General features: G+C 70.1%; 108 protein-coding genes, 7 pseudogenes and 1 riboswitch (1 of these 116 running past the window's edge). Of the genes and pseudogenes, 58 read left to right on the forward strand and 57 right to left on the reverse strand.

Annotated features, from left to right (window positions below; genetic code table 11):
• Positions 1–158: 158 nt before the first annotated feature.
• The 10 genes and pseudogenes from clsA to H1D24_RS13425 form a co-directional block, all read left to right on the forward strand.
• Positions 159–767, forward strand: a complete 609-nt coding sequence (gene clsA, locus H1D24_RS13380) for a cardiolipin synthase ClsA (protein ID WP_181657713.1) — start codon at positions 159–161, stop codon at positions 765–767.
• Positions 768–881: 114 nt separating this feature from the next.
• Complete coding sequence (locus tag H1D24_RS13385; RefSeq protein ID WP_181657714.1) at positions 882–3,377, forward strand: mannose-1-phosphate guanyltransferase; 2,496 nt, start codon at positions 882–884, stop codon at positions 3,375–3,377.
• A gap of 87 nt (positions 3,378–3,464) precedes the next feature.
• On the forward strand, positions 3,465–4,367 hold the full coding sequence (locus tag H1D24_RS13390; RefSeq protein ID WP_181657715.1) for a DUF881 domain-containing protein: 903 nt from the start codon (positions 3,465–3,467) through the stop codon (positions 4,365–4,367).
• Positions 4,364–4,696 (forward strand): small basic family protein, encoded by a 333-nt coding sequence (locus H1D24_RS13395; RefSeq protein WP_067272827.1) that lies wholly within the window; start codon positions 4,364–4,366, stop codon positions 4,694–4,696. Before H1D24_RS13390 ends, H1D24_RS13395 begins: the two co-directional genes overlap by 4 nt.
• Before the next feature lie 5 nt (positions 4,697–4,701).
• Positions 4,702–5,712, forward strand: coding sequence for a DUF881 domain-containing protein (locus H1D24_RS13400; protein WP_374064230.1), 1,011 nt, complete (start codon positions 4,702–4,704; stop codon positions 5,710–5,712).
• Between the two features lie 61 nt (positions 5,713–5,773).
• Complete coding sequence (locus tag H1D24_RS13405; protein WP_181657716.1) at positions 5,774–6,745, forward strand: FHA domain-containing protein; 972 nt, start codon at positions 5,774–5,776, stop codon at positions 6,743–6,745.
• 16 nt (positions 6,746–6,761) lie between these two features.
• Positions 6,762–7,505, forward strand: a complete 744-nt coding sequence (ftsR, locus tag H1D24_RS13410) for a transcriptional regulator FtsR (RefSeq protein ID WP_181657717.1) — start codon at positions 6,762–6,764, stop codon at positions 7,503–7,505.
• A 75-nt stretch (positions 7,506–7,580) separates the two neighbouring features.
• A complete protein-coding gene (locus tag H1D24_RS13415) occupies positions 7,581–8,054 on the forward strand; it encodes a bifunctional nuclease family protein (RefSeq protein ID WP_067272821.1) in 474 nt (157 codons plus the stop codon).
• A gap of 249 nt (positions 8,055–8,303) precedes the next feature.
• Complete coding sequence (locus tag H1D24_RS13420; protein WP_181657718.1) at positions 8,304–8,933, forward strand: MerR family transcriptional regulator; 630 nt, start codon at positions 8,304–8,306, stop codon at positions 8,931–8,933.
• Between the two features lie 170 nt (positions 8,934–9,103).
• Positions 9,104–10,531, forward strand: a pseudogene (locus tag H1D24_RS13425) (DNA polymerase IV); the annotation flags it as partial.
• A gap of 338 nt (positions 10,532–10,869) precedes the next feature.
• Here the strand turns inward: H1D24_RS13425 and H1D24_RS13430 are convergent.
• Complete coding sequence (locus tag H1D24_RS13430) at positions 10,870–11,250, reverse strand: PRC-barrel domain-containing protein (RefSeq protein WP_181657719.1); 381 nt, start codon at positions 11,248–11,250, stop codon at positions 10,870–10,872.
• A 125-nt stretch (positions 11,251–11,375) separates the two neighbouring features.
• Positions 11,376–11,472, forward strand: a riboswitch (glycine riboswitch).
• 176 nt (positions 11,473–11,648) lie between these two features.
• Between H1D24_RS13430 and gcvP the strand changes: the two genes are divergently transcribed.
• Positions 11,649–14,534 (forward strand): aminomethyl-transferring glycine dehydrogenase, encoded by a 2,886-nt coding sequence (gcvP, locus tag H1D24_RS13435; protein WP_181657720.1) that lies wholly within the window; start codon positions 11,649–11,651, stop codon positions 14,532–14,534.
• Positions 14,535–14,676: 142 nt separating this feature from the next.
• Here gcvP and H1D24_RS13440 read toward each other — a convergent pair whose 3' ends face one another.
• Positions 14,677–14,883, reverse strand: coding sequence for a DUF5999 family protein (locus H1D24_RS13440; RefSeq protein WP_281399313.1), 207 nt, complete (start codon positions 14,881–14,883; stop codon positions 14,677–14,679).
• Positions 14,884–15,187: 304 nt separating this feature from the next.
• Positions 15,188–15,805 carry a hypothetical protein gene (locus H1D24_RS13445; RefSeq protein ID WP_181657722.1) on the reverse strand — a complete coding sequence of 206 codons (618 nt, stop codon included), beginning with the start codon at positions 15,803–15,805 and terminating at the stop codon, positions 15,188–15,190.
• 478 nt (positions 15,806–16,283) lie between these two features.
• Between H1D24_RS13445 and H1D24_RS13450 the strand changes: the two genes are divergently transcribed.
• Positions 16,284–17,804 carry a glutamate-cysteine ligase family protein gene (locus tag H1D24_RS13450; protein ID WP_181657723.1) on the forward strand — a complete coding sequence of 507 codons (1,521 nt, stop codon included), beginning with the start codon at positions 16,284–16,286 and terminating at the stop codon, positions 17,802–17,804.
• 141 nt (positions 17,805–17,945) lie between these two features.
• Here the strand turns inward: H1D24_RS13450 and H1D24_RS42340 are convergent.
• A pseudogene (locus H1D24_RS42340) lies at positions 17,946–18,194 on the reverse strand (vWA domain-containing protein); the annotation flags it as partial.
• 262 nt (positions 18,195–18,456) lie between these two features.
• Here H1D24_RS42340 and H1D24_RS13455 point away from each other — a divergent pair.
• Positions 18,457–19,257 (forward strand): CPBP family intramembrane glutamic endopeptidase, encoded by an 801-nt coding sequence (locus H1D24_RS13455; protein WP_181657724.1) that lies wholly within the window; start codon positions 18,457–18,459, stop codon positions 19,255–19,257.
• A 73-nt stretch (positions 19,258–19,330) separates the two neighbouring features.
• Here H1D24_RS13455 and H1D24_RS13460 read toward each other — a convergent pair whose 3' ends face one another.
• Positions 19,331–20,155, reverse strand: coding sequence for a PhzF family phenazine biosynthesis protein (locus H1D24_RS13460; RefSeq protein WP_181657725.1), 825 nt, complete (start codon positions 20,153–20,155; stop codon positions 19,331–19,333).
• 196 nt (positions 20,156–20,351) lie between these two features.
• On the opposite strand from H1D24_RS13460, the gene H1D24_RS13465 reads away from it, so the two are divergent.
• Complete coding sequence (locus tag H1D24_RS13465) at positions 20,352–20,975, forward strand: PadR family transcriptional regulator (RefSeq protein WP_181657726.1); 624 nt, start codon at positions 20,352–20,354, stop codon at positions 20,973–20,975.
• A gap of 101 nt (positions 20,976–21,076) precedes the next feature.
• Here the strand turns inward: H1D24_RS13465 and H1D24_RS13470 are convergent, their stop codons facing one another.
• Positions 21,077–21,505, reverse strand: a complete 429-nt coding sequence (locus H1D24_RS13470; protein WP_181657727.1) for a type II toxin-antitoxin system Rv0910 family toxin — start codon at positions 21,503–21,505, stop codon at positions 21,077–21,079.
• 252 nt (positions 21,506–21,757) lie between these two features.
• Between H1D24_RS13470 and H1D24_RS13475 the strand changes: the two are divergent.
• Both H1D24_RS13475 and H1D24_RS13480 read left to right on the forward strand, forming a co-directional pair.
• A pseudogene (locus tag H1D24_RS13475) lies at positions 21,758–22,337 on the forward strand (peptidase).
• 112 nt (positions 22,338–22,449) lie between these two features.
• Positions 22,450–23,529: an EamA family transporter gene (locus tag H1D24_RS13480; protein ID WP_181657728.1), complete on the forward strand. Its 1,080-nt coding sequence runs from the start codon at positions 22,450–22,452 to the stop codon at positions 23,527–23,529.
• Positions 23,530–23,583: 54 nt separating this feature from the next.
• Here the strand turns inward: H1D24_RS13480 and H1D24_RS13485 are convergent, their stop codons facing one another.
• Positions 23,584–24,246: a pyridoxamine 5'-phosphate oxidase family protein gene (locus H1D24_RS13485; protein ID WP_181657729.1), complete on the reverse strand. Its 663-nt coding sequence runs from the start codon at positions 24,244–24,246 to the stop codon at positions 23,584–23,586.
• Positions 24,247–24,420: 174 nt separating this feature from the next.
• On the opposite strand from H1D24_RS13485, the gene H1D24_RS13490 reads away from it, so the two are divergent.
• On the forward strand, positions 24,421–25,752 hold the full coding sequence (locus H1D24_RS13490; protein ID WP_181657730.1) for an aminotransferase class I/II-fold pyridoxal phosphate-dependent enzyme: 1,332 nt from the start codon (positions 24,421–24,423) through the stop codon (positions 25,750–25,752).
• A gap of 110 nt (positions 25,753–25,862) precedes the next feature.
• On the opposite strand, the gene H1D24_RS13495 is transcribed toward H1D24_RS13490, so the two are convergent.
• Positions 25,863–26,888, reverse strand: coding sequence for a DMT family transporter (locus H1D24_RS13495; protein WP_181657731.1), 1,026 nt, complete (start codon positions 26,886–26,888; stop codon positions 25,863–25,865).
• Positions 26,889–26,963: 75 nt separating this feature from the next.
• Here H1D24_RS13495 and H1D24_RS13500 point away from each other — a divergent pair, with 75 nt between their 5' ends.
• The gene (locus tag H1D24_RS13500) at positions 26,964–27,866 is read left to right on the forward strand and encodes a LysR family transcriptional regulator (protein WP_181657732.1); all 903 of its coding nucleotides are present in this window, start codon (positions 26,964–26,966) and stop codon (positions 27,864–27,866) included.
• Positions 27,867–28,188: 322 nt separating this feature from the next.
• On the opposite strand, the gene H1D24_RS13505 is transcribed toward H1D24_RS13500, so the two are convergent.
• Positions 28,189–28,659, reverse strand: coding sequence for a pyridoxamine 5'-phosphate oxidase family protein (locus H1D24_RS13505; protein ID WP_181657733.1), 471 nt, complete (start codon positions 28,657–28,659; stop codon positions 28,189–28,191).
• A gap of 158 nt (positions 28,660–28,817) precedes the next feature.
• Between H1D24_RS13505 and H1D24_RS13510 the strand changes: the two genes are divergently transcribed.
• Complete coding sequence (locus H1D24_RS13510; protein ID WP_181657734.1) at positions 28,818–29,462, forward strand: isochorismatase family protein; 645 nt, start codon at positions 28,818–28,820, stop codon at positions 29,460–29,462.
• Positions 29,463–29,475: 13 nt separating this feature from the next.
• Here H1D24_RS13510 and H1D24_RS13515 read toward each other — a convergent pair whose 3' ends face one another.
• Positions 29,476–29,955 (reverse strand): Rieske (2Fe-2S) protein, encoded by a 480-nt coding sequence (locus tag H1D24_RS13515; RefSeq protein WP_181657735.1) that lies wholly within the window; start codon positions 29,953–29,955, stop codon positions 29,476–29,478.
• A 168-nt stretch (positions 29,956–30,123) separates the two neighbouring features.
• Here H1D24_RS13515 and H1D24_RS13520 point away from each other — a divergent pair, with 168 nt between their 5' ends.
• From H1D24_RS13520 to H1D24_RS13550, 7 genes are all read left to right on the forward strand, one after another.
• Positions 30,124–30,978: a HipA family kinase gene (locus tag H1D24_RS13520; RefSeq protein ID WP_181657736.1), complete on the forward strand. Its 855-nt coding sequence runs from the start codon at positions 30,124–30,126 to the stop codon at positions 30,976–30,978.
• A gap of 5 nt (positions 30,979–30,983) precedes the next feature.
• A complete protein-coding gene (locus tag H1D24_RS13525; protein WP_181658018.1) occupies positions 30,984–31,367 on the forward strand; it encodes a DUF3037 domain-containing protein in 384 nt (127 codons plus the stop codon).
• Positions 31,368–31,586: 219 nt separating this feature from the next.
• A complete protein-coding gene (fabG, locus tag H1D24_RS13530) occupies positions 31,587–32,348 on the forward strand; it encodes a 3-oxoacyl-ACP reductase FabG (RefSeq protein ID WP_181657737.1) in 762 nt (253 codons plus the stop codon).
• 19 nt (positions 32,349–32,367) lie between these two features.
• Positions 32,368–33,123 carry an SDR family oxidoreductase gene (locus H1D24_RS13535; protein ID WP_181657738.1) on the forward strand — a complete coding sequence of 252 codons (756 nt, stop codon included), beginning with the start codon at positions 32,368–32,370 and terminating at the stop codon, positions 33,121–33,123.
• Between the two features lie 162 nt (positions 33,124–33,285).
• Positions 33,286–34,866, forward strand: a complete 1,581-nt coding sequence (locus H1D24_RS13540) for an ABC transporter substrate-binding protein (protein WP_181657739.1) — start codon at positions 33,286–33,288, stop codon at positions 34,864–34,866.
• A 203-nt stretch (positions 34,867–35,069) separates the two neighbouring features.
• Positions 35,070–35,753, forward strand: a complete 684-nt coding sequence (locus H1D24_RS13545) for a uracil-DNA glycosylase (protein ID WP_181657740.1) — start codon at positions 35,070–35,072, stop codon at positions 35,751–35,753.
• Between the two features lie 96 nt (positions 35,754–35,849).
• The gene (locus tag H1D24_RS13550) at positions 35,850–36,446 is read left to right on the forward strand and encodes a tetratricopeptide repeat protein (RefSeq protein WP_181657741.1); all 597 of its coding nucleotides are present in this window, start codon (positions 35,850–35,852) and stop codon (positions 36,444–36,446) included.
• 9 nt (positions 36,447–36,455) lie between these two features.
• On the opposite strand, the gene H1D24_RS13555 is transcribed toward H1D24_RS13550, so the two are convergent.
• The 3 genes from H1D24_RS13555 to H1D24_RS13565 all read right to left on the reverse strand — a co-directional run bounded on the left by H1D24_RS13555 (position 36,456) and on the right by H1D24_RS13565 (position 38,209).
• The gene (locus H1D24_RS13555; protein ID WP_258564083.1) at positions 36,456–36,926 is read right to left on the reverse strand and encodes a hypothetical protein; all 471 of its coding nucleotides are present in this window, start codon (positions 36,924–36,926) and stop codon (positions 36,456–36,458) included.
• Positions 36,927–37,056: 130 nt separating this feature from the next.
• The gene (locus H1D24_RS13560; RefSeq protein ID WP_181657742.1) at positions 37,057–37,575 is read right to left on the reverse strand and encodes a DinB family protein; all 519 of its coding nucleotides are present in this window, start codon (positions 37,573–37,575) and stop codon (positions 37,057–37,059) included.
• A gap of 40 nt (positions 37,576–37,615) precedes the next feature.
• Positions 37,616–38,209 carry a TetR/AcrR family transcriptional regulator gene (locus H1D24_RS13565; RefSeq protein WP_181657743.1) on the reverse strand — a complete coding sequence of 198 codons (594 nt, stop codon included), beginning with the start codon at positions 38,207–38,209 and terminating at the stop codon, positions 37,616–37,618.
• 101 nt (positions 38,210–38,310) lie between these two features.
• On the opposite strand from H1D24_RS13565, the gene H1D24_RS13570 reads away from it, so the two are divergent.
• Positions 38,311–39,561 (forward strand): FAD-dependent monooxygenase, encoded by a 1,251-nt coding sequence (locus H1D24_RS13570; protein ID WP_181657744.1) that lies wholly within the window; start codon positions 38,311–38,313, stop codon positions 39,559–39,561.
• A gap of 67 nt (positions 39,562–39,628) precedes the next feature.
• Positions 39,629–40,534 carry a Gfo/Idh/MocA family protein gene (locus tag H1D24_RS13575; protein WP_181657745.1) on the forward strand — a complete coding sequence of 302 codons (906 nt, stop codon included), beginning with the start codon at positions 39,629–39,631 and terminating at the stop codon, positions 40,532–40,534.
• Here the strand turns inward: H1D24_RS13575 and lnt are convergent.
• Together lnt and H1D24_RS13585 are read right to left on the reverse strand one after the other, a co-directional pair.
• Positions 40,458–42,155, reverse strand: coding sequence for an apolipoprotein N-acyltransferase (gene lnt, locus H1D24_RS13580; protein ID WP_181657746.1), 1,698 nt, complete (start codon positions 42,153–42,155; stop codon positions 40,458–40,460). The two genes, H1D24_RS13575 and lnt, sit on opposite strands and share 77 nt — an antisense overlap.
• A gap of 107 nt (positions 42,156–42,262) precedes the next feature.
• Positions 42,263–42,787 carry a nuclear transport factor 2 family protein gene (locus H1D24_RS13585; protein WP_181657747.1) on the reverse strand — a complete coding sequence of 175 codons (525 nt, stop codon included), beginning with the start codon at positions 42,785–42,787 and terminating at the stop codon, positions 42,263–42,265.
• A gap of 73 nt (positions 42,788–42,860) precedes the next feature.
• Between H1D24_RS13585 and H1D24_RS13590 the strand changes: the two genes are divergently transcribed.
• Positions 42,861–43,067, forward strand: a complete 207-nt coding sequence (locus H1D24_RS13590) for a hypothetical protein (RefSeq protein WP_181657749.1) — start codon at positions 42,861–42,863, stop codon at positions 43,065–43,067.
• 5 nt (positions 43,068–43,072) lie between these two features.
• On the opposite strand, the gene H1D24_RS13595 is transcribed toward H1D24_RS13590, so the two are convergent.
• Both H1D24_RS13595 and H1D24_RS13600 read right to left on the reverse strand, forming a co-directional pair.
• Positions 43,073–43,948, reverse strand: coding sequence for an undecaprenyl-diphosphate phosphatase (locus tag H1D24_RS13595; protein ID WP_181657751.1), 876 nt, complete (start codon positions 43,946–43,948; stop codon positions 43,073–43,075).
• A 278-nt stretch (positions 43,949–44,226) separates the two neighbouring features.
• Positions 44,227–45,465 carry an MFS transporter gene (locus H1D24_RS13600; RefSeq protein ID WP_374064231.1) on the reverse strand — a complete coding sequence of 413 codons (1,239 nt, stop codon included), beginning with the start codon at positions 45,463–45,465 and terminating at the stop codon, positions 44,227–44,229.
• A gap of 173 nt (positions 45,466–45,638) precedes the next feature.
• Between H1D24_RS13600 and H1D24_RS13605 the strand changes: the two genes are divergently transcribed.
• Positions 45,639–46,490, forward strand: a complete 852-nt coding sequence (locus H1D24_RS13605; RefSeq protein ID WP_181657752.1) for a DMT family protein — start codon at positions 45,639–45,641, stop codon at positions 46,488–46,490.
• Positions 46,491–46,813: 323 nt separating this feature from the next.
• Here the strand turns inward: H1D24_RS13605 and H1D24_RS13610 are convergent, their stop codons facing one another.
• The gene (locus tag H1D24_RS13610; RefSeq protein ID WP_220136707.1) at positions 46,814–47,314 is read right to left on the reverse strand and encodes a potassium channel family protein; all 501 of its coding nucleotides are present in this window, start codon (positions 47,312–47,314) and stop codon (positions 46,814–46,816) included.
• 175 nt (positions 47,315–47,489) lie between these two features.
• On the opposite strand from H1D24_RS13610, the gene H1D24_RS13615 reads away from it, so the two are divergent.
• Positions 47,490–48,251 carry a hypothetical protein gene (locus H1D24_RS13615; RefSeq protein ID WP_181657754.1) on the forward strand — a complete coding sequence of 254 codons (762 nt, stop codon included), beginning with the start codon at positions 47,490–47,492 and terminating at the stop codon, positions 48,249–48,251.
• Positions 48,252–48,522: 271 nt separating this feature from the next.
• On the opposite strand, the gene H1D24_RS13620 is transcribed toward H1D24_RS13615, so the two are convergent.
• Positions 48,523–51,474 carry a SpoIIE family protein phosphatase gene (locus H1D24_RS13620; protein WP_258564053.1) on the reverse strand — a complete coding sequence of 984 codons (2,952 nt, stop codon included), beginning with the start codon at positions 51,472–51,474 and terminating at the stop codon, positions 48,523–48,525.
• 500 nt (positions 51,475–51,974) lie between these two features.
• Positions 51,975–52,670: a TVP38/TMEM64 family protein gene (locus H1D24_RS13625; protein ID WP_181658023.1), complete on the reverse strand. Its 696-nt coding sequence runs from the start codon at positions 52,668–52,670 to the stop codon at positions 51,975–51,977.
• Positions 52,671–53,312: 642 nt separating this feature from the next.
• Here H1D24_RS13625 and H1D24_RS13630 point away from each other — a divergent pair.
• The 4 genes from H1D24_RS13630 (at position 53,313) to H1D24_RS13645 (ending at position 56,555) form a co-directional block, all read left to right on the forward strand.
• Positions 53,313–53,552, forward strand: coding sequence for a hypothetical protein (locus H1D24_RS13630; RefSeq protein WP_181657755.1), 240 nt, complete (start codon positions 53,313–53,315; stop codon positions 53,550–53,552).
• A gap of 132 nt (positions 53,553–53,684) precedes the next feature.
• On the forward strand, positions 53,685–54,890 hold the full coding sequence (gene tuf / locus H1D24_RS13635; RefSeq protein ID WP_181657757.1) for an elongation factor Tu: 1,206 nt from the start codon (positions 53,685–53,687) through the stop codon (positions 54,888–54,890).
• Between the two features lie 548 nt (positions 54,891–55,438).
• Positions 55,439–55,597, forward strand: coding sequence for a hypothetical protein (locus H1D24_RS13640; RefSeq protein ID WP_181657758.1), 159 nt, complete (start codon positions 55,439–55,441; stop codon positions 55,595–55,597).
• A gap of 112 nt (positions 55,598–55,709) precedes the next feature.
• Entirely contained in the window at positions 55,710–56,555 is an 846-nt protein-coding gene (locus H1D24_RS13645) for a spermidine synthase (RefSeq protein WP_181657760.1), read from the forward strand.
• Here the strand turns inward: H1D24_RS13645 and H1D24_RS13650 are convergent.
• Positions 56,542–57,969, reverse strand: coding sequence for an MFS transporter (locus H1D24_RS13650; RefSeq protein ID WP_309484300.1), 1,428 nt, complete (start codon positions 57,967–57,969; stop codon positions 56,542–56,544). The genes H1D24_RS13645 and H1D24_RS13650 overlap by 14 nt on opposite strands.
• A gap of 433 nt (positions 57,970–58,402) precedes the next feature.
• Here H1D24_RS13650 and H1D24_RS13655 point away from each other — a divergent pair, with 433 nt between their 5' ends.
• Both H1D24_RS13655 and H1D24_RS13660 read left to right on the forward strand, forming a co-directional pair.
• Positions 58,403–58,570 carry a DUF4442 domain-containing protein gene (locus tag H1D24_RS13655; protein WP_374064232.1) on the forward strand — a complete coding sequence of 56 codons (168 nt, stop codon included), beginning with the start codon at positions 58,403–58,405 and terminating at the stop codon, positions 58,568–58,570.
• A gap of 146 nt (positions 58,571–58,716) precedes the next feature.
• Positions 58,717–59,169 carry a DUF4442 domain-containing protein gene (locus H1D24_RS13660; protein WP_181657764.1) on the forward strand — a complete coding sequence of 151 codons (453 nt, stop codon included), beginning with the start codon at positions 58,717–58,719 and terminating at the stop codon, positions 59,167–59,169.
• 389 nt (positions 59,170–59,558) lie between these two features.
• Here H1D24_RS13660 and H1D24_RS13665 read toward each other — a convergent pair.
• The 3 genes and pseudogenes from H1D24_RS13665 to H1D24_RS13675 form a co-directional block, all read right to left on the reverse strand.
• Positions 59,559–60,583, reverse strand: a pseudogene (locus H1D24_RS13665) (zinc-dependent alcohol dehydrogenase family protein).
• Between the two features lie 210 nt (positions 60,584–60,793).
• Positions 60,794–60,958, reverse strand: a complete 165-nt coding sequence (locus H1D24_RS13670) for a hypothetical protein (RefSeq protein WP_181657765.1) — start codon at positions 60,956–60,958, stop codon at positions 60,794–60,796.
• A gap of 60 nt (positions 60,959–61,018) precedes the next feature.
• On the reverse strand, positions 61,019–62,134 hold the full coding sequence (locus H1D24_RS13675) for an alpha/beta hydrolase (RefSeq protein WP_181657766.1): 1,116 nt from the start codon (positions 62,132–62,134) through the stop codon (positions 61,019–61,021).
• An 84-nt stretch (positions 62,135–62,218) separates the two neighbouring features.
• On the opposite strand from H1D24_RS13675, the gene H1D24_RS13680 reads away from it, so the two are divergent.
• The gene (locus tag H1D24_RS13680; RefSeq protein ID WP_181658024.1) at positions 62,219–63,223 is read left to right on the forward strand and encodes a helix-turn-helix transcriptional regulator; all 1,005 of its coding nucleotides are present in this window, start codon (positions 62,219–62,221) and stop codon (positions 63,221–63,223) included.
• Positions 63,224–63,297: 74 nt separating this feature from the next.
• On the opposite strand, the gene H1D24_RS13685 is transcribed toward H1D24_RS13680, so the two are convergent.
• Together H1D24_RS13685 and H1D24_RS13690 are read right to left on the reverse strand one after the other, a co-directional pair.
• Positions 63,298–64,467, reverse strand: coding sequence for an IS630 family transposase (locus H1D24_RS13685; protein WP_258564054.1), 1,170 nt, complete (start codon positions 64,465–64,467; stop codon positions 63,298–63,300).
• Between the two features lie 284 nt (positions 64,468–64,751).
• Positions 64,752–65,588 carry an NmrA family NAD(P)-binding protein gene (locus tag H1D24_RS13690; protein ID WP_181657768.1) on the reverse strand — a complete coding sequence of 279 codons (837 nt, stop codon included), beginning with the start codon at positions 65,586–65,588 and terminating at the stop codon, positions 64,752–64,754.
• 82 nt (positions 65,589–65,670) lie between these two features.
• On the opposite strand from H1D24_RS13690, the gene H1D24_RS13695 reads away from it, so the two are divergent.
• Complete coding sequence (locus tag H1D24_RS13695; protein WP_181657770.1) at positions 65,671–66,612, forward strand: AraC family transcriptional regulator; 942 nt, start codon at positions 65,671–65,673, stop codon at positions 66,610–66,612.
• Between the two features lie 250 nt (positions 66,613–66,862).
• On the opposite strand, the gene H1D24_RS13700 is transcribed toward H1D24_RS13695, so the two are convergent.
• Positions 66,863–67,432, reverse strand: coding sequence for a TetR/AcrR family transcriptional regulator (locus tag H1D24_RS13700; RefSeq protein ID WP_258564055.1), 570 nt, complete (start codon positions 67,430–67,432; stop codon positions 66,863–66,865).
• A gap of 84 nt (positions 67,433–67,516) precedes the next feature.
• On the opposite strand from H1D24_RS13700, the gene H1D24_RS13705 reads away from it, so the two are divergent.
• Positions 67,517–68,440 carry an SDR family NAD(P)-dependent oxidoreductase gene (locus tag H1D24_RS13705; protein ID WP_181657772.1) on the forward strand — a complete coding sequence of 308 codons (924 nt, stop codon included), beginning with the start codon at positions 67,517–67,519 and terminating at the stop codon, positions 68,438–68,440.
• Between the two features lie 230 nt (positions 68,441–68,670).
• Here the strand turns inward: H1D24_RS13705 and H1D24_RS13710 are convergent, their stop codons facing one another.
• The gene (locus H1D24_RS13710; protein ID WP_181657774.1) at positions 68,671–68,907 is read right to left on the reverse strand and encodes a hypothetical protein; all 237 of its coding nucleotides are present in this window, start codon (positions 68,905–68,907) and stop codon (positions 68,671–68,673) included.
• Between the two features lie 549 nt (positions 68,908–69,456).
• On the opposite strand from H1D24_RS13710, the pseudogene lgt reads away from it, so the two are divergent.
• Positions 69,457–70,227 (forward strand): annotated as a pseudogene (lgt, locus tag H1D24_RS13715) (prolipoprotein diacylglyceryl transferase); the annotation flags it as partial.
• A gap of 84 nt (positions 70,228–70,311) precedes the next feature.
• On the opposite strand, the gene H1D24_RS13720 reads toward lgt, so the two are convergent.
• Complete coding sequence (locus H1D24_RS13720) at positions 70,312–71,235, reverse strand: LysR family transcriptional regulator (RefSeq protein ID WP_181657776.1); 924 nt, start codon at positions 71,233–71,235, stop codon at positions 70,312–70,314.
• Positions 71,236–71,414: 179 nt separating this feature from the next.
• Here H1D24_RS13720 and H1D24_RS13725 point away from each other — a divergent pair, with 179 nt between their 5' ends.
• The 3 genes from H1D24_RS13725 to H1D24_RS13735 are packed head-to-tail and all read left to right on the forward strand — an operon-like array spanning position 71,415 to position 73,658.
• On the forward strand, positions 71,415–72,287 hold the full coding sequence (locus H1D24_RS13725) for a DODA-type extradiol aromatic ring-opening family dioxygenase (RefSeq protein ID WP_181657777.1): 873 nt from the start codon (positions 71,415–71,417) through the stop codon (positions 72,285–72,287).
• Entirely contained in the window at positions 72,284–72,571 is a 288-nt protein-coding gene (locus H1D24_RS13730; RefSeq protein WP_181657779.1) for a hypothetical protein, read from the forward strand. The genes H1D24_RS13725 and H1D24_RS13730 overlap by 4 nt, the downstream gene beginning before the upstream one ends.
• Positions 72,572–72,620: 49 nt before the next feature.
• The gene (locus H1D24_RS13735) at positions 72,621–73,658 is read left to right on the forward strand and encodes a fumarylacetoacetate hydrolase family protein (protein ID WP_181657781.1); all 1,038 of its coding nucleotides are present in this window, start codon (positions 72,621–72,623) and stop codon (positions 73,656–73,658) included.
• Positions 73,659–73,717: 59 nt separating this feature from the next.
• On the opposite strand, the gene H1D24_RS13740 is transcribed toward H1D24_RS13735, so the two are convergent.
• From H1D24_RS13740 to H1D24_RS13760, 5 genes are all read right to left on the reverse strand, one after another.
• The gene (locus tag H1D24_RS13740; protein WP_181657783.1) at positions 73,718–74,851 is read right to left on the reverse strand and encodes an FAD-dependent monooxygenase; all 1,134 of its coding nucleotides are present in this window, start codon (positions 74,849–74,851) and stop codon (positions 73,718–73,720) included.
• 37 nt (positions 74,852–74,888) lie between these two features.
• Positions 74,889–75,374 (reverse strand): DoxX family protein, encoded by a 486-nt coding sequence (locus H1D24_RS13745; RefSeq protein WP_181657785.1) that lies wholly within the window; start codon positions 75,372–75,374, stop codon positions 74,889–74,891.
• Between the two features lie 76 nt (positions 75,375–75,450).
• A complete protein-coding gene (locus H1D24_RS13750; RefSeq protein ID WP_181657786.1) occupies positions 75,451–76,497 on the reverse strand; it encodes a fumarylacetoacetate hydrolase family protein in 1,047 nt (348 codons plus the stop codon).
• Positions 76,494–76,781, reverse strand: coding sequence for a hypothetical protein (locus H1D24_RS13755; RefSeq protein WP_181657788.1), 288 nt, complete (start codon positions 76,779–76,781; stop codon positions 76,494–76,496). Before H1D24_RS13755 ends, H1D24_RS13750 begins: the two co-directional genes overlap by 4 nt.
• On the reverse strand, positions 76,781–77,656 hold the full coding sequence (locus H1D24_RS13760) for a DODA-type extradiol aromatic ring-opening family dioxygenase (protein ID WP_181657790.1): 876 nt from the start codon (positions 77,654–77,656) through the stop codon (positions 76,781–76,783). The genes H1D24_RS13755 and H1D24_RS13760 overlap by 1 nt, the downstream gene beginning before the upstream one ends.
• A 318-nt stretch (positions 77,657–77,974) precedes the next feature.
• On the opposite strand from H1D24_RS13760, the gene H1D24_RS13765 reads away from it, so the two are divergent.
• Entirely contained in the window at positions 77,975–78,973 is a 999-nt protein-coding gene (locus H1D24_RS13765) for a LysR family transcriptional regulator (protein WP_181657792.1), read from the forward strand.
• 55 nt (positions 78,974–79,028) lie between these two features.
• Here H1D24_RS13765 and H1D24_RS13770 read toward each other — a convergent pair whose 3' ends face one another.
• The 10 genes from H1D24_RS13770 to H1D24_RS13815 all read right to left on the reverse strand — a co-directional run bounded on the left by H1D24_RS13770 (position 79,029) and on the right by H1D24_RS13815 (position 87,992).
• Positions 79,029–79,679, reverse strand: a complete 651-nt coding sequence (locus H1D24_RS13770; RefSeq protein WP_181657793.1) for a CoA transferase subunit B — start codon at positions 79,677–79,679, stop codon at positions 79,029–79,031.
• A complete protein-coding gene (locus H1D24_RS13775; RefSeq protein WP_181657795.1) occupies positions 79,676–80,431 on the reverse strand; it encodes a CoA transferase subunit A in 756 nt (251 codons plus the stop codon). Before H1D24_RS13775 ends, H1D24_RS13770 begins: the two co-directional genes overlap by 4 nt.
• A gap of 34 nt (positions 80,432–80,465) precedes the next feature.
• A complete protein-coding gene (locus H1D24_RS13780) occupies positions 80,466–81,080 on the reverse strand; it encodes an SDR family NAD(P)-dependent oxidoreductase (RefSeq protein WP_181657797.1) in 615 nt (204 codons plus the stop codon).
• Positions 81,077–81,829, reverse strand: coding sequence for an SDR family NAD(P)-dependent oxidoreductase (locus H1D24_RS13785; protein ID WP_181657799.1), 753 nt, complete (start codon positions 81,827–81,829; stop codon positions 81,077–81,079). The genes H1D24_RS13780 and H1D24_RS13785 overlap by 4 nt, the downstream gene beginning before the upstream one ends.
• A complete protein-coding gene (locus H1D24_RS13790) occupies positions 81,826–82,797 on the reverse strand; it encodes a fumarylacetoacetate hydrolase family protein (protein WP_181657800.1) in 972 nt (323 codons plus the stop codon). The genes H1D24_RS13785 and H1D24_RS13790 overlap by 4 nt, the downstream gene beginning before the upstream one ends.
• A 94-nt stretch (positions 82,798–82,891) precedes the next feature.
• Complete coding sequence (locus H1D24_RS13795) at positions 82,892–83,830, reverse strand: VOC family protein (protein ID WP_181657801.1); 939 nt, start codon at positions 83,828–83,830, stop codon at positions 82,892–82,894.
• A 5-nt stretch (positions 83,831–83,835) separates the two neighbouring features.
• Positions 83,836–84,843: an amidohydrolase family protein gene (locus tag H1D24_RS13800; protein ID WP_181657803.1), complete on the reverse strand. Its 1,008-nt coding sequence runs from the start codon at positions 84,841–84,843 to the stop codon at positions 83,836–83,838.
• Complete coding sequence (locus tag H1D24_RS13805) at positions 84,840–85,988, reverse strand: FAD-dependent oxidoreductase (RefSeq protein ID WP_181657805.1); 1,149 nt, start codon at positions 85,986–85,988, stop codon at positions 84,840–84,842. Before H1D24_RS13805 ends, H1D24_RS13800 begins: the two co-directional genes overlap by 4 nt.
• Positions 85,989–86,022: 34 nt before the next feature.
• Positions 86,023–86,994, reverse strand: a complete 972-nt coding sequence (locus H1D24_RS13810) for a cyclase family protein (protein ID WP_181657807.1) — start codon at positions 86,992–86,994, stop codon at positions 86,023–86,025.
• Positions 86,991–87,992, reverse strand: a complete 1,002-nt coding sequence (locus tag H1D24_RS13815; RefSeq protein ID WP_181657809.1) for a fumarylacetoacetate hydrolase family protein — start codon at positions 87,990–87,992, stop codon at positions 86,991–86,993. The genes H1D24_RS13810 and H1D24_RS13815 overlap by 4 nt, the downstream gene beginning before the upstream one ends.
• A 127-nt stretch (positions 87,993–88,119) precedes the next feature.
• Between H1D24_RS13815 and H1D24_RS13820 the strand changes: the two are divergent.
• Positions 88,120–89,060, forward strand: a pseudogene (locus H1D24_RS13820) (LysR family transcriptional regulator).
• A gap of 25 nt (positions 89,061–89,085) precedes the next feature.
• Here the strand turns inward: H1D24_RS13820 and H1D24_RS13825 are convergent.
• The 8 genes from H1D24_RS13825 to H1D24_RS13860 form a co-directional block, all read right to left on the reverse strand.
• The gene (locus H1D24_RS13825; protein ID WP_309484301.1) at positions 89,086–89,874 is read right to left on the reverse strand and encodes an alpha/beta fold hydrolase; all 789 of its coding nucleotides are present in this window, start codon (positions 89,872–89,874) and stop codon (positions 89,086–89,088) included.
• Positions 89,875–89,918: 44 nt separating this feature from the next.
• Positions 89,919–91,121, reverse strand: a complete 1,203-nt coding sequence (locus tag H1D24_RS13830) for a thiolase family protein (RefSeq protein ID WP_181657812.1) — start codon at positions 91,119–91,121, stop codon at positions 89,919–89,921.
• Complete coding sequence (locus tag H1D24_RS13835; protein ID WP_181657814.1) at positions 91,121–91,762, reverse strand: CoA transferase subunit B; 642 nt, start codon at positions 91,760–91,762, stop codon at positions 91,121–91,123. Before H1D24_RS13835 ends, H1D24_RS13830 begins: the two co-directional genes overlap by 1 nt.
• Positions 91,762–92,544 (reverse strand): CoA transferase subunit A, encoded by a 783-nt coding sequence (locus H1D24_RS13840; protein WP_181657817.1) that lies wholly within the window; start codon positions 92,542–92,544, stop codon positions 91,762–91,764. Before H1D24_RS13840 ends, H1D24_RS13835 begins: the two co-directional genes overlap by 1 nt.
• Positions 92,544–92,840 (reverse strand): muconolactone Delta-isomerase, encoded by a 297-nt coding sequence (gene catC, locus H1D24_RS13845; RefSeq protein WP_309484302.1) that lies wholly within the window; start codon positions 92,838–92,840, stop codon positions 92,544–92,546. Before catC ends, H1D24_RS13840 begins: the two co-directional genes overlap by 1 nt.
• 6 nt (positions 92,841–92,846) lie before the next feature.
• Entirely contained in the window at positions 92,847–93,701 is an 855-nt protein-coding gene (gene catA / locus H1D24_RS13850; RefSeq protein WP_181657819.1) for a catechol 1,2-dioxygenase, read from the reverse strand.
• 70 nt (positions 93,702–93,771) lie between these two features.
• Positions 93,772–94,875: a mandelate racemase/muconate lactonizing enzyme family protein gene (locus H1D24_RS13855; RefSeq protein WP_181657821.1), complete on the reverse strand. Its 1,104-nt coding sequence runs from the start codon at positions 94,873–94,875 to the stop codon at positions 93,772–93,774.
• On the reverse strand, positions 94,872–95,192 hold the full coding sequence (locus tag H1D24_RS13860) for a LysR substrate-binding domain-containing protein (protein ID WP_258564067.1): 321 nt from the start codon (positions 95,190–95,192) through the stop codon (positions 94,872–94,874). Before H1D24_RS13860 ends, H1D24_RS13855 begins: the two co-directional genes overlap by 4 nt.
• On the opposite strand from H1D24_RS13860, the pseudogene H1D24_RS13865 reads away from it, so the two are divergent.
• The 4 genes and pseudogenes from H1D24_RS13865 to H1D24_RS13880 all read left to right on the forward strand — a co-directional run.
• Positions 95,133–95,420 (forward strand): annotated as a pseudogene (locus tag H1D24_RS13865) (DUF4442 domain-containing protein); the annotation flags it as partial. The gene H1D24_RS13860 and the pseudogene H1D24_RS13865 sit on opposite strands and share 60 nt — an antisense overlap.
• Before the next feature lie 143 nt (positions 95,421–95,563).
• A complete protein-coding gene (locus tag H1D24_RS13870; protein WP_181657823.1) occupies positions 95,564–96,226 on the forward strand; it encodes a DedA family protein in 663 nt (220 codons plus the stop codon).
• 276 nt (positions 96,227–96,502) lie between these two features.
• Complete coding sequence (locus tag H1D24_RS13875; protein ID WP_181657825.1) at positions 96,503–97,078, forward strand: gamma carbonic anhydrase family protein; 576 nt, start codon at positions 96,503–96,505, stop codon at positions 97,076–97,078.
• Between the two features lie 143 nt (positions 97,079–97,221).
• Positions 97,222–98,142 (forward strand): acyltransferase, encoded by a 921-nt coding sequence (locus H1D24_RS13880; RefSeq protein WP_309484303.1) that lies wholly within the window; start codon positions 97,222–97,224, stop codon positions 98,140–98,142.
• Between the two features lie 68 nt (positions 98,143–98,210).
• On the opposite strand, the gene H1D24_RS13885 is transcribed toward H1D24_RS13880, so the two are convergent.
• Positions 98,211–99,077, reverse strand: coding sequence for a DMT family transporter (locus tag H1D24_RS13885; protein ID WP_181657827.1), 867 nt, complete (start codon positions 99,075–99,077; stop codon positions 98,211–98,213).
• Between the two features lie 92 nt (positions 99,078–99,169).
• Between H1D24_RS13885 and H1D24_RS13890 the strand changes: the two genes are divergently transcribed.
• Together H1D24_RS13890 and H1D24_RS13895 are read left to right on the forward strand one after the other, a co-directional pair.
• Entirely contained in the window at positions 99,170–99,742 is a 573-nt protein-coding gene (locus tag H1D24_RS13890) for a helix-turn-helix domain-containing protein (RefSeq protein ID WP_181657829.1), read from the forward strand.
• 75 nt (positions 99,743–99,817) lie between these two features.
• Positions 99,818–100,375, forward strand: coding sequence for a YbaK/EbsC family protein (locus H1D24_RS13895; RefSeq protein ID WP_181657831.1), 558 nt, complete (start codon positions 99,818–99,820; stop codon positions 100,373–100,375).
• Positions 100,376–100,502: 127 nt separating this feature from the next.
• Here H1D24_RS13895 and H1D24_RS13900 read toward each other — a convergent pair whose 3' ends face one another.
• Positions 100,503–100,910: a CoA-binding protein gene (locus H1D24_RS13900; RefSeq protein ID WP_181658027.1), complete on the reverse strand. Its 408-nt coding sequence runs from the start codon at positions 100,908–100,910 to the stop codon at positions 100,503–100,505.
• A 265-nt stretch (positions 100,911–101,175) separates the two neighbouring features.
• On the opposite strand from H1D24_RS13900, the gene H1D24_RS13905 reads away from it, so the two are divergent.
• From H1D24_RS13905 to H1D24_RS13930, 6 genes are all read left to right on the forward strand, one after another.
• The gene (locus tag H1D24_RS13905) at positions 101,176–102,129 is read left to right on the forward strand and encodes an aldo/keto reductase (RefSeq protein ID WP_181658028.1); all 954 of its coding nucleotides are present in this window, start codon (positions 101,176–101,178) and stop codon (positions 102,127–102,129) included.
• Positions 102,130–102,404: 275 nt separating this feature from the next.
• Positions 102,405–103,415, forward strand: coding sequence for a hydroxyacid dehydrogenase (locus H1D24_RS13910; protein WP_181657833.1), 1,011 nt, complete (start codon positions 102,405–102,407; stop codon positions 103,413–103,415).
• A gap of 442 nt (positions 103,416–103,857) precedes the next feature.
• Positions 103,858–104,931 carry a LacI family DNA-binding transcriptional regulator gene (locus H1D24_RS13915; protein WP_309484304.1) on the forward strand — a complete coding sequence of 358 codons (1,074 nt, stop codon included), beginning with the start codon at positions 103,858–103,860 and terminating at the stop codon, positions 104,929–104,931.
• A gap of 135 nt (positions 104,932–105,066) precedes the next feature.
• On the forward strand, positions 105,067–105,732 hold the full coding sequence (locus H1D24_RS13920) for a ThuA domain-containing protein (RefSeq protein WP_181657837.1): 666 nt from the start codon (positions 105,067–105,069) through the stop codon (positions 105,730–105,732).
• 128 nt (positions 105,733–105,860) lie between these two features.
• Complete coding sequence (locus H1D24_RS13925) at positions 105,861–107,108, forward strand: alginate lyase family protein (RefSeq protein ID WP_374064233.1); 1,248 nt, start codon at positions 105,861–105,863, stop codon at positions 107,106–107,108.
• A gap of 134 nt (positions 107,109–107,242) precedes the next feature.
• Entirely contained in the window at positions 107,243–107,869 is a 627-nt protein-coding gene (locus H1D24_RS13930; RefSeq protein ID WP_181657839.1) for a YigZ family protein, read from the forward strand.
• 106 nt (positions 107,870–107,975) lie between these two features.
• On the opposite strand, the gene H1D24_RS13935 is transcribed toward H1D24_RS13930, so the two are convergent.
• From H1D24_RS13935 to H1D24_RS13945, 3 genes are all read right to left on the reverse strand, one after another.
• Positions 107,976–109,334 (reverse strand): alkaline phosphatase PhoX, encoded by a 1,359-nt coding sequence (locus H1D24_RS13935; protein WP_181657840.1) that lies wholly within the window; start codon positions 109,332–109,334, stop codon positions 107,976–107,978.
• Positions 109,335–109,571: 237 nt separating this feature from the next.
• Positions 109,572–110,570 (reverse strand): sugar phosphate isomerase/epimerase family protein, encoded by a 999-nt coding sequence (locus H1D24_RS13940; protein WP_181657841.1) that lies wholly within the window; start codon positions 110,568–110,570, stop codon positions 109,572–109,574.
• A 25-nt stretch (positions 110,571–110,595) separates the two neighbouring features.
• Positions 110,596–111,524 carry the 3' portion of a Gfo/Idh/MocA family protein gene (locus H1D24_RS13945; RefSeq protein WP_181657842.1) on the reverse strand. 268 nt of this gene lie beyond the right edge of the window, so 929 of the gene's 1,197 nt are visible here — the last part of the coding sequence; its start codon lies off the right edge, out of view; the stop codon is at positions 110,596–110,598.

Raw genomic sequence — 111,524 nt, forward strand, 5'->3', positions numbered from 1 at the left:
GCCCCTGTACCGGTTTACCGGTACAGGGGCTTTCTGCATTTCCACGGGCCTCACGCACTTCTGCGTTCGGGCTGCTCGATACCCCTCTGCACAGCTGGACGGAGGGTGACGGTAAGGTCAGGAGGCATCGTAGGCACGTTCCCACAGGAGGCCCCCGGGTGGAGGTCCAGGAGACCCGCGTCCAGACAGACCGGGTCCTCACCATCCCGAACATCCTCAGCATGGCGCGTCTCGCCGGCGTGCCCCTCTTCCTGTGGCTGATCCTCAGGCCGGAGTTCGGCGGGCCCAAGAGCGACGGCTGGGCGTTGCTCGTACTGGCGCTCAGCGGTGTCAGTGACTATCTCGACGGCAAGCTCGCGCGACGCTGGAATCAGATCAGCAGTCTCGGTCGGCTACTCGACCCCGCGGCCGATCGTCTTTACATTCTGTCGACGCTGGTCGGTCTTACCTGGCGGGAGATTCTCCCGATCTGGTTGACCGCTGTACTTCTGGCGCGAGAGCTGGTTCTGCTGGTGATGGTGGGCATCCTCAGGCGCCACGGCTATCCGCCGCCGCAGGTCAACTTCCTGGGGAAGGCGGCAACGTTCAACCTGATGTATGCCTTCCCGCTACTTCTTCTCAGTGACGGAAGTAGCTGGATCTCCTCACTCGCTGCTATTTTCGGATGGGCGTTCGCAGGGTGGGGTACAACGCTCTACTGGTGGGCAGGGATCCTCTATGTGGTTCAGGTCCGCCGACTAATCAGGGCGGACGCCGTAGCCGATTGAGCTCGCCTGCAAGGCGGCCGTAGAGGCTTGATGGCCCGTACCTGACATATGCGGGCCAATACGGACGGGTGCAGTCGGCTAGACCGTCGTCTCTTCAAGGAGGACGCTTCCGACATGAAGGCCGTCGTGATGGCCGGAGGCGAAGGCACACGCCTTCGCCCCATGACCTCGAGCATGCCCAAGCCGCTCCTGCCTGTGGCAAATCGCCCGATCATGGAGCATGTGCTTCGGCTGCTAAAGAAGCATGGGCTCACCGAGACCGTGGTTACGGTGCAGTTCTTGGCGTCGCTCGTCAAGAACTATTTTGGAGACGGTGAAGAGCTCGGCATGGAGCTCACCTATGCGAATGAGGAGAAGCCACTCGGTACAGCCGGGAGCGTGAAGAACGCCGAGGAAGCGCTGAAGGACGACGCGTTCCTTGTGATTTCCGGTGATGCGCTGACCGACTTCGACCTCACCGAGCTCGTCAATTTCCACAAGGAAAAGGGAGCCCTCGTCACCGTATGCCTGACTCGCGTTCCGAACCCGCTGGAGTTCGGCATCACCATTCTCGACGAGAACGGCAAGGTCGAGCGCTTCCTCGAGAAGCCGACCTGGGGCCAGGTCTTCTCGGACACGGTGAACACGGGCATTTACGTCATGGAACCGGAGGTGTTCGACTACGTCGAGGCAGACGTACCGGTCGACTGGTCAGGCGATGTCTTCCCCCAGCTCATGAAGGAGGGGAAGCCGGTCTACGGCTATGTCGCGGAGGGGTACTGGGAGGACGTCGGCACGCACGAAAGCTACGTCAAGGCCCAGGCCGACGTGCTCGAGGGCAAGGTCGACGTCGACATCGACGGCTTCGAGATCTCCCCCGGGGTATGGGTGGCCGAGGGCGCCGAAGTGCACCCCGACGCCGTGTTGCGTGGGCCGCTGTACATCGGCGATTACGCCAAGGTCGAGGCCGGCGCGGAGATCCGCGAGCACACCGTCGTGGGCTCGAACGTCGTCGTGAAGAGCGGTGCTTTCCTGCACCGGGCCGTCGTCCACGACAACGTCTACATCGGCCAGCACAGCAATCTACGGGGCTGTGTGATCGGCAAGAACACCGACATCATGCGTGCCGCGCGGATCGAGGACGGCGCTGTCATCGGCGACGAGTGCCTCATCGGTGAGGAATCGATCGTGCAGGGCAATGTGCGGGTCTACCCGTTCAAGACCATCGAGGCCGGCGCGTTCGTCAACACCTCGGTGATCTGGGAGTCCCGCGGGCAGGCCCATCTGTTCGGGGCGCGGGGTGTCTCCGGCATCCTCAATGTGGAGATCACCCCTGAGCTCGCCGTGCGGCTCGCCGGAGCGTATGCGACGACCCTCAAGAAGGGCTCCACGGTCACGACCGCCCGCGACCACTCCCGAGGCGCCCGAGCGCTCAAGAGGGCGGTCATCTCCGCACTGCAGGCCAGCGCCATCGAGGTACGGGACCTGGAGAACGTACCGCTGCCCGTGGCCCGGCAGCAGACGGCGCGGGGCAGTGCGGGCGGCATCATGATCAGGACCACGCCCGGTGTGCCGGACTCCGTCGACATCATGTTCTTCGACGAGCGGGGGGCCGACCTGTCGGCGGGGGGCCAGCGGAAGCTGGACAGGGTGTTCGCGCGCCAGGAGTACCGGCGTGCGTTCCCCGGGGAGATCGGGGACCTGCACTTCCCGTCGAGCGTCTTCGACTCGTACACGGGCTCGCTGCTCCGGAATGTCGACACCACCGGGATCGCCGAATCAGGGCTGAAGGTCGTCGTCGACGCGTCGAACGGCAGCGCCGGTCTTGTTCTACCGAGCCTCCTCGGAAAGCTGGGCGTCGACTCGTTGACCATCAATCCCGGGCTCGACGAGTCCAGGCCGACCGAGTCCGCGGAGGCGCGGAGGTCCGGGATGGTCCGCCTCGGGGAGATCGTCGCCTCGGCGCGTGCCGCCTTCGGCGTGCGGTTCGACCCGGTGGGTGAGCGGCTGTCGCTCGTCGACGAGAAGGGCCGGATCGTCGAGGACGACCGGGCGCTGCTCGTCATGCTGGATCTGGTCGCGGCGGAACGGCGGAGTGGGCGCGTCGCGCTTCCGGTGACGACCACGCGGATCGCGGAGCAGGTGGCGGCGTACCACGGAACGCAGGTCGCCTGGACCACGACGTCGCCGGACGATCTGACCCGCGTCGGGGCCGAGGACGGCACGATCTTCGGCGGTGACGGACGCGGCGGCTTCATCGTGCCGGAGTTCAGCAGTGTCTTCGACGGCACGGCCGCGTTCGTACGGCTGATCGGGCTCGTGGCACGTACGCAGCTCACACTGAGCCAGATCGACGCGCGGATTCCGCGCGCCCACGTGCTGCGACGCGACCTGGCCACTCCGTGGGCCGTCAAGGGCCTGGTCATGCGGCGCGTGGTGGAGGAGGCCGGTGACCGGTCCGTGGACACGACCGACGGTGTACGCGTCGTCGAACCGGACGGCCGCTGGGTGATGGTGCTTCCCGACCCCGCCGAGGCCGTCACGCACCTGTGGGCGGAAGGGCCCGACGACGCGTCCGCGCAGGCGCTTCTCGACGAGTGGTCGGCCGTCGTGGACAGCGCCGGCCGCTGACCGACGCATGTGCCGGACAGCTCTCTGCGGAGTGCTGTCCGGCACACCGGTGGGCCCGTTCGGAGGTAGCGGCGCCGACGTGCGACGATGTGCGGCATGCCGCAGCAGCCCCCCATTCGGAGCACACCCGCGCGCCCCTCGCGTCCGGACGCCTCCATGTCGCTGCTCACCAACGTCATGGACCACAGCCTCGACGACGGCTACGCCGAGGCGGCGGCCCGGAAGAACGCGACGGGTGACAGCCACATGCCGCGCACCTTGCGGGCAAGACTCGGACTCGCTCTGGGGCTGGTTCTCGCCGCGCTCGTGGTGACCGTGGGTGCGGCACAGGCCAGGGTGGCGGCTCCGGCCGCGGCGAAGGAGCGCGAGGAGCTCATCGACCGTATCGAGCAGGAGACGGCTGCGGCCGACAAGCTCGAGAGCACCGTCGACACGCTCCGCGACGACGTGAGCCGACGGCAGAGGGAAGCGCTGCGGACGCAGGGTGGCGACAAGGGCGAACTGGTCGGGCTCCTCTCGGGGGCGACCGCGGTGCACGGCCCCGGCGTGCAGCTGGTGGTCGACGACGCCAAGGAGGCAGACACATCGGCAGGGGGCGGGCCGCGCCAGACCTCGGGCTTCTCCGACACCGGACGGGTACGCGACCGGGACATGCAGCGGGTCGTCAACGGCCTGTGGCAGTCGGGCGCGGAGGCCGTCGCGATCAACGGGCAGCGGCTCACGGCGCTGTCCGCGATCCGGGCCGCGGGTGACGCGATCCTGGTCGACAACAAGCCGCTGGCGCCGCCGTACACGCTGCTCGTGGTCGGGGACGGCAGAAAGTTGAGCACCCGGTTCCAGAACAGCGCCGACGGTCAGTATCTGCACGCCCTGCAGGAGAACTTCGGGATCCGGACCAGTATCTCCGTCGAGGACGACGTCCGGCTGCCCGCCGCACCGAGTGTGATCGTAAGAACAGCAGAGCCGAAGGCAGGGAAGGGCACATCGTGATCGCCGTACTGGGCCTCGTCGTGGGAGTCGTGGTCGGACTGTTGGTCCGCCCCGAGGTTCCGGCGGTGGTCGAGCCGTATCTGCCGATCGCCGTGGTCGCGGCGCTCGACGCCGTGTTCGGAGGCCTGCGGGCGATGCTCGACGGGATCTTCGACGACAAGGTCTTCGTGGTGTCGTTCCTGTCGAACGTCGTGGTCGCCGCGCTGATCGTGTTCCTCGGCGACAAGTTGGGCGTCGGCTCGCAGCTCTCCACCGGCGTCGTGGTGGTCCTCGGCATCCGTATCTTCTCCAACGCTGCCGCGATCCGCCGGCACGTCTTCCGGGCGTGAGGCCGATGAGCGCGGACAAGACGCCGGAGAGCCAGCTGCGCAAGGAAGTTGGCGATGAGGCTGTGGAGGCCTCTGAGGCTAGGGAGGCAGGTGAGACGGCCTCCGGCGGTGCGGACGGCCACCGGAGCAGTGCGGACGCCCAGAAGAACTCCGTCGCCCCAGAAAAGTCTCTGGTCGCACAAGCACCCCAGAACCCTGAGGCCACACAGGCACCCCAAAACCCCCAAGTCTCTACGGGTCGCTCGGCTCGACCCGAGGAGGCATCCGCAGAGGACGACACGCCGGAGCCGTCGCCGACCGGTCGGCAGAGGCTGGCGCAGAGCCTGTGGCCACCGCGCGTAAGCCGTGCCCAACTCATCGTGGCCCTGCTGCTGTTCGTGCTCGGTCTCGGACTGGCCATCCAGGTCCGCTCCAACAGCGACAACAGCGCGCTGCGCGGAGCACGCCAGGAAGATCTCGTACGCATCCTCGATGAACTCGACGACCGTACGCAGCGTCTTGAGGAGGAGAAGCAGCGCCTCGAGGACCAGCGCACCGAACTGGAGACCAGCTCGGACCAGGCCGAGGAGGCCCGCAAACAGACCGTCGAGAAGGAACGGCAACTCGGCATTCTGGCGGGCACGGTGGCGGCGCAGGGCCCCGGCATCACGCTGACCATCGGCGACGAGAAGGGGACGGTCGAGGCCGACATGCTGCTCGACGCCATCCAGGAACTGCGCGCGGCCGGGGCCGAGGCCATCCAGATCAACGATGTCCGGGTGGTCGCCGGCACCTATCTCGCCGATGCGGACGGCGGTGGTGTGAGCGTCGACGGGAACAAGATCAGCCAGCCCTATCGTTTCAAGGTCATCGGCAAGCCGCAGGACCTCGAGCCGGCGCTCAACATCCCCGGAGGCGTGGTGCAGACGCTGGAGAAAGAGCAGGCCACCGCGACGGTGGCGCGCGCCGGGAAGATCGTCGTGGACGCCTTGCGACCCGCGAAGCAGCCTGACTACGCTCGGTCGTCCTCCCGGTGAATCCAAGGTGCATGGGGGGTGCCGCGGCAGGGCAGGAGGTTGCGGGGGGTCGGCGCACCGGATGGGTGGTGCGTGGTGGAAACTGTCTGGTGGATACGGACGTTGTGAGGATGTCCGGGTCAGCCGGTGTGTGCAGTCAGCGTTCGTCCTGCCCCACGGGCGGGTCTGTTTCGTTCAAGGGGAATCGCCCGTGAAGTTGTTTGCGAAGTTGTTCGGCAAGAGCGCGCGCGAGGAGGGTGGCAGTGCCACCGCCCGGCATCGCGCACCGAGCCATGGGGAAGTTCCGGAGCAGGGCGCCGAGCGTCCGCTGTTCCGCGACCAGGTCGCTGGTCCGGGTGGTGACATTTCGGGCGATCAGGGCGCGTCTTCTGTTGACCCTGGTGCATCGGGCCGCATAGGTTTCGGGGAACCGTCAACCTCGAGTACGGGTGGAGGGTTCACCCCCGGCCCGTACGCACCCCATGCCCCTGCGGGCCAGCCGCGGCAGGAGGATCCGTCCATGTCGGCCTTGGTATGTACGAGGTGCGGGAACCGGAACGCCGAGGCAAGCCGATTCTGCTCGAACTGCGGCGCCCCGCTGCGGGCCGGTGCGGGCGAGCGTCCGTCCGAGACGACTTCGACGATTTCCATCTCCGGTATCGAGGCCTATGACGCGGAGATCACCGGCCAGACTCCGTCGCCGGCCCTGTCTCCCGAGGCACAGGCGGCGGTCGACGCGCTTCCGCTCGGATCGGCGCTGCTGGTCGTCCGGCGGGGACCGAACTCGGGCAGCCGCTTCTTGCTGGACGGTGATCTCACGACGGCCGGCCGGCACCCGCAGAGCGACATCTTCCTGGACGACGTGACCGTGTCGCGCCGCCATGTGGAGTTCCGCCGTGGAGCGGACGGCTCGTTCACGGTCGCCGACGTGGGCAGCCTCAACGGCACGTACGTCAACCGGGAGCGGATCGACTCGGTCGTCCTGTCGAACGGCGACGAGGTCCAGATCGGCAAGTACCGGCTGGTCTTCTACGCGAGCCAGCGGGGCATCTGACCTGTCAGGAAGGTCCATGCTGCAAACACCGAGCGGCGGTGCCGGGAGTGGCACCGCCGCAGCGGAAAGTCGGCTGATGAGCATCGGCACCGTGCTGAACGCGCTGCGCGAGGAGTTCCCGGAAGTCACGATCTCCAAGATCCGCTTTCTGGAGTCGGAAGGCCTCATCGAGCCGCAGCGGACCCCGTCGGGCTACCGGAAGTTCAGCCCCGAGGACGTCGAGCGGCTCGGTCACGTACTGCGGATGCAGCGGGACCACTATCTGCCGCTGCGGGTGATCCGTGAGCATCTGGACGTCCTGGAGCGCGGTGAGCCGCTGCAGCTGCCCTCTGTGGGCAGGCCGTGTGTGGGCGGTGACGACGAGCTCCAGGCGGGGGTGCAGGGACCGACTGCCGCCCGCGTGGGCCGGGCTGAGCTCCTGGCGGCGGCCGAGATCGACGAGGAGCAGCTGGCGGAGTGGGAGTCCTACGGCCTCATCGCTCCGCTGCCCGACGGTGGATACGACGCCGAGGCGGTTACGGTCGCGTCTCTCATGGTGGAACTCGGCCGTTTCGGGATCGAGCCGCGCCATCTGCGGGCGATGAAGGCCGCCGCGGACCGGGACGCGGGCCTTGTCGACCAGGTCGTGGCTCCGTTGCGGCGACACCGTAATCCGCAGACCAGGGCCCATGCGGAGGCGCGTGCGAAGGAGCTTGCGGGGCTGACGGTAAGGCTCCATGCGGCGCTCGTGCAGACCGCGCTGGGTGTGCGCCTCCACTGATTTCGTACATGGTCGAACGGTGCACGTGGAGTGCTCGACTACCCAAAGGTGCCGGGCACGGCCTAGGGTTGCTGTGTGAACGAGCTCGACGTCGTAGGTGTCCGGGTCGAAATGCCCTCCAACCAACCGATCGTGCTGCTGCGTGAAGTGGGAGGCGATCGTTACCTCCCCATCTGGATCGGGCCCGGGGAGGCGACGGCGATCGCCTTCGCCCAGCAGGGCATGGCGCCCGCGCGACCGCTGACCCACGACCTGTTCAAGGACGTGCTCGACGCGGTCGGCCAGGAACTCAGCGAAGTGCGCATCACGGACCTGCGCGAGGGCGTCTTCTACGCGGAGCTGGTGTTCGCGAGCGGAGTCGAGGTCAGTGCCCGGCCCTCCGACGCGATAGCGCTGGCGCTGCGCACGGGGACGCCGATCTACGGCAGCGACGGGGTGCTGGACGACGCCGGGATCGCGATCCCGGACGAGCAGGAGGACGAGGTGGAGAAGTTCCGCGAGTTCCTCGACCAGATCTCGCCCGAGGACTTCGGCACCAACAGCCAGTGAAGCGGATGAGGGCACTTGCCCGCCGGAGCCGCAGCCGTTCGGGCCCTGCTCAGAGCCGCAGTTGGAGAGGCCACGGCCGGTGGGTGGTCGGCGGCCGCTGTCCGTGCATTCGGCTAGCCTTTCCCCACGGTGAGGTACGGGAAACCACTCGTAGGGTGATTATCACTCGGCGTGCCGAGTGTGGCGATCGTTGACGCACCCCTGGTGACTGCCTACCGTCGAGAAGGCAGGTCAAGGACGGAGGTCGGCGTGAAAAGCAGCGGCGACGGTACGACTGGGGGTGGCCCCGGACGGGGTCCGGCGGAGGCGTACCCGCTCCACGGCAGCGCGGCCCACCACACTCCGCAACGGCGTGAAGCGGCGCTGGGTAACGGCGGCGCAGCAGTCGAACAAATTGGCTATCGCGGTCCAACGGCCTGTGCGGCGGCCGGCATCACCTATCGGCAGCTCGACTACTGGGCGCGCACGGGCCTCGTCGAGCCGAGTGTGCGACCGGCGTACGGCTCGGGCAGCCAGCGCCTCTACAGCTTCCGGGACGTCGTCGTCCTGAAGATCGTCAAGCGGTTCCTCGACACGGGTGTGTCCCTGCAGAACATCCGCACCGCGGTGCAGCATCTGCGGGAGCGCGGCTTCCGGGATCTGGAGCGCATGACGCTGATGAGTGACGGTGCGACGGTCTACGAATGCTCGTCGCCCGACGAGGTCCACGATCTGCTGCAGGGCGGGCAGGGCATCTTCGGCATCGCCGTGGGCGTGGTCTGGCGGGACGTCGAGAGTGCCCTGTCGCAGCTGCACGGGGAGCGCATCGACACCGGGGAGACGCTGGTCGGACACCACCCCGCCGATGAGCTGGCGAGGCGTCGCAACCGCGCTGTATGAGCGCACGGCCGCAGCGGTCAGGGTCCATGCGGGGTCGTTTTGTCCAGGCGAGGCCGGCTCAACGCGCTCGCGGCGGTCAGTGGCGGGGGCCGGCTCAACGCGCTCGCGGCGGTCACCCGCGGCCGCGGCATCATCGGGCATTGTCAGTGGCGTGAGGCAGCATCGGTGGTGTGAGAACCGCGCCCACCATCCTGCATCTGGACATGGATGCCTTCTACGCCTCCGCGGAGCAGGCGGCGAAGCCCAGTCTGCGCGGAAAGGCCGTGGTGGTGGGCGGGCTGGGGCCGCGCGGAGTGGTCGCCACCGCCTCGTACGAAGCCCGTGTGTTCGGGGTGCACTCCGCGATGCCCATGGCGCAGGCGCGCAGGCTCGCGCCCAATGCCGCGTATCTGGTGCCCCGCTTCGGGCTCTACCGGGAGATCAGCGAGCACGTCATGAGCCTGCTGCACCGCCTGTCGCCGCTTGTCGAGCCGCTCAGCCTGGACGAGGCGTTCGTGGACCTGGAGGCCGGGGGCACGGGCTGGGACGAGGCCTCGGCGCGGGCCACCGGCGAGCGGTTGCGTGCGGACATCAAGGCGCTCACCGGGCTGACCGGGTCCGTGGGGCTGGCGGCGTCGAAGATGCTCGCCAAGATCGCCTCCGAGCAGGCCAAGCCCGACGGCCTCGTGCTGATACGGCCCGGCACGGAGCGCGCGCTGCTGGGCCCGATGTCGGTGCGCGTGCTGCCGGGCGTCGGTCCGGCCACCGGAGACCATCTGCGGCGGGCGGGGATCACCACGGTCGAGGAGATCGCCGAGGCGGGTGTGGACGAGCTCGTACGGCTGCTGGGGAAGGCGCACGGGACCGCTTTGTACGCGATGGCGATGGCGCAGGACGAACGGCCCGTGGTGGCCGAGCGGGACGCCAAGTCGGTCTCGGTCGAGGACACGTACGACGTGGACATCCATGACCGCGTGCGGATCCGGCTGGAGGTGCAGCGGCTCGCGGACCGGTGCGTGCAGCGGCTGCGGGGCGCGGGGCGATCCGGGAGGACGGTGGTCCTCAAGGTGCGGCGGTACGACTTCTCGACGCTGACCCGGTCCGAGACCCTCCGTGGACCCACCGACGACCCCGCCGTGGTCCGGGAGGCCGCGGGGCGGCTGCTCGAGGCCGTGGACACCACCGGTGGGGTGCGGCTGCTCGGGGTCGGCGTGAGCGGGCTCGCCGATTTCACACAGGAGGACCTGTTCGCCCAGGCGGCGGGGGACCGGTCGGAGGAAGCGGAGCACGAGGAGGCGGCGCAGCAGTTGAAGGGGGAAGAGCCGGCGCCGGCCGAGCGGCACTGGCTGGCGGGCCGCGACGTGCGGCATGCCGAGTACGGCGCCGGGTGGGTGCAGGGGAGCGGTCTGGGACGGGTGACCGTGCGGTTCGAGACACCGGGCTCCCCGCCCGGCCGCGTACGCACGTTCAGGACCGACGATCCGGATCTGGAGTCGGCCGAGCCGCTGCCGCTTGTGCCCAACGCCGGCGGTCAGGCCCCGGAACCGGGCACTGGGCCGGATGGTGGGGAGGCAGACGGAAGGGGAGGCGGCAGCGGGAAGGCGGAGGACGGACGTGGCCGCGTCCGGCAGGGCGAACAGACCGGGGTGCCCGCCGACCGCGAGGACGGGGGCGAGCACACCGTCGGTGGGGACAGCACCGATGGCGGCGCCTGCACGCGGGAGGAAGACGGCGTGCACGGCGCCGATGGCGGCGGCGTCGTCGCCCTCGGTGCGGACAGGTGCGGGGGCAGGGAGTACGACGGGAGCGGAGGCAGGGAGTATGACAGGGGCGTAGGTGGAGAGCGCCGCGAACCCGCTGGGCCGGATCGTGCCCCGGACAGTCAGGCGGACCCCGCGGGGGAAGGGGCGGGGTCCGGGTGCGAGAGCCGGCGAGTTGGACCGGCGGGCGGGGAGAGTCAGGTGTCGTCCGAGTCCGCGAGGCGGCCGAAGTCGCGGTCCGGGGGCAGGGCGGCGGCGCCCGGGTCCGAGACGTCCAGGCCGTAGTGGTGGTAGAGCTGCAATTCCTGCTCCGGGGAGAGATGGCGGCCCACGCCGAAGTCGGGGGCGTCCTTGATGAGGGCGCGCTCGAAGGGCACCCGCAGGCTGCCCTCGACCAGCTCGCTCGGCTCCAGGGGCACGAAGGCGTCCCGGCTGAACAGGCCCGTGCGGATGGCCGCCCACTCGGGGACGCCGGTCGCGTCGTCGAGATAGACCTCGTCGACGGTGCCGATCTTGTGACCGTTGCGATCAAATGCCTTGCGGCCTATCAAAGTACGCGGATCGATATCGGTCTGCACGGGCCCTCCAGCTCCTCGCAACTCATCCGTAAGCACTACGAAAGAGCACATTGGGCAAGGCGGCCACTCGAAGCCTCGGCGCAGGTCCCGGGCGAAGCCCTCGCTGGTAGGCTGACAACGGCTGCTGACCCCGTGCGGGAGAGTCCTCCGATCCCCGATCGGAGGCGCCGAAGGAGCAAATCCTCCCCGGAATCTCTCAGGCCCCTGTACCGCACGGACGAGGTCACTCTGGAAAGCAGGGCGGGCGTCGACGGCTTCCGCTCTCACCGACGGTGAAAGCCGGGCGACACGTGTGTGCCCGGTGAAACTCTCAGGTTGAGATGACAGAGGGGGAGGCCGTCCGGGCACCCGCGCGTGGTGCCCACGAAGGTCGTGTAAGACCAGGAGGCCTCCGCACAATGACCGCCAACCGCATTCCGCTCTCCCAGCTGGAGCAGGGCATCCCGTTCGAGCAGCGGCACATCGGGCCCGACGCCGGGGAGCGGGCCAAGATGCTCGCCCAGGTCGGGTACGGCTCGCTGGACGAGCTCACGGCCGCCGCCGTGCCCGATGTGATCAAGAGCGCCGATGCGCTGGAGCTGCCCGGTGCGCGGACCGAGGCCGAGGTGCTGGCCGAGCTGCGCTCGCTCGCCGACGGCAACCAGGTCCTCGACTCGATGATCGGGCTCGGCTACTACGGCACGTTCACCCCGCCGGTCATCCTGCGGAACGTCATGGAGAACCCCGCCTGGTACACCGCCTACACGCCGTACCAGCCGGAGATCTCGCAGGGCCGGCTCGAGGCGCTGCTGAACTTCCAGACGATGGTCGCCGAGCTGACAGGACTGCCCACCTCGGGTGCCTCCCTGCTCGACGAGGGCACGGCGGCGGCCGAGGCCATGGCGCTCTCGCGCCGCGTCGGCAAGGTCAAGAACGGCGTCTTCCTCATCGACGCCGACACGCTGCCGCAGACCATCGCCGTGATCGAGACGCGCGCGGAGCCGACCGGTTTCGAGGTCGTCGTCGCCGATCTGTCCGACGGCATCCCGGCCGACGTCGCCGAGCGCGGGGTCGTGGGTGTGCTGCTGCAGTACCCGGGCGCCTCGGGTGCCGTGCGCGATCTGAAGCCCGTCATCGACCAGGCGCACGAGCTCGGCGCGATCGTCACCGTCGCCGCCGATCTGCTGGCCCTCACCCTGCTGACCTCGCCGGGGGAGCTGGGCGCGGACATCGCCGTCGGCACCACCCAGCGCTTCGGTGTGCCGATGGGCTTCGGCGGGCCGCACGCCGGCTACATGGCAGTCCGTGAGAAGTTCGCCCGCAGCCTGCCCGGCCGTCTGGTCGGTGTCTCCGTCGACGCCGACGGCAACAAGGCGTACCGCCTCGCGCTGCAGACCCGCGAGCAGCACATCCGCCGCGAGAAGGCCACCAGCAACATCTGTACGGCGCAGGTGCTGCTCGCCGTGATGGCGGGCATGTACGCCGTCTACCACGGTCCGGACGGGCTCAAGGCGATCGCGCAGCGCACCCACCGGTACGCCACGATCCTCGCCGAGGGGCTGCGGGCGGGCGGTGTCGAGATCGTGCACGGCGCGTACTTCGACACGCTGACCGCGCGGGTGCCGGGCAAGGCCGCAGAGATCGTCTCCGCGGCCCGTGAGCGCGGGGTCAACGTACGCCTGGTCGACGCGGACCACGTGGGCATCGCCTGCGACGAGACCACCAAGCGTGCGCAGGTGGGCGCCGTCTGGACGGCCTTCGGCGTCGAGGCGGACATCGAGGCGCTCGACGAGACGGCCGCCGAGGCACTCCCCGAGTCGCTGCTGCGCACCGACGACTTCCTCGCGCACCCGGTCTTCCACCAGCACCGTTCCGAGACCGCGATGCTGCGCTACCTGCGCAGGCTCGCCGACCGCGACTACGCGCTCGACCGTGGCATGATCCCGCTGGGCTCCTGCACCATGAAGCTCAACGCGACCACCGAGATGGAGCCGGTCACCTGGCCCGAGTTCGGCCAGCTGCACCCCTTCGCCCCGGCCGACCAGGCGCAGGGCTACCTCACGCTCATCACGGAGCTGGAGGAGCGGCTCGCCGAGGTCACCGGCTACGACAAGGTATCGCTCCAGCCGAACGCCGGTTCGCAGGGCGAGCTGGCCGGTCTGCTGGCCGTACGCGGCTATCACCGGGCCAACGGCGACGACCAGCGCACGGTCTGCCTCATCCCGTCGTCGGCGCACGGCACCAACGCCGCCAGCGCCGTCATGGCCGGCATGAAGGTCGTGGTCGTGAAGACGGCGGACGACGGCGAGATCGACGTCGAGGACCTGCGCGCCAAGATCGAGCAGTACCGTGACGAGCTCTCCGTACTGATGATCACGTACCCGTCGACGCACGGCGTGTTCGAGGAGCACGTCGCCGACATCTGCGCGGCCGTGCACGACGCGGGCGGCCAGGTGTACGTGGACGGTGCGAACCTCAACGCCCTGGTGGGGCTGGCAAAGCCGGGCCACTTCGGCGGTGACGTGTCGCACCTGAACCTGCACAAGACGTTCTGCATCCCGCACGGCGGCGGCGGCCCCGGCGTCGGCCCGGTCGGCGTCCGCGCACACCTCGCCCCGTATCTGCCGAACCACCCGCTGCAGCCCGCCGCCGGCCCCGCGACCGGCGTCGGCCCGATCTCCGCGGCCCCGTGGGGCTCCGCCGGGATCCTGCCCATCTCCTGGGCGTATGTGCGACTCATGGGCGGCGAGGGCCTGAAGCGCGCGACGCAGGTCGCCGTGCTGTCGGCCAACTACATCGCCAAGCGGCTCGAGCCGCACTACCCGGTGCTCTACACGGGCCCCGGCGGGCTCGTCGCACACGAGTGCATCATCGATCTGCGGCCGCTGACCAAGGCGACCGGCGTGAGCGTCGACGACGTGGCCAAGCGCCTCATCGACTACGGCTTCCACGCGCCGACGATGTCGTTCCCGGTGGCCGGGACCCTGATGATCGAGCCCACCGAGAGCGAGGACCTCGGCGAACTCGACCGGTTCTGCGAGGCGATGATCGCCATCCGCGCGGAGATCGAGAAGGTCGGCTCGGGCGAGTGGCCCGCGGACGACAACCCGCTGCGCAACGCACCGCACACCGCGGCCGCCGTCGGCGGAGCCTGGGACCACGCATACTCCCGCGAGGAGGCCGTCTTCCCGGCGGGCGTCTCGGCCGCCGACAAGTACTGGCCGCCGGTGCGCCGCATCGACCAGGCGTACGGCGACCGGAACCTGGTGTGCTCCTGCCCACCGCTGGACGCCTACGAGGACTGACACGTCCGAGGCGGGCTGCACCACAGCGCCGGGAACAGCCGCGCGACATGCGTCGGGGCCGGTTCGGAGATGTCTGTCTCCGGGCCGGCCCCTCATGTGTCCGGACGGCTCGAACGGCCGTCCTCAACCGTGTGCGTGCCGCTCAGGCGGCCGTCACCACCCGACCCGTGCCCAGCGGCCGGTGCGGGGCGATGATCCGCCCGTCCGGCAGCAGCTCACCGGTGTCCTCGAAGAGAAGGACGCCGTTGCAGAGCAGGCTCCACCCCTGTTCCGGGTGGTGCGCCACGAGGACCGCGGCCTCGCGGTCGGCGGAGTCTGCTGTCGGGCACGTGGGCTGGTGCTGGCACATGGATGGGATCTTTCGCTGCGATGTGATGTCTGTCCTGCGGCTCGATGCGTTGTTCATGGCCGCCCCCCGTTTTCAGTTCGGTCCGGAACCAGTGTTGCCCCACGGGCGTGAATCCGCAGGGATTTGGCAGCACTCTCCTCACAGGTTCATGACGCATCACCCGTGCGGACGGTTCACCCCAACTGCACTGTCACTTCGGGGGGTTCGGGGTGGCCCGACGGGACTAGTCCGGAAGGGCCGGTGGGCACGCGCGCGCCCCGCGGCCGGACTACGACGGCGGCGGGGCGCGGAGGGCGCATGCTCTTCAGGCGGCAGGCTGGGCGGGCTCGGTGGGCTGGGCAGGCTGGCCGAGCAGAGGAGCCCGGGTGAGCCGGTGGGTCAGGACGGGCAGCAGATCCGCCACGAGGTGCGGGCGGTGCGCGGCGATGCCGGGCGGTGCGGGCGCGATCGGGACCAGTACGTCCGTGGCGGCGGGCCGGCCCTCGGCGCCGTCCGCGGTGCAGTTGCCGTGCAGCCACAGGGTGAGCATGTACAGCTCGGGTACGGACAGCAGACGGGGCTGGTATGGCGTGGTCATGACCTCGGCCTGGCGCAGGGCCAGTTCGGTGGCCGCGATGTAGGGGCCCTCGAAGAAGTGCGAGAAGGCCCATCCGTCGGGTGTCAGCCTCGTCTCGGCCGCGGCCACCGCGCGGTCGCCCGCGCGGACCAGAAACCGCCAGCCGGTGAGCGTGGTGGTGGGCGAGTGACCGGCCGGGGTGTCCCGGTCCAGTACGTGTACGGGCAGGGGAAGTTCGGGGGTGACGGGTCCCTGGACGGAGCGCAGGGACGGGGTGTGGGCCTCACGGACGGCGGTGGGGGAACCGAGTGCCGTGAGGACGGTGCGAAGCGCGGGCGCGGGAGCCGGGGGAACGTGCAGCGGCATGGTGGGTCGCCTCTCATTCGACAGGCAAGGCTGAGCCAGGGGGTTGCAAACGGCGCTGTGAGCTCGCGGGGTCAGAGGGGGCGGGTATCGACCGTGAGCGCCAACTCTCTGCCTCGTGAGCGGAGTTTATACGACAGTTGTTCACGCAGTGTTTCGCCTAGCCGTCACGCGTATTGCGGGCAAGGCGGTATTCGGCCGCTTTGATGAGGTGTTCGTCCCGATTCTCTGGGTAGTCGAGTCCGTGACCTCGGATTCTCCGGCGGAAGCGGACGGCTGAATCTCGTCGGCTATTTCACCAGACAACTACGAGGGGAATCTGCAGAGTGTGACATGCCCCGTGAATGTGCCGCGTGACATCCGCGCCGAGCGTACCGGGTCATGGGCCGGCGGGGGAGCGTTATCGATCAATTGCCTGGGCATCATCCCCGGGGAAACCGCGGCCGGTCCTTCGGCTGCCCGTCCGAGGAGGGACGCTTCGATGGGGGAGAAGGTCGAGGCAGCCGCGTTCGACCTGGCCGATCGGCAGGCGTACCGGAGGAAGCTCCGGCAGTGCCTGGCGGGGCTGGCGCGCCTCCTGGAGGAGAAGCGGTTCGACCGGCCGAAGAACCTGATGGGCCTGGAGATCGAGTTGAATCTCGTCGGATCAGACGGTCTGCCGAGAATGACGAATGCGGAAGTGCTCGAGCGCATCGCCAGTCGAGATTTCCAGACCGAGCTGGGAATGTTCAATCTGGAAGTGAACATAGCGCCGCACCGATTGGAGAGCCGCGTTCTCGACCGGCTGGGCGAGGAGCTGCGCACCGCACTCGCATATGCCGACCGCAAAGCGAACGAGGTCGATGCCGGGATCGCGTTGATCGGCATTCTGCCGACCCTCGGGCGCCATCACCTCGTCTCGGGAAACCTCTCCGACGTCGATCGGTACATGCTGCTCAACCAGCAGATCGTGGCGGCCCGCGGAGAGGACTTCACCCTCGACATCGAGGGCGTGGAACACCTCGTCTGCACCTCGGCGTCCATAGCCCCGGAAGCGGCCTGCACATCCGTGCAACTGCATCTGCAGGTCACGCCCTCGCGGTTCGCGGACGTGTGGAACGCGGCGCAGGCGGTGGCGGCGGCGCAGATCGCCGTGGGTGCGAACTCGCCGTTCCTGTTCGGCCGTGAGTTGTGGCGGGAGTCCCGGATCCCGCTGTTCCTGCAGTCCACCGACACCCGCCCGCCCGAGCTCCAGGCGCAGGGGGTACGGCCGCGCACCTGGTTCGGGGAGCGGTGGATCGACGACGCGTACGAGCTCTTCGAGGAGAACCTGAAGTACTTCCCCGCCCTGCTCCCCCTCCCCGACGACGAGGACCCGCTGCGCGTCCTGGACGAAGGCGGGGTGCCGCGGCTGGCCGAGCTCGTGCTGCACAACGGCACCGTCTACCGCTGGAACCGGCCGGTCTACGGGGTCGCGGACGGCGTCCCGCATCTGCGGGTGGAGAACCGCGTACTGCCTGCGGGGCCCACGGTCACCGATGTCATCGCCAATGCCGCCTTCTACTACGGCGTCGTACGGGCGCTCGCCTCGGACGCGCGGCCCGTGTGGACACGGATGCCGTTCAAGACCGCGGCCACCAACTTCGAGGCCGCATGCCGTCATGGCATCGAGGCGCACCTGGAGTGGCCGCGCCCCGGTCTGCGCGGTGGGACGGCCAAGGTTCCCGCAGTGACCCTCGTACGCGACGAGCTGCTGCCGCTCGCCGCCGCGGGCCTCGACGCGTGGGGTGTCGAGGCCGCCGACCGGGACTTCTACCTCGGTGTGATCGAGGAGCGGTGCCGCAGGCGGGTCAACGGCGCGAGCTGGCAGGCAGCCACGTTCCACCGCGCCCTGGAGAGCGGCCTCGACCGGGACGCCGCACTCGCCGCCACCACGCAGCGCTACTGCGAGCTGATGCGCGCCGGCGAGCCGGTGCACGCCTGGCCGGTGGGGTTGTTGCCCGCGGCGGTCCCTACGGGGTGAGGGCAGCCGCCGTCGTGGGTTGCGCCCACCCTCCCCAGCTACCTTCCCCGACTCCGTCCGGAGGTGCCCCCAGAAGGTGCCCCCAGCCCTGCGTAACGCTTGGCCATAACGGTTGGTGTGCGGGCTCGAATGTGCCTGCTGCTCCTTCTCGTCCGCTTCGGGACCCACGGCGATCGCGATGAGCGGCACGGGACGTTTCGGGTCGGTGAGCTGTTGCAGCCTCGTGATCAGCTGGGAGCGGGAAATGCTTCCGGGGTCCTGGTTCACGCCGTCGGTGAGGAGCACGAGCGCGTTGAACTGACCCGTCACATACGAGGACGCGGCCGCCTTGTACGCGGCGAGCGTGGTGTCGTACAAGCCCGTCGCACCGACCTGCACCGGCTGCAGGGCGCGGCGATGACCACGGCACGGCGGTGGGCGCGAGGAGGGGACTCGATGTCGGCTGTCCCATACTCGTCGGGCAAGCTGTGACGTCCCATGGCGGTGGCGCCCCTCCTTGATAAGCCTTGAGCGGTAGAGCAAGGAAAAGGGGGAGTTACGCCTCCACAGCGTCCGTCCCCCCGGCCGGTCGCGCACGATCTTCGTACCTGCGTTCGAGGACCCTAGCGGGACGGCGGTGGGATGAGACGGGATTAGTCAATTGGAGGCAGGAGTGCAGGCGGAGACGGGTCCGGTGGCCGGTTCCTTCCCGGTGGAGCGGCTCTCACGGCGGATTTTCCGGGACGAGACGCTTCTCGTGCTGGCGCTCTCGCTCGGTGCCAGTGGCGTGTCCGCACTGATCAGCTTTGTCGGCTCGGTCACGAAGCCGGGGGGTCTGAAGGATCAGGCGGCCACGATGAACGCCTCGGCGGCCCCCGGCCGTCCGTGGCTTGATCTCGCGTGGCAGATGTTCGGCATCACGACCGCCCTGGTGCCCGTCGCGCTGGTCGCGCATTTCCTGCTGCGGGAGGGCGCGGGGCTGCGCACGATCGGCTTCGACCGCACCCGGCCCTGGACCGATCTGGGGCGCGGCGCCGTGATCGCCGCGGTGATCGGCAGCACGGGCATCGCCTTCTACCTGGTGGCACGCGGCCTCGGGTTCAACCTGACGGTGGTGCCGGAGGCGCTGCCCGAGGTGTGGTGGAAGTACCCCGTGCTGATCCTGGCGGCGATACAGAATGCCGTGCTGGAGGAAGTGATCGTGGTCGGCTATCTGCTGCGCCGGATGGGCCAGTTGGGATGGACGCCGGTCGCCGCGCTGGCGGGCAGTTCGGTGCTGCGCGGCTCGTACCACCTCTACCAGGGGATCGGCGGGTTCGTCGGCAACATGGCGATGGGCGTCGTCTTCGTGCTGCTGTACCGGCGGTGGGGCCGGGTGGGACCGCTGGTGGTCGCCCACTCGTTGCTCGACATCGGGGCGTTCGTCGGGTACGCGCTGCTGGCCGGGAAGGTGGGATGGCTGCCTACGGCGTGACCGCGTGACCCGCGTGACGTGACGTGCTGCGTGGGGGGCGTACGGAATCGCTCGTACGCCCCCCACAGTGCTGTCAGGTGCTGTGAGGCGCTGCGAGAAGTTCCCCGTCGATGACCGTGACCGCGCGGCCGGACAGAAGGGTGCGGTCGCCGCGTACTTCGGTGCGGACCAGGCCCGAGCGGGCCGACGCCTGCAGGCCCGTCAGCTCGGTACGGCCCAGGCGCGCGGACCAGAAGGGTGCGAGTGCGGTGTGCGCACTGCCTGTGACCGGGTCCTCGTCGATGCCGACGCGCGGGAAGAAGCAGCGCGAGACGAAGTCGTAGCCACGGGACGGGTCTTCGGCGCGGGCGGTCGCGATGATGCCGCGTTCCGAGTGCTCGACCAGGCCTTTCAGGTCCGGGGCGAGTGCGAGGACCGCCTTCTCGTCGGCGAGTTCGACGAGCAGATCGCCTGTGTGGGGCCCGGTGTCGTGCGCCGAGAGGGGCCCCGCACCCAGGGCCGCGGCCAGCCCTTCCGGTACGTCGATCGGGGTGAGCGGGGCGGTCGGGAAGTCCAGCGTGATGCTGCCGTCCTCGTGCGTGGTCGCGGTGAGGACGCCGCTGCGGGTGGAGAAGCGCACCGGGCCGCCGGCAGCACCGGTGGTGTGCAGGACATGGGCGGTGGCCAGCGTGGCATGGCCGCACAGATCGACCTCGGTGGCGGGCGTGAACCAGCGCAGCGCCCAGTCGGCCTCGCCGCCCTCGGGCAGCGGGTGGGCGAACGCGGTCTCGGCGTGGTTGACCTCGGCGGCCACCTGCTGGAGCCACTCGGCGTCCGGGAACTCCTCCAGGAGCACGACTCCGGCCGGGTTGCCGCCGAAGGGGCGGTCGGTGAAGGCATCGACGATTCGAATCCGCATGGAGGCGACGTTAGGGGCGTCCTGGATCCTGGTGCCAAGGCCAATCGGGGGAACTTGGCTCTCCTTGCGATGGCTCTCCTTGCGAGCTCTCCCTGTGTGCCGGCCGAAGCTCGCTCAGGATGGGCATTGCCATCCGAGTGTTTCCGATATATCGTTGACGCATCGCGACCGATCAAAGATAGAAGGAGTGATTGCGATGCGTTCCCATGGATACGAACACGGACATGGACGCGGCCCGGGCGCGCCCGGCCCTCACGGTCGGGGCGGCTTCGACGGCCGTCGTGCCGCCTTCGGCCCGTTCGGGCCGGGCGGTTTCGGCCCCGGCTTCGGCCCGGGTGGACCCTGGGGCGGGCGCGGTGGCCGAGGAGGCCCGAAGGGAAGGGCGCGGCGCGGTGACGTACGCGCGTCGATCCTCGCCCTGCTCAAGGACCGTCCGATGCACGGCTACGAGATGATCCGCGAGATCGACGAGCGGAGTGGAGGGGCGTGGAAGCCCAGCCCCGGGTCGGTGTACCCGACGCTCCAGCTGCTCGAGGACGAAGGCCTGATCGCCAGTACGAGCGAGGGTGGCAAGAAGTTGTTCTCGCTCACCGAGTCGGGTCGCGTCGCGGCCGACGAGGGGCCCGAGGCGCCCTGGGAAGAGGCCGGGCGCGGGGTCGACTGGGAGTCGCTGAACGAGATCCGGCAGGCCGGCTTCGGCCTGATGGAGGCGTTCGGGCAGGTCTGGAAGACGGGCAGCAAGGAACAGCGCGAGAAGGCGCTCTCCGTGATCAACGACGCCCGCAAGAAGCTGTACCTGATCCTGGCCGACGAACACTGAAGGTCCACTGATGTCGACGGCTGACGGCCAGTACGGCGTGACGGCGCCCCGCACTTCACAGTGCGGGGCGCCTTCGTGCGACCGTTCGGTGTCGGTTCGGCTCAGGCCACCAGCCCGCCCAGCTTGCGCAGTGACTCGTTCAGCGCGGCGGTTGCCGAGTCCTTGAGTTTGCCGGCCATCAGTGACACGGCCGCGCCCGTGAACTCACCGTCGATGCGGACCTTCGTGGCATCGCCGTCGGGCGTCAGCGAGTAGCGGGTGGCGACGTTGACTGCCATCGGTCCCTTGCCGCGGATGGCCAGGGTGCGGGCGGTCTCCAGCTCTTCGATGGTCCAGAGCACCTCGGCGGGGAAGCCCATCAGCTTCATGTTCTCCTCGAATGTGCCGCCCACCTCCAGGGCGGCCGGGCCTCCCTTCGGGAAGCTCGTGTGCGTGGCGTTCCACTCGCCGTACGAGGAGAAGTCGGTGAGCTGCGCCCAGACCTTCTCGGCAGGCGCCTCGATGCGTGCTTCCGCGCTGACTTCGGCCATGCGACCACCCCATCTCGTCGTGCGCTGCGCCGGGCGCAGCAACGGTGTCGCGGAACGTAGCCGCAGGGCCTTGAACATTCAATACTGATGAACCGTCAGAAAGTGTGGAGGCGTGGAAGCGGTGTTGCCCGTGGGGTCGGGGCAACGGGGCGCGCCCCCATCCGGGAAAAGGGCGTGATCTCCTCCGCAAGGAGGAGGACCCGCTCATGCTTGCCCAACCTGTGTCGGACGCGAAGATGCTTCCCGCCGTGGATGCCATCGGCCGCAGGGGCTGATGAGGTGGGAGATGTGCAACCTCGAATCCCCCGGCAGGCCGTGGACGGCGGCTCGAACCGTGCGGAACCCGGCGTCGGACTCAGCGCGGAGCTGGCCACCGTGGTCGCCGGCGCGCGGCGACGGGCGGTGCGTGACGGAGACCGGCAGATCGACACCGCGCATCTCCTGCACTCCCTGCTGGAGTCCGGCCCGGACGTACGGGACGTCTTCGAAGGAGATGCGCAGGTCGCGCGGCTGCTGGGGTATCTCGTGCAGCGCAGCATCGGGTACGGGCTGAGGTGGCAGAGCACCGTCGAGGATTCGGGCGCTCTGCCCGTGGTGGCGGGTGCCGACTGGTCGCCCGCCGCGCGCCACCGCCATGGACAAGGCGTACGAACGCGCCCGGCTCCGCGGTGAGTCGGGCACGCGCTGCGTCGATCTACTAGCCGCGCTGGCTGCGGATTCCGAATGCCGCGCGGTCGAGGTGCTGGGACGGGCCGGGGTCGATGCCGGGCGGTTGCTCCTGCGCATCGAGGCCGGATCCGAGTGTGTCGGCGGCGCGGAGAGTGGGCGCTGAAGACGCCGAGAGCGTGCGCTGCAGGCGCTGAGAGTGGGCGTTGCGTGGGCCGGGTCCACCGTTTGAGACAGGTGTCAATGGGGGTGACGGTCATGACGGCGCCTGTCATGATGTGCCGGTGCATGCGTCTCAGGGGAGTCAGGTAAATCAGGGAAGGGGCGTCGGCCTGGGCCTCGCCCTCGCATCGGCGCTCGCCTTCGGCGGGTCGGGGGTCGCGGCAAAACCCCTGATCGAAGCGGGCCTCGACCCGCTTCATGTGGTCTGGCTCAGGGCGGCGGGTGCCGCCCTCGTCATGCTGCCCGTCGCCTGGCGGCACCGTTCCCTGGTGCGCCGACGCCCCGCTCTGCTGGCCGGGTTCGGCCTGTTGGGCGTCGCCGGTGTGCAGGCCTGCTACTTCGCCGCGATCTCCCGTATCCCGGTCGGAGTCGCCCTGCTCGTCGAGTATCTCGCCCCGGCGCTCCTCCTCGCCTGGGTGCGCTTCGTGCAGCGGCGGCCGGTGACTCGGGCCGCCGCGCTGGGTGTCGTCCTCGCCGTCGCAGGTCTCGCGTGCGTCGTCGAGGTCTGGTCGGGTCTGGGCTTCGACGCGATCGGCCTCCTGCTCGCTCTGGGAGCGGCCTGCTGCCAGGTCGGCTACTTCGTCCTGTCCGACCAGGGCAGCGACGCGGGCGACGAGGCGCCCGACCCGCTCGGCGTCATCGCGTACGGACTGCTCGTCGGCGCCGCCCTGTTGACGGTCGCCGCGCGCCCCTGGGGCATGGACTGGTCCGTACTGGCCGGAACCGCGCACATGGACGGCGCACCGGTCGCGGCGTTTCTGCTGCTCGGCTGGCTCGTCCTCGTCGCGACCGTCGTCGCCTACGTCACGGGGGTGCTGTCCGTGCGCAGGCTCTCCCCGCAGGTGGCGGGCGTCGTGGCCTGCCTCGAGGCGGTCGTCGCCACCCTCTTGGCCTGGGTCATGCTCGGCGAACACCTGTCGGCGCCCCAGATCTTCGGCGGGGCGGTGGTCCTGGTGGGCGCGCTCATCGCACAGTCGTCGGCCCCGGCGAAGTCCTCGGCGGAACCGGTCGCGGGAGCCCTGCCGGGCACGGAGGGGGCGTCGGCCGAGCAGGGCAGGCGAAGCGAGCCGGGCGAACAGGACGCGCCTACAGGCGACGTGCCGACGGGACTGTCGGCACGCGGGGGCGGTGCATAAGGCGACGATCCTGCCGGCGGTGGTGTCCGCCCCCGGATGGACCGGGGGTCGGCGTCACAGACCGGCCAGGTAGCCGGGGGTCTTCACGGAAGGGGCCAGGTCCTCCGAAGGAATGAGCGCGTCGTAGCCCTTGCGCAGCGGGACCACGCCGGCCCAGTGGGGAAGGTCCATGTCCTCCGGCTCGTCGTTGGGGCCGCCGGTGCGCACCTTCGCGGAGACCTCCTCGAGGTCGAGGCGCAGTACCGCGGTCGCCGCGAGCTCCTTCGCGTTGGCGGGGCGCGAGTCGGCTGCGCGACCGGGCACGACGTGGTCGACGAGCGCGTCCAGGGCGGTACGCAGCTCCTCGGGGTCGGTCACCTGATGTGCCACGCCGTGCACCACCACGGAGCGGTAGTTGATCGAGTGGTGGAAGGCCGACCGTGCCAGGACCAGTCCGTCGACATGGGTCACGGTGAGGCACACGGGAAGTCCGGGATCGGTCTGACCGGCCATCCGCAGCGGCCGCGAGCCCGTCGAACCGTGCACGTACAGACGCTCGCCCACCCGGCCGTACAGGGTCGGCAGGACGACCGGAGCTCCGTCGCGTACGAAGCCGAGATGGCAGACGTAGGCCTCGTCGAGTATCGAGTGCACCAGCGTGCGGTCGTACGACGCGCGCCTGCGGCCCCGGGTGGGGAGGGTGCGCTCGGTGGGGGCGTAGGCGGTCTGGTCGGGCATGGCTCGTCTCCTTGCGGGCTGGGGGTTGGGGGCTGAGGGGTGCGGGGCGGGGTCAGGGGGGCAGGCTGGGGCTGAGGCCTGCGGGCTTCGGTGCCGGCTGGTCGGTGAACGGGCTTGTGAACGGGCTTGTGAACGGGCTTGTCATGCCGATTGCACTAGTGCATACTCGACTTTGTGCTAGGAGAGTATCGGATCACGGGCCGGCGCGCAGCTGAGATCGCGGGCAGCGTCGAGCGCGCGGTAGGTTCCGGTGACCTGGAACCGGGTCAACTCCTCCCGCCCATGCGGGAGTTGGCGCAGCAGCTGGGAGTCAATCCCAATACCGTGGCGGCCGCTTATCGCACGCTGCGCGAACGCGGTGTCATCGAGACGGCGGGGCGGCGCGGCAGTCGTATCCGCCCCAAGCCGGCCACCACTGCGCGCGGGCGGGCCCGTGTCGTCGTGCCGCCAGGGGTGCGGGATGCGTCCAACGGCAACCCGGACCCCGCGCTGCTGCCGCCGCTCGCCGAGGCGTTCGCGGCGGCAGCAGCGCAGGGGGACGAGAAACCTGTGCTCTACGGGCAGGATGCCGTCGATCCGGAACTCGCCCGCCACGCGCGCGTGGCGTTCGACGCGGACGGCGTGCCAGACGGCCCGCTCGCCGTCACCTCCGGGGCGCTCGACGCCGTCGAACGGGTGCTCGCGGCCCACCTCAAACCCGGGGACGCGGTCGCCGTGGAGGATCCGGGCTGGGGCAGCATGCTCGATCTCGTCCCCGCACTCGGACTGCGTACGGTTCCCGTGGGTGTCGACGACGAGGGGCCGCTGCCCGAGGAGGTACAGCAGGCGCTGCTCGGCGGTGCGCGCGCTGTCGTCGTCACGGCCCGTGCGCAGAATCCGACCGGCGCCGCGGTGAGCGCCGCACGCGCGCGTGCCCTGCGCAAAGTCCTCGCCGCGCACCGAGAGGTACTGCTCATCGAGGACGACCACGGGCACGCCATCGTCGATCTGCCGCTGCACCCCCTGGCCGGTGCCACGCACAACTGGGCGTTCGTCCGCTCCACCGCCAAGGCGTACGGGCCGGACCTGCGCCTCGCCGTGCTCACCGGAGACCCCGTCACCGTCGACCGCGTACGCGGCAGACAGCGGCTCGGGCCCGGCTGGGTGAGCCATCTGATGCAGCGCGCCGTCGTGCACCTGTGGACCGGGGGAGCGGTCGACGAGGCAGCGGTGGCCGCCGCCTACGGGCGGCGCCGCGACGCGTTGATCGCCGCCTTGGCCGAGCGCGGCATCGAGGCCCATGGGCGCAGCGGCATGAACGTGTGGGTGCCGGTGCCGGACGAGACGGGGGTGGTGGCGCGCCTGCTGCACGCCGGGTGGGCCGTCGCCCCGGGGGCGCGCTTCCGCATGAGCGCGCCGCCGGGGGTACGCATCACCGTCTCGGCGCTCGCCGACGAGGACATCCGGCCGGTGGCCGACGCCGTCGCGTCGGCCGTGGGTCCTGCGCCGGAGCGGCGCTACGACTGAGGGCGGTCCGGGCGCGGGTCGGCGGTGCCTGTGTGGGCGGCGCCCGCAGTGCTGGGTGCGCCGCCGCCACGGTTCGCATGGACGAGTCGTTGCGCCCGGCTGCCGCGCCGCTAGGTCCGTATGCGAGTCCTCCGTATACGAGTCTTCCGTATGCGAGCCCTCGGCTGAGTCAGTGCGGCGCCCGCCAGGATGATGAGGGCGCCGACGGGTGTCGACCACGACAGGGATTCCCCGAGCACGGCGACGCCTGCCGCTGTGGCGATGACGGGAACGAAGTACGTCACCATCTGGGCCGTCGTAGGGCCGACCTCGGCGACCAGGCCGTACTGGATGAGGAAGGCGAGGCCGGTGCCGAGGATGCCGAGTGCCGCGATCGCGAGCAGCGGCACCACCGCGACATGCGTCGGCAGTGTCGTGAAGGCAGGGGTCACCACGGCCAGTTGGACGGTCGCGAGAAGGAGTTGCGCGCCGGTCAGGGACAGGTTGGAGTGGCCCGACCCGGCGAGTGTGCGGCGCACATAGATCCAGCCGATCGCGTAGCTCAGCGACGCCGCGAGTGCCATCGCCGTGCCGGCGAAGTCCAGACCGCCGAAGCCCTGCCAGGCGCCGAGCACCGTCAGTACTCCGATGAAGCCGATCCCGAGCCCGGCGACGCGGCGCCGCGTCGGGCGGTCCTCGGAGAGCGCGACCAGCGACAGCGCCATGCCCCACAGCGGTGTCGTCGCGTTGCATATCCCGGCGAGCGTCGACGGGATGGTCAGCTCGGAGAACGCGAACAGGGAGAACGGCAGGGCGTTGAGCAGGAACGCCGCCACCATGAGATGCCCCCATGTGCGCGCTCCGCGCGGCAGCCGCTCCCGCTTGGCGACGAGCGCGACGGCGAGCACGGCGGTCCCGAAGAACAGCCGCCCCAACGTCACCTGGAGCGGTCCGTACCCGTGCGTGCCCACCTTGATGAGCAGGAAGCTGAAGCCCCAGACGAGTGACAGAACGCCGAACCGGATCCGCCAGTCGAGTCCACCGCGGCGCGGCCGGGCAGCGGACGCGGTGGACTCCTGGGGTGGGGCGGTGGCAGGCGGGGCAGCGCTGGGCGCCGAGGTCGCGCGGGACCTGGGAGAGGGAGTGACGGTGCTCATGGCCGCCACGATGTCGCAGGAGAACCTCTTAGTACAAGCGAGATTTCTTTCCCGGTATCGCGTAGCATTGCTTACATGTTGAACCTGGAGCGCCTGCGCACTCTCGACGCCCTGGCCCGGCACGGCTCCGTCAGCGGCGCCGCAGCGGGGCTGCACGTCACGACCTCGGCCGTCTCCCAGCAGATGTCCAAGCTCGAACGGGAGGTCGGGCAGCAGCTCCTCGCCAAGAACGGCCGGGGTGTGCGCCTCACCGACGCCGGCCGCCTGCTCGCCGACCATGCGGCGCGCATCCTCTCGCAGGTGGAGCTGGCCCAGTCCGACCTGGAGGCGCAGCGCGGGCAGGTCGTGGGGGAGCTGCGGATATCGGCCTTTCCGACGGCCGCGCGGGGCCTCTTTCCCGCGGCCGTCGCGGCGCTGCGAGCCGAGCATCCCGGACTGCGTGTGCGTACGCAGGAGCTGGAGCCCGAACAGGGGGTGGCGGGCGTGGTCCGGGGCGACGTCGACATGGCGGTCGTCCTCGACTGGTACAACAAGCCGCTGCCGCTGCCCGACGGGCTCGTCAAGGCATCGCTCCTCGACGACCCGGCCGATGTCGCGGTGCCCGTCTCGCATCCTCTCGCCGACCGCCGCGAAGTGGACCTCGAGGAGTTCGCCGACGACGAGTGGATCACCTGGGCGGAAGGGGAGTTCTGTCACGAGTGGCTGATGTTCACTCTGCGGGCCAAGGGCATAGAGCCGCACATCGCCCATCGAGCCGAGGAGCACCACACGCAGCTGGCGCTCGTGGCGGCCGGGCTGGGCGTATGCGTCGCACCTCGGCTGGGCCGCGACCCGGTGCCCGAAGGCGTGAGGACTGTGCCGGTCCGCCAGCGCGTGCGACGGCATGTCTACGCCGTGTGGCGCGCCGACGCCGACCGTCGCCCTTCGATCCGGGCGTCGGTGAAGGCCTTGCAGGCCGCGGGGGCGGCGGTCGGATGACGTTGCATCGGCCGGCACATAGGCGCCGTCGCCGTCGCCGTCCGGCGCGCTCGGTGGCGCCGTGAGGGGGCTCAGTGCCTGGCCGGGGCAACGCCGGTCGCTGTGAGCGAGCTTGGCCGCCCGGCGCGGCGGTGCTCGTTCGGTGTGCGGTGGTGGCTGTCCGGCGTGGCTGTGGTCGTTCGGTGTGCGGTGGTGGCTGTCCGGCGTGGCGGTGCTCGTTCGGTGTGCGGTGGTGCCCGTCCGGGGCGGCGGTGCTCGTTCGGTGTGCGGTGGTGGCTGTCCGGCGCGGGGCGATGCCCCTCCACCCCGCGCCCAGATCCAGCTAGAGCGTTGCCAGCTTGCGGAAGTCCCAGGACGCGATCGCCTTCGGTGTCAGCCGGAGCCACGCGTGCCTGCCGTCGTGCGGCATCCGGTCCATGCCGAAGTTCTTCTGCGCGAAGAGCCTCTCGGGTGCCTCCAGTTCGGGGAACGCCTCCTCGCCGGTGCGGGGCGTCTCGCCGACGAACTCCACGCTGCCCGTCAGTTCGACGCCGCGCAGCTCGCCGTACTCCTCTCCCGCGTCGACGACGACGGCTATCCGCGGATCGCGCCGGAGGTCGGCCCAGCGCCTGCTGCGCGTGATCGAGTACAGCCACAGTGACGTGCCGTCCCAGGCGAAAAAGAGGGGGCTCGCATGCGGGGCGCCGTCCGGCGAGACGGTGGCCACCCGGCAGGTGCGCTCTGTGGACAGGAACTCGTCGAGCTCGGCCGGTGTCATCATGATCCTGCGGCCCCGGCGCTGTGTGACGGCCATGTGACTCCCCCTTCTGCGGCATCGACTCGAGCGAAGTGTCCGAATCGACTCGGCAACAACAACCCTGACATCGCGCCAAAGAAGCATGTGCCGTCTTCCGTCCCGACGCAATGGTGGCTACTCTCGCCCGCCCGGACGCCGCCCCCGACAGGAAGCCCATGCCGTCGAACGCAGAGCTCAGCGCATTCCTCGCCCCGGCGACCACCGTGCTGCTCACGGTCGAGTGCCAGCAGGGCGTCGTGGGCGCGGACAGCGCGCTGCCCGAACTGGCCGAGGAGGCGCGTACGTCCGGGGCTCTCGCCAACATCGGGCGCCTCGTCACCGCCGCCCATGAGAGCGGCGTACAGGTGATGCACGCCATCGCCGAGCGGCGCCTCGACGGACGGGGCGCCAACAGCAACGCCCGGCTCTTCCATGCGGCGGAGCGGCTGCCCGTACAGCAGCTCACGGGCACGAGCGCGGTTCGTGTCGCGGAGCCCATCCGGGCCGCCGAGGAGGACCTGGTCGTACGACGGCTGCACGGCCTGTCGCCTCTCGCGGGCACCGACGTGGACGCGCTGCTGCGCAACCTCCGCTGCCGCACCCTGGTCGTGACGGGCGTCTCGGCGAACGTGGCGATCCCCAACGCGGTCTTCGACGCGGTCAACCTGGGCTACACGGCCGTCGTGCCGGCAGACGCCATCGCGGGGGTGCCCTCCGACTACACCCCCGCGATGGTCCGCAACACGCTCGCCCTGGTCGCCACGATCACGACGACCGGCGACATCCTCGGTTGCTGGAGTCGCCCCCGCCGCGCCCGGTGACGGACCGTTCCCGCTACGCCAGCTTGATCTCGTCGCCCGTCACCTCGATCTCCATCGCGGCCAGCGGCTGCGTGGCAGGGGCCTGCTTGACGCTGCCGTCCTCGATGGAGAACTTGCTGTTGTGGCAGGGACAGTTGATGGTGCCGCCCTCGACACTCGTCACAGGGCACTGCTGGTGGGTGCAGAGGCTCGAGAAGGCCTTGAACCGGCCTTCGGCCGGCTGGGTCACCACGACCTTCTCGTCCTTGAAGATCTTGCCGCCGCCCACCGGAATGTCGGAGGTCTTGGCGAGGACCGCCGCCCCCGCACCCCCGCCTGCCGCCTCGGAGGCTCCGGAGGACTCCGGGGCCGCCGTCGACTCGGCGGAGTCCGTGCTCCCGGAATCGTCCGAGCTGCCACATGCGGCCAGCGCGGCGGTCAGTCCGGCTGCGCCCACCGCGGTGACGACGGTCCGGCGGGACGGCTTGGGGACGGACCCCTGCGAAAAGGTCATTGCTCGGTTCCTTCCATGGTGGTGCTGGGGGATTCTGTGATCTCTATACGCGCCGGTGCGGCACGTGGTTCAACTGTTCCACCAGAGTCTCCGGGCACAGAGCACCCACGGCGGACGTGGCGCGAGAAGGCTGATCGCAGCGTATGCGCCCGGCAGTAGCCTGGGGCAATGCTCACAGAAGTGACAGCAACTCGATATATCACTCCCTTGCGGGAAGGCGGCTCGCTCCCCGGCCTCGTCGAGGCCGACCGCCGCGGCACCTTCGGCACGTACGTGATCAAGTTCACCGGCGCCGGGCAGGGCCGTAAGACGCTCGTCGCCGAAGTGATCTGCGGAGCGCTCGCCCGACGGCTTGGACTGCGCGTGCCACCGCTCGTGGGCATCCGGCTCGACCCCGTGCTCGGCCTGGGCGAGCCCGACCCGGAGGTGCAGGAGCTGCTGAAGTCCAGCGGCGGCCTCAACCTCGGCATGGACTATCTGCCGGGCGCCATCGGCTTCGACTCGCTGGCGTACCAGGTGGATCCGCTCGAAGCCGGGCGCATCGTGTGGTTCGACGCGCTGGTGGGCAACGTCGACCGCTCCTGGCGCAACCCCAATCTCCTGGTGTGGCGCGGAGACCTGTGGCTCATCGACCACGGCGCGACCATGATCTGGCACCACAACTGGCCGACGGCCAAGGCCGGCGCCGCCAGGGCGTATGACGCGTCCGACCACGCCCTCGCGCCCTTCGGGCCCGACATCGCGGCCGCGGCCGCCGAACTCGCCCCGCGCGTCACCGAAGAGCTCCTCACCGAGGTGGTCGCCGACGTCCCCGACGTGTGGCTCACCGGCGAGGCCGGCTTCGACAGCCCGGACGATGTGCGCCGCGCGTATGTGTCCGCCCTGCTGTCGCGTGCCGCCTCGGTCCATGAGCGGATCACCCTCGGCGCACCTGCCGCGCGCCCGAGCGCGATGGCTCCGGGCTGGGCGACGGCGGATGGATCCTCGCGGAACGCATCCTCAGGGAAGGGGGAGGCGGCATGACGGACGTGTCCGGCCGGGAGGTGTTCGAGTACGCGGTGCTGCGCGTCGTGCCGCGCGTGGAGCGCGGAGAGCAGTTCAACGCGGGGGTCGTGGTCTACTGCCGCGCCAAATCCTTCGTGGCTGCCCGCACCCATCTCGACGAGCGAAAGCTGGCGGTGCTGGACCCGGACGCGGACGTCACCGGCGTACGGGCCGCGCTGCGCGCCGTGGAGAGTGTCTGCCGCGGAGGCGAGGCCGCGGGCCAGGCCGCGGGCGACGACGCCGGACGGCGCTTCCGCTGGCTGATCGCGCCGCGCTCCACCGTCGTCCAGCCGGGTCCGGTGCACACCGGGCTCACCGCGGATCCCGAGGGCGAGGTGGAGCGGCTGCTCGACCTGCTGGTGCGCTGATCGCCGCCCATCGGCACGGGGGCCGCGAGGTAATCGGTCACAGGAGGCCGGGGCGCCGTTGACACCGAGTGCCAGGGCTTCTAGCGTCACGTCTGCTGAAGGTACTAAGCGGTTGCTCACCCAAAGGGCGTACCGCAGAGCCGCAACCAGCGTTGTCCAGGCATTCGAGCCTCCGGGCTCCGAGGCCTCAAGGCTTTCCAAGGGCGAGGAGAACCAAGCATGTCCACCACCGAGCAGCGTGTCGCCGTAGTCACCGGGGCCGCGCGCGGCATCGGCGCCGCGACCGCCGTACGACTGGCCGCCGAGGGCCGCGCAGTCGCCGTGATCGACCTCGACGAGGCCGCGTGCAAGGACACCGTGGAGCAGATCACCGCCGCAGGCGGCAAGGCCATCGCGGTCGGCTGCGACGTCTCCGACGAGGCCCAGGTGGAGGCCGCCGTCGCGCGCATCGCCGAGGAGCTGGGCGCCCCGACGATCCTGGTGAACAACGCGGGCGTGCTCCGCGACAACCTGCTCTTCAAGATGAGCGCCTCCGACTGGGACACCGTCATGAACGTGCACCTGAAGGGCGCCTTCCTGATGGCGAAGGCCTGCCAGAAGCACATGGTGGACGCGGGCTTCGGCCGTATCGTCAACCTGTCCTCCTCCTCCGCTCTCGGCAACCGCGGCCAGGCCAACTACGCGACCGCCAAGGCGGGCCTGCAGGGCTTCACCAAGACGCTCGCCAAGGAGCTCGGCAAGTTCGGCATCACCGCCAACGCCGTCGCCCCCGGCTTCATCGTCACCGAGATGACCAAGGCCACCGCCGAGCGCGTCGGCATGGGCTTCGAGGACTTCCAGGCCGCGGCCGCCACCCAGATCCCGGTGCAGCGCGTGGGCAAGCCCGAGGACATCGCCAACGCCATCGCGTTCTTCACGGGCGAGGCGGCAGGCTTCGTCTCCGGCCAGGTGCTGTACGTGGCCGGCGGCCCGCTCAACTGACCGGAAGGCTCGCGACATCATGACTGTGCAGGACAGCGGCAAGGTCGCCCTCATCACGGGTGCCAGCCGCGGCATCGGCTACGGAATCGCCGAGGCCCTCGTCGCGCGCGGCGACCGGGTGTGCATCACCGGTCGGGGCGAGGAGGCCCTGAAGGAGGCCGTCGAGAAGCTCGGCGCCGACCGCGTCATCGGCGTCGCGGGCAAGGCCCACGACGTGGCCCACCAGGCCGCCGCCGTGGAGCGCACCATGGAGGCGTTCGGCCGGGTCGACTTCCTGGTGAACAACGCCGGTACGAACCCGGTGTTCGGGCCGATGGCCGAACTCGACCTCGACGTGGCGCGCAAGGTATACGAAACCAACGTCATCTCGGCGCTCGGCTTCGCCCAGCAGACCTGGAAGGCCTGGCAGAAGGACAACGGCGGCGCGATCGTCAACATCGCCTCCGTGGCCGGCGTCTCGGCGTCCCCCTTCATCGGCGCGTACGGCATGAGCAAGGCCGCCATGATCAACCTGACCCTGCAGCTGGCGCACGAGTTCGCGCCGACGGTGCGGGTCAACGCGATCGCTCCGGCCGTGGTGAAGACCAAGTTCGCCACGGCCCTGTACGAGGGGCGCGAGGCCGAGGCGGCCGCCGCCTACCCGCTTGGCCGCCTCGGGGTGCCCGAGGACATCGGCGGCGTGGCCGCGTTCCTCACCTCCGACCAGTCGGGCTGGATGACTGGACAGACCCTCGTGGTCGACGGAGGCATCTTCCTGAACGCGGGCGTCGGCTGATGAGGACCGCGTAACACAACCGCATCACGAAGGCCGTATAACGGAGCGACGCATCAGAGGTGACGTCGCCCCCTTGTGCCCCGCTGGGACGCCCAGATGGCCCGGCGGGGCACTGCGGTATGGTCTGCCGACCCATGGCATGGCTGATCGAGGAGCGTGCGCGTGTTCAACCGGATCCAATGTCTGCGGTATGTGGCGGCTTGTGCCTCCATATCCGTGCTCGCCGGGTGTGGTCTGGTGTCCTCCGGCGGCGACGAGGACGAGCAGAAGATCGTCGTGGGAACGACCAGTGCCCCCAGCACGCTGGATCCCGCCGCCTCCTGGGACGGTTCGTGGGAACTTTTCAGGAACATCTATCAAACTCTTCTGAGCTACCCGTCCGGAGCGTCGGAGCCCGAGCCCGACGCCGCCGAGAGTTGCGAGTTCACCGACTCCTCCAACCGCACGTACCGCTGCACCCTCCGTGACAGCATGCAGTTCTCCAACGGAGACGCCCTCGACGCCAAGGCCGTCAAGCACTCCATCGACCGGATCCTGAAGATCGATCTGGCGGGTGGCCCGGCCGGTCTGCTGGGCAGCCTGGACAAGGTCGAGACGAAGGGGGACCGGGACGTCATCTTCCAGCTCAACAAGCCGGACACCACCTTCCCGTTCGTGCTGGCCACCCCTGCCATGTCGATCGTCGACCCAGCCGAGTACCCGGAGAGCGCGCTCCGCAAGGACGGCCAGGTCACCGGCTCGGGTCCGTACACCCTCGAGGCGTACGAGGACGGCAAGGAGGCGGCGCTGGCCAAGAACCCGAAGTACAAGGGGCTGGCCGACCGGAAGAACAGCGCCGTCACCATCCGCTATTTCCAGGACTCGGGCAAGATGTTCGACGCCCTCAAGAAGAAGCAGATCGATGTGATCCTCCGCGGTCTCGCGGCCAAGGACGTCGTCGAACTCCAGGGCAACGCCGCGCAGGAGGACCTCCAGCTCGTCGAGGGCGCCGGCATGGAGATCAGCTACCTCGTCTTCAACCCCAAGGACCCCTGGGCGCGGAAGCCGGCCGTCCGCAAGGCCATCGCGCAGCTGATCGACCGCGGCGCGATCGCGAACAAGATCTACAAGAACACCGTGGAACCGCTGTACTCGATGGTGCCCCGCGGTCTTGCCGGACACACGACTGGCTTCTTCGACAGCTTCGGCGAGCCGGACGTCAAGAAGGCCGCGGACATCCTGACCGCGGCAGGGATCACCCAGAAGGTTCCGCTGATCCTCTGGTACACCACCGACCGCTACGGCTCCGCCACCGCACCGGAGTTCGAGGAGATCAAGCGGCAGCTGAACGACTCCGGCCTGTTCGACATCACGATCAAGGGCCGCCCCTGGAAGACGTACGTGGAGGAGTACAGCCAGGGCGAGTACCCGGTGTTCGGCCGTGGCTGGTTTCCGGACTTCCCCGACGCGGAGAACTTCATCGCGCCCTTCGTCGGTGAGGAGAACGCGCTCGGCACGCCCTACCCCGCTCCGGAGATCACCGGTGAGCTGCTGCCCGAGTCGCGCAAGGAGAGCGACCGCGGCGCGGTCGTCAAGCAGTTCGAACGGGCCCAGGAGATCCTCGTCGACGACGCGCGGCTGCTTCCGCTGTGGCAGGGCAAGCAGTACGTGGCGGCCAGCGAGGAGATCGCCGGCGCCGAGCGCGCCCTGGACCCGTCGACGATCATGATGATGTGGGAGCTGCAGCGCAAGACGAGCTGGTAGCCGAGTCGGGAGCCCGCTGCTCCTGACTGCCGCTGTTGACCGGGAGCTCGTGATCATGAGGTGATGGTCACGAGCTCCCGTGTGCATATACCCGTGATCATGAGCGGCGCCCTCGATGTCAGTGGTCGCAGGTAGGTTCTGCGGTGTGGAAGAGGCCGTACGTCGTGCGGCTGCGAACTGACCGCTTTACGGAGGATGTTGACGTGACCGACACCGCCATGCTGCCCGAGTCCTGGCGCGGCGTTCTCAGCGAGGAGCTCCAGAAGCCCTATTTCAAGGAGCTCGCCGACTTCGTCGAGGAGGAGCGTGCGAAAGGTCCCGTCTACCCGCCGCGTGAAGAGGTCTTCGCCGCGCTGGACGCCACGCCGTACGACCAGGTCAAGGTGCTGATCCTCGGCCAGGACCCGTATCACGGCGAGGGGCAGGGCCACGGGCTGTGCTTCTCCGTCCGGCCCGGCGTGCGGACGCCTCCGTCACTGCGCAACATCTACAAGGAGATGCAGGAGGAGCTCGGCCACCCCGTTCCCGACAACGGATACCTCATGCCGTGGGCGCAGCAGGGCGTGCTGCTGCTCAACGCGGTGCTCACGGTCCGCGCCGGTGAGGCCAACTCGCACAAGGGCAAGGGCTGGGAGAAGTTCACGGACGCGGTGATCCGCGCCGTGGCCGACCGGCCCGACCCGGCCGTCTTCGTGCTGTGGGGGAACTACGCGCAGAAGAAGCTCCCACTGATCGACGAGAGCCGGCATGTGGTGGTGAAGGGCGCGCATCCGTCACCGCTCTCCGCGCGGAAGTTCTTCGGCTCGCGCCCCTTCACGCAGATAAACGAAGCGGTGGCCGCGCAGGGGCACGCCCCGATCGACTGGCGGATTCCGGATCTCGGCTGAGGCCGACGGCGGGGCCGGGCCGTCACCGGCGCGGGTCAACGCCCGCCGAGGCGCCGCGCCTGACCGGGATCGGGGGTGTCGGCCGATACCGTCGCGATGCATGGGAACGATCGTCGTACGGGCGTGGAGGACGCGGTGGCGGAGCAGCAGGAGCAGGCGGCGGACGACGCCATGATGACCCGCATCGGCCAGGTGATCATGCTGCATCGGGGAGGCGACCGTGCGGAGGCCCGTGACCGGTTTCTCGGCCTCTGGTCGGAGATCGGTGAGGACGGCGATCCGCTCCACCGGTGCACGCTGGCCCACTACATGGCGGACACCCAGGACGACCCGGCGGACGAACTGGCCTGGGACCTGCGCGCACTGTCGGCGGCCGAGGAGCTGACGGACGGGCGGCTGGCCCAGCACGAGCAGTCCCTTGCGGTGCGCGCCCTGTATCCGTCGCTGCATCTCAACCTGGCGGCCGACTACTTCAAGCTCGGGCGGTCGGAGGCGGCGCGCACCCATCTGAGCCGGGCGCGCGGCGCGGTGGGTGCGCTGGCGGACGACAGCTATGGAGCCGGTATCCGGGCCGCCATCGGGAGGCTGGAGGTCAAGTTGGACGCAGGGGAGGCCGGAGGGGGAGGGCCAGAGGGGGGCGCGGGACCTTCGCGGGAAGGGCCGCTGGGGCCGCCGCGCCAGGAGTCGCCTTAGCGGAGCAGATCAACGGCCGTACATGTCCCGGCAGACCGCATCCTCCAGGCTGTTCGGTTGCCAGCGGCCGTACTCCCTGCCCAGATCGCAGACGTCCTTGCCGGAGTGGCGGTCCGGCAGCGGCAGGGGGTTCCCGGGCCGGGGCAGCATACGAGGGGCTTCGGGGCGTTCCGACTGTGCGGGGTGGGAGCGGCGGGGCGCCGATTCCGTGGAGGCGGGGGCGGAGGTCCGCGGGCCGGGGGACGGCGAGGCGCGGCGGGACGGCTCGATGAGTTCCAGCGCTTCACGGGCCGGCGCCTGCACGATCTGCGGCTCGGCCTTTCCGTCGGTCCCCGACAGCAGCGACGAGACGGGCGAGGGGGCCGTCGCGGTCTGCAGGCGGGGGGTAGAGGGCTGGTTCACGGTCACGCAGCCGGAGACCGCCGAGACCGTTGAGGCCGCCATCATCATCAGCAGCGCTGTAGTCGTCGTTCGATGCACTTGGGCAACTCTGCTGTGTCCGCCCTCTCTTCGGGAGCGGACAAGCGGAGGTTGCCCCGCATGGGTGATGGCCTGTGACCTGGGCCGCCCCGGCGCCGCCCGCCGCCGGCGCGGCCTCAGCCCGTGGGTCTCAGTCGCCCGTCGTCCCGTCGATGCATTCGCGCAGCAGGTCCGCGTGGCCGTTGTGGCGGGCGTACTCCTCGATCATGTGCACATAGATCCACCGGAGGTTGAAGGGTTCGCCGCTTCGGTGCTTGCCGGTGGCCAGATCGTCCAGCTCGTACTGCGCCGCCAGGGCGCGCGCCGCCTCGATCTCCGCCTGCCAGACCGTGAACGCCGCCTCGCGGGTGTCGGACTCGGAGACATGGAAGTCGCCGTCCGGGTCGGCCTCGGTGTAGTAGACCGGCGGGGCGTCCTCGTTGGCCATGACCCTGCGGAACCAGGCTCGTTCGACCTCGGCCATGTGCCGGACGAGCCCGAGCAGTGACAGGTCCGACGGCGGCACGGAGGCCTGCCGCAGCTGCTCGTCGTCGAGCCCTTCGCACTTCATCGCGAGGGTGGTGCGGTGGAACTCCAGCCATGACTCGAGCATGGCGCGCTCACCTGCGGTCGTGGGCGTCTCGGTGCGGTGCTTGGACTGTGTCGTCATGGGCGTCATCCTTGCCGAACGACCCTTCGGCCACCAGCAGTTATTCGTCCAGCATCCCCTTCAGCAGTTCCCGGAACCCCGCCCGCAGCTCCTCCAGGCTCGGCACCGACGCATGGAACGACCCCGCCACGCACGCGAACAGCAGTCCGTCGCACCACGCCACCAGCGACAGCGTGTGGCGCTCCGGATCCGGTGAACCCGCCGCCCGCAGGAGCGCGGTGACCGGCTCCCGGAACTGCCGACCCGTCGCGTCGTAGAACGCGCGCAGCTCGGGCCTGCGGGTGGCCTCCAGCGCCAGCTCGTACCGGGAGACCAGCAGATCACGGTCGCGCGTCAGATAGCGGTGCAAGGCCAGCGCCAGTCCGTCGGTCAGCGACTGCAGTCCTGCCGCCGGGTCGGGCAACTCGTCCGGCGTGAGGACCTGCGCCTCGCGCTCCGCCTGGCGTCGTACGGCCACCTCCAGCAGCGCCTGGCGGGTGCGGGCGTGATTGGACGTCGAACCCTGGGGGAGCCCGGCCGCCTCGTCCACCGCACGGTGCGTGAGGCCGCGCAGACCGCGCTCGGCGAGCAGCGCGAGGGCGGTATCGGCGATCAGTTCGGCGCGAGAGGAGCCGGGGGCGGTGCGTACGGGCATGGGCTCAACCTATCGCGCTCACTACGGATGTAGTACGGTCGAGGCGAGGCAAGTCACTACAGGTGTAGTTAGCGCGCCCGGTGGAGCACTCTGGAGGAGACATGACCACGTCCCACGCCGTCGTCATCGGCAGCGGTATCGGCGGGCTCACCGCCGCGGTCGCCCTGTACCGGCGCGGCTGGCAGGTCACCGTGCTGGAGCGGGCGGCCTCGCTGGAGCCGGTCGGCGCCGGGATCGCCCTCGCCCCGAACGCCCAGCGCGCCCTGGACGTCATCGGCCTCGGTGACGAGATCCGCGCACTCGCCGCCTGGCAGGGCGACGGCGGCATGCGCACGCCCGACGGCCGCTGGGTCTCCCGTACGAGCGCCGAGGCCGCCCGGGAACGTTTCGGCGGCCCGATCGTCCTGCTCCACCGGGCGACCCTCGTCGAACGCATCGCCTCCCGGCTGCCGGAAGGCGTGATCCGCACAGGCACTCCGGCCGAACTGAGCGAGCCCGGTGTCGCGGGCGGCCGCCGCGCCGTCGTCGCCACGCCGGACGGGGACCTGGAGGCGGACCTCGTCGTCGGCGCCGACGGCATCAACTCGGCCGTACGCGGCGCCCTCTTCCCGTCCCACCCGGGACCGTCGTACACCGGACTCACCGCATGGCGGGTCCTCATCCCGGCCGAGGACGCCCCCGACCAGCCCTTCGAGCCGCACGAGACCTGGGGCCGCGGCGCGCTCTGGGGCACACAGCCGCTCAAGGACGGCCGGATCTACGCCTACGCCGCCGCCACAGCGCCCGCCGGGCATCACGCGCCGGACAGCGAACAGGCCGAGCTGCTGCGCCGGTTCGGGGACTGGCACGACCCGATCCCGGCGATCATCGCGGCGGCGGCCGGCGGACCGGTGCTGCGCAACGACATCCACCACATGGCCACGCCGCTGCCCGCCTTCCACCGGGGCAGGACCGCCCTCATCGGCGACGCCGCGCACGCCATGGCGCCCACTCTCGGCCAGGGCGGCAACCAGGCGATCGAGGACGGCATCGTGCTCGCCCACCACGCCGCACCCGGCGGCGAGCAGGGCGCCGGTCTGGCCGCCTACAGCGCCGAGCGGCTGCCGCGCACCTCCACGATCGTCCGCAAGGCCGCACAGGTCGCGCGGCTGCAGGCCGTCGACAGTCGCGCGGGTGCGGCGATGCGTACCGCACTCATGTCCGCCCTCTCCCGGCTCGGACCCGGGCTCGTCCTGCGCACCTTCGACGGCATCGCCGACTGGCGGCCGCCGCAGCAGCCGTATGCTTCCGGAACACATGACCGGGCCCGCACGGGGGCATCCCCCACCACCGGGCGAGCCGAACATCTGTGAACACGAACAACTGTGAACACGAGCATCGGTGAACACGAGCATCGGTGAACACGCGAGGAGAACATCTGTGAAGGTCGGCTGCATCGGACTCGGTGACATCGCCCAGAAGGCGTATCTGCCGGTGCTCACCACGCAGCCGGGCGTCGAGCTGCATCTGCAGACGCGCACGTCTGCGACGCTCGAGCGGGTCGCCGGCATCCACCACATCCCCGCCGAGCGCTGCCACACCGACCTGGACGCCCTGCTCGCCCAGGACCTCGACGCGGCCTTCGTGCACGCACCGACCGAGGTGCATCCCGAGATCGCCGCGCGCCTGCTCGAGGCGGGCGTGGCGACCTATGTCGACAAGCCGCTCGCGTACGACCTCGCTGACTCCGAGCGGCTCGTCGGCCTCGCGGAGGAGCGGAACACCAGCCTCGCCGTGGGCTTCAACCGGCGCTACGCGCCCGGCTACGCCCAGTGCACCGAGCACCCACGCGATCTGATCGTGATGCAGAAGAACCGCATCGGCCTGCCGGGGCGCCCACGCAGGGTCGTGCTCGACGACTTCATCCATGTCGTCGACACCCTGCGCTTCCTCGCGCCCGGCCCCATCGACCACTTCGGAGTACGGGCCCGCCTTGAGAAGGGGCTGCTCCACCACGTCGTGCTGCAGCTGGGCGGGGACGCATTCACAGCGATCGGCATCATGAACCGGCTCAGCGGTTCCACGGAGGAGATTCTCGAAGTGTCCGGGCAGGACACCAAACGCCAGGTGCTCAACCTCGCCGAGGTCATCGACCACAAGGGGCAGCCGACCGTCCGGCGGCGCGGGGACTGGGTGCCGGTGGCCCGGCAGCGCGGCATCGAGCAGGCCGTACTCGCCTTCCTCGACGCCGTGCGCGCGGGCAAGGTGCTCAGCGCGCGGGATGCGCTGGCGACCCATGAGCTGTGTGAGCGGGTCGTACGTGCGGTCGAAGAGCAGGGCGCCTGAGGACGAGTACGACCTCGGCCGCGCACAGCGCGATCAGTACGCCCAGGGCGGTGTGCACGGGCCAGTCGCCGAACCGGACATAGGGTGTCGTGCCCTGCGCCAGCGGCACGTCGTAGACCGCGGTGGTGCTCGCGGTGGTGCCGAGCGGGGCGCCGATCCGCTCGCCGCTCGGACCGTACACGGCGGAGACGCCGGTGAGCGTGGCATGCACCATCGGGCGGCCGCTCTCGGCGGCCCGGACCGCCGCCAGTGACGCGTGCTGCTGCGGCGCCCAGCTCTCCTGGAAGGTGGACGTCGCCGACTGGGCGAGCAGCACCTGCGCACCGTCGCGGGTGAGGGCGCGGCTCATGTCGGGGAAGGCCGACTCGAAGCAGACCAGCGGCCCGACCGTGGGGCCGCCGCTCACGGGCATCACCAACTGGCGGGTGCCGCGCATACGGTCCTCGCCCGCGGCCTTGCCCACGGACGTGGCCCAGCCCAGGAGGGAACGGGCCGGTATGTACTCGCCGAAGGGGACGAGCCGCATCTTGTCGTAGCGCGCGCCGGTCGGGCCGTCCGGTCCGACCAGGACCGAGCTCTTGTAGATGCCGGGCCGGTCGGAGCGGCGGGCGTCGACATTCACCAGGATGTCGGCGCCGACCTCCCGGGACAGGGCCCTTATTCGGTCCGCCAGGTCGGGGCGGGCGGACAGGTCGTAGCCCACACTGCTCTCGCCCCAGACGACGAGATCCAGCTCCTGGCCGGCCAGAGCACGGGTGAGGGCCTCCTCGCGTGCGAAGCGCTTCTCGGGGCCGCCGACGCCGTTGATGACGCCCGGCTGCACGACGGCGATACGGGCGCCCCCGTCCGGCTCCGGTCGTGGCACCCACATCCAGGCCGCGGCGCCGGCGGTCGCCGCGGCGACCAGACCGGCCACGGCCGGAACCCGTGCGGCGCGCACGGAAACGAGCGCCGCGACCGCGGTGTTGACGGCGACGACCACCAGACTGATCAGCCACACCCCGCCCAGCGAGGCGAGCCGCAGCACGGGCGTGACCTCCCACTGGCTGGAGCCGAGCAGCCCCCACGGGCCGCCCAGGCCCTGCCAGGACCGCACCAGCTCGATCATCAGCCAGCCCGACGGCACGACGACCAGCGCGGCCATGACCCGGCCCGGCGTGGGACGGCCGCCCAGCACATGCCGCACCAGCCAGCCCCATGGCGCCCACAGCAGGCCCAGCAGCGCCGAGAGCAGGAACGTGAACACGTGAAGGTTGGGCAGCAGCCAGTGGTGCACGGCCAGCATGAAGCCGAGGCCGCCAAGCCATCCGTCGAGCACCGCCCGGCGCTCCGTACCGGCCGAGCGCGCCAGCAGGATCCAGGGCACGAGCGCGACGTAGGCGAACCACCACAACGACGGCGCGGGGAACGCCAGCGCGGGCAGTGCACCCGCCCCGAGGGCCGCCGCGCCGCGCCACCAGGGGGAGCGGAGACGCTCGCGCCACGTGTCCCGGCCGCCGAGCCGACCCCTGAGCCGACCGCCGAGCCGGGCGTCGAGTCGTCGTACGTCGAGGTGGCGTGCGCCGAGGTGGCGTGCGCCGAGGTGGCGCGCGTCGAGGTGGCGTGCGCCGAGCACATCCATGCCGTGCCTCCCAGGTCCCCTGCAGCCCGGCGCCGCCCCCGAGATCGCCGGGGCCCGGTGCCTGTGTCCAGTGTGCGCGACCTGGACGATCTCGGACAGGGCGCAGTTCAGACGGCGTTCGGTTCAGGAGGCGGTTCAGGGGCGGTGGCGTCGGGTGCCTCCTGTGCCTGCGGGGTCCGGCGCCACTTCTCCTCCACGACGACCCGGCGCAGCCGCCAGCCGCTGTCCGTACGCAGGAGCGAGAACGCGTAACGGCCGCCGCAGACGAAGTCCGGAGCCTGGGCCGTGGACGCCCCGTCGCCTCCCGCGAACCGCATCGGATTGACGTAGTCCGCCTGTACACGGGCGGCGTCGCCGGTGTCGTGGTCCAGGGTCCCGAACCGCAGTCGGCGGTTGACGATCAGATGCTGCCGCATCGGGAAGAGCTCCATCGTGCCGGCCAGCCACCCGGCAACCTGCGCGACGTCTCCCTCGATGCCGCCGGCCGAACGGTAGTCCGCACGGCCGTCGGAGGTGAACAGCTCTCTGTACGCCGCCCAGTCACCGTCGTCGACGGCCACCGCGTAGTCGGTGATCAGTGCATCGATGGCGAGCCGGTCCATCACGGTCGCGAGTTCCATGCGCTGCGTCATCGCCACAGTCTTGAGCACACGACGGGCGGAGCCAAGGGGCGTGCAGGGGGCGGCACGGTCCCGTGCCGCCCACATGAGTGGCAGGAACCCGACGCCGGGCAGGCCCGCCCTCGCCGAGCTGCTGAAACTCGGCATGCGCCTCATCGTCGCCGGGAACCAGACCTCTCGCGTCGCGGACCTGCTGCGCGACCTCTCTCATCGTGACCCCGGGCGACCGGGGTGCGGCGAAGCCGGCCGGGTCATTCGCCTCAGCCTGGCGACTCGCCCGCGTGCGGGCTGAGGACCTCAGCCGGCCGACTCGCCCGCGTGCGGGCTGAGGACGCCCATCGCCACCAGGGCGAACAGCACGACGCCCAGCAGGATCCGGTAGTACACGAACGGCATGAAGCTCTTGGTCGAGATGAACTTCATGAACCACGCGATCACCGCGTATCCCACCGCGAAGGCGATGAGCGTGGCGAAGATCGTCGGACCCCAGGAGACATGACCGCTCTCGCCCGCGTCCTTGAGCTCGAAGAGTCCGGAGGCGAGCACCGCGGGGATGGCCAGAAGGAACGAGTAGCGGGCGGCTGCCTCGCGCTTGTAGCCCATGAGGAGGCCGCCGCTGATCGTCGCCCCGGACCGGGAGACGCCGGGCACCAGTGCCATCGCCTGGCAGATGCCGTAGATCAGACCGTCCCGTACGCCCAGTTCCTTGAGCGTCTTGCGCTCCTTCACCGCGCGGTGCCTGCCGCCGACCTCGTCGCGTGCCGCGAGACGGTCGGCTATGCCGAGGATGACGCCCATCACGATGAGCGTGGTGGCGATCAGGCGAAGGTCGCGGAACGGACCCTCGATCTGGTCCTTGAACGTGACGCCCAGCACACCGATCGGCAGTGAACCCACGATCACCAGCCAGCCCATCTGCGCGTCGTGGTCGCCGCGCATGGTCTTGTCGGAGAGTGAGCGGAACCATGCCGAGATGATCCGGGCGATGTCCTTGCGGAAGTAGATCAGCACGGCCGTCTCCGTGCCGATCTGGGTGATGGCCGTGAAAGCCGCCCCGGGGTCGTGCCAGCCCGCGAAGGCCGCGGTCAGCCGCAGATGGGCGCTCGAGGAGATGGGGAGGAACTCGGTCAGCCCCTGGACGAGTCCGAGGATGAGGGATTCAAACCAAGACATGAAGTACGTGATCCAAGTACTGATCAGGGGCTGACTCGCGGACTCGCAGGTCAGGGGCGGGTGTGCGGCAGGCGTGACAGTGCTGGCGGTGGTGGGCGACTGGTGGGACGGCTGTGGCGGCGGCGATGCGCGCGCTCGCGCTGGTCACGCGCTGAGCAGCGCTCGCCGTGGGGCAGCGTAGCGTCCCTGGGTGACAGAGCTGCGACCGGGTGAGGCGGGTGAGGTCTCGTGGTCCGGCACATGGAGGTCGGCTGGGCGGGTCGTACGCGGGCTTCCTCTCACTCCACGTCGGCCTCGCGAACGTCCGCGCCTATCACTCCGCGGCGCGCCCGGGCCGGGCTCCGCTCGGTCCAGCGGTGCGCCGCGAGAGCCAGCAGCGGGCCGACTGCGATCAGCAGTGCGAGGGTCGCGTAGCCGTAGGTGAGTGTGGCAAGCGTGGCGACGGCGGCGACCAGCAGCGGGCCGCCCGCGTCACCGAGCTCCCGGCCGAGTTCGGCGGAGCCCATGGTCTGTCCCAGCCGTTCGGCGGGTGTGGAGGCGGCCAGGGCGGCGAAGCCGAGTGGCGTGATCAGCCCAGTGCCTGCCCCGATCAGGACGGCGCCGCTCAGTACGCCCACCAGCCCGGGCAGCATCGCGCAGCCCAGGCCCGCGGACGTGATCAGCAGGCCCGCTGTGAGGCCGCAGCGCACGGTCAGCCGTCCTTCGTCCAGCGCGCGGCCCGCCTTGGGCTGGACGAACGCGGCGGAGGCAGCGAGCACCGAGACGGCGGCACCGGTGGCCACGGTGCCCAGTCCCGCCGCCGCGCCCGACACCGGCAGGAACCCCACGCCCACGGACAGCGCGGCCGTCGCCCCGGCCAGTGCGGCCGTCGGCCCCAGGAACACCGGATCGGCGAGCCGCCGGGCCAGGTCGAGCACCGTCTGCCGGGCCTTGGCCAGCGGCGGTACATGCGGCACGCACAGTGCCGCCCACACGGCGACCGCCGCCCCCAGCACGGCCAGCACCGCGAACAGCAGGCGCAGACCTCCGGCCCACACCAGCACGCCGCCGAGGAGCGGGCCGAGAGTGTAGCCGATCGACTTGTAGAAGCCGTAACTCCCGAACGCCCGCCCGTGCCTGGCCGCCGGGTTCAACCGTGCCACCAGCGCCGATGCGGACGGCGAGAACGCGGAGGCGGCGGCGCCCTGGCCGAGACGGGCCGCCCACAGCCAGCCGGGGGAGTCGGCGACCACGTACGCGGCGGACGCGGCGGCGAACGCCACGAGCCCGCCCAGCAGGACCGGCCGCGCACCGATCCGGTCGGCAAGCGTCCCGAACAGCGGCTTGAGCAGCACCTCCGCGCCGTCGTACAGGGCGAGCAGCCCGCCCAGTACGAGGAGGGACGTCACCGCGTCGTCGGAGAAGCCGCCGAGGTTCGCGGCGATGCCGTGCGCGCCGAACGCGGTGGTGAAGCCGGCGGCGTACAGCGGCCACATCTGCCGGCCCGGCGCGGCCTGACCGGGTGAAGTCGTGGTCATCGCCCGTATCCCGGTGCCTCGTCAGTCGTCACGCCTGGGAACGTATCGGTTCTTTACATCCGCAGTCACTGTGTAGATGAGCGGATCGGTGTCAGGTCTGGCGTGACAAGGGCCGCAGTGACACACCGTGAGAGCGCAGGGGTACGGGCTCCCCGGACGATTACGGTGCGTACATGGCATACGGCGTGCTGCTGGCGCTCTGCGCTGCGGTTCTCATGGGCGTGGCGACGGTGCTGCAGGCCCTGGGGGCGCGCCGGGAGACTGTCGGCGGGCCCGTGCGGGCGATGTTCCAGTGGCCGTTCCTGGTCGGTGTCGGCGTGGACGCCCTGGGATTCGTGGCCGAGGTGGTGGCGCTGCGTTCGGTGCCGCTGTTCCTGGTGGAGGCGGCCCTCGCGTCGTCGTTGGCGGTCACCGCGGCTGTGGCGGCCGCGGTGCTGCGCGTGCGGCTGCGGTCGGCGGAGTGGGGCGCCGTGGTCGCGGTGTGCTGCGGTCTCGCGGTACTGGCTGTCGCCGCCGGGCACGAGGGCACGAGCGACGGCGATGCGCGACTGCGCTGGGTGACGCTGGGCACCGCCGTGGGACTGGTGCTGCTGGGATGGGTGGTGAACCGCCGCGTCCACCGCGTACGGGCCGCGGTGCTCGGAGGCATCGCGGGGCTGAGCTTCGGGCTCACGGGGATCGGGGTGCGACTTCTGCCCGACGACATCACGGTGACGGGGGTGCTGGCCGCGCTGACGGCGTATGCGGTGGTCGTCTCCGGGCTCGGCGGGTATCTGCTGCTGATCGAGGCACTGCGGTCCGGATCGGTCACGGCGGCGACGGGGGCGATGGTGATCGGTGAGACGGTGTGGCCGGGGGTGTTCGGCGTGGTGTGGCTCGGCGACACGACGCGGCCGGGTTTCGCGCCGCTGGGCGTCGCGGGCTTCGTGGTCTCCATCGCGGGCGCTCTGGCGCTGGCGCGGTTCGGGGAGGCGGAGCAGACACCGCTGCCGACAAGCGGAGCAGGGCCGCGGCAGGAGGAGTAACCACCCCCGGAGGGCGTTGGCGGCCGGTTCTTGGCCGTGCCCGCCCCCCTGCGGACGGCGGCGGTGCCCGCTCCCGCTGCGGACGGCATTGGTGCCCAGGCCTCAGCCGGGCCCGCTCCCGCTGTGGGGGGCGTTGGTGGCCGGGCCTCGGCGGTGCCCGCCCCGCCGCGGAGGTCATTCGTGGCCGGGCCTCGGCCGTGCCCGCCCCGCCGCGGAGGTCATTCGTGGCCGGGCCTTGGCCGTGCCCGCCCCGCCGCGGAGGTCATTCGTGGCCGGGCCTTGGCCGTGCCTGCCCCGCCGCGGAGGTCATTCGTGCCCCGGCCTCAGCCGTGCCCGCCTCCGCCGCCGTCATGCCGGGCGAGCGCGCGTTCCAGGCGGTCGAAGCGCTCGTGCAGAGCCAGGGCGGTCTCGTCGCACATGCGGTGTGCGGCGCGTTCGGCGGCCTCGGCCGCCGCCCTGAGGTGACCCTGCCGCTTCTGCTCCCGCCCCACGAACCAGGTGGCGATCGCGGCGGTCACCATCCCGTACGTCGTGATGCCGACGGCCATGACGACGGTGGCGACGATCCGGCCCCCCAGGGTCACCGGATACAGGTCGCCGTAGCCCACGGTCGTCGCCGTCTCCACGGACCACCACAGGGCCTTCGGATACGTCGTGATGCCGGCCCCCGGAGCGCCCCGCTCGGCGGCAACCACAGCCCAGGAGCCCATGAGCATGGTGACGGCCAGCACCACGGTCGCACCGCCCGCCGCCTTGAGATGGAGCGAGCGGCCTTCCCGGCCGAGCAGCGACTCGACCACCTTGGCGAGGAACCCGGGCAGCATGCCCGGGATCCTGCGGTACGGGGCTCGGTGCACCGCACGAGGCGCGCCTCCTGACCGGCGGCTGCCACCCGATCGGGCGGGCACGGCCACCACTCGTACGGACCCGCGCGGTGGTGGGCACCGGCAGCCGGTGGTGGGTTGGGAGCAGACACCGCGCACGGAGGAGGCACCCGAGATGACCCACGCAGCCCGCGTATCCCATGGCCTGGCGACGGCGCTGGCCACAACGGCCCTGATGGCGACGGCGGCGTGCTCGGGCGCGAGTGAGGCCTCGGTTGTGGCCGCACCGACCCCGACGCCCTCCCCGCTCACTGAGGCCCAGGCGGAGACCGCCCTGATCGGCGCCTCCGACCTCGGGTCGCCGTGGGAGCAGACCGACGAGGACGCCGCCCACGACGGGCTGCTCGAGGGCGAGGCGGAGGGCAGCGAGGACTGCCAGAAGTTCCTCGACCGGCTGGAGGACGGCGATCTGCTGGGCGAGGAGACCTCGACGGACGCCTCCCGTGTGTTCTACGACAACGCGAACGAGTCGTACCTGGACTACAAGGTCGCGGCGTACGAGAACGCGGCCGACGTGCAGAAGGAGATGGACTGGCTGAAGAAGCTGCCCCAGACCTGCGACCAGTTCACGGCCAAGGTGGGCCCCGACGACACGGACGCCACCGTGCAGGTCATCGAGTTCGCGCTGCCGGACGCCGGGGACGACCACATCGGCCTGCACACGACGCTGACCACGAAGGTGGAGGGCGTCGACGCCACCCTCACCCTCGACTCCGCGGCCGTGCTCATGGGCCCGAACGGCATCACCTTCACCAACGGCGGGCTGCAGGGCGCGGAGCGGAACGCCACCGAACAGGCCGCGAAACTGGGCAGTCAGCGACTGCAGCAGGTGATGGAGGGCAAGACACCGGCGGAGACCCCCGGCGAACAGGACTGACCAACGGACGGGCGGCCGCACAGGCACGCACGACCTCCGACAGGCAGGTGGCACGTGGGACTGCCAGCAGGCACGTAGGCCGGCAGGCACGTAGGCCGACAGGCACGTAGGACTGGCCGACAGGCACGTAGGCCGGCAGGCACGTAGGACTGGCCGACAGGCATGTGGCCGGCAGGCACGTAGGACTGGCCGGCAGGCACGTAGGACGCTCCCGCAGGCACGTAGGACTGGCCCGGAGGCAAGGCCGGCCACAGGCAGGGCTGACCGGCAGTCACGGCAGAGGCTGCTCCGTCCAGATGCTCTTGCCCTTCGCGAAATAGCGCGTGCCCCAGCGCTGTGAGAGCGCCGCGATCAGTTGCAGGCCGCGGCCGCCCTCGTCGGTGTCCCGGGCGCGGCGGATGCGGGGCGTGGTCGGACTGCCGTCGGTGACCTCGCAGATCAGGGAACGGCTCTTCAGCAACCGCAGCTGGATGGGGCCTCTCGCATGCCGGACCACGTTGCCGACCAGTTCGCTGGCGAGCAGTTCCGTGGTGTCGACAAGGCCGTCGAGGCGCCAGTCGGTGAGCTGCTGCCGGACATGGTCCCTCGCCTGGCCGGCGGCTATCGGGGCCTCCGGCAGCCACCACGACGCCACGTCACCGTCCGGCAGGGCATGCGTGCGGGCCACCAGCAGGGCGGTGTCATCGCTGGTCTGCTCCTGGGCGGGGACGAGAGCCGAGGTGAGCGTGTCGCACAGCTGCTCAAGGTGCAGCGCCTCGCGTGACGGATGTACGGCGGTCCGGTCGAACCCTTCGGGGGGCGGGGCGGCGGTGGCGGTGGCGAGGACGCGGGAGAGATGGCTCATGCCGCTGTCGATGTCGCGGTGCGCCGACTCCACGAGGCCGTCGGTGTACATGACCAGCAAACTCCCGTCCGGCACCGTCACCTCGGTCGTCTCGAAGGGCGGCGTCGCCGCGCCGAGCGGCGGGTCCGTCGCCAGTGCGGGGAAGTGCACACTGCCGTCCGGATGGACGAGGGCCGGGGGCGGGTGTCCCGCGCAGCCGAAGGTGCAGACGCGGCTGACGGGGTCGTAGACGACGTACAGACAAGTGGCGTAGAAGTCGACGCCCAGATCGCTGACCACGTCGTTGAGGTGGGACAGCACCTCGTCGGGGGGCAGCTCGAGACCGGCCAGGGTGTGGACGGCGGTCCGCAGGCGCCCCATGGTGGCGGCCTCGGACAACCCGTGGCCCATCACGTCGCCGATCACCAGGCAGACCCGGTCGGCCGACAGCGGTATCACGTCGTACCAGTCGCCGCCCACGTCCAGCCCCGCGGTGGCCGGGAGATAGCGTGCGGCCACCGTGACGGCGGGCAGCGAGGGCAGCTCCTGGGGCAGCAGACCGCGCTGCAGCTCCTGCGCGCGGACGTGCTCCGCGTCGTACAGCCTGGCCCGCTCCAGCGCCTGGGCGACGAGTCCGCTGAGCGCGGTCAGCAGGGCTCTGTCCTCGTCGCCGAACCGGCGCGGCTGGGGAAAGGAGATCACACAGCAGCCGATGGGCTGCCCGGAGACGATCAGGGGCAGGAAGGCCCACGCGTGCTTCCCGCCCTCGAAGGCGGCCTCGGCGAAGTGCGGATACCGATGGCGCATCTCCGTCCTGGAGGAGATGTACTGCGGAGCGCCGGCAAGGATGGCGTCATTGTTCGGCGTCGTCTCCCTGAGACGGATCCGGTCGGGGACTTTGAACAGGAACTCCCTGCCGTATCCGACGCCTCCCACGACCCGCAGGGAGTCGCCCTCCACCATTTGGACGACCAGCCCGTCGGCGCGGAACGGGGGCAGCACCCGCTCCGCGACGGCCGTCACCACATCCTGCACGCTGACCGCTTGGGCGAGCGCGGCGTTGAGCTGCCCGACGCGTGCGGTGCGCTCGGCGGCAGCGCGCTCGGCCGCCATGCGCCGCTCCTCCGCCAGCCGCTTGTCGGTCACGTCGGTGAAGTAGACCGTCAGGCCGTCCGGCACCGGGACCAGGCGCATGTGATACCAGCGATGGTCGGTCGGCCACAGGACGTCGAACCCGGTCGGGACCCTGTCGGCGACGGCCTGCCGGCAGCGTTCCTCCAGCCATGCGACCGGAATGCCCGGGAGCGCCCACAGCAGCTTCCCGATGAGGCTCTGCCAAGGGCCGAGCAGCCGCTCGGCCTGCAGGTTCACATACACGATGCGCAGGTCCTCGCCCATCGCCAGGAACGCGTCGCTCATGTGCCGCAGGGCGCGTCCCACGGAGTCCATGGCGATCCGCTGGTTGGTGGTGTCCCAGAGCGTGCCGGCCATGACCGCCGGCTCGCCGTCCTCGCCGAGCAGCACCTGGCCGCGCGCCTCTACCCAGCGGACTGTGCCGTCGGGGCGGCAGACCCGGTACTCCGTGGCCGAGTAGCCGCGTTTCTCGATGGCTTCCCGCAGGTCGGCCTGCACCCGGGACAGGTCTTCGGGGTGCAGGAGTTCCATGAACGTGTCGAGCCGCCCGTGGAAGATCTCCGGGTCGAAGCCGAAGAGCTGCATCGTCATCTCGTCCCAGTTCAGCCGCCCGGTACGCAGATCCAGGTCCCACGTACCGACCTGGGCCGTCCTCAGCGCCTGCTGGAACCGCGGATGTGTCCACTCCTTCTCGTCGCCGGACCAGGCCGGGTCCACCGTGCGCGCCGTGGGCGGGCCGGGATTCCGCAGCCGCTCGGACACCCACCCGGCGACCGTTTCCAGGAACGCACGTTGTACGGCCGAAGGGGGGCCGGGCGCGGTGGTGACGACCGACAGGACTCCGAACGGGCCGCCCGGCGCCGGCAGCGGCACGGCCGCCATCCCCGTACCGCCGGGGAAGGGGTCGGCGTCCTCCGCGTCGCGGAGCGCCGGAAGCCAGACGAAAGTGCCCTCGCGCAGGGCTCGCGCTGGGACGGTCTGGTCCTGCCGGGTGACGATCTCCCATGCCTTCGTGACCTCGCGGGGCAACCCGGTCACCGTCACCAGGTCCAGTCGGTCGCTCTCGCCGGGAACCCGCTGCAGATGGACCATGCCGCCCAGCCCACCGAGATCGGCCACGGCATGGTGCAGCACCAGCCTCAGCACCTCGACGCCGGTGTGCTCGTCGCCGAGTTGCGTGAGCACCCGCATCCGGGCGGCCTCCGGCAACTCCGTCGCCGTCCGCGCCGGAGCCTGCGGAGATCCCAGGGGCCGGTTCTCAGTCATGTGACCGGCGCTCTTCCGGGCTCGCGATGACCACAGGATCACTATGCGCTGTGCGGGGACGAAGGGGGAACCTCCGGTGGTCCCGGGGTTCGGGGACGACCTGCGGGTTCCGGGGCGTGGACCTGCAGGTCGTCGCTGAATCCCGGATCTGCTGGTGCGGGGATTCGGCGGTGTGGGTTCGCTCGTCCGTTCGTGGGTTGGTGGCTCTGCGGTGGGTCCGCGGCGATGGGTTCGCGCGGCGGCGGGTCAGCGGTGGCGGTCAGCGGCGGCGGGTCAGCGGTGGCGGTCAGCGGCGGCGGGTCCGCGGCGGTGCGGGCGCGACTCGGGACGCCTTGGCGGTGCGGGCGCGACTCGGGACGCCTTGGCGGCGCGCCATCCTTTCCTGCGGCTCAGGGCCGTCTGCGGTCAGGCCTTCCTGTGGCTCAGGGGCCTACTTACCTACTGCGGCTCAGGGCCTACTGACCTACTGCGCCTCAGTGCCCGCCAGGGCAATGCCGCATTCAGCGCCCGCGCAGGCGATGGCGCTTGCACCACGCCACCACGGCCCCGGCCAGGCCCGTCACCGCGATGAACCCCATCGCGATCAGGAAGACGGGCGACGTCGGCGTGGAGGCGCGGGCGCCCGCCACGACGTACGCAGCCGTGTTGGGGATCGATCCGAGCGCCGTGGCGAGCAGGAACGGCGTCCAGCCCATGCGGGACACAGCCGCGCAGTAGTTCGCGGCCCAGAACGGGATGCCGGGGAAGAGCCGAGCGGCCAGCATCGACCGGAAGCCGTGCCTGCTCAGCTGACCGTCAGCGGCCTTCAGCCAGCGGGCCCTGAGCAGCGGTCGCAGCGCGTCCTGCCCCAGCACACGCCCGAGTCCGAAGGCGGCGCCGGCGCCGATCACCGTTCCCACGAGCGCGGCGCCGAGCCCCAGCTCGGAGCCGAACAGGGCGCCCGCCGCCAGGTTGAGCAGCGGCCGCGGGACGAAGGCGATGGTGCACACGCCGTACGCCACCGCGAAGACGACGACCGCGGCCGCGCCGTTCACCTTCGGCGGCCAGCCGTCGGCCAGCAACCGGTGCGGCTCGAACAGCAGCACAGTCGTCCCCGCGGCCGCGAGCAGCACCACGAGCAGGGACAGCCGCGACCACGGGGACAGCAACACCCTGACGCAGCGCGTGGTGAGGGCCACGGGCCCGGGTGCGGCCATGACCGTGGGCGGGGTCGGGCCGACGGGCCTGGCGGCGTCGAGGGCCGTACGTCGTGGGGTCCCGTGCCGGGAGTCCCCGGAGCCCACCGCGGCCGGGGCCGCGGGGTGAGTGGCGGCGAGAGCGGCGGGCTGGGCCTCGGCGCGGTCTGCCGAATACGTGGGGTAGGGCTGGGCCTCGGCGCGGTCTGCCGGAGCCGTGGGGTCGGGCCGCGGGTCGGCGCGGTCTGCCGGATACGTGGGGTCGGGCCAGGTGTCGGGCGGGGTGCTGGTGACGGCGGTCGGCCGGGCGGCGGCGAGGGAGCTGTCCACCGGGCCCGAGCCGGGCAGGCTCGACGCGCTGTCGGTCTCCAGTCGTGCGGGATCACCGGCGGCCCGGCCCGTGTGGCGGGCGGTGGCGAGGCCGGCTGGTCGGTCGGCTGCGGGGTCGGGGTCGAGCATCCGGGGAGACTAACCGACCAAAGTGAGCAAACGCCGTATGGTACGTCTCATGTGCGCCACAGGATCGGGAACGCACATCACCGTACCCGGCAGTGGACTCGATCCTTGCAGCGGGCACTCATAGGGCGGTCGCCGGTGAACAGGAAGCGTGGCACGGGCACCCGCCCGCGGAAATTCGGTCGACGTGCCGCTAGCGCCTGAGCGATGATCGGCGACATGTTCCGGCACGCCTTCCTCGCAGCGCCGTCCGCAGTCGCGGACGCGCCGAAGGCTGCCCTCGTCGCCACCGCCGCGGCCGCACCCGCCGCGGCCGGTGTCGCCACCGCCGCGGCAACTGCCGCAGTCGCGGCGGCCGTTGCCGCGGCGGTCGTTGTCACAGCAGCAGCAGCTGCCGTCGTCGCAGTTGCAGCTGCCGCAGCGCCCCTCGACGGCGCCCGAAGCTGACCCTTCCCGGACAGTCCGGCGGACCCCGCAGGGGGAGGGTCGGCGAGGCCCTGGGGTCCCTGTCCCAACCCCGCGCTCAACGCGCCGAGTTGGGGCCACCGCTTCGCGTTCCGGAGAGGAACACAGCCAGCCATGTCCAAGACGGCATACGTACGCACCAAACCGCACCTCAACATCGGCACCATGGGCCATGTCGACCACGGCAAGACCACCCTGACCGCCGCCATCACCAAGGTGCTGGCCGAGCGCGGCACCGGCACCTTCGTGCCCTTCGACCGCATCGACCGCGCGCCCGAGGAGGCCCAGCGCGGCATCACCATCAACATCGCGCACGTCGAGTACGAGACCGACACCCGCCACTACGCGCATGTCGACATGCCCGGCCACGCCGACTACGTCAAGAACATGGTCACCGGCGCGGCACAGCTGGACGGGGCGATCCTCGTCGTCTCCGCGCTCGACGGGATCATGCCGCAGACCGCGGAGCACGTACTGCTGGCCCGCCAGGTCGGCGTCGACCACATCGTCGTCGCCCTGAACAAGGCCGACGCGGGCGACCCGGAGCTGACGGACCTCGTCGAACTGGAGGTCCGTGAGCTGCTGTCCGCGCACGGATACGGCGGCGAGTCCGTGCCCGTCGTGCGGGTGTCCGGGCTGCGTGCGCTGGAGGGCGACCCGCAGTGGACGGGGGCGATCGAGGCGCTGCTCGACGCCGTGGACACATATGTCCCGATGCCCGAGCGGTACGTGGACGCGCCGTTCCTGCTGCCCGTGGAGAACGTCCTCACCATCACGGGCCGCGGCACGGTCGTCACCGGCGCCGTCGAGCGGGGCACGGTGCGGGTCGGCGACCGCGTGCAGGTGCTCGGCGCGGACACCGAGACCGTGGTGACCGGCCTCGAGACCTTCGGCAAGCCCATGACGGAGGCTCAGGCCGGGGACAACGTGGCGCTGCTGCTGCGCGGTGTGCCGCGCGACGCCGTGCGCCGCGGCCACGTCGTCGCCGCGCCGGGCAGTGTCACGCCGAGCCGTCGCTTCACCGCCCAGGTATACGTCCTGTCGGCGCGCGAGGGCGGCCGTACGACGCCTGTCACGACCGGATACCGGCCGCAGTTCTACATCCGCACCGCGGACGTGGTCGGCGACGTCGACCTCGGCGAGACGGCGGTCGCCCGCCCCGGCGACACCGTCACCATGACGGTCGAGCTGGGCCGCGAGATCCCCCTCGAGCCGGGCCTCGGCTTCGCCATCCGCGAGGGTGGACGCACGGTCGGAGCCGGGACGGTCACGACGGTCGGCGACGCGGACACGGTCGCGGCCGCACCGGCGGCGGTCTGACGGCGGGTGCCGGGGAGCCGACGGTCAGGCGGTGATGAGAGCCGACGGTCAGGCGGGCGGAAGTCGACAGTCCGGCGGGGCGGAGTCGACCCCGGCAGTCGGGAGTCGACAGCCCGTTGGCGGGTGTGCCCGTCCTCAGAGCGGGGGACGGGCACGCCATGCGGATCCGCGCATTCGTCCACGGATCCGTCCGCGCCGATCCCGCCGGGCCTCGCGCGGGGGCCCAGCGGACGCGGCTGTTGGAGAGCCACCGGTACGTACTCCGCTGGCGCGCGCAGCGCCTCTGATTGGCTTAGTGATGCCTCGGCGGCCCGGCCACGGCCCCCGCGGGCCAGAGCCCGGAGGGCGGTGGCCGCGTGAGTGCTCTGCCCAGCGGCGGCGACGCGGACGCGGCGCCCAAGCCCGCCGGGCGACGGCGGCCGTGCCGGGCCTCCACCGCCGTCAGAGCCCGCTCCGCACCGACCTCGCCGAGGCCGCCGAGGACCCCGGCCACCGGGTCGGCCTACGTGCGGCCCAGCAGGCCAGTTCCCCGGGCGCATGGCCCCGGGTTGGCCGAGCACCCGTTCGGGCAGGTTCAGCGCGGCGGCGGCGATGGTCGCGGCCTCAATCGCCTTGTCGAGCGTGGCGCACTTGCCCGCCTTGTCGAGCGTGGCGCCCTTGCCGGTGGCGACGCGCTGGTCGTTCTCGACCTGGTCGCGCCGGCCTGATGGGCTGCGAGCCCCGAGGACGAGGCCGCGCCCCACCCGTCCGTGCGCCGGACCGCCGAGACGGCGCGCCGTAGGAGACAGCAGCGGGAGCCGGCGCGCGCACAATGGAGCCGTGGAAGAGCCGATACCCGTCACCCGCCCCGTCGACCACGGTGTCGCCAAGCTGATGCCCGACGTGGACCGGGAGCGGGCATGGCTGCTGACCGTCGACGGCGCGCCTCAGTCGTACGTGGATCTCGACGAGCCGGAACACCTGGAGTTCGAGTACGCACAGCGGCTTGGGCACGTTCTGGACACTGCCGCGGAACCGGGCCGCCCCCTCGACGCACTGCATCTCGGCGGCGGCGCGCTCACCCTGCCCCGCTATCTCGCCGCCACCCGGCCCGGCTCACGTCAGCACGTCGTGGAGGCGGACCGCGGGCTGCTCGCGCTCGTCACCGAACACCTGCCCCTCCCCGACGGCGCGGACATCACGGTGCACGGCGCGGACGCCCGCGCATGGCTGGAAAGCGCCCCGCCCAACTCCGTGGACATTCTGGTCGGGGACGTGTTCGGCGGGTCTCGCGTCCCGGCGCACCTCACCTCGGTCGCCTACGCGCGCGCCGCCGAGCGGGTGCTGCGGCCCGGTGGCCTCTACGCGGCGAACCTCGCCGACGGCGCGCCCTTCGCCTTCCTCCGCTCCCAACTCGCCACGTTCTCCGCGGCCTTCGAGGAGCTCGTGATGATCGCCGAGCCGGCCGTCCTGCGCGGCCGCCGCTTCGGCAACGCCGTGCTCGTCGCGTCGCACGAGCCGATCGACATCGCGGCACTGTCCCGGCGCGCCGCCGCCGACGCCTTCCCCGCACGAGTCGAACACGGGCCCGCACTGCGCGCCTTCATCGGGGATGCGACGCCGGTGCACGACGAGGACGCGGTGGCGTCGCCCGAACCACCGGCAGGCGCCTTCAGCGTGGGTTGAGCCGCGCTTCCGACACGTCTTCCGACGCGCGTGGGTTGAGCCGTGCTTCCGATACGTCTTCCGAAGCGCGTGGGTTGAGCCGCCCCTCGGACACGTCTTCCGAAGCCCCGCCGGCAGCGTCGGCCCGGCCGTCGGCCACGGTCCCGGGGCCGCCCACCTGCACGACCTCCTCCGTACGCCGCCTCAGATTCCGTACGTCCGGTACGAACAGCACCGCCGCCGTGACCAGGACCACCAGAGCCGCGCAGCCCCACAGGGAAGCCATACGGCCGAAGGCGCTCTCCGCCGGGCCCGCCAAGGCCGTGGCCAGGGGAACCATGGCGATCGAGCCGAACCAGTCGTAGGCCGAGACGCGGGACAGCTTCTCCTCGGGGATCTCCTGGTGCAGGGCCGTCATCCAGGACACGCCGAACACCTCGATGGCCACGCCGCTGAGGAACATCACCATGGCCAGCCCCGCCACGGACAGCGGCACGGCGAGCGCCGCGGACGGCGCGGCGAGCGGGAACACGCACAGCGTGCCGGCGAGCAGAAGCCGCCGCGGCTTCCACCGCATCATCAGCAGCGCACCCCCGACGGTGCCCGCCCCGAACGCGCCGAGTGCCAGGCCCCACGGCCCCGCCCCGCCCAGTTCGTCCCGGGCGACCAGTGGCCCGAAGACCGACTCGGCTGCGCCGACGACCGCCACCACGACCGAGAACTGCGCGACGATCGACCACAGCCACGGCCGTCCGATGAACTCCCGCCAGCCGTCCCGCAGATCGGCCAGCATGCCCCCGCCGGGCTCGCGCGGCGGAATGTGGCTGACGTCCAGGAACGACCGCAGCGCCCCGGCCACGGCGAACGCCGCCGCGTCCACCAAGAGCACCCAGCCCGGCCCGACCACCGCGACCATCGCGCCACCGAGGGCGGCGCCGCCCAGCCCGGCCCCCTGCATCGCCATGCGGAAGAGGGCGAACGCGCGGCCGGCCTGCTCCCCGCTGACCGACGACATCAGCATGCCCTCGGCCGCCGGATTGAAGAAGGCCTGGCCGACGCCGCCGAGCCCGCTCAGGAGCATCATCTGCCACAGCTGCGGGTCCCCGGCGAGGACGAGTACGGCGAAGGCGCCCTGCGACACGAAGTTGAGGGCGTTGGCGGCGACCATCACCCGGTGCCGCGGCAGCCGGTCCGCGACGGCCCCGCCGATCAGCAGGAACACCACGAGGGGGAGGGTGCGGGCCGCCGCCACCAGACCCACGTCGCCGCCGTCGCCGCCCGTGTCGAGGACCGCGAAGGCCGCCGCGATCAGCGCACCCTGACTGCCCAGGTTCGTCACGACCGCTGCGGCTGTCAGGAGGGTGTAGTTACGGCCCGCCCAGTCGGGGCGGCGGCGGAAGCGTCTCGGAGAGGCGGAGGCGGCGGCAGTCTTCACCGGGGGACTATCGCCGCCGCCCGGCCGACTTGCCAAACGGATTTTGCGCCGATACGGAGGCACGGCCGGAGAATGTCGCCGGCCGTGCCCGGCAGACACTGCCGGATACCGTCGAGTGAACCGTCCCTGGGCTAAGCGGCCCCGGGGAAGTTCAGGCACGCCCCCACGCCGCCCGGCACGCTCCCCCACTGCCTTAAGGGCGTGGGAGGTGCCCCCACTCGCCGCACCGACCAAAGGCCCAAGTAGCTCCTCCCCCATTGCCTTAAGGGCATGGGAGGGACCCCCATCGAGGACCTTCGTCCGGCACGCCGAGAGCACGCACCGGCTGTTGACACAAGCCGCTGCCGCGGCGGGCGCGGGAACGCACCCGCACTTCCCCGGCACCGCTTAGTCCCTGGTCAAGAAATCCTACCCGTGGGTAACATTCGGCTTCATGAGCGCAGACCAGATGTCGATCGGCGAGATGCTCGCCGCCACGGTGCCGATGGCCCGCACGCTGAACCTCGAGTTCCTCGAGACCACGCCGGAGAAGGCCGTGGTGGCCCTGCCGGACCAGAGCGACTACCACAACCACGTCGGCGGCCCGCACGCCGGGGCGTAATTACCCATACCCACACGCCCGCGTTCCGTGCCGAGTTGGAGATTTCGATTGCGGAGCGAGTGCGTGCCCCGAAGGGCTTCTTCCAGCCCGGAGGGTGAGGCGCGAAGGGCTGGTCAACCCGCCTACTCGCCAGTAACATCTCGCTTATGACGACTGAAAGCGCCTCTATGGGCGACATGCTGGCCGCCGCTGTCCCGATGGTGCGGACCCTGAACCTGGAGTTCGTCGAGGTCACCCCAGAGCGTGCCGTGCTCCGGCTTCCGGACCAGCCGGACTATCACAACCACATCGGCGGCCCCCATGCGGGCGCCATGTTCACTCTGGCCGAGTCCGCCAGCGGCGCCATCGTGCTCACGGCCTTCGGCGACCAGCTCTCCCGCGCAGTACCGCTCGCCGTGCGGGCCGAGATCAGCTACAAGAAACTGGCCATGGGCCCGGTGACGGCCACGGCGACTCTGGGCCGCCCGGCGGCCGAGGTCATTGCCGAGCTCGACGTAGGCGGGCGACCGGAGTTTCCGGTCAGTATTGCTATACGGCGTGAAGACGGGGCCGTTACAGGCGAGATGACTGTTGTGTGGACCTTGCGGCTGAATGGTTGAGGGTGTGGGTGAGGGGTGCCTGTCTCAAGCGCGCCGAGGGATTTTGCCTTGCCATGGCCCTAAACGTCTCCTCCAGGACGCGGGGATGGGCTTCTCGTCGCGCTCGCTCAGTATCCGCGTGACAGCGGCAGGTGAGGGGTATTGGTTCCTTCCTCGTGCCGGTGGTGATGACGAGCCGCTCAGCGATGTCGCGCAGTCGGCTATGAGCATGTGTTGGGGATTCGTTTCGCGATGAGTGCGGGAGTCCCCGCCAGTTCGGTTTGAGGCACCCCGGTTTGCGTACGGCCGTGGTCGGCACGCTGAGCGCCTTGGCAAGTTGGAGCGCGCGGCGGAAGCGGTGGGCTTTCCAGCACGGTGGTCTGCGTCCTGGGCCCTTCGGCGCAGGCGGGTCAGAGGGTGAGCATCACCTTGGTGGCGCGGCGCTCGTCCATCGCCTTGTAGCCCTCTGCCGCCTGGTCGAGGGGCAAGGTGAGGTCGAAGACCTTGCCCGGGTCGACGATCTCGTGGTCCCAGATGAGCTGGATCAGGTCGGGCAGGAACCGGCGCACCGGGGCCGGCCCGCCCAGGGTGTGGATACCGGCGAAGAACAGCTCGATGCCCGGGATGGACACGTCGTGTTCACGCCCACGTAGCCCAGGTGACCGCCCCCGCGGGTGGCACCGACGGCCTGCATGAACGACTCCTGGGTGCCGACCGCCTCGATGACCGAGTGCGCACCGAGACCGTTCGTCAGCTCCTTGATCTTCGCGATGCCCTCCTCGCCGCGCTCCTCGACGATGTCGGTGGCGCCGTAGTAGCGGGCCAGCTTCTGCCGCTCGGGGTGACGTGACATGGCGATGATGCGCTCCGCGCCGAGCTGCTTGGCGGCCAGGACGGCCATCAGGCCGACAGCGCCGTCGCCGACGACCGCGACGGTCTTGCCGGGGCCTGCCTCGGCGGCGACGGCGGCGTACCAGCCGGTGCCGAGCACGTCGGAGGCGGCAAGGAGGGCCGGGATCAGCTCCGGGTCGGGGTGCCCCGGGGTGGCGACGAGGGTGCCGTCGGCGTGCGGGATGCGAGCCTTCTCGGCTTGGGTGCCGATGGTCTGCGCGACGAACTCGGCGTGCACGCACTTGGACTGGAACCCGGCCTGGCAGATCTCGCAGGCGTTGTCGGAGATGACGAACGATCCGACGACGAAGTCGCCCACCTTGACGTTCTTCACCGCGGAGCCGACTTCCTCGACCACTCCCACGTACTCGTGCCCCATGACTTGGTGGTCGGCGGGCTCGATGCCGCGGTACGGCCACAGGTCCGAGCCGCAGATGCAGGTCGCCGTCAGCTTCACAATTGCGTCGGTCGGCTCGATGATCTTCGGATCCTCGCGCTCTTCCACCCGGACGTCGCCGGCGGTGTGCATCACTACTCCACGCATCGTGGGGTCTCCTTTGCTCTGTCGTGCTGGCGCGTGGGGCGCAGGTTCTGTTCAGGAAGGCATGGCGGGGCCGTGGCTTCCTCGATGTGCAGGGCTCACGCCGTCGAGCCCACTGGATGGGACTAGTTCGCCGAGGGTGCGCCCTGGGTGTGCGCCGGTGGCGCTGGGTGAGGGCGATGGTGATCGTGGGGATCAGCGTGAGAGCGGCGATCACTGTGCCGACGGGGCCGGACTGGTGGCGCCCAAGGGTGGTTCAAGAGCGAGGCCGGCGATCCAGGAGCCGATGGCCGTGCCGAGATTGAACGCCGAGTCGGTCAGGGCGGCGCCCAGGGTGAGGGCCTTCTCGGCGAAGCGGATGCCCAGGGAGATCAGCACCGGGTTGGCGCCGAGACCGAACAGCCCCAGCGGGCCGCCTGCCTGCAGGGGTACACACGGTCAGGCGAGGTTCTTGGTGAAGAACTCGTCGAGCCGGTCGAAGGGGATGAGGTCCTTGCGGTCATACAGGTCGACGTGGTCCGCGCCCGGGACGATCACGAGGTCGATGTTGTCGGGTGTCTTGGCCTGGATGTCCTCGGAGTAGTAGCGGGAGTGCGCGTCGGCGCCGGCCACCAGGAGGGCCTTGCGGGGGGCCAGCATGTCGATGTTCGTCGTCAGCGGGAAGGCGAAGAACGGCATCGGCGTGGTGCCGGTGAATGCGGTGGTGGAGTTGATCGAGCGCGGGTGGTAGCCGCGGTCGGTGCGGTAGTAGTCGAAGAAGATCGCCGTGATCGGGTCGGCGTCTGCCGGGAGGGTCTTGGGCAGGACGCGGTGTGTGGGGGCGACGTTGCCGTTGTCGTCGAAGGGGACCTCGTGCGAGAGCCGCGCATAGGCGCCGTTCTCGGCGTCGATCCAGCGCTGGCGGCTGAGGTGGTCCACGACCTTCTGGCGCTGCTCACGCGTGTAGTAGTCCTCGTGGCCGCGGGACATACTGCGCGACATGTCGTACATCGAGGCCGTGGCGACCGCCTTGATACGGCTGTCGGCCGCCGCGGCGGTGAGCGCCATGCCGCTCAGGCCGCAGACGGCCTGCGCGCCGATCCGCTCGCGGTCGACGAGCTTGTACAGGCCGAGAAAGTCGACGGCGGCGCTGTAGTCCTCGGTGTAGATGTCGGGCGAGGCGACGTCGCGCACCGTGCCGCCGCTTTCCCCGGTGAAGGAGGGGTCGAAGGCGACGGTGACGTAGCCGCGGCGGGCGAACTCGTTGGCGTAGAGCCCCGAGGACTGTTCCTTGACCGCTCCGAACGGGCCGCTGACCACCAGAGCGGGCAGCTTGCCCTTGGCGTTCTTCGGCACGTAGAGGTCTGCGGCGACCTCGATGCCGTAGCGGTTCTTGAACCGCACCGCGGTCCGCTTGACGTTCTTGTCCAGCGCGAAGGTGTAGCCGCCCGTGGCCTTGCCTTGTCCTACGGCGCTCGCGGCGCGGTCGCCCTCCGCAGCGAAGGAGGGCACAGCGGTGAAGGAGGCGGCGGCTCCGGTGGCTGCGATCAGTCCGAGCGCTTTGCGGCGTTCCATGGAGGGACCTCATTTCGATCGGCGGAGGTAAAGGCGCGGTGGTTGGTCGTGTCGTGACCGAGGAGCGATTCCAGGAGACCGCAGCTGCGCCAGGCGCGGCAGGCTGCGTTTATCGGGGGTACAAGCTCGACCCCCTTCCCTTGGGGTGGGGCCCGTAGCGTGGAAGGCATGGAACGCCTCCCTGACCACCGCGCCGAGATCCGTGACTTCCTCGCCACCCGGCGAGCCAAGATCACGCCGGAGCAGGTCGGGCTGCCCACCAGTGGCCGGCGCCGGGTTTCGGGGCTGCGGCGCGAGGAGGTCGCCGTCCTCGCCGGCGTGAGCACCGAGTGGTACACGCGGCTGGAGAAGGGGCACATCGCCGGCGTGTCCGAGGACGTCCTCGACGCGGTCGCCCGCGCGCTGCAGCTGGACCAGGACGAACGCACCTACCTGTTCGACCTGGCCAGGGCCGCCCAGCCGCCCAGCCGAACCCTGGGCCGCCGTAAGGCCGTCGACATACCGCCCCGCGTCCAGTGGCTGCTCGACTCCATGACGCTGTCGGCGGCGTTCGTCACCAACGGCCGCCTGGACATCGTCGCCACCAACGCGCTGGCCCGCGCCCTGTTCGCGCCGCTGTTCGACAGCGAGACCACGGACAAACGCGGCCGTCCGAACTTTGCCCGGTACTGGTTCCTTGACCGCGGTGCCCCCGACTTCGTCGCCGACTGGGAGGGCGCTCTCCACGCCACCGTCGCTCTGCTGCGTGCCGAGGTGGGGCGCTACCGGCACGACAAGGCGCTGCGTGAACTGATCGGTGAACTGTCCACGACCAGCCCCGAGTTCCGCACCCTGTGGGCCGCCCACGACGTGCGCATCCACCACGGCGGGGTCAAGCAGTTCCAGCACCCTGACGCCGGACCGCTGAAACTCGTCTACCAGCCACTGGACCTGCCCGTCTCTCAAAGCGAGGTCCATTCGCTGACCATCTACACGGCCGAGCCGGGCACCCCGGACGAGGACCGGCTCAAACTCCTCGCCAGCTGGGCAGCGACCCGGCTCAAGGAAGCGGAACCCGCCCGTGAGGCGGACGCTGCCGACGACAAGTGACGTCGTACGGCGGCGCGTTGAGGTCGCCACCACCTTGACTTAGTGGTTGGCTCCGGAAGTCCTTCGAGGGTTGATCAAGCTGTGAGCGCGACGGAGGATTCTTCTTGTCGGTCGGCGGATGTATGTCGGTCGAGCCAGGCCAGTAGATCGTCCAGGTCGGAGGTGGTGAACCTCCACTGGAACGGCTGTGCCGTGGCGTTGTAGCGGTCTTCGAATGCTCGGAGCCGGTTCCGGACCTGGGCCAGGTCTGTGAAGTCGTTGGGCGAGATGACCTTGCGCTGCACGATCGAGAAGAAGATCTCGATCTGGTTTGTCCAGGAGGCGTGGACGGGGGTGTGGACCATGACCGCGTTCGGAAACGCCTTGGTCAGACGGTCAGTTGCCTTCTTCCCCCGGTGGGAGGAGCCGTTGTCGACGATCCAGAAGACGCGCTTCGCGCTGGCGTAGGGCTCGGTAGTCATCACCTGTTCTACCAGGGCCATGAACGGCACGATGCCGGTGGTGGCCTCGCAGCGGCCAAAGACTCGCGCCCGGTGGACGTCGTAGGCGGCCAGGTAGGCCACGGCGCCGCCACGGCCGTACTCGTGGTTGACGCGCATCGCCCTGGCCCTGCCCGGGGCCAGGGTCGGATGGCAACGGCAGCGGGCCTGGACGGAGGTCTTCTCGTCGCTGGAGAGCACGTACTCGTCCTCGCCCAGCGAGGCGCCTTCGAACGTCCGGTCGTAGAGGTCCAGAACGCGCTGGGCCTTGGTGCGGAAGTCGGGGTCGCGGATGAAGATCCATGACCGGTACTGCCAGGGCTTGAGCGCGTCCTCTCGCAGCCAGCGGCGCACCGTGGAGGCGGAGACGCTGTCGGTGATTCCGCGTGCGCTCAGCTCGGTGGCCAGCTCCGGGCAGGACCAGCGTGCCAGCGGCAGGCCGGTCTCGGCGGGCAACTGGCAAGCCAGTGCCTTGGCCTCGGTGACCTGCACGGGGGTGAAGCGGGCGGGACGCCCGGAGCGCGTGCGGTCGGCCAGGGCCGGCAGGCCGCCGTCGGCGAACCGGCCACGCCAAGCACGCACCCTGTCCAGGTGCAGGCCCGCCTCGCGTGCGATCCGCGCGTTGGAGCGCCCCCGCGCGGCGTGCAGGACGACCTGCGCGCGCACCCGCAGCCGGTACTCGGTCTTGTGGCCGTAGGCCATCTTCTTCAATCGCTCACGCCCGGAGGCGGTGAGGAAGATCGGGCGGGCGGAAGCGAGGGGCAACGCGGGAGAACCGTTCACGAGAAGTGGACCGCCCTCCCCGACCGACAGAAGGCACCGCGTCGTGGACGCACTGGAAGCGCACTTCGGCGTCGCAGTTCTCGGTGGCGGGCCCGGCGGTATACGCCGCCCCCGCACCGTCGGCTGGGCGGCGGGTAGCCGTCGTCCAGGAGGACTACTGGTGAGGCGCCTGCCCGGGCATGGGCGGCATCCTGCAAGGCACTGCTGGGCCGCCCCGAGCACGCGCACCTGTTCACCGGGAAGGTGAGACCTGCAGGCAGGACACGTCAGGTGTTCCAGACTCCTGCTTCGGCGGCGGTGCGGGCGTAGTCGGCGAAGGCCCTGGGCCGACGGCCGAGTACCTTCTCCACGTCATCGGTGACCGAGGCCAGAGTGCCGGCGTGGATCTGGGCGTACAGATCGACGGTCAGCTGCACCCATTCCTCGGGCACACCGTGCGCACGCTGCTCGGCGGCGTACTCCTCGGGCGACAGCGGGGTGTAGCGGATGTCGCGGCCGGTCGCGTCGGCGATCTGTGCGACCGCGTCGGCGAACGACATCGCCTGCGGGCCGCTCAGCCCATAGGTCGCTCCGGCGTGCCCGGTCTCGGTCAGGGCGGCTACGGCGACGGCGGCGATGTCCTCGGCATCGACGAACGCCTCCGTGCCGTCTCCGGCTGGCAGCCGCACGTCACCGGACAGGACGGCGTCATGCAAGAAGTCCTCGCTGAAGTTCTGGAAGAACCACCGCAGCCGGAGCACCGTGGCCTCCAGGCCCGCCTGGCCCAGCGACCGCTCGGCCGCCACCGCGTGCTCCAGTCCCGGGGCGCCGGTGTCGGGAAAGGAGACCAGCACCGCCCGACGCACCCCGGCCTCGAAAGCCTGGCGGGCGAAGGCGGCGATGTCGTCGGCCGCCTGTGCGCTCCCGAGATCAGGAGCGACCAGATACACCCCGCCCACCCCGCTCAGCGCCGGCTCCCAGGTGGTGCGATCACGCCAGTCGAAGCGCACCTCCCCGGAGCGGGAGGCGGCCCGCGCCGGAACTCCCCGGTCCTTCAGTTGCCGCAGCACGCGGCGGCCGGTCTTGCCGGTGGCGCCGGTCACCAGAATCGTCTCGTTGCTCATGCCCTCCAGCGAACCAGCCGCCGCCGACGGCGGACATGGCGACCGCGCTCGCGTCCATACGCATTCGTCTACGCTGGCCTGCATGGCCCCCCAGATTCCCACCGGAGCGGACCCGCTGACCGAGCTACTGAACGGGGTACGGACCGTCGGAGCGGTCTTCAACCAGTCGACGCTCTCCGGCACCTGGGCAGTGCGCTTCGAGGACGGATCGCCACTCGCATTGGCCGTGTCACTGCAAGGCCCCGTCTGGGTGCTCCCCCAGGACGGTGAGCCGGTGCTTCTCGGCCCGGGGGACGTGGCGGTACTCAGCGGCGGCAACCCGTACATGATCGCGGACGACCCGGACGCCGAGCCGGGCGTGGTGATCGGTCCCGGTGGCCGCTGCACGACCGTGGACGGACAGGACACACGCACCACCCAGGGCCCCGGCAGCACGGTGCTGCTGAACGGCCTGTACACGGTGGACCACGGTGTGCCCGGACAGCTACTGGCCGCGTTGCCCGCACTCGCCGTCGTCCGGGCGGGGCAAGGGCCCTGCCCGATCAGCCCGGCAGCGTTCGAGGACATCACCCGCCCCGAACCGGGCCGACAGGTCATGCTCGACCGGATGCTGGACCTGATGCTCATCACCGCCCTGCGCTCCTGGTTCACCCGCCCCGGCGCCCAGGTCCCCGCCTGGTACCGCGCACACGGCGACCCCGTCGTCGGACCGGCGCTACGGCTGCTGACCGCCGGCCCCGCCCACCCCTGGACAGTCGAGGCCCTGGCGGCAAAGACAGGCGTCTCACGCGCGGCGCTGGCCCGGCGCTTCACCACCCTGGTCGGCCAGCCCCCGATGACCTACCTGCGCGAGCACCGGCTCGCCCTCGCTGCCGACCTGCTGCGCGAGCCCGGAGCGACAGTCGGCGCCGTGGCCGGCAAGGTCGGCTTCTCCAGCGCCTTCGCCCTCAGCGCCACATTCAAGAAGGTGCGCGGCATCAGCCCGAGTGAACACCGAACCAGCGAGACACGGGCCAAGGACTGACAGCGGGTAAGCAGGCGCCCGGTCTCAAGGTCAACCCCCGAAGGACTTACGGCGCCAACCACTTAGGCGTCTGTGCTGGCCAGAGCCCCGAAGCTGTTCCGCGAGTCGTCACATCGGCCGGGGCCATTACGGCTTCGCGGCCCCACTCGGCGGCCCGTCGGCGGGCTCGGTACGCCTTCTGTCGGCAGGCGAGGTGGCCGTAGAGGGCGTCCCGGCGGTGGCCGCGACGGCGGCGTACCCCCGCGGCCGGTCAGCGGGCGGTGAGCCCGGTGAGCAGGAGGGCGAGCCATCGGGCGCGGGCGGTGGGTGGCTGGTCGGCGGGGAGCGTGGAGAGCATCAGGTACAGGTCGTCGAGGGTGAAGTCGGCGCGCAGACCGCCCTGGGCTTGTGCGGTGCGGATGAGCGGACCGAGGGCCTGGGTGACGCGGGTCTCGACCTCCTGCATGGCGGGGTGGGCTGCGTGGTCGGCGCCGAGCGCGGATGCGGCTGCTTTGACGGTGTGGTTGTGGGCGACGGTGTCCATCACACGGCTGAGGAAGCCGGTGAGTTCCGCCATCGCGGGTGAACCCTGGCTCTCGCGTTGCAGGCACTCTTCGGCGTCGTCGGCGAGCGTTTCGAACGAGGCGGTGACCACGGCTGTGACCAGGTCGTTCTTGTTCGGGAAGTGCTTGTACAGGGTGCCCACGGCGACACCCGCCGCGGCAGCTATCTGCTCCATCGAGACCTCGGGCCCGTGCTCGGTGATCTGCTCATGCGCCGCGGTCATGATCCGGGCGCGGTTGCGGGCCGCGTCGGCACGCAGCGGTCGGGGTGAGGTCATGGAGCCCTCCGGGACCATTTGACGAAAGGTGAATGATGCTTCACTCTACATGGTGAAGCATCATTCACGTTATGGAGATTGATCATGGCCAGCACAAGCAACCGGTGGACCGAACAGGACATCCCCGACCAGAACGGCAAGGTCGCCGTCGTCACCGGCGCCAACAGCGGCCTCGGGATGCAGACCGCACGGGCCCTGGCCGAGCATGGCGCGCACGTCGTCCTCGCCGTGCGCAACCTCGACAAGGGCCGCGAGGCCCTCGCCCGCATCAGGGAGAGCGCCCCGGGCGCCAAGCTCAGCCTCCAGCGCCTGGACCTCGCCTCCCTCAAATCGGTACGCGAGGCCGCCGCTGAGCTGCACGCCGCACATCCGAAGATCGACCTGCTCATCAACAACGCGGGCGTGATGTACACGCCCCCGGCGAAGACCGAGGACGGGTTCGACATGCAGTTCGGGGTCAACCACCTCGGGCACTTCGCGCTCACCGGCCTGCTGCTGGACCTGATGCTGCCCGTGCCCGGCTCCCGGGTGGTCACCGTCAGCAGCTTCGGCCACCGCATCCGGGCCGACATCCACTTCGACGACCTGCAGTTCGATCGCTCCTACAACGCGGTTGTCGCCTACGGGCAGTCCAAGCTGGCCAACCTGATGTTCACCTACGAACTCCAGCGCCGCCTCGCCCCGCACCACACCACCATCGCCGCCGCCGCGCATCCCGGCGCCGCGGATACCGAGCTCAATCAGAACATGCGCGGCCTGGCGCGCAAGGGGGCCGAACTGATCCAGCCCCTGTTCACCCAGTCGGCCGCCATGGGAGCGCTGCCCGCCCTCAGGGCGGCCACCGATCCCGCCGTCACCGGCGGCCAGTTCTACGGCCCCAAAGGCATGGGCGGAACCCGCGGATACCCCAAGGTGGTCGCCTCCAGCAAGAAGTCCCACGACACAGCCGTCCAGCAGCGCCTGTGGGCCGTGTCCGAGCAGCTCACCGACGTCCGGTTCTCCGTCTGAGACCTCCACCCGCGATCCGGCCGACCAACACGACGGGCAGGATCGTGGCGATCCGCAGGAGGTTGCCGCCCATGTCGAAGTGGTCGCCGGTCGGCGCCCATCACGACGCCACACCAAGACTCGTGGCCAGCGGCCAGCAGACGCTGATCCGCGTCAACCGGCTCGAGCAGTGAGCAGGGTCTGAGTAGGCATCACAACCTGCCTCCGCGCTGCTCGGCGGCGCTGGCTGCTTACTCTGTCCTCTGGCAGGGCGCGGGCAAGGCGGTGACCTGGCCCTGGCGCCGCACACGTGCCTGCGTCTTCAGGGCGAGGTTCTCGTGGTAGAGGTTCGCGGTCACTGTGGCGAGCGCATCGAGTTGCTCTTCCAGCGTGCTGATCCGACCGTTCGCCGTGCACAACTGACGCCGCGCCGCGGCGAGTTCGGCGTCGTGCACGGTCGGGGCGGGCCGGCGGACGGGGCGAGGCACGCGTATGTCCCACTCGGCCAGGATCTCCTCGGCGCGGTGGACCGTGGCATGGCTGACCTGGGCCTCGCGGGCGAGGTTCTCCTTGGTCAGGGCACTGTCGGTGTGCAGGGGTGCGCCGGGCTGAGTGAGGGCGCTCGCTCAGGTGGCGAGGGCACGCCTTTGGTGGGCGGAGCGCCACATGATGCAGGAAACCTCCGATTCACCCGTTCGGCGAGTCGTGAAGTTGTGTGGACCGGGCGGTGGCCGCTCCTGAGAAGCTCACCGCGACGTATCAGCGCTCTCTATTTTGGACATCTGCATTCGTGATTTCCGCATGCCGTGCATTCGTACTTAACATGAGTGATCAAACTCGATGTCCTGCCCGAATTCAGGACGGATGTATGCGCAGGCCTGCTGGCCCGCAGACCTGCTGTTCCTGCACGGCAGTGAAGGCAACGGGGGAAATCGATGCCAAGGAGCGGGCGCGCGCCTTGACCTGACCGGAGCAAGTGCGTCACGCATACGCATTTTTCCCTGCACTCGAAAGGTTTACGATCCCTCGTGCCCGTAATTCTTGCCGCATTTCCCAGCCCGCCGACAGACGCCATCCACCTCGGACCGCTTCCGCTGCGTGGGTACGCCTTCGCCATCATCCTGGGCGTTTTCGTCGCCGTCTGGCTCGGCAACCGCCGCTGGGTGCAGCGCGGCGGTCAGGCGGGTGCGATAGCGGACATCGCGGTGTGGGCGGTGCCGTTCGGGCTCGTGGGTGGGCGTCTGTACCACGTGATCACCGACTACCAGTTGTACTTCGGCGAAGGCCGGAACTGGGTTGATGCCTTCAAGATCTGGGAGGGCGGCCTCGGTATCTGGGGCGCCATCGCCCTCGGCGCCCTCGGGGCCTGGCTCGGCTGCCGCCGCAAGGGAATCGCCCTCCCCGCCTACGCCGACGCGGTCGCTCCCGGTATCGCTCTTGCGCAAGCCATCGGCCGGTGGGGCAACTGGTTCAACCAGGAGCTGTACGGCCGCCCCACGGATCTTCCGTGGGCCTGGCGGATCGACAACGGAACTGACAACGGCCTGTTCCACCCGACCTTCCTGTACGAGTCGCTGTGGTGTGTGGGCGTCGTCGTACTGGTCATCTGGGCGGAGCGCCGGTTCAAGCTCGACGGGGGACGGGTGTTCGCCCTCTACGTCGCCGCGTACTGCGCCGGCCGCGTCTGGATCGAATCCCTGCGCATAGACGAGGTCAACCATCTCCTCGGCCTGCGCTTCAACATCTGGACCTCGCTCGTCGTCTTCCTGCTCGCCAGTGCGTATCTGTTCGCCTCGGGCCGTAGGCGCGCCATGTCGGCGGTGACGCCGTAAGCGGCGCTGCCCGTTGACCGCGCGCTGTGACGCGGGCGGCCACATTCGCGGACAGCGGCGTCAGCTCGATACGGACTCGCTGAGCGCGAGAGCCTCCGCGTCATGGAACAGGCCGCGGAGCCATTGATGGCCGGCGTCGGCGGTGTGCGTGGGGTGCCACCACAAGGCCAGCACCAGGGGCGCCAGCGGGACCGGGCACTGCATGACGCGCACCTGGTCCATCCGCGGGGCGAGCCGGGTCAGGCGCTTCTGTATGAGAGCGATGTGGTTGGTTCCGGCTACGAGCGACGGGAGTGCGGAGTAGCTCTCGGCGATCATCCTGGGGTGGGGCTCGATCCCGTGGACGCGCAGTTCGCGGATCGCCGTGGTCAGCGCGCTGAGGCGGCGGAACGTGTACGCCCAGGGCAGGTCGGCCAGGTGCTTCTTGCTGAGTTCTTCGCCCACGGCCTGGTTGTCCGTGGAGACCAGGCACACCCACTCGTCGTGCAGCAGGTCCTCGTAGGGCAGGCCGACCAGATAGCTGTGCGGCATGACCACCGCGTCGAGGCCGCGCAGTGTCTCGGGCGCCCCTTCCAGCATGTCGGCGGTGAGGGTACGCAGGTGGAGCTGGATGCCGGGGGCGCGGTCGCTGAGGAGGCGGGAGAGCGCAGGGCCCAGCACGGTGGCCGTGTAGTCCGACACGGCCACCGTGAAGGTGCGCTCGGACGCCGCCGGGTCGAAGTCTGCCTGGAGCGAGAACGCGCGCTCGGCCATGGCCACCGCTTCCGCGGCGTGCTCCAGCAACTGCAGGGCCAGTGGCGAGAGTTGATAGGAGTTGCCGACGCGGGTGAGCAGCTCATCACGGTAATGGCGGCGCAGTTTGGCCAGGGCGGCGCTGGCGGCCGGCTGGCTTTGGCCCAACCGTTCCGCGGCGCGTGTGACGCTGCGTTCTTCCAGTAGTGCCTGGAGCGCGCGAAGCAGGTTGAAGTCCATCGTTCTCGGCATGTTCCAACCTTACTGGGGTTATCGGCTCCACGAATATCGGGTATAGGCAATATCACCTTCCGCTATTCGAGGTGGCTTCCTAGGCTCGCAGCACAGCGGCCCGCAGGGCATTTCGCGGATACCCGGGTGAAGCACCTGAACGGGCCTGGCCATCTCCAGCCACGTCTTCGGAAGGCACCATGGCACGCCTCGTTGAAGTGATGTGCGCCCCGCACGACCCCACAATCCCCGCGACACGGCACCGTCGCGCGACCCTGCCCGAGGGCGAGATGCGCACCCTCGAAGCCTTCGAACTGCTGCAGGCGCGGCTCGACGCCGCGCGGCCGGACGTGATCGTCATGGTCTCCGGCGACCACCTGAACCAGTGGTTCATGGACGACATGCCGCAGTTCCTCATCGGCAAGGCCCCTCGCGCCCGCGGCCCGTTCCCGCACGAACGCCACGCGTTCGGCCTGGACGACTATGACACCGAGATCGAAGGCGCCCTGGCCCGCCATCTCCTCAACAAGGGGATAGAAGGCCACTTCGACCTGTCGTACTCCAACGAGTTCACCCTCGACCACGGCTTCGTCGTGCCGCTCTCCCTGCTCCGCCCCGAGCAGGACACCCCCGTCGTACCGCTGTTCACGAACGTCATGGCGCCACCCATTCCGCCCGGCCGCCGCTTCCACGAGCTGGGCCACGCCGTCCGCGAACTCATCGAGGGCTTCGACGCGGACACCAGGGTCGCGGTCGTCACCAGTGGACACATGACCAACAACATCGGCGGCCCGGAGATGCTCGACTTCGCCGAACAGCCCCTGACCGACTGGGACACGTCGACCTGGCACCGCCTGCACCACGGTGACATCGGCGAACTCGTGGACGAGTGCACATTCGACCACCTCTACAGCCACGGTCACGGGACTCCCGGCTTCCTCGACTACGTCTTCGCCCTCGGGCTCGTCGGCGATGAGCGGCCCGACTGGTCCGAACTCACCTCCGGCCCCACGCAGCTCCCGGCCGCATTCCTGCAGTGGACGGACCGCACTCTGAACGGAGCCGCGCGATGAACCGGTACGGCGTGAACAAGGTCATGTACGACGTCTATCGGGACAACGACAACGCGACGGCGTTCACCAGTGACCCCAGCGCCTATCTGGCGCCGTACGACCTGACCGACGAAGAGTCGAAGGCACTGACGAATCGCGATGTCCGTCGCCTGGTCGAGGGCGGTGCCCACCCGTTCCTCGTCTTCAACTTTGCCCTGTGTCTCGCGGGCGGCTTCAGCATCGAGTTCTGCCTCGAGTACGTGAACAACCTCCGCGGACTCGACGTCGGCGACATCACCACCTGATCCGCCGACGTCCCAAGCCGCATCTGCCGATCCAAGAAAAGGGGCCGCTATGACCAGCACCTCCAAGGACATCCACCAAGCCACCGGGCTGCGTGAAGGAACCTTCGGCATCGCCACTCTGGCGCAGGGCGACCGGGTCTTCCCCGCCCTCGTGAAGCCCAACGCAGACGTCGTCGATGTATCGCACCGCTTCCACGACACCCACGCCATCTTCGACGACTGGGAGCGCGCCTTCGACGAGCTGCTCCGTATAGCGGAGGAGGTCGAGGCCCATCTGCACCTGGGCGATCTGCGGATCCTGCCGCCGCTCGCGCGGCCGAACGTGCTGTGCGCCGGCGCCAACAACAGGACGCACTCGGCGCAGATGCTCACGAAGAACGCCTTCAATCAGCACAATCGCCTCGAAGGCGAGAGCGACGAGGAGTTCTTCCACCGCAACTTCGCCCTGATGGAGAAGCGTGCGAAGGAAGGCGTCCCCTTCCTGTGGACGAGCCTGCACTCCGCGCTCACGGGTGCCGACGCCGACGTCGTCCTGCCGCCTCTCGGTGAGCAGCACGACTGGGAGCTGGAAATCGCGGGGGTCATCGGACGGTCAGGGCGCTACGTCTCCCGCGAAGAGGCCAAGCAGATGATCGCCGGTTACACCATCGTCGACGACCTCGGTTCCGTGGATGTCTTCCGGCGTACCGACATCCCGTGGGGTTACGACTGGATCAGCAAGCACCAGCCGACGTTCAAGCCGACCGGGCCGTTCATCGTCCCTGCCGCGTTCGTCGAGATGGACGACAGCGTGCGCATCAGCCTCTCCGTCAACGGCGAGGTCATGCAGGACTGGCGCGTCAACGACTGGATCTTCGACATGGCCACGCTCGTCGCCTATGCCTCCGAGCGGGTCCGCCTGACGCCCGGCGACCTCCTGCTCGCCGGTTCTCCGCCCGGAAACGGAATGCACCACGGTGGCCGCTTCCTCAAGGACGGCGATGTGATCGACAGTTCCATCACCGGCCTCGGCCGTCAGCGCAACACCTGCGTGCGGGAGGACATCGGCGACCGCACTCCCGCCATCGGCCACTGGCCCGCGCAGTAGCCGCTCGGTCAATCTCCGCAACAGCCCTTGTCGTTGCGGAGGTTGACCGACCCTGATGCTCAGTACGGTGCCGCCAACGCCTTGAGCGCTCGCGCGCGAAGGGCGTTCTGCTCGGAGATCGGTTGGCCACGCTGCAGCATCGTGCCGATCTCCACACTCGTCTCTACCACGAGGCGAGTCCGCTCGAAGCGGCGCTTCATGAACCGCGCCAGAACCTCCTCGACGCCGCCGCCCGCCGCGACCTCCTGGCCGAGCACCACGCCGTCCTCGATGGCCATCGCGCCGCCGTTCGCCAGGTGGGCAGTGGTGGCGTGCGAGGCGTCTCCGATGAGGAGAGTGCGGCCCCGGTACCAGGGATCCGGGGTCAGCAACCAGTCGTAGTCGTTGACCAGGATCGTTGAATCGTCGGTCATGCGCTGCCGCAACGCGGCAGGCAGCGGTGCGGAGAACGCGGAGAGGATCTCGGTGACCATCCGGCGGGCCGCGTCCTGGCCGATCCGGGGTTTCTCCACGTAGTTACGGCCGGTGGCCAGGTACATCCGGCCGTCGAGCAGCCGGAAGAGCACGACGAGAGTTCCCGACTCCTGGTAGAACCCGTCGGGTCCGACATCCGGAACGTCCTCGACGAGCCAGCGGAGCATGGTCGTGCCCGAGTAGGTCGGACGCACCGCGTCCCCGAAGACGAGGCTGCGCGTCGCGGACCGCACGCCGTCCGCCCCGACGACGAGATCGTAGGATCCCTGCAGTCCGTCGGTCAGCACGGCGGTCACACCGACCTCGGACTGCCGCACCGCTCTGATGCCCACGCCGGTGCGGATCCTCGCACCGGCGGCTTTCGCCGCGTCGCGAAGGATGCTCGCGAAGGCGGGACGGTAGATGAACAGCCCCTGGGGCAGGCCCGTGGAGGGCCCGGGCGGCATCGGTGGCCCCGGCAGCGGCCGCCCTGCCCCGTCGTAGTACCTCCACACCTCCTGCGGCGAACGTGCCACCCCTTCTTCTACGCAGCGGTTCAGAACACCCAACTCGTGCAGGCCGTCCATGGCCCGGCCCATCAGCGTGATGCCCGCACCGGCTGCCGGCTGGTCGCGCAGTTCGACGACATCGCAGGAAACACCGTGGCGTGCCAGTGAAATCGCGGCCGTGAGGCCCGCGATGCCGCCGCCCACGATCAGTGCGCTGTTGATGCTGTTCACCAGTTGACTCCTGTCAGACAGCGGTGTGGGACGGTCCTCACGCGTCGGTGGAACTCTCCGCCTCAGTCCGCGAGGGCTGCGGCCGCGACCACCCGTCGTCCAAGCCAAGGAGCTTGTCCACGGAGTACGGACCAGGGCCGCTGAGAAGGATCACCAAAAGGCCCGCGAGGAGCATCAGGGGGATCTGGACGCCGGCACCCGTCACAGGGGCGAACCCTTCCTTCCTGTCCCACAGAAAGATCGCGATCAGCATGTGGATCGAAGCCGCGATAGCCACCTGGCGGGAGACCAGGCCGAGGATCATCAGGCTCCCCCCGCCGTAGAGGAGGATCGTCACGAACCATCCGATGAAGGTCGGGAACGGCAGGCCGAACTCCGCCTGCGAGAGTGCCCCGAACTCCGCCGGGCTGAAGTGGGTGCCGTGCGCGATCAGGACACTCCCGGTCACCAGGCGGACTATCAGCGGCGCCACCGGCGCCAGTCCCTGAACGGGGGGCACCAGAAGGGGGGATGGAGACTTCATCGTCTTCCTCTTTCGTAGAGCGGGTAGGAGAGTTGGTCGGCGGATTCGGGCATGAGTGGTGCGGCGACTGGAGGTGTCACTTGTTCTTCCAGAGACCGAAGTGCGGCTTGCGGCCGTCCAGTTCCTCGGCGACGCAGCGGTTGCGCTGCCGGCCGAGGTACGTGATCTCGGCGTCCATGACGTCGCCGTCGCGCAGGAAGCGCCCGTGGTGCGCGCCGTTCCCGGGAGGCGAGCCCATGCACACGATGTCGCCGGGCACCAGACGCACCCGCTCGGAGGCGTAGGTGATCACCTGCGCGGGGTCGAAGATGAAGTCGTTGACGGGCCAGTCCTGCATCGCGTCGCCGTTGACCGACAGACGGATACGGATGGTCTCGTCGATCTCCACGAACTGGGCCGGGACGATGAACGGTCCGGCAGGCTTGAACGTCGGCTGGTGCTTGCCGATCCAGTCGTAGCCCCACGGGATGTCCGTGCGGCGGAAGATGTCGACGGTGCCCAGGTCGTTGACGACCGTATAGCCGGCGATCATCCGCTGGGCTTCGTCCGGGCTGACGAACCGCCCGCTGCGGCCGATCACGACACCGAGCTCCAGCTCCCAGTCGGGCTGGTCGCCAAGGGCCGGCAGGACGACGTCGTCGTGCGCGCCGACCAGCGAGGAATGCATCCCCGCCCAGAAGAACGGGGTCCCGTCCACGGCCCGCTGCTTCACCATCGCGAGGTTGCGGGCGAAGAAGTCGTCGTCGCTCTCGCCCGGCAGCCTGTTGTGCTGATTGAAGTCGTTCTTCGTCAGCATCTGCGCCACGTGGGTCGCGTTGTTCGCACCCGACATCAGCAGGTTGGGGTGGCTGAGCGGCGGCAGCGGGTGGAGGGCGTCGAGGCGCAGCGTCGCCGCCCCCGCCGTGTCGGCGATGTCGCACAGGACGGCGAAGTTCGTCTCCCAGTCGTCGAAGACCTCGTGCAGGTCGCCGAAACGGTCGGACAAGTCGGCGACCGCTCCGTCGGCGTGCACCAGAGCCGGGAAGGAACGGCCGGCGGCGGCGAAGGTGCCGACCGCGAAAGTGCCGACCCGCAAACCGGTAGACGGATCGATCGCGGTGGAAGCCGCGGGGGGATTCGTCATGTCTCGAGGTCTCCTACAGTCAGGCCCTGCAGCTGGCCGAGGTACTGCTGGATGAACGGCATGCTGAAGCCGCCGGCCAGCCGAAGGGCGAAGTGGTACAGCACGAAGGGGTGGACGCCCAGCTCGAACAGCGCGCGGACGTTGCTCTCGGCGAGCGCTTTGCGCTCGACGTCCGTGAGGTCGAGGCCGGCGAGCACGGCCTCCGGGTCGGCCTGGAAGCGTTCGGCGAGTTCCTTCTCGCGGGTGATCTTCCACATGGCCCTGCTCGTCGCGTACAGACTCATCAGGCGGCCTCCGCCGTGCGCAGCGTCGTGGTGTCCCACGCGAGGAACCCGGTGGGCGGTGCGAAGGTGCTGGCGACCTTCTCCGCGTAGTCGGGAGCGCTGCCCCCGACGGCACCGAGCGCGAACACGTAATCCAGGAAGCCCGGTGTGCCGCTCCCCACGGCCAACAGCGACTCGTAGTCGCTCTCCGCGACCAGCGCCGCGGTGTCCCCGCGGGTGATCCGGTCCCACGTGCGCAGATCCCAGGGGTTGTCCGGCTGCTGCATGAACTGCGCCATCTGCGGGCCACCGATCGCGTTCGAAAGGTGACCACTGGCGATGATCGCGACCCGCAGGTCCGCCGGGTGCGCCTCGATCATCTCGACGATGGAGGCGCCGAGTTCGTAGAACCGCTGCCCGGGCGGTACCGGCGGGGCCATGACGTTGGTGAAGATCGGGACGACCGGGAGGTCCTGCTCCGGGCGCAGGAAGTTGAGCGGAACGGTGAAGCCGTGGTCCAGGACGAAATCGTCGCTGTACGAGAAGTCGATCCCTCGGCGCATTCCCGTGCGCAGCAGGTGGCGGGCCACGTCGCCTTCGAGCGCCGCGTCGTACGGGCTGACCCCGAACAATTCCTGCTCGTGCGGGAAGGGGCCGGCCGCCCGCAGCGCTTTGCCGATCGAGAAGGTCGGCATGTTGTCGTAGAACCACTGGTTGAAGTGGTCGCCGGAGACGGCGACCAGCACATCGGGGCGGGCCGCGGCGAGACGGGCACGCAACGTATCGAAATGGCCGATCGTCCGCTTGAGCGGCTCTGGTGCTTCGGCGCCCTGGGCCACGACCCCGGGCAGCGTGGGGTCGTGCGGAACGCACAACACTTGGACGACGGTGGACACACAAGCCTCGTTTCCGCAGGCAGCGATGAGTCGCTGAAGGGGGGAGTGAGTACTTTCGAACCGCGGTGCCGGCAGTCGGCTGCGGTCGCGCAGGTCGAGGGCGGCGAACCTCGCAGCACCGCGGCTGGCCACCATCGTGACCGGACACCGGCCGCGGTCATAGGCGTCGCCCGCTGTCAACTTCGTATTGCAGGTATGGATACGGTGAATGGAAGCTGGCGCAGCCGTCGCCAGATTTGTGGCACAGGTCACCGAGCCGACTCGCCAACATCACCTTGGTGCATGCAAGTAGTGACCTGCCGAGGGAGGAGAACTGCCGTGGACCGGCAACGTCACGAGGAAGCCCCCCCAGCCGTGAACGACGAGGGGGACGGCTCCGGTTCGGGGTCGCGCACGATCATCCGCAGCCAGGATCTGGTGTCGCTGCCGGTTCTGCGGGCGCTGCTGCGCGAGCGCAACGTGACGCGTGCCGGGGAGACCATCGGCCTGACGCAGTCGGCGACCAGCAACGCACTCGCCCGGCTCCGGCGGCGCTTCGGTGACGAACTCCTTGTGCGCGTCGGGCGGAGGTACGAGCTCACTCCGCTCGCGCAGGGTCTGCTGGACCGGGCGGACCAGGCATTCGACGCCCTTGAACGAGTCTTCGAGGACCCGTTCGACCCGGCGACCAGCACGCGCGAGTTCGCCCTGGCCCTGTCCGACTACTCACTCACAGTCCTGAGCGGCGCACTGGTGCCCATTCTCCGGGCCGAGGCGCCCGGGATCCGCCTGAACCTCGAACAGCTGAGCCTGCGCGGCGCCGGCGACTTCGAGGAACTCCTACGCCATTCCGACGGCGTGGTCCTGCCACCGGACTACATCCGAGGGCACCCGAGGATGCGACTGTTCCAGGACCGCTGGATCTGCCTGGTCGGCACCGAGGCGCCCGTGGGGGACACGGTGACCACGGACGACCTCGCCCACCTGCCATGGGTATCGCCATTCGGCCCGTCGCTGAGGTCGAGCGCACCACCGGTCCGTCAACTGCGCGCTCTCGGGATCGAGCCGCGGATCGAGGTGTCGGTCGACAGCTTCCATTCGGCTCCCCACCTCGTGGCGGGAACCGACCGGATCGCCTTCATCCCCGGGATGCTGGCGCGCTACCTCGACGACTTCCCGGGCCTGCGGGTGCTGTCCAGCCCGCTCGCAAGGAACGAGCATCTTCTGTCGCTCTACTGGGACGCGAGCGAGACGAACGACCCGGGGCACCGCTGGTTCCGCGGCGTACTCCAGAGGGCAGCCGCGCAGGTGATGAAGGAACAGCAGCCGACGGAGTGAGTGGCCGTGAGCCGCGACGGGCGTGCCACACAGCCACGGGCCGCGGGCGGATCGCTCAGCAGGCGGCCGTATAGGTGTCCAGACGCACAGGGGCGTGCGTGCGGGCGGCGATGGCCTCCGCGGTGACGCCGGGGGCCGTCTCGACCAGCGTGAGGCCGCCGTCTGTCACGTCGAGGACACCGAGGTCCGTGATGATGCGGTCGACGCAGCGCTCACCGGTGAGCGGCAAGGTGCATTCCGTCAGGATCTTTGGACTGCCGTCCTTGGCTGTGTGGTCCATGAGCACGATGACGCGGCGGGCGCCGTGGACGAGGTCCATCGCGCCGCCCATGCCCTTGACCATCTTGCCGGGGATCATCCAGTTGGCCAGGTCACCGCGTTGGGAGACCTGCATGGCACCCAGTACCGCCGTGTCGATGTGGCCGCCGCGGATCATGCCGAAGGAGAGGGCTGAGTCGAAGAAGCTCGCGCCGGGCAGGACGGTGACGGTCTCCTTGCCGGCGTTGATCAGATCCGGGTCGACCTCGTGGTCGTACGGGTAGGGGCCGGTGCCGAGGATGCCGTTCTCCGAGTGGAGGACGACATGCACGCCCGGCGGAAGGTGGCCGGGGATGAGCGTGGGCAGGCCGATGCCGAGGTTGACGTAGGAGCCGTCGGTGAGTTCGGCGGCGGCGCGGGCGGCCATCTGGTCGCGGGTCCAGCTCATGCTCGTACGGTCCTTTTCTCGATCTGCTTGTCGGCGGCCTCGTCGGCGGTGAGAACCACCACGCGTTGGACGAAGATGCCAGGCAAATGCACCTCGTCGGGGTGCAGTTCGCCCGGTTCGACGAGTTCCTCGACCTCGGCGATGGTGATGCGGCCGGCGGTGGCGGCCAGCGGATTGAAGTTGGCGGCCGCGCGGCGGAAGCAGAAGTTGCCGTGGCGGTCGCCGCGCCAGGCGCGGACGAGCGCGTAGTCGGTGGTGATGCTCTGCTCCAGGACGTACGGGCGGTTCGAGAAGTCGCGGGTCTCCTTCGGCGGGGCGGCCATGGCGACGGAACCATCGGGAGCGTAGCGCCAGGGCAGGCCGCCCTGAGCGACCTGGGTGCCGACGCCAGCCGGTGTGTAGAAGGCGGGGATGCCCGCGCCGCCCGCCCGCAGGCGCTCGGCGAGCGTGCCCTGCGGAACGAGCTCCACCTCCAACTCACCGGACAGGTACTGGCGGGCGAACTCCTTGTTCTCGCCGACGTAGGAGCCAGTGACCCGGGCGATGCGCCCTGCGGCGAGCAGGACGCCCAGGCCGCGTCCGTCGACCCCGCAGTTGTTGGAGACGACGCTCAACTCGCCCGCCCCCTGAGCGTGCAGAGCGCCGATCAGCACGTCGGGTACGCCGGAGAGGCCGAAGCCGCCCACGGCGAGCGAGGCGCCGTTCGGGATGTCGGCGACCGCCTCGGCGGCGCTGCCGATGACTTTGTCCACGGTGTGGTGCTTCCTTTCGGTGTGCTGCGCTGGGTCAGTGTGCCGCGCCGGGCGTGACGGCGGACCGGCCGCCGTCGACGACCAGGTGGGTGCCGGAGATGTGCGACGCCTCGTCGGAGGCGAGGTAGACGGCGGCGTCGAGCACGCCGGGGCCGACGCTGTTGGCGCGGATGCCGTGCGGAGCTCCTTCCACGGCGATGTGCCAGGTCAGCTCGATCACGCCCCTCCTCCAGCTGTCGGTGAGGATGCAGCCGCGGCTGCGGACCAGATGTGACCAGGCCGCGTGGGCGGTCAGCCACACCGATTTCTGCTCGGCCCGCAGCGCGAAACCGCAGTCCGGCCGACCGTCGACGGAACCGAAGCGGACCGCGCCGGTGTTGGCGTAGACGATGTCAATCCCGCCGAAGGCGTCCACGGCGTCCTCGACCCATCTGTGCAGAGAGCCTTCGTCGGTGACGCCCAGGGGACCGGCGGTGAGGGCGATGCCGCCCTCGCGGGCGATGAGGCGCTGGGTCTCGACGGCCTCCTCGTGTAGCAGGTCGCCGCCGACCACGAGCGCGCCCTCCGCCGCGAAGCGCAACGCGACGGCTCGGCCGTGGTCCCCGGCGGTGCCGGAGACCAGGGCGACCTTGCCGTCGAGCCGTCTCACGATGTGCCCGCGCGCAGGGCGTCGGACACGGACTTGACGCCGCCGTGCGCGGTCAGGCCGCCGTCTACAGGGATCTCCGCCCCTGTGATGAACGACGACTCGTCCGACAGCAGGAACGCGACCAGCGGGGCGACCTCGTCGACGGTTCCGGTGCGCCCCAGAGGTGTCTCACGGATGTTGGACTCGCGGAACGCGGGTGCGGCGGACGCGGTCATCTCGGTCTCGATGTAGCCGGGGTGGATGGTGTTGACGCGGATACCGCGCGGCCCGAGCTCCATGGCGGCGACGCCGGACAGACCCCGCAGCCCCCATTTGCTGGCGGTGTACGCGATCGGGTAGTGGGCGGTCAGGGCCGCGGTGGAGCCGACGTTGACGATCGAAGCACCGGAGGGCATCAGCGGGGCGAGGTGCTGGATGCCGAGCAGCGGGCCGGTGACGTTTACGGTGTGCACCCGATCGAAGTCCTCGGCGTGTACGTCCTCGAGCCGCGCCCGCCAGGTGATGCCGGCGTTGTTGACCAGGCCGTGCACGTGGCCGTAGGCCCTCTTCAGGTCGGCGGCGAGCTCGGCCCAATCGCTCTCGCTGGCGACATCGAGACGGCGGCAGTCGCCCTCCGGCCGTACGTCGGTGGCGATTACCCGCGCGCCCTCACGGGTGAGCACCTGAGCCTCGGCGGCGCCCTGACCCCGCGCCGCACCAGTGACGACGATGACCTTTCCCGCGAGCCTCTTGCGGTACAGGTCGCTCATGACCGCTCCCGGCTCCGGCGCCGGCCTGTGGGAAGCGGCACCGGATCGGCGCCGGGCACAACGGTGTTGGACACGCTGCCGATGCCTTCGACGGTGAGCGTCACGGTGTCGCCGGGCTGCAGGGGCGGTGGGGTCTGTTCGCCGCGCAGGCCCCAGAGTTCGGCGAGGCAGCCGCCGTTGCCGCAGGTGCCGGAGCCGAGGACGTCGCCGGGGACGACACGGGTGCCGCGCGAGGCGTACGCGACCATCTCCTCGAACGTCCAGCTCATGTTGGACAGCAGATCCCTGCCGACGACTTCGCCGTTGACCTCGGCGGTGAGCGCGAGCCGCAGGAAGCCTTCGGCGTCGCGGTAGCCGTCCAGTTCGTCGGCGGTCACCAGGTAGGGGCCGAGGGTGTTGGCGGTGTCCTTCGCCTTGCAGGGGCCGAGGCCGACCTTCATTTCGGCGGACTGGAGGTCGCGGGCCGACCAGTCGTTGAAGACCGTGTAGCCGACGATGTGGTCGCGCGCCTGCTCGGGTGTGAGGTCGCTGCCTTCGCGGCCGATGACGGCGGCGACTTCGAGCTCGAAGTCCAGGGCCGCGGAGCCGGGCGGCATCGGGATGTCGTCGCCCGCTCCGAACACGGCGTGCGGGTTGGTGAAGTAGAAGGTCGGCGCCGCATACCACTGCTCGGGAACGCCGACGGCGCTCTGTACGGAACGCCGTACGCCCTCGACGTGCTCCTCGAACGTCACGAAGTCCCGTACGGAGGACGGCTGGAGCGGAGGCAACAGCCGTACGTCGGAGACGTTCGGACCGGGAGGCACGTCCAGGGCGACAGCGCCGGCGGCGAGCAGCCCGGGCAGGCCGCCGGCATCGGCGATCAGGGCGCTGAGTGAGCTGACGCCGGGCAGTGGATAGAGAGTGCCGTCCTCTTCCACGACGGCGACACGGGTGTGGTGCCGATGTACGTAGGTGGCGAAACGCATCGTGCGGCTCCTGACGGGCTGGGCCCAGGGGCGCGGCGTGGTGGCAGTTAGGGCATTGACAGGTCACCGCGCGCCCCCGGGAGTCGGGGTGGGATCAGACCGGCGGGGCGATGAACACGCCGCGGTCCGGGTCGTTGAAGGACTCCTTGGCGACGATCTCGTTCATCGCGTTGGCGGTGCCCCACTGGTCGGTGACCTCGGGCTGCGAGAAGTCGTAGACATGCGGGTGCCAGGTGTCCTCGTCGAGCAGCTCCAACTCCGTCGTGTACTCCACGGTGTTGCCGTGCGGGTCGAGGAAGTACGTGAAGGTGTTGTCGCCCGCCATGTGCCGGCCCGGACCCCAGACCTTCTTGAACCCGGCGCGCATCACCCGGCCCGAACCCCGCATGTACTCGTCGATGCCGCGCATCTCGAAGGAGACGTGGTGCAGGGCGGTGTGCGGGCCCTGGGCGATCGCCATCGAGTGGTGCTGGTTCGAGATCCGCATGAAGTGCATCACCTCGCCCATGTGCGGCGAGCTCAGGGTGTCCGAGAGCGCGAAGCCGAGGTGGCGCTCGTACCACTCCCGAGTGCGGTTCAGATCGGGGGAGTTGAGGACCACGTGGGAGAGCTTGACCGGGATGGCCTCCTTCTCCTCGATCTTGCGGTGCTGCCTGACCTCGACGTCGGCGGAGACCTCGATGGTGCGGCCGTCGACGTCGAAGAAGCGGAAGCCGTAGCCGCCGCCGGGGGTGTCGACCTTGCCCGGTTGGGAGATCAACTGCACGCCGCCCGCCAGGAGTTGCTCGGCCAGAGTGTCCACGTCGGCGGGTGAAGCGGCCCCGTACGAGACGAGGTCCAGGCGCTTCTCCTCGGCCTTGCGCAGCCGTACGACGTACTGCTCGGGCGAGCCCTCGGCGGCCAGGAAGGAGAGGCCGGAGTCCTCGGCGACCTTGGTCAGGCCCCAGACGCCGGCGTAGAAGTCGAGCTGCTTGTCGTAGTCGGGCACGGCGAGGTCGACGTGCCGCAGGTGGGTGAGCAGACGTCCGCTCATGGCGATCAGTCCTTCCGGATACGGAGGAGGGCGGCCGCGTTGCCGCCGCGTACGGCGTGGAAGTCGGCGTCGGGCAGATGCGCGGCGCGCAGCGCGCCGAGCGGGTCGTCGGCGCCCATGTCGAAGGGGAAGTCGGAGCCGAGCAGCACCCGGTCCGCGCCGGCCACGCGCACCAACTCCCGTAGTACGTCCGGGTCGTGGACGAGCGAGTCGAACCAGAGGCGCTTGAGGTAGCTGCTGGGCAGGTGGGCGCAGCCGGATCCGGCGTCGGAGCGGGCCTCCCAGGCGTGGTCGGCGCGGCCGATATGGGTGGGCAGGTAGCCGCCGCCGTGCGCTACGACGATCTTCAGGCCGGGGTGGCGGTCGAGGACGCCGGAGAAGATCAGGTGCGAGAGGGCGACGGCGTTCTCGGTGGGCTGGCCGACCGAGTTGGACAGGTACCACTGGTCGAGGCGCTCGTCGAGGGTGCAGCCGAAGGGGTGCAGGAAGACGACCGCGCCGGTCTCCTCCGCGCGGGACCAGAAAGCTTCGTAGTCCGGATCGGACAGTTCACGTCCCGGGGCGTGGCTGGAGATCTCGACGCCCAACAGGCCGCATTCCAGGGCGTGATCGAGGGCGGGGGCCGTGAGCTGCGGGTGCTGGAGTGGCACGAGGCCGAGTCCGCGGAGCCGGTCCGGAGCCGGTGAACAATGTGCCGCGGTCGCCTCGTTGGCCAGGCGGAACACCTTGTCGGCGCTCTCCTCGTCGGCCCAGTAGTGGTAGTGCGAGGGGGATGGACTGACCAGCTGGACGTCCACGCCCTGTGCGTCCATTGCGGCCAGCCGTGCGGTGACGTCCGTCAGCTTCGGGAAGCGCTCGCGCACCATGGGCCCGTTGACGGCCAGAGCTGCCGGGCCGTTACGGCGGGCGTCCAGAGCCCTAGCCTCGGCAAGCCCCGGCAGGCCGTCGACCATCGCCTCGATCTCGGGCAGCAGGACATGGGCGTGCACATCGACGGTGGGGGGTGTTGTCATGGAAGCTCCCGGAGCATGGTCATGGTGCGGCCCATCAGGCCCGGTACATCGGCGTCACGGACTCCGTCGAGCTGCCACTGGCCGATCTGCACGGAGGCCTCCACGACGGGTCGTACGCGGGCGATGCGCCGTTCGTAGTACGCCTGGAGGAGCGCGTCGTCCCAGTCCTCGGCGTCCTCGGCGTCCTCGGCGGTCAGCATCTGCGCGAGCACCCAGGCGTCCTCCATCGACAGGGCCGCGCCCTGGGCGAGGGTCGGCGGGCAGCAGTGCGCGGCGTCGCCGACCAGGACGACCCGGCCGCGGTGCCAGGAACCCTCGACCAACAGCCGGTCGAACCAGGTGTAGTTGACCTGCGCCGGGTCGGTGATGTGCGCGGTGATCTCGGGCCAGTGGCCGCCGTAGTGCTGTGCCAGGGACCGCATCTCGTCCGCGTACGAGGCCCGCGGGATGGAGCCGCGGTCGCGGTTGGCCTCGACCACGTACGCGTACAGCGTGGTGGCGCTGGTCGGGCAGTAGCCGGCGATGTACGCAGGGCCGCCGTACGCGAGATCGGTACGGGTCACCCCGGCCGGGCGGGGCGCCGCGATGCGCCAGATCGCCATGCCGGTGGGCTCGGGCTTGTCCGTGATGCCGATGGCCGCGCGGGTGGCGGAACCCAGGCCGTCGGCGGCGATCACCAGGTCGTAGCGGCCTTCGGTGCGGTCGCTGAAGCGGACGGTCACGCCGTCGCCATCGGACTGGTCGAGGGATTCGGCGCGCACGCCCAGTCTGACGCCGGCACCGCTCGCGCGGACGGCCTCGATGAGGATGCTCTGCAGCTGCGGGCGCTGCATGCCGACGGTGGCGGGCAGGTCGTCGCCGCCCGTGCGCAGGTCCTCGGCGACATGCAGGACGGTGCCGTCCGGGGTGGTGATGCCGACCGAGCCGAAGCCGAACCCAGACTTCTCCACCTGCTCCCACACGCCGAGTTCGCGCAGCACGCGCAGGGCGTTGCCCTGGAGGGTGATGCCGGACCCGGCGGTGGCGTTCCAGTCGTCCTTCGCCTCGATCAGGTCGACCGCGATCCCGGCGCGGCGCAGTAGGATCGTCGCCGCGCTGCCGGCCGCGCCGCCACCGATGACGAGGACCGTGCGGGGTGTGTTCATAGGGAACTCCCTTGTTCCGTACGGGGAATGAGGGCTACTTCACGGCGATCGGGTTGACGGGCGAGCCGACCGCGCCGGTGATCGGCAGGGGAGCGGCCGTGAGCCAGAACTCGTACACACCGTCGTCGGCACAGTCCGCGGCGAGCGCGTCCAGGTCCCACATCTCGCCGATGAGCAGGCCGATGTGCGGGATGGCGACCTGGTGCAGCGGCTGGAAGGCGGGCTCGAACTCGTTCGGGCGGACCTCGAAGCCCCAGGTGTCGGTGGCGATCGCGGCGATCTCGGTGCGGTGCAGCCAGCCAGCCGTGGTGAAGGACAGTCCGGGCGCGTCACCGCCCGCGTATTCCCCCCAGCCGTCACGCATGACCCGGGTCAGCTGGCCAGTACGCACGAGCACGAGGTCGCCGCGCCCCACCGTCACCCCGTGCGCCCCAGCGGTGCGGTTCAGGTGCTCCTCGGTGACGGCGAAGCCGTCGGGCAGCTCGCCGTTGTCACCGATTAGACGGCCCACATCAAGGAGCACGCCGCGCCCGGCCACGTACGGGGCCATGTGCTCGATACCCGTGACCTGGTCGCCTTCGGAAGTGACGACCTTCTCCGCGTCCCGGCCGTTCCAGGCTTTGCCGTGGTCGAAGATGTGGCCGAGCCCGTCCCACTGCGTGGAGCACTGCAGCGGCATGGCGATCACGTCGTCGGCGCCGCCGAGTCCGTGCGGGAAGGGCTGGTGGCCGAGGGCCGCGTCCATGCCGGTGTCGAGCATCGTGTGGACCGGGTTGGTGCGGCGCCGCCAGCCCTTCTGCGGACCGTTCGTATCGAAGGGCTGGGAGAGCGAGAAGCTGACGCCCCGCCGCACGAGGGCGGCCCCTTCGCGGCGCTTGGCCTCGTCGAGGAAGTTGAGGGTGCCGAGGCGGTCGTCCTCGCCCCAACGGCCCCAGTTCGAGTACGCCTTGGCGGCCTCGGCTATCGCACCAGCAGGATTGCTGCGGTCCAGAGATTCGGTGCTCATGAGGTCACCTCCGCCACGCAGCGGGTGCGCTGGGCGCCGAGCCCCGTGATGGAGCCGTCCATGACATCGCCGTCGCGCAGTAGCCGGCCCCAGTGCATGCCGTTGCCGGCCGGTGAACCCGTCAACACCAGGTCGCCGGGCAGGAGTTGGGCGGACTGCGAGGCGTAGGACACCATGCGCGCCACGTTGAAGATCATGTCCTTGGTGGACTCGTCCTGCATGGTCTCGCCGTTGAGCTTGAGCGTGATCCGCAGGTCGTCCGGGTGCGCGATCGACTCGGCCGGAATAATCCACGGGCCGAGCGGGGTGAACCCAGGGGCGTTCTTGCTGCGCAGCCAGTCCGTGCCGATCTGCGGCATGTCCCGGCGGAATACGGTGGCCCGGTCGGTGAGGTCGTTGGCGATCGTGTAGCCGGCGACGTACCCCAGGGCCTCCTCGACCGACACCCGGTGCGCCGGTCGGCCGATCACGGCGGCCAGCTCCAGCTCCCAGTCCGGCTTCTCGGCCCACGCGGGCAGCGCCACATCGTCGTAAGGGCCGGTGATCGCGCTCGGCAGACCGATGAACACGTACGGCAGATCCTCCTGCGCCCGCCGGTCCATGAGCTCCGCCGCTTCCGCGCGGCGCTCCGCGTCGGGGCGGTCGTCGCCGGGAGCGCGATGGGCCACATGCAGGTCGATCACATGCTGGCGGTAGTTCGCACCCGACTGGAACACCTGCCGTGGAGCGATGGGCGCGTGTACGCGGAGGTCAGCGAGGGGAGTGCGGGGCAGAGCGCCCACGGAGGCCAGTGCGCGCAGCTGCGGCAGGGCCTTCTCCCAGCGGTCCAGGATGTCCAGCGAGGTCAGCTGCTCGTCGCCGAGTGCGTGCCGCAGGTCCACGGCGAACCCGTCGGGCGTGACCAGGGCGGGGAACTGCGGGCCGTCCGGGACCGAGAGGGTCGCGAGGGCGAACGGGCCGGCGAAGAGTGGAGATGCGGGTTCAGGTTTCACGAACATGTCCTCCCGATTGCGGTGTGACTAATCTGAACCCCGCACCCGCGATCAGGGAAATAGATGTTATGGATGATCACTATCCATGCCATCGATTCCTGCTGGTCGTAGCCGCATCGCTAAGGGGAAGTACGTGAATTTGGCCCGCCTCGACCTCAACCTCGTCGTCGCGCTGCGTGCGCTGCTAGAAGAGCGCAACGTCACCCGGGCCGGCGCGCGCGTCGGTTTGAGCCAGCCCGCCATGAGTGCGGCCCTGTCCCGGCTGCGCCGCCACTTCGACGACGACCTGCTGGCCCGCGTCGGTGGTCGCTATAACTCACTGCCCTCGGCCAAGTGCTGCTCGACCGTACGTTCACGGCCTATGACGTGCTGGAACGCCTCTTCGCCAGCCAAGCCGACTTCAACCCGGCGGAGGAGACACGTGAGTTCAAGCTGATCGCTTCGGACTACGCCGTCGCTGTCTTCGGCACCGAACTCGCCCGCGTCGTGCATGAGGAGGCCCTCGGCATCCGGCTGCGCTTCACCCAGACACCGGCCACCGTGGTCGACAACACCGCCACCCTGCTGAGCGCCGTGGACGGACTGCTCATGCCACACGGCATCATCAGCGACTTCCCCGCCACGGAACTCTACGACGACCGCTGGGTGTTTCTCGTCGCCGACGATCACCCAGGCGTTGAGGACGGCCTCACGGCGGAGGACCTGTCCCGGTTGCCCTGGGTCACCTATCAGCGCACATACGACGCGCCGGCCGTGCGTCAGCTCGGCATGCTCGGCGTGGAGCCGCATGTCGAAGTCTCCGTCGACAGCTTCCAGTTGTTGCCGCTCCTGGTCGCGGGCACGCGGCGGATCGCCCTGATCCAGGCGCGCCTCGCCCATCTGCTCGCCCCGATCGCTTCCGTACGCCTCGTGGAGCCTCCGTACGAGGCCATTCCGTTGCGGGAGGCCCTGTGATGGCATCCGGTGCACACGCACGACGCCGCCCACATCTGGCTGCGGGAGACGGCCATGCGGGTCGGCAGGCGACTCGCGGATCAACCTGAGGCGGAGGGGGTTGCGGGCCCCGTGCAGTGAGCTGGATATAGGGGAGTGCCGGAACTCATGTGCTGAGACTCGTCAATTGAGAGGAAAGCACGTCCTGGAGCGCCTCGGGCTGTTCGGCGGCGAGGTGTCCGCAGGCGAGGATCTCCAAGGTGGCGTGTGGGATGCCTCGTGCCAGTTCCTGGGCATGCGCCAGCGGCGTGGCCGAGTCCTGAGCGCCGCCGACGACAAGCGTGGGAGCGGTGATCCGGGCCAGCTCCGGTCGTAGGTCGTACGCGGCGAGGGCGTCGCAGCAGGCCGCGTAGCCGACCGGGTCGGCATCGGCCAGGTTGCCGAGCAGCGTACGGCCGAGGGGGGTGTCGGCGATCGCCGGCGTGGCGAACCAACGGCCCGGGCTGGTCTCAAGGAGGGGACCGGTGCCCTTGAGCCGTACGAGGTCGGCGCGAGCGCGCCAGGCGTCCGGGGGCCCGAAGTGCGCGGAGGAGCAGACGATTGCCAGCGATCGGACGCGGTCGGGGTGGTGAGTGGCGAGGTGGGCCCCGATGGCGCCTCCCAGGGAGATGCCCGCGTAGTGGAATCCGTCCCAGCCGTGGTGGTCGACGAGGTCCAGGACCAGCGCCGCGAGGTCGTCGACCGTGGTGCGGCCGGGCTCGGCACGCGGGAGGAGACCGGCACCCGAGCGCCCGTGCCCGGGGAGGTCGAAGCGCAGCACCTGGAACCGGCGTGCCAGGGTGGGCAAAAGGGGTTCCCAGACCGCCATGGACGTGCCCAGGGACGGGCCCAGTACCAGCGGCGGTGCGCCGGTGGGGCCGGTGAGGTGGTGATGCAGCAGACGGGACGCGGGCACGGGGGCTCCAACGCGCATGGTGTGTCTGGCGTTTCGTGGTGTGGCTAGCGTTCGAGGAGGAGCGCGAGGCCTTGGCCGACACCGATACACAAGGTGGCGACGCCAACTCCGCCTCCACTGCGGGCGAGTTGGTGGGCCACGGTGCCGGCCAGGCGGGCGCCGGAGGCGCCGAGCGGGTGGCCGAGGGTGATGGCGCCGCCCTGGGGGTTGAGGATCGCGGGATCGAACTCGGGCCATTCGGCGAGACATCCAAGAACCTGGGCGGCGAAGGCCTCGTTGAGTTCGAGGATGGAGAGGTCGTCGAAACGTCGGCCCGCCTTGGCGAGTGCGCGGTGCACGGCCTCGACCGGGGCAAGCCCGAAGTAGTGCGGCTCGATGGCCGACACACCGACCGCACCCACGCGGGCGAGCGGTTCACGGCCGGTTGCCTTGAGGCCCTCCTCGTTTACCAGGAGCAGCGCGGCGGCGCCGTCGTTGAGAGGCGAGGCGTTGCCCGCGGTGACCGTGCCGCCCTCGGCGCGGAAGGACGGCTTGAGCCTCGCCATCGCCTCCGCCGACGCATCGCCACGCACGCTCTCGTCGGCGGCGAAGACGTACGGCTCACCCTTGCGCCGAGGAACGGTCACGGGCGTCAACTCGGCGTCGAACAGCCCCTCTTCCTGTGCCGTAACCGCCTTGCGATGGCTGCGCAGGGCGAACTCGTCCTGCTGGGCACGGCTGATCTTGTGCTTCTCGGCGATCAACTCCGCGCTCTCGCCCAGGGGGATCGTCCATTGCGGTTCCATCCTTGGGTTGACCATGCGCCAGCCCAAGGTGCTCGAGAACAGCTCGGTGTGCCCGGCGGGGAAGGGCCTGTCCGACTTGGGAAGTACGTAGGGTGCCCGGGTCATCGACTCCACCCCGCCCGCCACGGCGATGGAGGCGTCCCCGACGGCAATCGCCCGGGCCGCCTGGATCACGGCCTCGAGCCCCGATGCGCACAGCCGGTTGACGGTGACCCCCGGTACGGAGGTGGGCAGCCCCGCGAGGAGCGCTGCCATCCTGCCCACGTTCCGGTTCTCCTCGCCGGCGCCGTTGGCGTTGCCGAAGTACACGTCCTCGATCCGGGACGGGTCCAACGAGGGTGTACGGGCGAGGAGTTCGCGGACCGCGTGGGCGGCCAGGTCGTCCGGGCGGACGCTCGCCAGCGCGCCGTCGTAGCGGCCGATGGGAGTCCGTACGGCATCGACGATGTACACGGCGTTCATCACGCGTCCTCCGCGACGGTCAGTTCGGCGCCGGTCCTGGAGGCGAGCTCCTCGGCTGTGACGCCCGGGGCGGTCTCGATCAGCACCAGCCCGCTGTCCGTGACATCGAGCACGCCCAGATCGGTGATGATCCGATTCACGCACGCTCTGTCGGTGAGCGGCAGCGTGCACTCGTCGAGGATCTTCGGGGAACCGTCCTTCGCGGCGTGCGTCATCACGACGATCACCGTGCGGGCGCCGTGCACGAGGTCCATCGCCCCGCCGATCCCGGTGATCATCTTTCCAGGGACCGCCCAGTTGGCCAGATCGCCCTTCGCCGAGACCTGCATGGCGCCGAGGACGGCGACGTCGATGTGCCCGCCGCGGATCATCCCGAACGACAAGGACGAATCGAAATAGGAGGCACCGGGCAGGACCGTGACGGTTTCCTTGCCGGCGTTGATCAGGTCCGCATCGACCTGCTCCTCCGTGGGATACGGGCCCGTGCCCAGGATGCCGTTCTCGGACTCGAGGATCACCTCGACGTCCGGCGGAAGGTGATTGGGGATCAAGGTCGGCAGCCCGATGCCGAGATTGACGTACTGTCCGTGCCGCAGATCGCGCGCGGCCCGCGCGGCCATCTGCTCACGCGTCCAGGCCATCAGGTGCTCACCGTCCCTCGTACCGCAGGCGCGGAAACCGTACGCCGCTCGATCTTCTTGTCGGCGGCCTGCTCCGGCGTGAGCGCGAGGACCCGCTGGACGAAGATCCCCGGCAGATGCACGGTGTCCGGGTCGATCTCGCCCGGTTCCAGGAGCTCCTCCACCTCGGCGATCGTCACGCGGCCCGCCGTTGCCGCCAGCGGGTTGAAGTTCCGGGCGGACTTCCTGAAAACGAGGTTCCCGTGCCGGTCTCCCTTCCAGGCCCTCACGAGCGCGAAGTCGGTCCGGATGCCGTGCTCGAGCACGTACTCCGTTCCGTCGAACTCCCGCACCTCCTTCGGCGGCGAGGCGAGCGCGACACCGCCGTCGCCGTCGTAGCGCCAGGGCAGTCCGCCCTCGGCGACCTGCGTGCCCACGCCTGCCGGGGTGTAGAACGCGGGTATCCCGGCGCCGCCGGCGCGCAGCCGCTCGGCCAGCGTGCCCTGCGGGATCAGCTCCACCTCCAGCTCACCGGCCAGGTACTGGCGGGCGAACTCCTTGTTCGCCCCGATGTACGACCCGGTGACCTGGGCGATCCGGCCCGCCGCAAGGAGCACGGCGAGCCCGGAGTCCATCGCCCCGCAGTTGTTCGACACCACGCTCAGCCCCGACACCCCGCGGTCGTACAAGGCCTCGATCAGCACGGTTGGCACACCGCTGAGGCCGAAACCGCCGACCGCCAGCGATGCGCCGTCCGCCACATCGGCCACCGCTTCCAGGGCCGTGCCGACTTCCTTGTCCATCACGCGCCTACGCCGTCGGCGGCCAGGTCGGACGGATGCTGAGCCAGGGGTGTCACGTCGACCTTCATGTAGGGGAAGAGGGGGAGGTTCCACAGGATCCGGTGCAGAGCGTCGTTGCCCGCGACATCGAAGACGCTGACGTTGGCGTACTGGCCCACGCAGCGCCAGATGTGCACCCATTCACCCGACTTCTGGAGCTCCTGGCAGTACGCCTTCTCGCGTGCCACCAGGTCGGCGCGGACCTCGGGATCGAGGTCGCGCGGAATATCGACGTTCATCCGTACCGCGAAGAGCACCGCGCATCACGCCTTGTCGAGGACGAAGTCGTACGTGACCTCGTTGCCGTCGCCGTCCGCGACCGGGGTCGGGGCGAGGATGAGTTCGGGCTTCACGGCCGAGGCGATGTCGTCCTCGACGTGGCTGCCACCCTGGAAGTACAGCTGCGTGGTGATGAGTTGGTGGCCCGGCGCGGACACCTTCAGGTGGAGGTGCGCGGGGCGCCACGCGTGCCAGCCCGCGGCGGCGATGAGCCGGCCGCACGAGCCGTCGGTCGGTATCTGGTACGGGGCGGGCTCGACGGTGTGGATCCCGAAGCGGCCCTGGTCGTCGGCGATGACCGTGCCGCGCAGGTTCCACTCGGGCAGACCGGGGGCGAACTGGGAGTAGTAGCCGTCGCTGTCCGCATGCCAGATCCCCACCGTGGCGCCGGACAGCGGTGTGCCGTCGACGCCCGTCACCTGGCCCTGGAAGAGCAGCGGGGTCCCCTCCTCCGCGTCGCGCATCGGGAGGGTCGCCTCGGCGGGCAGGACCGGGGCGCCAGGGATGTAGTAAGGGCCCTCGATGGTGCCCTTGCTGCCCTCGCGGTTCTCGTTCGCGACCTCCTCCACGACGTGCTCCAGCCACACGTCGAGGAACAGCGGCCACTCGCCGTCCTCGCCGACCTGGATCAGCCAGGACTTGAGCGCGTCGTACTCGGCGTAGGTCACCTTGTGGCGCCGGATGATCTCGTGGGCGGAGGCGAGGAGTTCGGAGACCAGTGTGTCGACGCGCTTGGTGTCGACGTCGGCCGCATTCGTCCGCTGCTTGTTGCGGAACTGCTCGGTGGCGGCGGCTCCGGACGCGGCCGCGGTGGCCTGCTCGGTGGTGATGTCGGTCATGGGTGTTCCCGTCCCTGAGAAGAGTGTCGACTGGATGTGGGTCAGCTGGAGGGGGTGGCGGCCGGAGTTGTCAGCGGTCCTGGCGGTAGCGGGCCAGCTTGTCCGGATCGATGTCGATGCCGAGACCGGCGCCCTCGCGGATGCGCAGGGCGCCGCCCTCGATGGTCAGCGGCTCGGTGAGGAGGTCGTCGGTCATGTCGAGGAAGTTCGACAGCTCGCCGGCGTGCTGCGCGGTGGACCGGTGGGCGGCGCCGAAGGCGACCGAGCACAAGGTGCCGATCTGACCATCGATCTGATTGCCCATCACCACCTCCACGCCCAGGCCCTCGCACTCGTGCAGCACGCGCTGCGAGGCGGTGAACCCGGTGCGGGCGGTCTTGATGCTGATCGCGGTGGCGGAACCGCCGAGGAGTTCACGGGTGACCTCGGCGGCCCGGGTGGCGCTCTCGTCCGCGATGAACGGGACAGGACTCTGGGCGACCAGCCAGCGCCTGCCCAACACGTCGTCGGCGGGGCAGAGTTCCTCGGCGAAGGTCAGGCCGAGGTCGGACATCTCCCGTAGCGCCCGCGCGGATTCGGAGGCGCTCCAGCCGCGGTTGCCGTCGATGTAGAGCTCGACGTCCGGGCCGAGTGCCTCGCGCAGCGCCCGGCACGCCGAGACGTCGTCGGTGTACGGCCGTCGTCCGACCTTCACCTTGAACGTGGTGATGCCATGGGTGTCCCGGATGCGTTCCGCCTCGGCGACCATCTCCGCGGCCGGTGCGAAGCCGACCATGTGACTGACCCGCATGCGGTCCGTGTAGCCGCCGAGAAGCCCGGAGACCGGCATGCCCGCGGCCTGGCCGAGGACGTCCCACAGCGCCATGTCGATGGCGGCCTTCGCGGTCGGGTTGCCCACGGTCCGGTCCAGCTTGGCGTGGACGGCCTCGCGTTCCAGGGCGGTCAGGCCCAGGATCTGCGGGCAGAAGATCTTGTCGATCACCGCGATGATCGATTCCTGTGTCTCGCCGTACGTGTACGGGCGGGGCGGAGCCTCAGCTGTCCCGACCAGGCCCTCGTCAGTGTGCACCCTGACCAGTACATGGTCGGCGGTACGCACCTCGCCGCTCGCGAACTTCAGGGGTTTCGCGTAAGGAATGGCGAACGGTATGGCCTCTACGTTGACGATCTTCATGCCACTCCTTCAGGTCCTTCGAGAAAGACGTCGTTCTGCTCCAGCACCTTGAGGAGATTCCGCAGCAGGGGTGATGCGTCGTCGGCCCGCCAGGCCAGGGCGAGGGGGACGGGCAGCGCGTCCTCGATGTCCTTGCACAGCACGCCCTCGCGCGGCGCCGAGCGGACGGAGTCCGGCAGGACGGCGATGCCGAGGCCCGCGGCGACCAGGGCCAGGGCGGCCGAGGTCTCGGTGACCTCGTAGGCGCGCTGCGGACGATGTTCACGCTGGGTGAGTCCGCCAGCGGGGCGATCGTGCTCGCCGCCTTCGGGGACCAGCTCACACGGGCGGTGCCGCTCGCCGTCAGTGCCGACATCGCGTACAAGAAGCTCGCGATGGGCCGCGTGACCGCCACGGCGACCCTCGGCCGTCCGGCCGCCGACGTGATCGCCGAACTCGACGCCGGGCAGCGGCCCGAGTTCCCGGTGGCGATCGCCATCCAGCGCGAGGACGGCGCCGTCACGGGCGAGATGACCGTCGTGTGGACCCTCCGCCCCAACGGGTGAGGTCGCCGAGACGCAGGGGTGCCAGGTACCTCCCCGGACTGCGCCGCGGTCGAGTGACCGAAGCCAGCAGGTAGGCTGCCCGCACGCGCGCCCGAAAGCGGGAGCGCAAGCCGGGTCGACGCAGAGAACGGGAGGGACCGGCGTTGCACGTCCAGGAGTGGCTCGAGACCGTACCGGCGGTCAGCATCTATGCCCTGGTGGGCGTCATCATCGGTCTGGAGAGCCTGGGCATCCCGCTGCCGGGCGAGATCATCCTCGTCTCGTCCGCGCTGCTCGCCTCCCAGCACGGTGACATCGACCCCGTCGTCCTCGGCGCCTGTGCCACCGCGGGAGCGATCATCGGTGACTCCATCGGCTACGCGATCGGGCGCAAGGGCGGACGTCCCCTGCTGACCTGGCTCGGCCGCAGGTTCCCGAAGCACTTCAGCGAGGCCAACGTCGCGACCGCCGAGCGGTCCTTCGAGAAGTGGGGCATGTGGGCCGTGTTCTTCGGCCGCTTCGTCGCCCTGCTGCGCATCTTCGCCGGCCCGCTCGCGGGCGTCCTGCGCATGCCGTACTGGAAGTTCCTGATCGCTAACGTGTTCGGCGGCATTCTCTGGGCCGGCGGCACCACCGCGGTGATCTACTACGTGGGTGTCGTCGCCGAGTCGTGGCTGAAGCGGTTCTCGTGGCTCGGCCTCGTCCTCGCCGTGGGCATCGGCCTTACGTCGATGCTGATCCTCAAGAGGAAGACGAAGAAGGCCGCGGCCGAGACGGTGCGGGCACCGGAGTCCCCCGAGCCGCAGCCCGTCCCCGTCGGCGACTGATCGCGACTCACCGGGATTGACCGCGACTCACTGGACTGACCAGGACTTACCTGGACTGGCCAGGGCTCATCGGAGGGTCATCGGGACTGACCAGGATTCATGGGGACTGGCCAGGACTCATGGGGGCTGAGCAGGACTCATGGGGACTGACCCCGGCGACCACCGGTCCTCCCGCACGATCCCGCCGGTTGTGATCTTCGCCCCAGCAGACGCCCGTACCCGCACGCGTCCCATACGGTGCTCTCGGCGTGGCGTACCAGCGGTGAGGAGCCGGAAATGACAGGGCAGGCAGGCCGGGCGGGCCGAGCGGCGCAGCAACAGCAGGCGCTGATTCGCGGAGTCGGCGGACAGGAGCCGAAGGTCGCCGCGGACGCGTTCGCCGCTCCCACGTCCGTCGTGATCGGCGACGTCGTCATGGCCGCGGGCTCGAGCGTCTGGTACCAGGCCGTGCTCCGGGGTGACGGTGGCCCCATCGTCCTCGGGGCGGACAGCAATATCCAGGACAATTCGACCGTGCACGTGGATCCGGGCTTCCCGGTCACGATCGGGGAGCGCGTGTCCGTCGGGCACAACGCGGTCCTGCACGGCTGTACGGTCGAGGACGACGTCCTCATCGGCATGGGCGCCACGGTGCTGAACGGTGCGCACATCGGCACGGGTTCGCTGGTCGCCGCGCAGGCACTCGTACCGCAGGGCATGCAGGTGCCGCCCGGGTCGCTGGTCGCGGGCGTGCCCGCGAAGGTCAAGCGCAGCCTCACCGAGGAGGAGCGCGAGGGCATCAAGCTGAACGCCGCGGTGTACGTGGAGTTGGCGAAGCGGCACCGCGAGGCGTTCTCGGAGGACGAGGGCTGAGTCCCTGCGCTGCACGAGGGGGGCTGAGTCTCTGCACGCCGCCTCGCCGCCCGGTGAAGAACGTGATGAGGACGCGCGTCGTGGGGTGAAGATCACAGCCGATCTCCCACTGGGCCGTACCCCGCGCTGAGTACCGTGTGCGGGTGCCGAAAAGCAAGAACATGTTCTCGTCCCTGACCGCGTGGCGGCGCCGCGTCGCCCAGCGCGCCGTCCATGCGGGATGGGCGTGGGTGCAGTGGACGGGGGCCGTCACCGCCGAGCGCCCCGGCAGGCTCCGCTTCGGCGCGCTCGGGCACGGCACAAGGCTCGCCTTCCCCCAGGGAACCGTCTTCGGAGAGCCCTGGATCCATCTCGGCGACCACTGCATCATCGGCGAACAGGTCACCCTGACGGCCGGGATGATGCCCGACCTCGATCTCGGGCCCGACCCGATCCTGCGCATAGGCGACGGAGTGGTGCTCGGCCGCGGCAGCCACGTCATCGCCGACACGACGGTGACCATCGGCTCGGACTGCTACTTCGGGCCCTACGTGTACGTGACGTCCACGAACCACTCGTACGACGACCCGCACGAACCCATCGGCAAGCAGTGGCCGCGTATGGAACGGGTCGAAATCGGTCCCGGCTGCTGGATCGGGACCGGCGCGGTGATCCTTCCGGGCGCGAGGATCGGCCGCAATGTCGTGGTCGCGGCAGGTGCGGTCGTACGCGGGTCCGTCCCCGACCACGCGGTCGTGGCCGGCGCACCGGCTCGTGTCGTACGCCGCTGGGACCCGGAACGGGGCTGGCAGCCGCCGTTGCGCACCCCGGCCCCGGTGCCGATTCCGGAGGGGATCACTCCGGAGCAGCTGCTGGCGTTGGCGGAGCTGGCGCCCGGGCTGGAGGGCGGCTCGTCCGAGGTGGCGGCGGAGCACCGGGCGTCGGAGGCGGCGGAGTACCGGTCGTCTGAGGCGGCGGGGCTCGGCGGTGGTGTCCCGGAGGCCCGGCCGGCCGACGCTCCACGGGAACCGCGACCGGCCGGCAGCGCGCCGGCCGCGGAGTCAGGTGGCGCACCGCCGGCTTGAGGGCCGGACGGCAGTGCGCCGGCACGGCGCCGTCGGCCGAATGAGCCGCTCGCCGGCAGGACCGCGAATCAGCCGCTCGCCAGCAGGACCGTACCGACCAGTGCCAGGCCCGCCCCCGCCGCCTGCACGCCGCGGAGCCGTTCGCTGAGAACGCCACGTGCGGCGAGAGCGGTGACGACCGGATAGAGCGAGGCGAGCACCGCGGCCACGGTGACCGGGCCGCTCTGAGCCGCGAGGGAGTACGTACCGTTGGCCGCGACATCCGCCAGACCGACGAAGGCGAGCGCCGGGACCGCCGACCACACGGCTCCCCATCCGGCTCCCTCCGGGAGCGCCTTGCCGCCGCGCCGCACGGAGACGTACAGGGCCGCACCGCCCGCGATCACATTGGTCAGGCGCTGCACGAACAGTGCCAGGAAGAGACCGGTGAGAGTCGTCGACGCCTCGGCGATCAGTACCATCACCCCGCCGAAGCCGAAGGCCGCGACCAGGGTCAGTGCGATCGCCTGCCGCTGTACCGGCGCCCCGCGCCACTGGGGCCCGCCGGCGAGCACGACGCCGGACACGGCCACGGCGATGCCCGCGTACTGCAGGACTCCGGGCCGTTCGCCGAGGACCAGGCCGATTCCCACCGGGACGGCGACACCCAGGGTCCCGAGCGGCGAGACGACGCCCATCGGCCCCAGGGCGAGCGCCTTGTAGAAGGAGAGCATGGCGACCGGGCCGACCAGGCCCGCGCCCACGGCGAACCACAGCTGAGGACCCGCCTCGCTCCAGCCGCCGGTCGCGATCACGATCACACCGAGGACGGCCGTGGCGATCGTCTGCGAGGCGACGACCACCGTGAGGGCCGGGAGACGTCGCGTCAGCAGCCCGCCGCCGAAGTCCGCCAGCCCCCACAGGAGGCTTGTGGCCAGGGCGAAGAGTGCTGTCATGGTCGACCTCGCAGTACAGTGCAGTGAACATCGGGTGCACCACACCGTAGTTCATTAGATTGAACTCTGTCATCCAGGATATTGGACGGAACGTGTCGGATCTCGACCTGCTGACTCAGTCACTGGCGCGCAACGTCAAGCGCTGTCGCAGCGAGCGCGGCTTCACCCTCGATGCCCTCGCCGCCCGCGCCGGAGTCAGCCGCGGCATGCTCATCCAGATCGAGCAGGCCCGTACCAACCCCAGCCTCGGCACCGTCGTCAAGATCGGGGACGCCCTCGGGGTGAGCATCACCACCCTCCTCGACTACGAGCAGGGACCCAAGGTGCGGATCGTCCCGCCCGAGCAGGCGGTGCGGATGTGGCACACCGAGGCGGGCAGCTTCAACCGGCTGCTGGCCGGTATGGAGGCGCCGGGTCCGCTCGAGATGTGGCAGTGGCGGCTGATGCCGGGCGATGCCAGCAGCTCCGATCCGCACCCGGTCGGCACCGTCGAGCTGATCCATGTGACGGCGGGTGAGCTCACCCTCGTCGTGGACGGCACGGAGTACCCCGTACCGGCGGGATCCAGCGCGTCCTTCGAGGCGAGCACCCCGCACGCGTACCGCAACGACGGAGACAAGCCCCTGGAGATGACCATGACGGTCTCGGTGCCGCCCGTGCGCTGAGGCGGTTGCGGGTTCGCTTCGAGGCACTGCTTCGGTGCCGGTCGCCGCCGCGGCTGCGGCTGTTAGCGTGCGGATATGCGTGCACCCATCGGAAACTTCGACGACGTCCGGACCGCTCCCGACTGCCTGGACCTGCTGACCGCACCCGTCGCAGAGGCCGTACGCCACTGGCGCGGCACCGTGCCCGCAGAACAACTGCTCTACGTCGACAGCGACCCGGCCGTCGCCGACACCGCCGTCTTCGTCGAGCACTACGGCCCCGACCTGCTGGAGACGTCCGCGAACTGCGTGGTGGTGGGCGGCAGGCGCGCGGGCGAGACCAGCCTTGCCGCCTGTCTCGTACTCTCCCGCACCCGGGTCGATGTCAACGGCGCGGTACGCCGCCAACTCGGCGCCCGCAAGGCATCGTTCGCACCCATGGAGACCGCGACCGGCGAGACGGGCATGGAGTACGGCGGCATCACCCCGATCGGCCTGCCCGCCGACTGGCCGCTTCTGGTCGACGCGGCGGTCGTGGACCTGCCGCACGTCCTCATCGGCAGCGGCAGCCGCCGCGGCAAGCTCATCGTGCCGGGCAAGGTGTTCGCTGAGCTTCCGGGCGCGGTGGTGCTCGAGGGCCTCGGCGTCGGCTGAGCCCCCGAGCGGCAACGGGCGGTCCTCAGCCGGGCCGCGACCTCGGCCGAGCCGCGACCTCAGCAGGGCCGCGACCTCAGCAGGGCCGGGACCTGAGCAGGGTCGCGACGTCAGCCTGGTGAGGGCGTCAGCCGAGCCGCGGAATCTCGATGGCCGGGCAGCGGTCCATCACCATGTCGAGGCCTGCGGCGCGGGTCCGCTCGTACGCGGCCTCGTCGATCACGCCGAGCTGGAACCAGACCGCCTGAGCGCCGATCGCCACGGCTTCGTCCGCGACCGCGCCCGCGAGATGGGAGTTCACGAACACGTCCACGACGTCCACGTCGAAGGGGATGTCGGCGAGAGAGGCGTACCCCTTCTCGCCGTGCACCGTCTCGGCCTTGGGGTGGACGGGCACGATGCGCTTGCCGTAGCGCTGCAGGACGTCGGACACGCCGTATGCCGCGCGGCGCTGGTTGTTGGACAGGCCCACCACTGCCCAGGTGTCCCCGAGTTCGGTGAGCATCTTCCGGACGACTGCTGGATCGCCGTACACGTCCTGTCTCCTCTGTGCCGCGGGCGTGGTCTCTGCGGAGAACATCGCGGGTCCTCCGGCGATTCCCTCTGCTCACGAGCGGTATCCCGATCGGGTTGGCGAAACCGGTTTCCTTCACCCGTCGTTTCGACGCAGGATGTACCCCGCACCCCGGGCCGGCCCCCCGGCCCATGCCGTACACCAGCCCCGAGCGCCGCTCGGAGCACGACAGGAGAGTCCCGTGAAACCCGCCCCTTACCTCGCCGCGGACGACCGCTACTCCGGCATGCAGTACCAGCGCTGCGGCCGCAGCGGGGTGCTGCTGCCCAAGGTCTCGCTCGGTCTGTGGCACAACTTCGGTGACACCACGCCGCTGGAGACCCAGCGCGCCGTGCTGCGGCGTGCCTTCGACCGCGGCGTCACCCACTTCGACCTCGCCAACAACTACGGCCCGCCGTACGGCAGCGCGGAGGCCAACTTCGGGACGATCTTCGCGCAGGACTTCCGCCCGTACCGGGACGAGCTGTTCATCGCCACCAAGGCGGGTTACGACATGTGGCCCGGGCCGTACGGGGAGTGGGGTTCGCGCAAGTACCTGCTCGCGAGCCTGGACCAGTCGCTGGGTCGGATGGGCCTCGACTACGTCGACGTCTTCTACTCGCACCGCCCGGACCCCGACACCCCCATCGAGGAGACCGTGGGCGCCCTGGACACCGCGGTGCGCCAGGGCAAGGCGCTGTACGCGGGCCTGTCCAACTACAGCCCCGAGCAGATGGTGCGGGCCGCAGCAGTGCTGAAGGAGCTCGGGACGCCGCTGCTGATCAACCAGCACCCGTACAGCATGCTGGACCGCGGCATCGAGCGCAGCGGCCTGATCGCCGCTTCCGCCGAGGTGGGCGCCGGTGTCATCGCCTTCTCGCCGCTCGCTCAGGGCCAGTTGACCGACCGCTATCTCGACGGTGTGCCCGACGACTCGCGGATGGCCATCGGCCACTTCCTCAAGCGGGACGCCCTCACCGAGAAGAAGCTCGGTATGCTGCACGCGCTCAACAAGTTCGCGGGCGACCGCGGGCACACGCTCGCGCAGCTCGCGCTGGCCTGGGTGCTCCGCGATCCGCGCGTCACCTCGGTGCTCATCGGGGCGAGCAGCGTCGCGCAGCTGGACCAGAACCTGGGTGTGCTGGACGTACCGCCCTTCGAGGAGGGTGAAGTCGCTCAGCTGGACGAGCTGTTGGGCTAGTCCAGGCGGGTTTCCTCGTCTCTGCGGGAGAGGGCGGGCGGCAATCTGCTGCCCGCCCTCTCTTGTGTGGCCATGGAAACCGATCGCATGGAAACCGATCGCTGTTCGCCTTTGCGGCTGATCTTCTCGAATGTGCCCCGGTTCCCCCTTGTCGATCGGCTCTTTGCCACACGCAAGCCCATTGACCCCCTGTCGAGCTCACATCTAGCGTAGAGACCGGTTGCTATACCTTTACGACTCCCGCTGTCCTTGATCCCGAGCCGGAGGCCATTGCCTTGCCCGAGCGCCCGCTGGCACTGTTCGCGATGAGTGCCGAGACCCTGCCGCACGCCTTTCCGCCCGACGTGCTGGCCCGGCTTCGCGCCTCCGTGGACATCGACCCCGGGCTGATCGCCGACGGCGGTTTCGACGACCCGGCGGTACGCACGGTCCTGGCCGAGGCCGAAGTGCTGATCACGGGTTGGGGATGCCCTGCTATCGATGCCTCTGTGCTGGACGCGGCCCCGAAACTGCGGGCCGTGCTGCACGCCGCCGGCTCGGTGAAGTCGACGATCGCTCCCGGCTTGTGGGACCGCGGGCTGGTGGTCTCGTCCGCCGCGGACGCCAACGCCCTGCCCGTCGCCGAGTACACCCTCGGCATGATCATGCTCGTCGGCAAGGACCTGCTCACGGCACGGGAGCGCTACCGCACCCTGCGGACGTTCCCGCTCGCGGAGATCGTGCCGGGCATCGGCAACTTCCGACGGCGGATCGGCATCGTGGGGGCCTCCCGCATCGGGCGCAGGGTCATCGAACTCCTGCGGCCCTTCGACTTCGACGTGAGCCTCGCCGACCCGTATGTGGACGAGGCGGAGGCGGCCGCGCTCGGGGTGCGGCTGCTGCCGCTCGGTGAACTGCTCGCGGGCAGCGACATCGTCTCGGTCCACGCGCCGGCCACCGACGAGACCCGCCATCTCATCGGCGCGGCCGAGCTCGCGCTGATGCCGGACGGATCCGTGCTGATCAACACGGCCCGCGGCAGCCTCGTCGACACGGACGCCCTTGTCGCCGAGCTGCGGACGGGGCGCCTCAAGGCCGTACTCGACGTCACCGACCCGGAGCCGCTCCCGGCGGACTCCCCGCTCTTCGACCTCCCGGGCGCCTTCATCACGCCCCACCTGGCCGGTTCCCAGGGCAACGAGGTGCAGCGCCTGGGCCTGTGCGTCGTCGAGGAGCTGGAGCGGCTGCTCGCCGGGAGGCCGCTGTCCCACCAGGTCGACCCTGCCGCGCTTGAACGCGCCGCATGACGATCTCCGCCACGGAAATCTTGATCGGACGGTGGGGGCACGACGCCCTCACCCGGCACTTCGGCCATGACGGCCAGGGCGCTGTCCGGCTCGTCGGGCTCGGCCACGCAGAAGCCGAGATCGGCTCAGGCCGTTCTGGCCGCTGGGCCTGCCCGGCCGGCGGGACGAATGGCTCGCGTTGGCCCTCGACACCGGTACGTCGGCGCTGCTCGCGGTGTGGCGGCGCGGCGGGGACGAGACGCGGGAGCCCCCCCCGCAAACGAGCGCCGTGACGGTGCTCCACGGCGCATCGTCGACGGCGGAACTCGACCACACGGGCTCGCGGGTGCGGGTGTCCCTGCCCGGACCGTACTCGTCGGTACTTCATCGGCTGCACCACGCCCGAGCTGCACTATCGTGAGCGCCGACGGGGATGAGGCGGCTCAGGGGCGAGGAGACGGACGTGGAAGGGACAGCCGGGAAAACAGGGGGCCTGTCCGGCGGTGAGGCCTCGACGGTGCGCGATGTCGCCAAGCGCGCCGGAGTGTCCCCGTCGACGGTGTCCCGGGTCCTGGGCGGTACGTATCCGGTGGCCACGGCGACCCGCGCCAAGGTCCTCAAGGCCATGCGCGAGCTCGACTATGTGGTCAACGCCCATGCCCGTGCGCTGGGCGGCTCCACGAACAAGACGGTCGCCTTCGTCGTCGACGACGTGACCGGCCCCTTCTACGCCCATATCGCACGTGGAGTGGAGGAGCAGGCATCGGCGGAGGGCCGGCTGTGCATGCTCTGCACGACACACGGCGACCCCCAACGCGTCCTGGCTGTCGTGGAGTTGATGCGCGAGCAGCGGGCCGACTGCGTGATCGTCGTGGGCGGCGCCTGGGAGGACAAGGCCTACCAGGACCGGATGACGCACTTCGCGCACGCCCTGGACCGGGTGGGCTCGCGGCTGGGTCTTGTGGGCCGGCCGCCGCTGGGGGACGGCGTGCCCGCGACGGTCGTCGAGTACGACAACGAGGGCGGCGCCTTCGCCATGACCACGCATCTCCTGAGCCAGGGCCACCGGCGGATCGCCTATCTGGGCCGGATCCCCCTCCTGTCCACCAGCAGAGAGCGCCTTCAGGGCTTCACCAGCGCCCACGAGATGCTGGGCCTCAGCCCCGACCCCCGGCTGATCAAGGACGGCGTCTTCTCGCGCAGCTACGGATACCAGGCCACCCGGGAACTCCTCGCCTCCAAGGCCGACTTCAGCGCGATCTTCGCCGCCACGGACATGGTCGCCGCAGGCGTGCTGCAGGCGCTGCGCGAGGGCGGTGTGCGGGTGCCCGATGACGTCTCGGTGGCCGGGTACGACGACATCCCGGTGGCGCTCGACATGTATCCCCAGCTCACCACGGTGAGCGTGCCGCACGAGGAGCTGGGCCGTACCGCCGTGCGCCTCGCACTTCACCGCGACGAGCTCCCCGACAGTCAGCACCAGGTGCTGGGCACCCACATCGTCGTCAGGGGATCGACCCGGCGCCGAGGGAAGTGAAACCGACCCGCGCGGTGGCCCTCTGTCCGCAGGGGCGAAATTTTCGGTGCGGTACGGGAGGGTTCCAGTTGCGTGAGGGGCCGCCATGATGGACACCGGTTTCCCTCAGACGCCTTGCATCTCTGGAGCATCACCATGCCGCACCGCCGGCCCCAGGTCCTGGTCTACTCCCGCACCACCGCCTACCGGCACGACTCCATCCCGGACGGCATCCGCGCCTTCCGGGAGCTCGGTACGGAAAACGGTTTCGACGTCCATGCGACGGAGGAGCCGGAGGCGTTGGACGGCGGACTCGACCGGTACGCGGCTGTGGTGTTCCTCTCCACCAGCGGTGACGTCCTCACACCGCGGGGGAGGGAGGAGCTGAAGGGATACTGCGCCTCGGGCGGCGGCTTCATGGGTGTGCACGCGGCCGCCTGCACCGAGTACGACTGGCCGTTCTACGGGGAGCTGCTCGGCGCACGCTTCGCACGCCACCCCGAGCTGCAGCCAGGCGTCCTCACCATCGAGGACAAGGAGCACCCGGCCACTTGCCACCTGGGCGCCACCTGGGCGTTCACCGACGAGTGGTACGACTTCCGGGCCAGTCCGCGCGGTGCCGTGCGCGTGCTGGCCTCCGCCGACGAGTCCTCGTACGAGGGCGGGGGGATGGGGGACGACCATCCGCTCGTCTGGTGTCACGAGTACGGCGGCGCCCGGGTGTTCTACACCGCGCTCGGCCACACCGCCGAGGCCTACGACGATCCGGACTTCCGCGCCCATCTGCTCGGCGGCCTCCGCCACGTGGCGCGCCTGACCTGATCGTCTGGCGGCCGCAGCGCGCGGCAAAGACCGGCCACCCCGGTGTGATCTTGCGCTTCACACCGGGGTGGCCCCCCACGGCACGTACGTCTCCGAACGTCCGACCCCCCACCAGACAGGAGAGACACGTGAGCCGCACGAACAAGCACAGAACGCAATCAGCCAGCGGTATCAGCCGACGCGGGATGCTGAAGGCCGCCGGTGGGCTCGCTCTCGCAGGAGCGGCGGGTGCCACCGCCACAGCCCTCACCGCCGGCACCGCCGACGCCGCCCCGGCCACCTTCACCCACCCCGGCATGCTGCACATCTGGGGAGACCTCAACCGGGCTAAGGTACGGGTCGCCGCTGGGGACAATCCCTGGCTCGCCGGCTGGAACCGGCTGACCGCCAACTCCCACTCCCAGTCGACCTGGGTGGCCAACCCGCAGGCCACCATCATCCGCGGCGGCACCGGCGAGAACTACGGAATCCTCTACAACGACATCCACGCCGCCTACCAGAACGCGCTGCGGTGGTGGGTCACCGGTTCCACCGCACACGGCGACTGCGCCAGGAACATCCTCAACGCCTGGTCGGCCACGCTGACCGAGGTCACCGGGAACGCCGACCGGTACCTTGCCGCCGGCCTCTACGGCTACCAGTTCGCCAACGCGGCCGAGCTGATGCGCGGCTACTCCGGGTTCGACCTGGAGCGCTTCAAGCGCATGATGCTCAACGTCTTCTACCCGCTCAACGACCGGTTCCTCCGCGAGCACAACGACGCCTGCATCACCAACTACTGGGCGAACTGGGACCTGTGCAACATGAACTCGATCCTGGCGATCGGGATCCTGTGCGACGACGGCGCCAAGTACGACCAGGCCGTCAACTACTTCAAGAACGGCGCGGGCAACGGCGCCATCAGGAAGGCCATCCCCTTCGTCTACGACAGCGAGGGGCTCGCCCAGTGGCAGGAGTCGGGCCGCGACCAGGGCCACACCGTCATGGGCATCGGGCAGATGGGCGCCTTCTGCGAGATGGCCTGGAACCAGGGCGAGGACCTGTACGGCTACGACAACAACCGCTTCATGAAAGCGGCCCAGTACGTCGCCAAGTACAACCTCGGTGAGAACGTCCCGTTCACCAAGTACACCTGGGGCACCGGCCAGAACTGCGCGTACAGCGAGCACACCGTGATCTCGTCCGCGAGCCGCGGGCAGCTCCGGCCGGTGTGGGAGATCCTCCACTACCACTACGTCAGGCGCCGGGGCCTGTCCGTGCCGTACATCTCCCGCATGGCGGCCCAGGTCTACCCCGAGGGCGGCGGCGGGGACTACGGCTCGACCAGCGGCGGCTACGACCAGACCGGCTTCGGCACGCTGATGTACGCGAAGTGACGCCCCGGACCCTGCCCTGACCCCCGGGGCAGGCGCAGGCCGCGGCACGCGCGCGTGGCGACCGCCCGTCGGCCACGCGCGCGTGCCGTCATCGTGGTGCCGGCTCCGGTCCGGGCACCGCATACCCTGGCGTGATGCAGGACGAGTACCGCACGGTGGCCCGCGAGGGCGTGCACGAGACCGAGATCAACCGCTCGCGCTTCCTGTGCGCGCTCGCGCCCGCGGCCACCGAGCAGGAGGCCCAGGACTTCGTCGCCCGCGTCCGCAAGGACCACGCCGACGCCACGCACAACTGCTACGCGTACGTCATCGGCGCCGACGCGGCCGTGCAGAAGGCCAGCGACGACGGCGAGCCCGGCGGCACCGCGGGCGTACCCATGCTGCAGATGCTGATGCGCCGCGACATGCGTTACGTCGTCGCCGTCGTCACCCGCTACTACGGCGGGGTCAAGCTCGGAGCGGGCGGGCTCATCCGGGCGTACGGGGGAGCTGTCGGCGAGGCCCTGGACGCCCTCGGCACGATCACCCGCCGCAGGTTCCGGCTGGCCACCGTGACGGTCGACCACCAGCGCGCCGGCAAGGTCCAGAACGATCTGCGCGCGACGGGACGCGAGGTGCGGGACGTCCACTACGGCGATGCGGTCACCATCGAGATCGGGCTGCCGGACGCCGATGTCGAGGCCTTCCGGGCCTGGCTCGCCGATGCGACGGCGGGCACAGCGGGCTTCGAGCTGGGCGGAGAGGCGTACGGGGACGCCTGAAGCGGTGACCGGCGGACCGGCCGGCGGGGCACTGCCCGGCGGACCGGCCGACCGAGGCAGTGTCCCCGGGACCGGCCGACCGCCTGGGCAGTGCCCAGCGGGCGGATCAGAGCGCGCCCAGAGCCCACGGTCCGGTGATCGCGAACGTGATGCCGGGGGTCTGGATGTTCACGAACAGCCAGTTGCCGTTCTTCGGCTCGAACACGGAGCCGGCCCACTCGGAGGCCCTGTGGTCCGCGGCCGGGACATCCTTGCCCGCAGTCCCGCCGCGCAGGTCGACGTTGTTGGTGGCGAAGCGGAAGATCTCGCCGTCCGTGGTCAGCCCGTGGACGTACTCCGTGCCGCCGCCGTCCTCGCACAGCACCAGGCCACCGCGGGGGCTGACGCACATGTTGTCCGGTGCGTTGAGCACGTCGGAGCCGGGTGAGGCGAAGAGGACACGGAACTCGTCGGTAGCCGGGTCGAGTTCGAAGACCTGGCCCTGGCGGGCGGGGCCACCGTCGGTCGTGATCACGTAGATGCGGTCGTTGCCGTACCAGGCGCCCTCGAGGCGGCTGAACACCGCGGCGCCGTTCGCCTGTGCCTGGAGGCGCACCGTGTCGGTCGCAGGGTCGACGTCGTCCACGGGCACCCAGGAGACGGTGCCGTACGCCTTCTCCCCGTCGAGGCGGGTGTCGTACTTCGTGGTGCCGATGCGCAGGGCCTCGAGACGGCCGCCCTTGGACAGGTCGCCCGGCACCGCCGGAACGAACCGGTACAGCGATGCGTCGCCGCGGTCCTCGGTCTCGTAGACGTAGCCGGTCGCCGGGTCGACGGCGACGGCCTCGTGGTTGAACCGGCCCATGGCCGTGTAGGGCTCCGGGTTGCCCTTGCCCTCCGAGGCCACCTCGAAGATGTAGCCGTGGCGCTTGCCGGCGGTCGTGGAGAAGGTCTCCTCGCAGGTCAGCCAGGTGTTCCACGGGGTGGGCCCACCGGCGCAGTTGCGGATGGTGCCGCCGAGGCTGCCGTAGGACTCCAGCCACTGCCCGGCGTCCGGGTCGAAGACCAGGGTGGTGGTTCCGCCGCCCGCCTCGGGGTTGTAGGCCGGGGCTGTGAAGGCGGGTCCGGCGCCGCGCTCGTGGTTGCGGACGAGGTGGACGCGGTCCCCGTAGCGGAAGGCCGCCATGCCGTCATGCGCTCCCGGGGTGCGCACCCCGTCGTCCATGAGGTCGTTCGTCCAGCCGTAGGAGATGTACTCGAACCCGCGCGGCAGCTGCAGCAGCTCCAGGCCGGTCGCCTGGTCCTTGACGGGGATCAGCGGGCCGTACCCGGCGTCGAATGCGTTCTTGACCGGCGCGGCTGCCGCCGTCCGTGCGGCAAGGGCCTGGAAGGGAACAGACGCGGCCGCGGCCACGGCAGCCCCGCGCAGGAGGGTACGTCGTTCGAAACCGGGACCGGTGGGTCTGCCGGCGGACGTGCCTGTCATGGGAGTCCTCTCGGTGCAGCGAGCCGGGGGGCGGCGGGAGTCACACTAGGAGCGAACTCTTCGTCCTTTCCCAACGGAAGATGAGCGTTGGGAGAACCTCTCTCAGTCACTGATCGGGGGACCGTTCAGGGCAGCACCGTCGGCGGAGTCCACGCGCAGACGGTCGTGGTCGCCCGGGGGTACAGCCGTGGTCCCGCGCCCGGTCGACGGGCGCGGGGCCGGGGTAGTGCGGGTGGGTCAGAGGGCTGCCGCCGCGCTGTGCAGGTTCTTGGCGGCCAGCGCGAGTCCTTCGGCCTGGGAGTAGGCGGCGTCCTCGTGCTCGATGTTCACGGCCATGTCCGGGTCGATCTCGGCGAGGGCGCGCAGGAAATCGGTCCAGAAGGGGACGTCGTTGCCGAGGCCGACGGCGACGAACTTCCACGCCGGGTTCTCCGGCCAGGCGTTGCACCAGAACCCGTAGCCGGTGGGCACCTTGCCGGGCGCGTCGGCGGGCACGCGCGTGAACGACGTGTCCAGCACGCCGCGGATGTCGGCGCCGGGGCAGAGCGTCGCGTCCTTCGCGGCGGCGTGGAACACCAGCGGCCCCAGCCACTTGATGGAGGCGACGACGTCCATGCCCTGCCACATCAGGTGGGAGGGGTCCATCTCGGCGCCGATGTTCGTGGCGCCGACCTCGTCGACGAGGCGCTTCAGGGTGACCGGGGAGAACACCACGTTGTGCGGGTGCATCTCGATGGCGACCCGGATGTCGTTCTCCCGGGCCAGCGCGTCGATCTCCTTCCAGAACGCGACGGCCACGCCCCACTGGTAGTCCAGGACGTCCATGTAGACGCCGTCCCACGGGTTCACGACCCATGAGGGGTACGTGGCGTCGGGGTCGGAGCCGGGGGTGCCGGACATGGTGACGACGTGCTTCACGCCGAGCAGGCCGGCGAGGCGGATGGTGCGGCGCAGGTCGTCGGCGTGCTTCGGGCCGACTCCGGGGAGCGGGTTGAGCGGGTTGCCGTTGCAGTTCAGCCCGGTCAGTTCCATCCCGCGGTCGGCGAAGGTGGCCAGGTACTCGTCGCGTGCGGTGGCCGAGGACAGCAGGAGATCGACCGGGCAGTGCGGGGAGGGGATGAAGCCGCCGGCGTTGACCTCCACCGAGGTCAGACCGTTCTCCTTCAGGATGTCGAGGGCGTCGGTGAGGGGCCGGTCGTGCAGGCAGGCGGTGTAGGCGCCGAGCTTGAGGGCCATGTGCGTACTCCTTGGGTGCGGGTGGTCAGGAGGCGGACGGAACCGGGGTGAGCGCGCCGCTGTTGCGGGAGGAGTCGACGACTGCCTGGATGATCTCCATGGTTCGCAGTGCGTCGGCGAACGTGGCGCAGGCCGGCAGCGGGTCGGCCAAGCCCGCGATCTGGTCGAGGAAGGCCCGGGCCTGGTAGGTGAAGTTGTCGGCGTTGCTGGCGCCCACACCCGGCGCCTCCATCGGGACCCCACCCGCGAAGTACGGCAGCTGCGGGCCGGCGATGATCTGACGGGCGCCGCGCGTACGGGCCTCGGGCTGGGCGTCGTCGAAGAGGTACTCGGCGGGCCGGTGCTGGTCGAACGCGGCCCGGCCGCCGAGGCCCAGGACGTCGAAGGAGAGCCCGTTGGGCAGGCCGAAGCCGGTTCGCGTCACCGAGAAGGTGCCGACGAGACCGGACTCGAAGCGGGCGGTGAAGGACGCGGTGTCCTCGTTCTCGACCTCGCCGACCTCGTCGGAGACGGGGGCCGCGTTGTGTCCGACGACCGCGCCCAGCGGCAGAGGCCGCTTGGGGATCTGCGTCGACAGCGTGGCACCGGAGACCATGGCGATGGACCCGGCGACGTACTCGGCGGCGTCGATGATGTGCGAGCCGACGTCCCCGAGCGCGCCGGAGCCGGGGCCGCCCTTGAACCGCCAGCTCAGCGGGCCGTTCGGGTCGGTCGCGTAGTCGCACCAGTACCGGCCGCTGAACAGCGTGAGGTCGCCCAGCTCGCCGCGCTGGACGTGGTCGCGGATCGCGGCGATGGCGGGGGAACGGCGGAAGGTGTACCCGACAGCGGTCACGACGTCGGCGGTGCGCTCGAGCTCGGCCATCGCGCGGGCGTCCTCGAGCGAACCGGCCAGCGGCTTCTCGCACAGCACGTGCTTGCCCGCGGCGACCAGCGCCTCCGCGATCGGGCGGT

The sequence above is a fragment of the Streptomyces himalayensis subsp. himalayensis genome, from assembly GCF_013778455.1.
Lineage (GTDB): Bacteria > Actinomycetota > Actinomycetes > Streptomycetales > Streptomycetaceae > Streptomyces > Streptomyces himalayensis.

Excerpts from the sequence above, each read along its gene's own strand:
- tuf (WP_181657757.1), top strand. The coding sequence starts at position 53,685 with ATGTCCAAGACGGCATACGTACGCACCAAACCGCACCTCAACATCGGC.
- H1D24_RS13810 (WP_181657807.1), bottom strand. The coding sequence starts at position 86,994 with ATGAGCACCGAATCTCTGGACCGCAGCAATCCTGCTGGTGCGATAGCC.
- H1D24_RS13885 (WP_181657827.1), bottom strand. The coding sequence starts at position 99,077 with ATGACAGCACTCTTCGCCCTGGCCACAAGCCTCCTGTGGGGGCTGGCG.
- H1D24_RS13660 (WP_181657764.1), top strand. The coding sequence starts at position 58,717 with ATGACGACTGAAAGCGCCTCTATGGGCGACATGCTGGCCGCCGCTGTC.
- H1D24_RS13895 (WP_181657831.1), top strand. The coding sequence starts at position 99,818 with ATGCGTGCACCCATCGGAAACTTCGACGACGTCCGGACCGCTCCCGAC.
- H1D24_RS13445 (WP_181657722.1), bottom strand. The coding sequence starts at position 15,805 with ATGCCGCTGCACGTTCCCCCGGCTCCCGCGCCCGCGCTTCGCACCGTC.
- H1D24_RS13405 (WP_181657716.1), top strand. The coding sequence starts at position 5,774 with ATGGGTGGTGCGTGGTGGAAACTGTCTGGTGGATACGGACGTTGTGAG.
- ftsR (WP_181657717.1), top strand. The coding sequence starts at position 6,762 with ATGCTGCAAACACCGAGCGGCGGTGCCGGGAGTGGCACCGCCGCAGCG.
- H1D24_RS13705 (WP_181657772.1), top strand. The coding sequence starts at position 67,517 with ATGGCCAGCACAAGCAACCGGTGGACCGAACAGGACATCCCCGACCAG.
- H1D24_RS13565 (WP_181657743.1), bottom strand. The coding sequence starts at position 38,209 with ATGCCCGTACGCACCGCCCCCGGCTCCTCTCGCGCCGAACTGATCGCC.
- H1D24_RS13815 (WP_181657809.1), bottom strand. The coding sequence starts at position 87,992 with ATGTTCGTGAAACCTGAACCCGCATCTCCACTCTTCGCCGGCCCGTTC.
- H1D24_RS13450 (WP_181657723.1), top strand. The coding sequence starts at position 16,284 with ATGGGGGAGAAGGTCGAGGCAGCCGCGTTCGACCTGGCCGATCGGCAG.
- H1D24_RS13620 (WP_258564053.1), bottom strand. The coding sequence starts at position 51,474 with ATGACTGAGAACCGGCCCCTGGGATCTCCGCAGGCTCCGGCGCGGACG.
- H1D24_RS13695 (WP_181657770.1), top strand. The coding sequence starts at position 65,671 with ATGGCCCCCCAGATTCCCACCGGAGCGGACCCGCTGACCGAGCTACTG.
- H1D24_RS13505 (WP_181657733.1), bottom strand. The coding sequence starts at position 28,659 with ATGGCCGTCACACAGCGCCGGGGCCGCAGGATCATGATGACACCGGCC.
- H1D24_RS13790 (WP_181657800.1), bottom strand. The coding sequence starts at position 82,797 with ATGCGTTTCGCCACCTACGTACATCGGCACCACACCCGTGTCGCCGTC.
- lnt (WP_181657746.1), bottom strand. The coding sequence starts at position 42,155 with ATGGATGTGCTCGGCGCACGCCACCTCGACGCGCGCCACCTCGGCGCA.
- H1D24_RS13800 (WP_181657803.1), bottom strand. The coding sequence starts at position 84,843 with ATGACAACACCCCCCACCGTCGATGTGCACGCCCATGTCCTGCTGCCC.
- H1D24_RS13510 (WP_181657734.1), top strand. The coding sequence starts at position 28,818 with ATGCCGTCGAACGCAGAGCTCAGCGCATTCCTCGCCCCGGCGACCACC.
- H1D24_RS13630 (WP_181657755.1), top strand. The coding sequence starts at position 53,313 with ATGATCGGCGACATGTTCCGGCACGCCTTCCTCGCAGCGCCGTCCGCA.
- catA (WP_181657819.1), bottom strand. The coding sequence starts at position 93,701 with ATGACCGACATCACCACCGAGCAGGCCACCGCGGCCGCGTCCGGAGCC.
- H1D24_RS13935 (WP_181657840.1), bottom strand. The coding sequence starts at position 109,334 with ATGACAGGCACGTCCGCCGGCAGACCCACCGGTCCCGGTTTCGAACGA.
- H1D24_RS13920 (WP_181657837.1), top strand. The coding sequence starts at position 105,067 with ATGCCGCACCGCCGGCCCCAGGTCCTGGTCTACTCCCGCACCACCGCC.
- H1D24_RS13730 (WP_181657779.1), top strand. The coding sequence starts at position 72,284 with ATGAACCGGTACGGCGTGAACAAGGTCATGTACGACGTCTATCGGGAC.
- H1D24_RS13440 (WP_281399313.1), bottom strand. The coding sequence starts at position 14,883 with ATGTGCCAGCACCAGCCCACGTGCCCGACAGCAGACTCCGCCGACCGC.
- H1D24_RS13745 (WP_181657785.1), bottom strand. The coding sequence starts at position 75,374 with ATGAAGTCTCCATCCCCCCTTCTGGTGCCCCCCGTTCAGGGACTGGCG.
- H1D24_RS13930 (WP_181657839.1), top strand. The coding sequence starts at position 107,243 with ATGCAGGACGAGTACCGCACGGTGGCCCGCGAGGGCGTGCACGAGACC.
- H1D24_RS13625 (WP_181658023.1), bottom strand. The coding sequence starts at position 52,670 with ATGGCCGCACCCGGGCCCGTGGCCCTCACCACGCGCTGCGTCAGGGTG.
- H1D24_RS13940 (WP_181657841.1), bottom strand. The coding sequence starts at position 110,570 with ATGGCCCTCAAGCTCGGCGCCTACACCGCCTGCCTGCACGACCGGCCC.
- H1D24_RS13400 (WP_374064230.1), top strand. The coding sequence starts at position 4,702 with ATGAGCGCGGACAAGACGCCGGAGAGCCAGCTGCGCAAGGAAGTTGGC.
- H1D24_RS13905 (WP_181658028.1), top strand. The coding sequence starts at position 101,176 with ATGCAGTACCAGCGCTGCGGCCGCAGCGGGGTGCTGCTGCCCAAGGTC.
- H1D24_RS13615 (WP_181657754.1), top strand. The coding sequence starts at position 47,490 with ATGACCCACGCAGCCCGCGTATCCCATGGCCTGGCGACGGCGCTGGCC.
- H1D24_RS13750 (WP_181657786.1), bottom strand. The coding sequence starts at position 76,497 with ATGACGAATCCCCCCGCGGCTTCCACCGCGATCGATCCGTCTACCGGT.
- H1D24_RS13460 (WP_181657725.1), bottom strand. The coding sequence starts at position 20,155 with ATGCGGATTCGAATCGTCGATGCCTTCACCGACCGCCCCTTCGGCGGC.
- H1D24_RS13600 (WP_374064231.1), bottom strand. The coding sequence starts at position 45,465 with ATGACCACGACTTCACCCGGTCAGGCCGCGCCGGGCCGGCAGATGTGG.
- H1D24_RS13550 (WP_181657741.1), top strand. The coding sequence starts at position 35,850 with ATGCATGGGAACGATCGTCGTACGGGCGTGGAGGACGCGGTGGCGGAG.
- H1D24_RS13590 (WP_181657749.1), top strand. The coding sequence starts at position 42,861 with ATGAGTGGCAGGAACCCGACGCCGGGCAGGCCCGCCCTCGCCGAGCTG.
- H1D24_RS13830 (WP_181657812.1), bottom strand. The coding sequence starts at position 91,121 with ATGAACGCCGTGTACATCGTCGATGCCGTACGGACTCCCATCGGCCGC.
- H1D24_RS13515 (WP_181657735.1), bottom strand. The coding sequence starts at position 29,955 with ATGACCTTTTCGCAGGGGTCCGTCCCCAAGCCGTCCCGCCGGACCGTC.
- H1D24_RS13700 (WP_258564055.1), bottom strand. The coding sequence starts at position 67,432 with ATGACCTCACCCCGACCGCTGCGTGCCGACGCGGCCCGCAACCGCGCC.
- H1D24_RS13385 (WP_181657714.1), top strand. The coding sequence starts at position 882 with ATGAAGGCCGTCGTGATGGCCGGAGGCGAAGGCACACGCCTTCGCCCC.
- H1D24_RS13655 (WP_374064232.1), top strand. The coding sequence starts at position 58,403 with ATGAGCGCAGACCAGATGTCGATCGGCGAGATGCTCGCCGCCACGGTG.
- H1D24_RS13690 (WP_181657768.1), bottom strand. The coding sequence starts at position 65,588 with ATGAGCAACGAGACGATTCTGGTGACCGGCGCCACCGGCAAGACCGGC.
- H1D24_RS13735 (WP_181657781.1), top strand. The coding sequence starts at position 72,621 with ATGACCAGCACCTCCAAGGACATCCACCAAGCCACCGGGCTGCGTGAA.
- H1D24_RS13470 (WP_181657727.1), bottom strand. The coding sequence starts at position 21,505 with ATGGCCGAAGTCAGCGCGGAAGCACGCATCGAGGCGCCTGCCGAGAAG.
- H1D24_RS13840 (WP_181657817.1), bottom strand. The coding sequence starts at position 92,544 with ATGGACAAGGAAGTCGGCACGGCCCTGGAAGCGGTGGCCGATGTGGCG.
- H1D24_RS13725 (WP_181657777.1), top strand. The coding sequence starts at position 71,415 with ATGGCACGCCTCGTTGAAGTGATGTGCGCCCCGCACGACCCCACAATC.
- H1D24_RS13675 (WP_181657766.1), bottom strand. The coding sequence starts at position 62,134 with ATGGAACGCCGCAAAGCGCTCGGACTGATCGCAGCCACCGGAGCCGCC.
- H1D24_RS13495 (WP_181657731.1), bottom strand. The coding sequence starts at position 26,888 with ATGAGCACCGTCACTCCCTCTCCCAGGTCCCGCGCGACCTCGGCGCCC.
- H1D24_RS13595 (WP_181657751.1), bottom strand. The coding sequence starts at position 43,948 with ATGTCTTGGTTTGAATCCCTCATCCTCGGACTCGTCCAGGGGCTGACC.
- H1D24_RS13785 (WP_181657799.1), bottom strand. The coding sequence starts at position 81,829 with ATGAGCGACCTGTACCGCAAGAGGCTCGCGGGAAAGGTCATCGTCGTC.
- H1D24_RS13535 (WP_181657738.1), top strand. The coding sequence starts at position 32,368 with ATGACTGTGCAGGACAGCGGCAAGGTCGCCCTCATCACGGGTGCCAGC.
- fabG (WP_181657737.1), top strand. The coding sequence starts at position 31,587 with ATGTCCACCACCGAGCAGCGTGTCGCCGTAGTCACCGGGGCCGCGCGC.
- H1D24_RS13465 (WP_181657726.1), top strand. The coding sequence starts at position 20,352 with ATGCGTTCCCATGGATACGAACACGGACATGGACGCGGCCCGGGCGCG.
- H1D24_RS13390 (WP_181657715.1), top strand. The coding sequence starts at position 3,465 with ATGTGCGGCATGCCGCAGCAGCCCCCCATTCGGAGCACACCCGCGCGC.
- H1D24_RS13560 (WP_181657742.1), bottom strand. The coding sequence starts at position 37,575 with ATGACGACACAGTCCAAGCACCGCACCGAGACGCCCACGACCGCAGGT.
- H1D24_RS13835 (WP_181657814.1), bottom strand. The coding sequence starts at position 91,762 with ATGGCCTGGACGCGTGAGCAGATGGCCGCGCGGGCCGCGCGCGATCTG.
- gcvP (WP_181657720.1), top strand. The coding sequence starts at position 11,649 with ATGACCGCCAACCGCATTCCGCTCTCCCAGCTGGAGCAGGGCATCCCG.
- H1D24_RS13875 (WP_181657825.1), top strand. The coding sequence starts at position 96,503 with ATGACAGGGCAGGCAGGCCGGGCGGGCCGAGCGGCGCAGCAACAGCAG.
- H1D24_RS13805 (WP_181657805.1), bottom strand. The coding sequence starts at position 85,988 with ATGAACACACCCCGCACGGTCCTCGTCATCGGTGGCGGCGCGGCCGGC.
- H1D24_RS13855 (WP_181657821.1), bottom strand. The coding sequence starts at position 94,875 with ATGAAGATCGTCAACGTAGAGGCCATACCGTTCGCCATTCCTTACGCG.
- H1D24_RS13605 (WP_181657752.1), top strand. The coding sequence starts at position 45,639 with ATGGCATACGGCGTGCTGCTGGCGCTCTGCGCTGCGGTTCTCATGGGC.
- H1D24_RS13720 (WP_181657776.1), bottom strand. The coding sequence starts at position 71,235 with ATGCCGAGAACGATGGACTTCAACCTGCTTCGCGCGCTCCAGGCACTA.
- H1D24_RS13570 (WP_181657744.1), top strand. The coding sequence starts at position 38,311 with ATGACCACGTCCCACGCCGTCGTCATCGGCAGCGGTATCGGCGGGCTC.
- H1D24_RS13500 (WP_181657732.1), top strand. The coding sequence starts at position 26,964 with ATGTTGAACCTGGAGCGCCTGCGCACTCTCGACGCCCTGGCCCGGCAC.
- H1D24_RS13520 (WP_181657736.1), top strand. The coding sequence starts at position 30,124 with ATGCTCACAGAAGTGACAGCAACTCGATATATCACTCCCTTGCGGGAA.
- H1D24_RS13770 (WP_181657793.1), bottom strand. The coding sequence starts at position 79,679 with ATGAGCTGGACCCGCGACCAGATGGCCGCCCGCGCCGCCGCCGAACTC.
- H1D24_RS13610 (WP_220136707.1), bottom strand. The coding sequence starts at position 47,314 with ATGCTGCCCGGGTTCCTCGCCAAGGTGGTCGAGTCGCTGCTCGGCCGG.
- H1D24_RS13485 (WP_181657729.1), bottom strand. The coding sequence starts at position 24,246 with ATGCCCGACCAGACCGCCTACGCCCCCACCGAGCGCACCCTCCCCACC.
- H1D24_RS13795 (WP_181657801.1), bottom strand. The coding sequence starts at position 83,830 with ATGAGCGGACGTCTGCTCACCCACCTGCGGCACGTCGACCTCGCCGTG.
- H1D24_RS13755 (WP_181657788.1), bottom strand. The coding sequence starts at position 76,781 with ATGAGTCTGTACGCGACGAGCAGGGCCATGTGGAAGATCACCCGCGAG.
- H1D24_RS13585 (WP_181657747.1), bottom strand. The coding sequence starts at position 42,787 with ATGACGCAGCGCATGGAACTCGCGACCGTGATGGACCGGCTCGCCATC.